Source organism: Streptomyces solitudinis (genome assembly GCF_036323765.1).
Lineage (GTDB): Bacteria > Actinomycetota > Actinomycetes > Streptomycetales > Streptomycetaceae > Streptomyces.
On record NZ_JAZDCW010000010.1, the window covers coordinates 54,666 to 168,318 of the forward strand.

The 113,653-nt window shown below is 72.8% G+C and carries 107 protein-coding genes, 4 tRNA genes and 1 pseudogene (2 of these 112 only partly in view); 28 read left to right on the plus strand and 84 right to left on the minus strand.

Annotation, left to right across the window (positions count from 1 at the left end; translation table 11 throughout):
- The 14 genes from fusA to V1J52_RS22550 form a co-directional block, all read right to left on the minus strand.
- Positions 1-693 carry the 5' end (the start) of an elongation factor G gene (gene fusA, locus V1J52_RS22485; protein WP_330141764.1) on the minus strand. 1,431 nt of this gene lie to the left of the window's left edge, so only the first 693 of its 2,124 coding nucleotides appear in the window; the start codon lies at positions 691-693; its stop codon lies off the left edge, out of view.
- A gap of 39 nt (positions 694-732) precedes the next feature.
- Positions 733-1,203, minus strand: coding sequence for a 30S ribosomal protein S7 (rpsG, locus tag V1J52_RS22490; protein WP_330141765.1), 471 nt, complete (start codon positions 1,201-1,203; stop codon positions 733-735).
- 2 nt (positions 1,204-1,205) lie between these two features.
- On the minus strand, positions 1,206-1,577 hold the full coding sequence (gene rpsL / locus V1J52_RS22495) for a 30S ribosomal protein S12 (protein WP_003948652.1): 372 nt from the start codon (positions 1,575-1,577) through the stop codon (positions 1,206-1,208).
- A 334-nt stretch (positions 1,578-1,911) separates the two neighbouring features.
- Positions 1,912-2,451 carry a DUF1707 and DUF4190 domain-containing protein gene (locus tag V1J52_RS22500; RefSeq protein ID WP_330141766.1) on the minus strand — a complete coding sequence of 180 codons (540 nt, stop codon included), beginning with the start codon at positions 2,449-2,451 and terminating at the stop codon, positions 1,912-1,914.
- 200 nt (positions 2,452-2,651) lie between these two features.
- Entirely contained in the window at positions 2,652-6,551 is a 3,900-nt protein-coding gene (locus V1J52_RS22505) for a DNA-directed RNA polymerase subunit beta' (RefSeq protein ID WP_330141893.1), read from the minus strand.
- A gap of 103 nt (positions 6,552-6,654) precedes the next feature.
- Positions 6,655-10,137 carry a DNA-directed RNA polymerase subunit beta gene (rpoB, locus tag V1J52_RS22510; RefSeq protein ID WP_330141767.1) on the minus strand — a complete coding sequence of 1,161 codons (3,483 nt, stop codon included), beginning with the start codon at positions 10,135-10,137 and terminating at the stop codon, positions 6,655-6,657.
- Positions 10,138-10,723: 586 nt separating this feature from the next.
- Positions 10,724-11,113, minus strand: a complete 390-nt coding sequence (rplL, locus tag V1J52_RS22515; RefSeq protein ID WP_330141768.1) for a 50S ribosomal protein L7/L12 — start codon at positions 11,111-11,113, stop codon at positions 10,724-10,726.
- A 103-nt stretch (positions 11,114-11,216) separates the two neighbouring features.
- Positions 11,217-11,774, minus strand: coding sequence for a 50S ribosomal protein L10 (rplJ, locus tag V1J52_RS22520; RefSeq protein ID WP_330141769.1), 558 nt, complete (start codon positions 11,772-11,774; stop codon positions 11,217-11,219).
- Between the two features lie 323 nt (positions 11,775-12,097).
- Positions 12,098-13,033 (minus strand): SCO4651 family lipoprotein, encoded by a 936-nt coding sequence (locus V1J52_RS22525; protein ID WP_330141770.1) that lies wholly within the window; start codon positions 13,031-13,033, stop codon positions 12,098-12,100.
- Positions 13,034-13,158: 125 nt separating this feature from the next.
- Positions 13,159-13,881, minus strand: coding sequence for a 50S ribosomal protein L1 (rplA, locus tag V1J52_RS22530; protein ID WP_330141771.1), 723 nt, complete (start codon positions 13,879-13,881; stop codon positions 13,159-13,161).
- 79 nt (positions 13,882-13,960) lie between these two features.
- A complete protein-coding gene (gene rplK / locus V1J52_RS22535) occupies positions 13,961-14,395 on the minus strand; it encodes a 50S ribosomal protein L11 (protein WP_219091031.1) in 435 nt (144 codons plus the stop codon).
- Positions 14,396-14,603: 208 nt separating this feature from the next.
- On the minus strand, positions 14,604-15,530 hold the full coding sequence (gene nusG / locus V1J52_RS22540) for a transcription termination/antitermination protein NusG (RefSeq protein ID WP_330141772.1): 927 nt from the start codon (positions 15,528-15,530) through the stop codon (positions 14,604-14,606).
- A gap of 85 nt (positions 15,531-15,615) precedes the next feature.
- The gene (secE, locus tag V1J52_RS22545) at positions 15,616-15,894 is read right to left on the minus strand and encodes a preprotein translocase subunit SecE (protein ID WP_330141773.1); all 279 of its coding nucleotides are present in this window, start codon (positions 15,892-15,894) and stop codon (positions 15,616-15,618) included.
- 110 nt (positions 15,895-16,004) lie between these two features.
- Positions 16,005-16,077: transfer RNA gene (locus tag V1J52_RS22550), tRNA-Trp, on the minus strand.
- Positions 16,078-16,314: 237 nt separating this feature from the next.
- Between V1J52_RS22550 and V1J52_RS22555 the strand changes: the two genes are divergently transcribed.
- Together V1J52_RS22555 and V1J52_RS22560 are read left to right on the plus strand one after the other, a co-directional pair.
- The gene (locus tag V1J52_RS22555) at positions 16,315-17,553 is read left to right on the plus strand and encodes a pyridoxal phosphate-dependent aminotransferase (RefSeq protein ID WP_330141774.1); all 1,239 of its coding nucleotides are present in this window, start codon (positions 16,315-16,317) and stop codon (positions 17,551-17,553) included.
- A 123-nt stretch (positions 17,554-17,676) separates the two neighbouring features.
- Positions 17,677-18,759, plus strand: coding sequence for an adenosine deaminase (locus V1J52_RS22560; RefSeq protein ID WP_330141775.1), 1,083 nt, complete (start codon positions 17,677-17,679; stop codon positions 18,757-18,759).
- Between the two features lie 145 nt (positions 18,760-18,904).
- Here the strand turns inward: V1J52_RS22560 and V1J52_RS22565 are convergent, their stop codons facing one another.
- The 6 genes from V1J52_RS22565 to V1J52_RS22590 all read right to left on the minus strand — a co-directional run bounded on the left by V1J52_RS22565 (position 18,905) and on the right by V1J52_RS22590 (position 21,557).
- Positions 18,905-19,972, minus strand: coding sequence for a UDP-N-acetylmuramate dehydrogenase (locus V1J52_RS22565; RefSeq protein WP_443075904.1), 1,068 nt, complete (start codon positions 19,970-19,972; stop codon positions 18,905-18,907).
- A gap of 115 nt (positions 19,973-20,087) precedes the next feature.
- The gene (locus V1J52_RS22570; protein ID WP_330141776.1) at positions 20,088-20,531 is read right to left on the minus strand and encodes a MaoC family dehydratase; all 444 of its coding nucleotides are present in this window, start codon (positions 20,529-20,531) and stop codon (positions 20,088-20,090) included.
- Between the two features lie 5 nt (positions 20,532-20,536).
- The gene (locus V1J52_RS22575; protein ID WP_330141777.1) at positions 20,537-20,989 is read right to left on the minus strand and encodes an FAS1-like dehydratase domain-containing protein; all 453 of its coding nucleotides are present in this window, start codon (positions 20,987-20,989) and stop codon (positions 20,537-20,539) included.
- A 119-nt stretch (positions 20,990-21,108) separates the two neighbouring features.
- Entirely contained in the window at positions 21,109-21,273 is a 165-nt protein-coding gene (rpmG, locus tag V1J52_RS22580; protein WP_006347275.1) for a 50S ribosomal protein L33, read from the minus strand.
- 91 nt (positions 21,274-21,364) lie between these two features.
- A tRNA-Met gene (locus V1J52_RS22585) sits at positions 21,365-21,437 on the minus strand.
- Positions 21,438-21,484: 47 nt separating this feature from the next.
- A tRNA-Thr gene (locus V1J52_RS22590) sits at positions 21,485-21,557 on the minus strand.
- 270 nt (positions 21,558-21,827) lie between these two features.
- Between V1J52_RS22590 and V1J52_RS22595 the strand changes: the two genes are divergently transcribed.
- Entirely contained in the window at positions 21,828-23,249 is a 1,422-nt protein-coding gene (locus V1J52_RS22595) for an amidohydrolase family protein (protein ID WP_330141778.1), read from the plus strand.
- A gap of 29 nt (positions 23,250-23,278) precedes the next feature.
- The gene (locus V1J52_RS22600; RefSeq protein ID WP_330141779.1) at positions 23,279-23,938 is read left to right on the plus strand and encodes an NAD(P)H-binding protein; all 660 of its coding nucleotides are present in this window, start codon (positions 23,279-23,281) and stop codon (positions 23,936-23,938) included.
- 68 nt (positions 23,939-24,006) lie between these two features.
- Here V1J52_RS22600 and V1J52_RS22605 read toward each other — a convergent pair.
- Positions 24,007-24,088 (minus strand) — tRNA-Tyr (locus V1J52_RS22605).
- A 184-nt stretch (positions 24,089-24,272) separates the two neighbouring features.
- Between V1J52_RS22605 and V1J52_RS22610 the strand changes: the two genes are divergently transcribed.
- On the plus strand, positions 24,273-24,761 hold the full coding sequence (locus V1J52_RS22610) for a YajQ family cyclic di-GMP-binding protein (RefSeq protein WP_330141780.1): 489 nt from the start codon (positions 24,273-24,275) through the stop codon (positions 24,759-24,761).
- An 84-nt stretch (positions 24,762-24,845) separates the two neighbouring features.
- On the opposite strand, the gene V1J52_RS22615 is transcribed toward V1J52_RS22610, so the two are convergent.
- The 26 genes from V1J52_RS22615 to V1J52_RS22740 all read right to left on the minus strand — a co-directional run bounded on the left by V1J52_RS22615 (position 24,846) and on the right by V1J52_RS22740 (position 50,816).
- A complete protein-coding gene (locus tag V1J52_RS22615; protein ID WP_330141781.1) occupies positions 24,846-25,235 on the minus strand; it encodes a YccF domain-containing protein in 390 nt (129 codons plus the stop codon).
- A complete protein-coding gene (htpX, locus tag V1J52_RS22620) occupies positions 25,232-26,095 on the minus strand; it encodes a zinc metalloprotease HtpX (protein ID WP_330141782.1) in 864 nt (287 codons plus the stop codon). The genes V1J52_RS22615 and htpX overlap by 4 nt, the downstream gene beginning before the upstream one ends.
- Before the next feature lie 130 nt (positions 26,096-26,225).
- On the minus strand, positions 26,226-27,836 hold the full coding sequence (locus V1J52_RS22625) for an NADH-quinone oxidoreductase subunit N (protein ID WP_330141783.1): 1,611 nt from the start codon (positions 27,834-27,836) through the stop codon (positions 26,226-26,228).
- On the minus strand, positions 27,833-29,410 hold the full coding sequence (locus V1J52_RS22630) for a complex I subunit 4 family protein (protein ID WP_330141784.1): 1,578 nt from the start codon (positions 29,408-29,410) through the stop codon (positions 27,833-27,835). Before V1J52_RS22630 ends, V1J52_RS22625 begins: the two co-directional genes overlap by 4 nt.
- A 3-nt stretch (positions 29,411-29,413) precedes the next feature.
- Complete coding sequence (locus tag V1J52_RS22635) at positions 29,414-31,345, minus strand: NADH-quinone oxidoreductase subunit 5 family protein (RefSeq protein ID WP_330141785.1); 1,932 nt, start codon at positions 31,343-31,345, stop codon at positions 29,414-29,416.
- Entirely contained in the window at positions 31,342-31,728 is a 387-nt protein-coding gene (nuoK, locus tag V1J52_RS22640) for an NADH-quinone oxidoreductase subunit NuoK (RefSeq protein WP_330141787.1), read from the minus strand. The genes V1J52_RS22635 and nuoK (V1J52_RS22640) overlap by 4 nt, the downstream gene beginning before the upstream one ends.
- The gene (locus tag V1J52_RS22645) at positions 31,728-32,375 is read right to left on the minus strand and encodes an NADH-quinone oxidoreductase subunit J family protein (protein ID WP_330141788.1); all 648 of its coding nucleotides are present in this window, start codon (positions 32,373-32,375) and stop codon (positions 31,728-31,730) included. Before V1J52_RS22645 ends, nuoK (V1J52_RS22640) begins: the two co-directional genes overlap by 1 nt.
- Positions 32,372-32,980 (minus strand): NuoI/complex I 23 kDa subunit family protein, encoded by a 609-nt coding sequence (locus V1J52_RS22650; RefSeq protein WP_330141789.1) that lies wholly within the window; start codon positions 32,978-32,980, stop codon positions 32,372-32,374. Before V1J52_RS22650 ends, V1J52_RS22645 begins: the two co-directional genes overlap by 4 nt.
- Positions 32,980-33,939 (minus strand): complex I subunit 1/NuoH family protein, encoded by a 960-nt coding sequence (locus V1J52_RS22655; protein WP_443075899.1) that lies wholly within the window; start codon positions 33,937-33,939, stop codon positions 32,980-32,982. The genes V1J52_RS22650 and V1J52_RS22655 overlap by 1 nt, the downstream gene beginning before the upstream one ends.
- Positions 33,939-34,916 (minus strand): NADH-quinone oxidoreductase subunit C, encoded by a 978-nt coding sequence (locus tag V1J52_RS22660; RefSeq protein WP_330141790.1) that lies wholly within the window; start codon positions 34,914-34,916, stop codon positions 33,939-33,941. Before V1J52_RS22660 ends, V1J52_RS22655 begins: the two co-directional genes overlap by 1 nt.
- Positions 34,913-35,548, minus strand: coding sequence for an NADH-quinone oxidoreductase subunit B (locus tag V1J52_RS22665; RefSeq protein WP_330141791.1), 636 nt, complete (start codon positions 35,546-35,548; stop codon positions 34,913-34,915). Before V1J52_RS22665 ends, V1J52_RS22660 begins: the two co-directional genes overlap by 4 nt.
- Positions 35,539-35,904 (minus strand): NADH-quinone oxidoreductase subunit A, encoded by a 366-nt coding sequence (locus V1J52_RS22670; protein WP_330141896.1) that lies wholly within the window; start codon positions 35,902-35,904, stop codon positions 35,539-35,541. The genes V1J52_RS22665 and V1J52_RS22670 overlap by 10 nt, the downstream gene beginning before the upstream one ends.
- 153 nt (positions 35,905-36,057) lie before the next feature.
- Positions 36,058-37,491 (minus strand): DUF6177 family protein, encoded by a 1,434-nt coding sequence (locus tag V1J52_RS22675; protein ID WP_330141792.1) that lies wholly within the window; start codon positions 37,489-37,491, stop codon positions 36,058-36,060.
- Positions 37,488-41,522, minus strand: a complete 4,035-nt coding sequence (eccCa, locus tag V1J52_RS22680; protein ID WP_330141897.1) for a type VII secretion protein EccCa — start codon at positions 41,520-41,522, stop codon at positions 37,488-37,490. Before eccCa ends, V1J52_RS22675 begins: the two co-directional genes overlap by 4 nt.
- Positions 41,519-42,601 carry a MinD/ParA family ATP-binding protein gene (locus V1J52_RS22685; RefSeq protein WP_330141793.1) on the minus strand — a complete coding sequence of 361 codons (1,083 nt, stop codon included), beginning with the start codon at positions 42,599-42,601 and terminating at the stop codon, positions 41,519-41,521. Before V1J52_RS22685 ends, eccCa begins: the two co-directional genes overlap by 4 nt.
- A gap of 284 nt (positions 42,602-42,885) precedes the next feature.
- Entirely contained in the window at positions 42,886-44,241 is a 1,356-nt protein-coding gene (eccD, locus tag V1J52_RS22690; protein ID WP_330141794.1) for a type VII secretion integral membrane protein EccD, read from the minus strand.
- Positions 44,235-44,504, minus strand: a complete 270-nt coding sequence (locus V1J52_RS22695) for a hypothetical protein (RefSeq protein ID WP_330141795.1) — start codon at positions 44,502-44,504, stop codon at positions 44,235-44,237. Before V1J52_RS22695 ends, eccD begins: the two co-directional genes overlap by 7 nt.
- Before the next feature lie 114 nt (positions 44,505-44,618).
- The gene (locus V1J52_RS22700) at positions 44,619-44,774 is read right to left on the minus strand and encodes a hypothetical protein (protein WP_330141796.1); all 156 of its coding nucleotides are present in this window, start codon (positions 44,772-44,774) and stop codon (positions 44,619-44,621) included.
- A gap of 241 nt (positions 44,775-45,015) precedes the next feature.
- A complete protein-coding gene (locus V1J52_RS22705) occupies positions 45,016-46,014 on the minus strand; it encodes a hypothetical protein (protein WP_330141797.1) in 999 nt (332 codons plus the stop codon).
- Positions 46,015-46,106: 92 nt separating this feature from the next.
- Complete coding sequence (locus V1J52_RS22710; protein ID WP_330141798.1) at positions 46,107-46,331, minus strand: hypothetical protein; 225 nt, start codon at positions 46,329-46,331, stop codon at positions 46,107-46,109.
- Between the two features lie 233 nt (positions 46,332-46,564).
- Positions 46,565-47,017 carry a YwqJ-related putative deaminase gene (locus V1J52_RS22715; protein ID WP_330141799.1) on the minus strand — a complete coding sequence of 151 codons (453 nt, stop codon included), beginning with the start codon at positions 47,015-47,017 and terminating at the stop codon, positions 46,565-46,567.
- Positions 46,944-47,237 carry an SUKH-3 domain-containing protein gene (locus V1J52_RS22720; RefSeq protein ID WP_330141800.1) on the minus strand — a complete coding sequence of 98 codons (294 nt, stop codon included), beginning with the start codon at positions 47,235-47,237 and terminating at the stop codon, positions 46,944-46,946. The genes V1J52_RS22715 and V1J52_RS22720 overlap by 74 nt, the downstream gene beginning before the upstream one ends.
- A 17-nt stretch (positions 47,238-47,254) precedes the next feature.
- Entirely contained in the window at positions 47,255-47,779 is a 525-nt protein-coding gene (locus tag V1J52_RS22725; protein WP_330141801.1) for a hypothetical protein, read from the minus strand.
- Entirely contained in the window at positions 47,776-50,094 is a 2,319-nt protein-coding gene (locus tag V1J52_RS22730) for a protein phosphatase (RefSeq protein ID WP_330141802.1), read from the minus strand. Before V1J52_RS22730 ends, V1J52_RS22725 begins: the two co-directional genes overlap by 4 nt.
- 52 nt (positions 50,095-50,146) lie before the next feature.
- Entirely contained in the window at positions 50,147-50,455 is a 309-nt protein-coding gene (locus tag V1J52_RS22735) for a pore-forming ESAT-6 family protein (RefSeq protein ID WP_330141803.1), read from the minus strand.
- A 22-nt stretch (positions 50,456-50,477) separates the two neighbouring features.
- Positions 50,478-50,816, minus strand: a complete 339-nt coding sequence (locus V1J52_RS22740; protein WP_330141804.1) for a hypothetical protein — start codon at positions 50,814-50,816, stop codon at positions 50,478-50,480.
- Positions 50,817-51,019: 203 nt separating this feature from the next.
- Here V1J52_RS22740 and V1J52_RS22745 point away from each other — a divergent pair, with 203 nt between their 5' ends.
- The 6 genes from V1J52_RS22745 (at position 51,020) to rarD (ending at position 58,870) form a co-directional block, all read left to right on the plus strand.
- Positions 51,020-52,393 (plus strand): sensor histidine kinase, encoded by a 1,374-nt coding sequence (locus V1J52_RS22745; RefSeq protein WP_330141805.1) that lies wholly within the window; start codon positions 51,020-51,022, stop codon positions 52,391-52,393.
- A 3-nt stretch (positions 52,394-52,396) separates the two neighbouring features.
- A complete protein-coding gene (locus V1J52_RS22750; RefSeq protein WP_330141806.1) occupies positions 52,397-53,674 on the plus strand; it encodes a sensor histidine kinase in 1,278 nt (425 codons plus the stop codon).
- Positions 53,675-53,778: 104 nt separating this feature from the next.
- The gene (locus tag V1J52_RS22755; protein WP_330141807.1) at positions 53,779-54,450 is read left to right on the plus strand and encodes a LuxR C-terminal-related transcriptional regulator; all 672 of its coding nucleotides are present in this window, start codon (positions 53,779-53,781) and stop codon (positions 54,448-54,450) included.
- Between the two features lie 172 nt (positions 54,451-54,622).
- A complete protein-coding gene (locus V1J52_RS22760) occupies positions 54,623-56,548 on the plus strand; it encodes a 2-oxoacid:acceptor oxidoreductase subunit alpha (protein WP_443075900.1) in 1,926 nt (641 codons plus the stop codon).
- On the plus strand, positions 56,541-57,641 hold the full coding sequence (locus V1J52_RS22765; protein ID WP_330141809.1) for a 2-oxoacid:ferredoxin oxidoreductase subunit beta: 1,101 nt from the start codon (positions 56,541-56,543) through the stop codon (positions 57,639-57,641). The genes V1J52_RS22760 and V1J52_RS22765 overlap by 8 nt, the downstream gene beginning before the upstream one ends.
- A gap of 254 nt (positions 57,642-57,895) precedes the next feature.
- Positions 57,896-58,870, plus strand: coding sequence for an EamA family transporter RarD (gene rarD, locus V1J52_RS22770; RefSeq protein ID WP_330141810.1), 975 nt, complete (start codon positions 57,896-57,898; stop codon positions 58,868-58,870).
- Between the two features lie 332 nt (positions 58,871-59,202).
- Here the strand turns inward: rarD and V1J52_RS22775 are convergent, their stop codons facing one another.
- From V1J52_RS22775 to V1J52_RS22785, 3 genes are all read right to left on the minus strand, one after another.
- Complete coding sequence (locus V1J52_RS22775; RefSeq protein WP_330141812.1) at positions 59,203-60,102, minus strand: ABC transporter permease; 900 nt, start codon at positions 60,100-60,102, stop codon at positions 59,203-59,205.
- Positions 60,089-61,078, minus strand: a complete 990-nt coding sequence (locus V1J52_RS22780) for an ABC transporter ATP-binding protein (protein ID WP_330141813.1) — start codon at positions 61,076-61,078, stop codon at positions 60,089-60,091. The genes V1J52_RS22775 and V1J52_RS22780 overlap by 14 nt, the downstream gene beginning before the upstream one ends.
- Positions 61,079-61,163: 85 nt before the next feature.
- Positions 61,164-62,537: a LolA family protein gene (locus V1J52_RS22785; protein ID WP_330141815.1), complete on the minus strand. Its 1,374-nt coding sequence runs from the start codon at positions 62,535-62,537 to the stop codon at positions 61,164-61,166.
- A 270-nt stretch (positions 62,538-62,807) separates the two neighbouring features.
- Here V1J52_RS22785 and V1J52_RS22790 point away from each other — a divergent pair, with 270 nt between their 5' ends.
- Positions 62,808-63,869: a questin oxidase family protein gene (locus tag V1J52_RS22790; RefSeq protein ID WP_330141816.1), complete on the plus strand. Its 1,062-nt coding sequence runs from the start codon at positions 62,808-62,810 to the stop codon at positions 63,867-63,869.
- A 22-nt stretch (positions 63,870-63,891) separates the two neighbouring features.
- Here the strand turns inward: V1J52_RS22790 and V1J52_RS22795 are convergent, their stop codons facing one another.
- Positions 63,892-64,902 carry a polyprenyl synthetase family protein gene (locus V1J52_RS22795; protein WP_330141817.1) on the minus strand — a complete coding sequence of 337 codons (1,011 nt, stop codon included), beginning with the start codon at positions 64,900-64,902 and terminating at the stop codon, positions 63,892-63,894.
- A 197-nt stretch (positions 64,903-65,099) separates the two neighbouring features.
- Between V1J52_RS22795 and fahA the strand changes: the two genes are divergently transcribed.
- The 3 genes from fahA (at position 65,100) to V1J52_RS22810 (ending at position 67,530) form a co-directional block, all read left to right on the plus strand.
- The gene (gene fahA, locus V1J52_RS22800) at positions 65,100-66,305 is read left to right on the plus strand and encodes a fumarylacetoacetase (RefSeq protein ID WP_330141818.1); all 1,206 of its coding nucleotides are present in this window, start codon (positions 65,100-65,102) and stop codon (positions 66,303-66,305) included.
- A gap of 73 nt (positions 66,306-66,378) precedes the next feature.
- Positions 66,379-66,948, plus strand: a complete 570-nt coding sequence (locus tag V1J52_RS22805; protein WP_330141819.1) for a hypothetical protein — start codon at positions 66,379-66,381, stop codon at positions 66,946-66,948.
- 63 nt (positions 66,949-67,011) lie between these two features.
- On the plus strand, positions 67,012-67,530 hold the full coding sequence (locus tag V1J52_RS22810) for a hypothetical protein (RefSeq protein ID WP_330141820.1): 519 nt from the start codon (positions 67,012-67,014) through the stop codon (positions 67,528-67,530).
- 86 nt (positions 67,531-67,616) lie between these two features.
- Here the strand turns inward: V1J52_RS22810 and nuoN are convergent, their stop codons facing one another.
- The 14 genes from nuoN to V1J52_RS22880 are packed head-to-tail and all read right to left on the minus strand — an operon-like array spanning position 67,617 to position 83,859.
- Positions 67,617-69,287, minus strand: a complete 1,671-nt coding sequence (gene nuoN, locus V1J52_RS22815; protein ID WP_330141821.1) for an NADH-quinone oxidoreductase subunit NuoN — start codon at positions 69,285-69,287, stop codon at positions 67,617-67,619.
- The gene (locus V1J52_RS22820) at positions 69,284-70,900 is read right to left on the minus strand and encodes an NADH-quinone oxidoreductase subunit M (protein ID WP_330141822.1); all 1,617 of its coding nucleotides are present in this window, start codon (positions 70,898-70,900) and stop codon (positions 69,284-69,286) included. The genes nuoN and V1J52_RS22820 overlap by 4 nt, the downstream gene beginning before the upstream one ends.
- Before the next feature lie 3 nt (positions 70,901-70,903).
- Positions 70,904-72,850 carry an NADH-quinone oxidoreductase subunit L gene (gene nuoL / locus V1J52_RS22825; protein ID WP_330141823.1) on the minus strand — a complete coding sequence of 649 codons (1,947 nt, stop codon included), beginning with the start codon at positions 72,848-72,850 and terminating at the stop codon, positions 70,904-70,906.
- 13 nt (positions 72,851-72,863) lie between these two features.
- Positions 72,864-73,163 carry an NADH-quinone oxidoreductase subunit NuoK gene (gene nuoK, locus V1J52_RS22830; RefSeq protein WP_330141824.1) on the minus strand — a complete coding sequence of 100 codons (300 nt, stop codon included), beginning with the start codon at positions 73,161-73,163 and terminating at the stop codon, positions 72,864-72,866.
- Positions 73,160-73,984 carry an NADH-quinone oxidoreductase subunit J gene (locus V1J52_RS22835; protein WP_330141825.1) on the minus strand — a complete coding sequence of 275 codons (825 nt, stop codon included), beginning with the start codon at positions 73,982-73,984 and terminating at the stop codon, positions 73,160-73,162. The genes nuoK (V1J52_RS22830) and V1J52_RS22835 overlap by 4 nt, the downstream gene beginning before the upstream one ends.
- Positions 73,981-74,640 (minus strand): NADH-quinone oxidoreductase subunit NuoI, encoded by a 660-nt coding sequence (gene nuoI, locus V1J52_RS22840; protein ID WP_330141826.1) that lies wholly within the window; start codon positions 74,638-74,640, stop codon positions 73,981-73,983. Before nuoI ends, V1J52_RS22835 begins: the two co-directional genes overlap by 4 nt.
- Entirely contained in the window at positions 74,633-76,036 is a 1,404-nt protein-coding gene (nuoH, locus tag V1J52_RS22845) for an NADH-quinone oxidoreductase subunit NuoH (RefSeq protein WP_330141827.1), read from the minus strand. The genes nuoI and nuoH overlap by 8 nt, the downstream gene beginning before the upstream one ends.
- Positions 76,033-78,561, minus strand: coding sequence for an NADH-quinone oxidoreductase subunit G (locus V1J52_RS22850; protein ID WP_330141828.1), 2,529 nt, complete (start codon positions 78,559-78,561; stop codon positions 76,033-76,035). Before V1J52_RS22850 ends, nuoH begins: the two co-directional genes overlap by 4 nt.
- Positions 78,558-79,913 carry an NADH-quinone oxidoreductase subunit NuoF gene (gene nuoF / locus V1J52_RS22855; protein ID WP_330141830.1) on the minus strand — a complete coding sequence of 452 codons (1,356 nt, stop codon included), beginning with the start codon at positions 79,911-79,913 and terminating at the stop codon, positions 78,558-78,560. Before nuoF ends, V1J52_RS22850 begins: the two co-directional genes overlap by 4 nt.
- The gene (gene nuoE, locus V1J52_RS22860) at positions 79,913-80,806 is read right to left on the minus strand and encodes an NADH-quinone oxidoreductase subunit NuoE (protein WP_330141898.1); all 894 of its coding nucleotides are present in this window, start codon (positions 80,804-80,806) and stop codon (positions 79,913-79,915) included. The genes nuoF and nuoE overlap by 1 nt, the downstream gene beginning before the upstream one ends.
- 17 nt (positions 80,807-80,823) lie before the next feature.
- The gene (locus V1J52_RS22865; RefSeq protein ID WP_330141831.1) at positions 80,824-82,170 is read right to left on the minus strand and encodes an NADH-quinone oxidoreductase subunit D; all 1,347 of its coding nucleotides are present in this window, start codon (positions 82,168-82,170) and stop codon (positions 80,824-80,826) included.
- A complete protein-coding gene (locus tag V1J52_RS22870; RefSeq protein WP_330141832.1) occupies positions 82,170-82,883 on the minus strand; it encodes an NADH-quinone oxidoreductase subunit C in 714 nt (237 codons plus the stop codon). Before V1J52_RS22870 ends, V1J52_RS22865 begins: the two co-directional genes overlap by 1 nt.
- Positions 82,880-83,452, minus strand: coding sequence for a NuoB/complex I 20 kDa subunit family protein (locus tag V1J52_RS22875; protein ID WP_330141833.1), 573 nt, complete (start codon positions 83,450-83,452; stop codon positions 82,880-82,882). The genes V1J52_RS22870 and V1J52_RS22875 overlap by 4 nt, the downstream gene beginning before the upstream one ends.
- 47 nt (positions 83,453-83,499) lie before the next feature.
- Entirely contained in the window at positions 83,500-83,859 is a 360-nt protein-coding gene (locus tag V1J52_RS22880; RefSeq protein ID WP_330141834.1) for an NADH-quinone oxidoreductase subunit A, read from the minus strand.
- A 649-nt stretch (positions 83,860-84,508) separates the two neighbouring features.
- Here V1J52_RS22880 and V1J52_RS22885 point away from each other — a divergent pair.
- Entirely contained in the window at positions 84,509-84,982 is a 474-nt protein-coding gene (locus tag V1J52_RS22885) for a VOC family protein (protein WP_330141835.1), read from the plus strand.
- 55 nt (positions 84,983-85,037) lie between these two features.
- On the plus strand, positions 85,038-85,247 hold the full coding sequence (locus V1J52_RS22890; RefSeq protein ID WP_330141836.1) for a DUF4287 domain-containing protein: 210 nt from the start codon (positions 85,038-85,040) through the stop codon (positions 85,245-85,247).
- A 167-nt stretch (positions 85,248-85,414) separates the two neighbouring features.
- Here the strand turns inward: V1J52_RS22890 and V1J52_RS22895 are convergent, their stop codons facing one another.
- The 6 genes and pseudogenes from V1J52_RS22895 to V1J52_RS22920 form a co-directional block, all read right to left on the minus strand.
- Positions 85,415-85,993: a maltokinase N-terminal cap-like domain-containing protein gene (locus V1J52_RS22895; protein WP_330141899.1), complete on the minus strand. Its 579-nt coding sequence runs from the start codon at positions 85,991-85,993 to the stop codon at positions 85,415-85,417.
- A gap of 354 nt (positions 85,994-86,347) precedes the next feature.
- Positions 86,348-86,659: pseudogene (locus tag V1J52_RS22900) on the minus strand (Uma2 family endonuclease); the annotation flags it as partial.
- Entirely contained in the window at positions 86,656-86,814 is a 159-nt protein-coding gene (locus V1J52_RS22905; RefSeq protein ID WP_330141837.1) for a hypothetical protein, read from the minus strand. The pseudogene V1J52_RS22900 and the gene V1J52_RS22905, both read right to left, overlap by 4 nt.
- A 192-nt stretch (positions 86,815-87,006) precedes the next feature.
- Positions 87,007-87,249 (minus strand): hypothetical protein, encoded by a 243-nt coding sequence (locus tag V1J52_RS22910; RefSeq protein WP_330141838.1) that lies wholly within the window; start codon positions 87,247-87,249, stop codon positions 87,007-87,009.
- A complete protein-coding gene (locus V1J52_RS22915) occupies positions 87,246-87,494 on the minus strand; it encodes a hypothetical protein (protein WP_330141839.1) in 249 nt (82 codons plus the stop codon). The genes V1J52_RS22910 and V1J52_RS22915 overlap by 4 nt, the downstream gene beginning before the upstream one ends.
- Positions 87,495-87,528: 34 nt before the next feature.
- Positions 87,529-87,960 carry an ATP-binding protein gene (locus tag V1J52_RS22920; protein WP_330141840.1) on the minus strand — a complete coding sequence of 144 codons (432 nt, stop codon included), beginning with the start codon at positions 87,958-87,960 and terminating at the stop codon, positions 87,529-87,531.
- A gap of 154 nt (positions 87,961-88,114) precedes the next feature.
- Between V1J52_RS22920 and V1J52_RS22925 the strand changes: the two genes are divergently transcribed.
- The 3 genes from V1J52_RS22925 to V1J52_RS22935 all read left to right on the plus strand — a co-directional run bounded on the left by V1J52_RS22925 (position 88,115) and on the right by V1J52_RS22935 (position 89,505).
- Positions 88,115-88,975, plus strand: a complete 861-nt coding sequence (locus V1J52_RS22925) for a helix-turn-helix domain-containing protein (RefSeq protein WP_330141841.1) — start codon at positions 88,115-88,117, stop codon at positions 88,973-88,975.
- Positions 88,972-89,181 (plus strand): DUF397 domain-containing protein, encoded by a 210-nt coding sequence (locus tag V1J52_RS22930; protein ID WP_330141842.1) that lies wholly within the window; start codon positions 88,972-88,974, stop codon positions 89,179-89,181. The genes V1J52_RS22925 and V1J52_RS22930 overlap by 4 nt, the downstream gene beginning before the upstream one ends.
- Positions 89,182-89,379: 198 nt before the next feature.
- Positions 89,380-89,505, plus strand: coding sequence for a hypothetical protein (locus tag V1J52_RS22935; protein WP_330141843.1), 126 nt, complete (start codon positions 89,380-89,382; stop codon positions 89,503-89,505).
- A gap of 425 nt (positions 89,506-89,930) precedes the next feature.
- On the opposite strand, the gene V1J52_RS22940 is transcribed toward V1J52_RS22935, so the two are convergent.
- Positions 89,931-91,487, minus strand: coding sequence for a helix-turn-helix domain-containing protein (locus V1J52_RS22940; protein WP_330141844.1), 1,557 nt, complete (start codon positions 91,485-91,487; stop codon positions 89,931-89,933).
- 259 nt (positions 91,488-91,746) lie between these two features.
- Here V1J52_RS22940 and V1J52_RS22945 point away from each other — a divergent pair, with 259 nt between their 5' ends.
- From V1J52_RS22945 to V1J52_RS22960, 4 genes are all read left to right on the plus strand, one after another.
- Positions 91,747-92,187 (plus strand): hypothetical protein, encoded by a 441-nt coding sequence (locus V1J52_RS22945; protein WP_330141845.1) that lies wholly within the window; start codon positions 91,747-91,749, stop codon positions 92,185-92,187.
- Positions 92,184-92,954, plus strand: a complete 771-nt coding sequence (locus V1J52_RS22950; protein ID WP_330141846.1) for a hypothetical protein — start codon at positions 92,184-92,186, stop codon at positions 92,952-92,954. Before V1J52_RS22945 ends, V1J52_RS22950 begins: the two co-directional genes overlap by 4 nt.
- A gap of 75 nt (positions 92,955-93,029) precedes the next feature.
- Complete coding sequence (locus V1J52_RS22955) at positions 93,030-93,878, plus strand: transporter substrate-binding domain-containing protein (protein ID WP_330141847.1); 849 nt, start codon at positions 93,030-93,032, stop codon at positions 93,876-93,878.
- A 469-nt stretch (positions 93,879-94,347) separates the two neighbouring features.
- Positions 94,348-95,214, plus strand: coding sequence for a C40 family peptidase (locus V1J52_RS22960; protein WP_330141848.1), 867 nt, complete (start codon positions 94,348-94,350; stop codon positions 95,212-95,214).
- A gap of 88 nt (positions 95,215-95,302) precedes the next feature.
- On the opposite strand, the gene V1J52_RS22965 is transcribed toward V1J52_RS22960, so the two are convergent.
- Positions 95,303-96,292, minus strand: coding sequence for an ArsR/SmtB family transcription factor (locus V1J52_RS22965; RefSeq protein WP_330141849.1), 990 nt, complete (start codon positions 96,290-96,292; stop codon positions 95,303-95,305).
- A 142-nt stretch (positions 96,293-96,434) separates the two neighbouring features.
- Between V1J52_RS22965 and V1J52_RS22970 the strand changes: the two genes are divergently transcribed.
- On the plus strand, positions 96,435-97,724 hold the full coding sequence (locus tag V1J52_RS22970; RefSeq protein ID WP_330141850.1) for an MFS transporter: 1,290 nt from the start codon (positions 96,435-96,437) through the stop codon (positions 97,722-97,724).
- A gap of 38 nt (positions 97,725-97,762) precedes the next feature.
- On the opposite strand, the gene V1J52_RS22975 is transcribed toward V1J52_RS22970, so the two are convergent.
- The 7 genes from V1J52_RS22975 to V1J52_RS23005 all read right to left on the minus strand — a co-directional run bounded on the left by V1J52_RS22975 (position 97,763) and on the right by V1J52_RS23005 (position 105,636).
- Positions 97,763-99,055, minus strand: a complete 1,293-nt coding sequence (locus V1J52_RS22975; RefSeq protein WP_330141851.1) for a geranylgeranyl reductase family protein — start codon at positions 99,053-99,055, stop codon at positions 97,763-97,765.
- A gap of 67 nt (positions 99,056-99,122) precedes the next feature.
- Positions 99,123-99,815, minus strand: a complete 693-nt coding sequence (locus V1J52_RS22980; protein WP_330141852.1) for a demethylmenaquinone methyltransferase — start codon at positions 99,813-99,815, stop codon at positions 99,123-99,125.
- 143 nt (positions 99,816-99,958) lie between these two features.
- Positions 99,959-100,906 (minus strand): GNAT family N-acetyltransferase, encoded by a 948-nt coding sequence (locus V1J52_RS22985; RefSeq protein ID WP_330141854.1) that lies wholly within the window; start codon positions 100,904-100,906, stop codon positions 99,959-99,961.
- 305 nt (positions 100,907-101,211) lie between these two features.
- Positions 101,212-101,739, minus strand: a complete 528-nt coding sequence (locus V1J52_RS22990; RefSeq protein WP_330141855.1) for a hypothetical protein — start codon at positions 101,737-101,739, stop codon at positions 101,212-101,214.
- Positions 101,740-101,751: 12 nt separating this feature from the next.
- Positions 101,752-102,948 carry a cyclic dehypoxanthinyl futalosine synthase gene (mqnC, locus tag V1J52_RS22995; RefSeq protein WP_330141856.1) on the minus strand — a complete coding sequence of 399 codons (1,197 nt, stop codon included), beginning with the start codon at positions 102,946-102,948 and terminating at the stop codon, positions 101,752-101,754.
- A gap of 76 nt (positions 102,949-103,024) precedes the next feature.
- Positions 103,025-104,701, minus strand: a complete 1,677-nt coding sequence (locus tag V1J52_RS23000; RefSeq protein ID WP_330141857.1) for a serine/threonine-protein kinase — start codon at positions 104,699-104,701, stop codon at positions 103,025-103,027.
- Positions 104,702-104,748: 47 nt separating this feature from the next.
- Positions 104,749-105,636: a menaquinone biosynthetic enzyme MqnA/MqnD family protein gene (locus V1J52_RS23005; RefSeq protein WP_330141858.1), complete on the minus strand. Its 888-nt coding sequence runs from the start codon at positions 105,634-105,636 to the stop codon at positions 104,749-104,751.
- 234 nt (positions 105,637-105,870) lie between these two features.
- Here V1J52_RS23005 and V1J52_RS23010 point away from each other — a divergent pair, with 234 nt between their 5' ends.
- Positions 105,871-106,074, plus strand: a complete 204-nt coding sequence (locus V1J52_RS23010; protein WP_330141859.1) for a cold-shock protein — start codon at positions 105,871-105,873, stop codon at positions 106,072-106,074.
- Between the two features lie 82 nt (positions 106,075-106,156).
- On the opposite strand, the gene V1J52_RS23015 is transcribed toward V1J52_RS23010, so the two are convergent.
- The 4 genes from V1J52_RS23015 to V1J52_RS23030 all read right to left on the minus strand — a co-directional run bounded on the left by V1J52_RS23015 (position 106,157) and on the right by V1J52_RS23030 (position 111,536).
- The gene (locus V1J52_RS23015) at positions 106,157-107,338 is read right to left on the minus strand and encodes a sialidase family protein (RefSeq protein WP_330141860.1); all 1,182 of its coding nucleotides are present in this window, start codon (positions 107,336-107,338) and stop codon (positions 106,157-106,159) included.
- A 155-nt stretch (positions 107,339-107,493) separates the two neighbouring features.
- The gene (locus V1J52_RS23020) at positions 107,494-109,446 is read right to left on the minus strand and encodes an AMP-dependent synthetase/ligase (RefSeq protein WP_330141861.1); all 1,953 of its coding nucleotides are present in this window, start codon (positions 109,444-109,446) and stop codon (positions 107,494-107,496) included.
- A 354-nt stretch (positions 109,447-109,800) separates the two neighbouring features.
- Positions 109,801-110,748, minus strand: a complete 948-nt coding sequence (locus V1J52_RS23025; RefSeq protein WP_330141862.1) for an SUMF1/EgtB/PvdO family nonheme iron enzyme — start codon at positions 110,746-110,748, stop codon at positions 109,801-109,803.
- Positions 110,749-110,759: 11 nt separating this feature from the next.
- Complete coding sequence (locus V1J52_RS23030) at positions 110,760-111,536, minus strand: aminotransferase class IV family protein (protein ID WP_330141863.1); 777 nt, start codon at positions 111,534-111,536, stop codon at positions 110,760-110,762.
- A 216-nt stretch (positions 111,537-111,752) separates the two neighbouring features.
- Between V1J52_RS23030 and V1J52_RS23035 the strand changes: the two genes are divergently transcribed.
- Together V1J52_RS23035 and V1J52_RS23040 are read left to right on the plus strand one after the other, a co-directional pair.
- Positions 111,753-111,950, plus strand: a complete 198-nt coding sequence (locus V1J52_RS23035; protein WP_330141864.1) for an FxLD family lanthipeptide — start codon at positions 111,753-111,755, stop codon at positions 111,948-111,950.
- Positions 111,951-112,037: 87 nt separating this feature from the next.
- A protein-coding gene (locus tag V1J52_RS23040) for a lantibiotic dehydratase (protein ID WP_330141865.1) crosses the window boundary here: on the plus strand, positions 112,038-113,653 show its 5' portion. It continues 1,402 nt past the right edge of the window; the window shows 1,616 of its 3,018 coding nt (coding positions 1-1,616); the start codon lies at positions 112,038-112,040; its stop codon lies off the right edge, out of view.

A 113,653-nucleotide genomic window follows, 5' to 3' on the forward strand; every position in this document is an offset into this window, starting at 1 on the left:
CTCCTCGTCGTTCTCCGCGACGGCCTCCAGGAGCTTGCCGCGGTACTCGGCGGCGGCCTCCGTGTGGGTGTCGGGGATCTCGACCGTGTCGTACGCCTCGCCCAGCGCCGTCTCGGCGGACCAGACGAGTGCCTTCATGCGCACCAGGTCGACGACGCCCTTGAAGTCGGCCTCGGCGCCGATCGGGAGCTGCATGACCAGCGGCACCGCACCGAGGCGGTCGACGATCATGTCGACGCAGCGGTGGAACTCGGCGCCGGTGCGGTCGAGCTTGTTGACGAAGCAGATGCGCGGCACGCCGTAGCGGTCCGCCTGACGCCACACCGTCTCGGACTGCGGCTCCACACCGGCGACACCGTCGAACACCGTCACGGCACCGTCGAGCACGCGCAGCGAGCGCTCCACCTCGACGGTGAAGTCGACGTGACCCGGGGTGTCGATGATGTTGATGGTGTGGTCGATGTTGTCCAGCGGCCAGTGGCAGGTCGTCGCGGCGGACGTGATCGTGATGCCGCGTTCCTGCTCCTGCGCCATCCAGTCCATCGTGGCGGCGCCGTCGTGGACCTCACCGATCTTGTAGCTGACGCCGGTGTAGTACAGGATCCGCTCGGTGGTGGTCGTCTTGCCCGCGTCGATGTGGGCCATGATCCCGATGTTGCGGACCTTGGCCAGGTCAAGTGAAGTGGTAGCCATAAGGCTTCAGTCTTCTCTCGGTCTCGATGGGGGTAGCGACTACCAGCGGTAGTGCGCGAAGGCCTTGTTGGACTCGGCCATCTTGTGGGTGTCCTCGCGCTTCTTCACGGCGGCACCGAGCCCGTTGGAGGCGTCGAGCAGCTCGTTCATCAGGCGCTCGGTCATCGTCTTCTCGCGGCGGGCGCGGGAGTACCCCACGATCCAGCGCAGCGCGAGCGTCGACGAGCGGCCGGGGCGCACCTCGACCGGGACCTGGTAGGTGGCGCCACCGACGCGGCGGGAGCGGACCTCGAGGGTCGGCTTCACGTTCTCCAGCGCGCGCTTGAGGGTGATGACCGGGTCGTTGCCGGACTTCTCCCGCAGGCCCTCCATCGCGCCGTAGACGATGCGCTCGGCGGTGGAGCGCTTGCCGTTGAGCAGCACCTTGTTGATGAGGGACGTCACCAGAGGAGAGCCGTAGACCGGGTCGATGTGAACCGGTCGCTTACGGGCAGGGCCCTTACGAGGCATTCTTACTTCTCCTTCTTGGCGCCGTAGCGGCTGCGGGCCTGCTTGCGGTTCTTGACGCCCTGGGTGTCGAGCGAGCCGCGGATGATCTTGTAGCGAACACCCGGCAGGTCCTTCACACGACCACCGCGCACGAGCACGATCGAGTGCTCCTGCAGGTTGTGACCCTCACCCGGAATGTAGGCCGTGACCTCGATCCCGCTGGTCAGACGCACACGCGCGACCTTACGCAGGGCCGAGTTCGGCTTCTTCGGGGTGGTGGTGAAGACACGCGTGCAGACGCCGCGGCGCTGGGGCGAACCCTCCAGCGCGGGCGTCTTGTTCTTCTCGACCTTGTCCTGCCGGCCCTTCCGGACCAGCTGCTGGATCGTAGGCACAGTTTCTCCGGTTTCTGTGTGCCGTCTCGGTGAAGCTAACCTGGGCCACCACCTCCGACCCACGCGGTCGGGTGTGTCGGAACCAGCCGACCCCCGCAGCGTGAGAACTCACCGGCGTGGGGATCGTGCGGTCCGGTGTCGCCGACCACGCGCCCCGGCCACGATGAGCAGCCGAAGCAGCGCAGGGGACACCCCAGGCACAAGGTCAGAGCGTACCTACCGCATGCGCTCCGGTCAAAAGAGAACGACGCGCACGGAGCAGCACGGAATTCCGGGCGAGCCCCGCCCGGCCCGACCACGGTAGCCAGCACCCCCTCCCGCGCGGAAGGGGGCGTCAGACGGCGGCGACGAAGAACAGCACCAGCAGCACGCCGAGGGCGAGCCCCAGGTACCCCACGACCAGGCCCGCCGTCGCGTACCCGTCGCCCTGCTTGCCGGTCCTGCGGATCTCCGCCTTGGCGATGTGGCCGGTGATGACGGCGGGCAGAGCCGTCACGCCCCAGGCCGGGGCCGTGACGGCGCACACCAGCGAGGCGATCGCCCAGCCGCTGGTGGGCGGCGGCACCGGACGCGGCTGCCCCGCCCAGTAGGCCGCCGGCGCGACGGGACGCGCGTACGGCACCGGCACCGGCGCGGACACGGGGGCCGGGGCGGGCGCCCGCGCGGGCACCGGGCCCTGCGGGAGGTCGCTGATGAGCGGCTGGATCTCCGCGTAGGTGCGGGCCCGGTGCACCTGGTGCAGCCGCTGGTCGTACTCGTCCTGGAGGAGCCGCCCCTCGGCGTACCCGGCCTTCAGGACGTCCGCCGCCCGCTCGCGGTCCGCGTCCGAGGCCCGCATGTACGCCTGTCCCCCGCCCTGCACCGGATACGTCATGCCCAGCTCCTCCCCGTGACGGCCCGACCTTGCCCCCCATTGTCCCTGACGCGTGCGCGCCCCCGCGAGTTCCGCGACCACCCGTCACGCCCCGGCGGACGGACGCTCGGGCGACCGAACGGCCGGACACGCCGAACGGCCGGACACGCCGCAGGGCGGCTCCCCCGGAAGGGAACCGCCCTGCGGACGTGCGACGCGCCTTACTGGTTGTACGGACCGTAGTCGTAGTCCTCCAGCGGCACGGCCTGGCCGGAGCCGGTGCCGAACGGCGAGTAGTCGATGTCGTCGTAGCCGACGGCCGAGTACATCGCGGCCTTCGCCTCCTCGGTGGGCTCGACCCGGATGTTGCGGTAGCGGGACAGGCCCGTACCGGCCGGGATGAGCTTGCCGATGATGACGTTCTCCTTGAGGCCGATCAGGGAGTCCGACTTGGCGTTGATCGCCGCGTCGGTGAGGACCCTGGTCGTCTCCTGGAAGGACGCCGCCGACAGCCACGACTCGGTGGCCAGCGAGGCCTTGGTGATGCCCATGAGCTGCGGACGGCCGGAGGCCGGGTGGCCGCCTTCCGCCACGACGCGGCGGTTCTCGCTCTCGAACTTCGAGCGCTCCACCAGCTCGCCGGGCAGCAGCTCCGCGTCACCCGACTCGATGATCGTCACCCGGCGCAGCATCTGCCGGATGATGATCTCGATGTGCTTGTCGTGGATCGACACACCCTGCGAGTTGTAGACCTTCTGCACCTCGCCGACCAGGTGGATCTGCACCTGGCGCTGGCCGAGGATGCGCAGCACGTCGTGCGGGTTGGCCGCGCCGACGGTCAGCGGCTGGCCGACGGTGACGTGGTCGCCCTCGCCCACCAGCAGACGGGAGCGCTTGGAGACGGGGTAGGCCATCTCGTCGGACCCGTCGTCCGGCGTGACGACGACCTTCTTCGTCTTCTCGGTCTCCTCGATGCGCACCCGGCCCGCGGACTCGGTGATCGGGGCGACACCCTTCGGGGTGCGCGCCTCGAACAGCTCGACGACACGCGGCAGACCCTGGGTGATGTCGTCACCGGCCACACCACCGGTGTGGAAGGTCCGCATCGTGAGCTGCGTGCCGGGCTCACCGATGGACTGGGCGGCGATGATGCCGACGGCCTCGCCGATGTCCACCAGCTTGCCGGTGGCCAGGGAGCGGCCGTAGCACATGGCGCAGGTGCCCACCGCGGACTCGCAGGTGAGGACCGAGCGGGTCTTGACCGTCTCGACGCCGTGCCGGACCAGCTCGTCGATGAGCACGTCGCCCAGGTCGGTGCCGGCCGGGGCCAGCACCTTGCCGTCCACGACGATGTCCTCGGCGAGGCAGCGCGCGTACACGCTCGTCTCGACGTCCTCGGTCTTGCGCAGGACGCCGTCCGCACCTGTGGTGGCGATGGCCAGCTTGAGGCCGCGCTCGGTGCCGCAGTCCTCCTCGCGGATGATCACGTCCTGGGAGACGTCCACCAGACGACGGGTGAGGTAACCCGAGTCGGCGGTCCGCAGGGCGGTGTCCGCGAGGCCCTTGCGGGCGCCGTGCGTGGAGATGAAGTACTCCAGCACGGACAGACCCTCGCGGAACGACGCCTTGATCGGCCGCGGGATGGTCTCGTTCTTCGCGTTGGACACCAGACCGCGCATACCGGCGATCTGCCGCATCTGCATCATGTTTCCGCGCGCGCCCGAGTCCACCATCATGAAGATGGGGTTGTCCTTCGGGAAGTTCGCGTTCATCGCCTCGGCGACCTCGTTGGTCGCCTTGGTCCAGATGCCGATCAGCTCCTGCGAGCGCTCGTCCTTGGTGATCAGGCCCCGCTCGTACTGCTTCTGGACCTTCTCGTCCTGGGCCTCGTAGCCCGCGATGATCTCCTTCTTCGCCTCGGGCACGACGACGTCGGAGATCGCGATGGTCACGCCGGACCGGGTGGCCCAGAAGTAACCGGCGGACTTGAGGTTGTCCAGGGTCGCGGCGACGGCCACCTTCGGGTAGCGCTCGGCCAGGTCGTTGACGATCTGGGAGAGCTGCTTCTTGCCGACCGCGTAGTTGACGAAGGGGAACTCCTCGGGCAGCAGCTCGTTGAAGAGCGCCCGGCCCAGGGTCGTCCGCAGCCGGAAGCCGTCACCGGGCTGCCACGGCGTCTCGTCCTCCTCCGGCTCCGGCGGCGTCCAGCCCAGCGGCGGGACGGAGCCGATCGGGAAGCGGATGTCGACCTCGGCCTGGAGCGACAGCCCCCCGGCGTCGAAGGCCATGATCGCCTCGGCGGTCGAGGCGAACGACCGGCCCGCGCCCTTGATCTCCCGCTCCCCGGCCTCGGAGGACAGGAAGAACAGGCCCAGCACCATGTCCTGCGTGGGCATGGTGACCGGACGGCCGTCGGCGGGCTTGAGGATGTTGTTCGAGGACAGCATCAGGATGCGGGCCTCGGCCTGCGCCTCCGCGGACAGCGGCAGGTGCACGGCCATCTGGTCACCGTCGAAGTCCGCGTTGAACGCGGTGCACACGAGCGGGTGAATCTGGATGGCCTTGCCCTCGACGAGCTGCGGCTCGAACGCCTGGATGCCCAGACGGTGCAGGGTCGGGGCGCGGTTCAGCAGCACCGGGTGCTCGGCGATGACCTCTTCGAGGACGTCGTACACCACGGTGCGCTGGCGCTCGACCATGCGCTTGGCCGACTTGATGTTCTGCGCGTGGTTCAGGTCCACCAGGCGCTTCATCACGAACGGCTTGAACAGCTCCAGGGCCATCGCCTTGGGCAGCCCGCACTGGTGCAGCTTGAGCTGCGGGCCGACGACGATCACCGAACGGGCCGAGTAGTCGACGCGCTTGCCCAGCAGGTTCTGGCGGAAGCGGCCCTGCTTGCCCTTGAGCATGTCGGACAGCGACTTCAGCGGACGGTTGCCGGGGCCCGTCACCGGGCGGCCGCGGCGGCCGTTGTCGAAGAGCGCGTCCACGGCCTCCTGGAGCATGCGCTTCTCGTTGTTCACGATGATCTCGGGCGCGCCGAGGTCGAGAAGCCGCTTCAGGCGGTTGTTCCGGTTGATGACGCGGCGGTACAGGTCGTTCAGGTCGGAGGTGGCGAAGCGGCCACCGTCCAGCTGCACCATCGGACGCAGGTCCGGCGGGATGACCGGGACGCAGTCCAGCACCATGCCCTTGGGGCTGTTGGACGTCTGCAGGAACGCGGAGACGACCTTGAGCCGCTTGAGGGCGCGGGTCTTCTTCTGGCCCTTGCCGGTGCGGATGATCTCGCGGAGGCGCTCGGCCTCCTCGTCCAGGTCGAACGTCTCCAGGCGCTTCTGGAGCGCGGCGGCGCCCATGGAACCGTCGAAGTAGGTGCCGAACCGGTCGCGCAGCTCGCGGTAGAGCAGCTCGTCACCCTCCAGGTCCTGGACCTTGAGGTTCTTGAAGCGGTTCCACACCTCGTCCAGGCGGTCGATCTCGCGCTGGGCGCGGTCGCGGAGCTGCTTCATCTCGCGCTCGGCACCCTCGCGCACCTTGCGGCGCACGTCCGCCTTGGCGCCCTCGGCCTCCAGCTCGGCGAGGTCGCCCTCCTGCTTCTTGGCGCGGGCCTCCAGGTCGGCGTCGCGGCGCTGCTCGATCTGCTGGCGCTCGACGGAGACGTGGGCCTCCAGCGACGGCAGGTCGCGCGTGCGGCGCTCCTCGTCCACGTACGTGATCATGTACGCGGCGAAGTAGATGACCTTCTCCAGGTCCTTCGGAGCGAGGTCCAGCAGGTAGCCCAGCCGGGACGGAACGCCCTTGAAGTACCAGATGTGGGTGACGGGGGCGGCCAGTTCGATGTGGCCCATCCGCTCACGGCGCACCTTGGCGCGGGTCACCTCGACGCCGCAGCGCTCACAGATGATGCCCTTGAAGCGGACGCGCTTGTACTTGCCGCAGTAGCACTCCCAGTCCCGGGTGGGGCCGAAGATCTTCTCGCAGAAGAGCCCGTCCTTTTCCGGCTTGAGGGTGCGGTAGTTGATGGTCTCCGGCTTCTTGACCTCGCCGTGGGACCACTGACGAATGTCGTCAGCGGTGGCCAGGCCGATCCGCAGCTCGTCGAAGAAGTTGACGTCGAGCACTCTCGTCAATCCCTCTCAGGGTCGTGTCAATTGTGGTCTGAACGGGGTCCCGGGGAGGCCGGGGGCCGCCGCCGCGCACGGCGTGCGGCCCCCGGCCGGCCCGTCAGACCTCTTCGACGCTGCTCGGCTCGCGCCGGGACAGGTCGATACCGAGCTCTTCCGCGGCGCGGAAGACGTCCTCGTCGGTGTCGCGCATCTCGATCGACATCCCGTCCGAGGACAGCACCTCCACGTTGAGGCAGAGCGACTGCATCTCCTTGATGAGCACCTTGAAGGACTCGGGGATGCCCGGCTCGGGGATGTTCTCGCCCTTGACGATGGCCTCGTAGACCTTCACGCGGCCGGTCACGTCGTCGGACTTGATGGTCAGCAGCTCCTGGAGGGCGTAGGCGGCGCCGTACGCCTCCAGCGCCCACACCTCCATCTCGCCGAAGCGCTGGCCGCCGAACTGGGCCTTACCACCCAGCGGCTGCTGGGTGATCATGCTGTACGGGCCGGTGGAGCGGGCGTGCAGCTTGTCGTCCACCAGGTGGTGCAGCTTGAGGATGTACATGTAGCCGATGGAGATCGGGTCCGGGAACGGCTCGCCGGAGCGGCCGTCGTAGAGCCGCGCCTTGCCGGACGGCAGCACCACGCGGTCGCCGTCGCGGTTGGGCAGAGCGTGTTCGAACAGGCCCGTCAGCTCGTCCTCGCGGGCGCCGTCGAAGACCGGGGTGGCGACGTTGGTGCGCGGGGCGACCTCGTCGGCGCCGATGGCCTTCAGCCGCTCCATCCACTCCTCGCTGCCCTCGACCTTCCAGCCCTGCGACGCGAGCCAGCCCAGGTGGATCTCCAGGACCTGGCCCGGGTTCATCCGGGACGGGACGCCGAGCGGGTTGAGGATGACGTCGACCGGGGTGCCGTCCTCGGTGAACGGCATGTCCTCGACCGGGAGGATCTTGGAGATGACGCCCTTGTTGCCGTGGCGGCCCGCGAGCTTGTCACCGTCGGTGATCTTGCGCTTCTGCGCCACGTAGACGCGGACGAGCTGGTTGACGCCCGGGGGCAGCTCGTCGCCCTCCTCGCGGTCGAAGACGCGGACGCCGATGACCTTGCCGGTCTCGCCGTGCGGCACCTTCAGCGACGTGTCGCGGACCTCGCGGGCCTTCTCGCCGAAGATCGCGCGCAGCAGCCGCTCCTCCGGGGTCAGCTCCGTCTCACCCTTCGGGGTGACCTTGCCGACCAGGATGTCCCCGGCCTCGACCTCGGCGCCGATGCGGATGATGCCGCGCTCGTCGAGGTCGGCCAGGACCTCCTCGGAGACGTTCGGGATGTCCCGGGTGATCTCCTCGGGGCCGAGCTTGGTGTCCCGGGCGTCGACCTCGTGCTCCTCGATGTGGATCGAGGACAGGACGTCGTCCTGCACGAGGCGCTGCGACAGGATGATCGCGTCCTCGTAGTTGTAGCCCTCCCACGGCATGAAGGCCACGAGCAGGTTCTTGCCGAGCGCCATCTCGCCGTTCTCGGTGGACGGGCCGTCGGCGAGGACCTGGCCCTCGATGATGCGGGCGCCCTCGTCCACGACGACCTTCTGGTTGAAGGACGTGCCCTGGTTGGAGCGGTAGAACTTGGCGATCCGGTACGTGGTGTAGGTGCCGTCGTCGTTGGCGACCGTGACGTAGTCGGCGGAGACCTCCTGGACCACGCCGTCCTTCTCGGCCTTGATGACGTCGCCGGCGTCCACCGCGGAGCGGTACTCCATGCCGGTGCCGACCAGCGGCGACTCCGCCTTCAGCAGCGGCACCGCCTGGCGCATCATGTTCGAGCCCATGAGCGCGCGGTTGGCGTCGTCGTGCTCCAGGAACGGGATCATGGCCGTGGCCACCGACACCATCTGGCGCGGCGAGACGTCCATGTAGTCGACCTCGTTGCCGGTGACGTAGTCGACCTCGCCGCCGCGGCGGCGCACCAGGACGCGGGCCTCGGCGAAGTGCATGTCGTCGGTCAGCGGCGCGTTGGCCTGCGCGATGACGAAGCGGTCCTCCTCGTCGGCCGTCAGGTAGTGCGCCTCGTCGGTGACGACGCCGTCCACGACCTTGCGGTACGGCGTCTCGACGAAGCCGAACGCGTTGACGCGGCCGTAGGAGGCGAGCGAGCCGATCAGGCCGATGTTCGGGCCTTCCGGCGTCTCGATCGGGCACATGCGGCCGTAGTGCGAGGGGTGCACGTCACGGACCTCGAAGCCGGCCCGCTCACGGGACAGACCGCCGGGGCCCAGCGCCGACAGGCGGCGCTTGTGGGTCAGGCCCGAGAGCGGGTTCGTCTGGTCCATGAACTGGGAGAGCTGGCTGGTGCCGAAGAACTCCTTGATGGAGGCGACGACCGGCCGGATGTTGATCAGCGTCTGCGGCGTGATCGCCTCGACGTCCTGCGTCGTCATCCGCTCGCGGACGACGCGCTCCATGCGCGCCAGGCCGGTGCGCACCTGGTTCTGGATCAGCTCGCCGACGTTGCGCAGGCGGCGGTTGCCGAAGTGGTCGATGTCGTCGGTCTCGACGACGATCTCGTCACCCTCGGCGCTGACCGTCTCCGTCTCGCCCGCGTGCAGCTTCACCAGGTACTTGATCGTGGCGATGATGTCGGCGGTGGTGAGCACGCCGGAGTCCAGCGGCTCGTCCCCCCCGAGCTTCTTGTTGATCTTGTACCGGCCGACCTTGGCCAGGTCGTAGCGCTTGGGGTTGAAGTACAGGTTCTCCAGGAGGGTCTGGGCGGCCTCCTTGGTCGGCGGCTCGCCCGGACGCAGCTTCCGGTAGATGTCCAGCAGCGCGTCGTCCTGGCCCTGGGTGTGGTCCTTCTCCAGGGTGGCGCGCATGGACTCGTACTGGCCGAACTCCTCCAGGATCTGGTCGTTCGTCCAGCCCAGGGCCTTCAGGAGCACGGTGACCGACTGCTTGCGCTTGCGGTCGATGCGCACACCGACCATGTCGCGCTTGTCGATCTCCATCTCCAGCCAGGCGCCGCGGGAGGGGATGACCTTGGCGGAGAAGATGTCCTTGTCGGACGTCTTGTCCAGCGAGCTGTCGAAGTAGACGCCCGGCGAGCGGACGAGCTGCGAGACCACGACACGCTCGGTGCCGTTGATCACGAAGGTGCCCTTGTTGGTCATGAGCGGGAAGTCGCCCATGAAGACCGTCTGGGACTTGATCTCACCGGTCTCGTTGTTGGTGAACTCGGCGGTGACGAAGAGCGGAGCGGCGTAGGTGAAGTCACGCTCCTTGCACTCGTCGATGGAGTTCTTCGGGGGTTCGAAGCGGTGGTCGCGGAAGGTCAGCGACATCGACCCGGAGAAGTCCTCGATCGGGGAGATCTCCTCGAAGATCTCCTCCAGACCGGACTTGGTGGGGACGTCCACCCCGCGGTCCAGCGCAGCCTCGACGCGCCCCTTCCAGGCGTCGTTGCCGAGCAGCCAGTCGAAGCTCTCGGTCTGGAGCGCGAGGAGGTTCGGAACCCCGAGGGGCTCCTTGATCTTTGCGAAGGAGATACGCAGCGGTGCGGTGCTGGCGCCGTTGTTCGAATTGACGGTCGAGGCGTTGCGCGAGGCGGCCAAGAGGGGGTCCTTCCGAGGGCTCGGACTCACTACGCGCATACCGGTGCCCCTGGTGACGGGCAGGGAGCAGCTAATAGGCAGCGCAAAGGGTCAGTGTAGCCACAAGGCCCACTGATGTCCAGAGCGGAAAACCGGAGATCGGCGCAGAGCCTCTCTCTCCCTCCGGGAGTGTTGTCTCTTCCTCGTTGTCCCTCGGTGTCTGCGGCAAGACTTCCCACATCTCCGAGGATCTATGCACCGGGATTGGCCGAACCCCGGTCCTGCGTCCCACCGCGGCGGAACGCTTGAGAGAATCGCGCGCTGCGTGCGGTTCGTCAAGGCCCCCACCCGGCCGCGGACGCCGCCGGGGCCCGCGCCGCCGGCGGTCCGGCCGCCGGGCCGAACACCGGTGATCACCCTACCCGCGGCTGCCGCGAAGGCAAGGAGACCACTGCGCGAGGCCGGAAGTGACCGCTGGGTAACCCTGGATTTCACCCGGTCGTAGGGAGCCGGAAACGCCCGAGGGCGACCACCCGGCTGGGTGATCGCCCTCGGACTTGCGGGACGGGAGGCCGCGTGCGGCCCCCGCCCCACGGGGTTCAGCAGGTCACTTGACCTCGACGGAGGCGCCGGCGCCCTCAAGGGAGTCCTTGGCCTTGTCCGCGGCCTCCTTGTTGACCTTCTCCAGGACCGGCTTCGGGGTGCCGTCGACCAGGTCCTTGGCCTCCTTCAGGCCGAGGGAGGTCAGCTCACGCACGACCTTGATGACCTGGATCTTCTTGTCGCCCGCACCGGTGAGGATGACGTCGAACTCGTCCTTCTCCTCCTCGACGGCGGCGGCGCCACCACCCTGACCGGGGGCGGCGGCGACGACGGCGGCCGGGGCGGCGGCCTCGACGTCGAACTTCTCCTCGAACTTCTTCACGAAGTCGGAGAGCTCGATGAGGGTCATCTCCTCGAACTGCGCGAGCAGCTCGTCCTGGCTGAGCTTCGCCATGATGGCGTCCTTCCACTCAATCGGCTGGTGCCGGATGTACATTTCGGCGGGCGTGCGCCTGGCGGCGTTACTTCGTAGACGGGCCCGCTGGACCGCGGGGTGGTTACTCCGCGGCCTCGGCGGGAGCCGGCGTACCGGCACCGCCCTGCTCGTCCTGCTTGGCCCGGAGCGCGTCCGCGGTGCGGACGAACTTCGTCAGCGGGGCCTGGAAGGTCGCCGCGGCCTTGGCCATGGACGCCTTCATGCCACCGGCCAGCTTGGAGAGCAGCACCTCGCGGGACTCGAGGTCCGCAAGCTTGTTGATCTCGTCGGCGGACAGCGCCCTGCCGTCGAGGACACCGCCCTTGATGACGAGAGAGGGGTTGTTCTTGGCGAAGTCACGCAGACCCTTCGCCGCCTCGACCGGGTCACCGGTCACGAAGGCAACGGCCGTCGAGCCCGTGAGGAACTCGTCGAGCGTGGTGACCCCGGCCTCCTGGGCCGCGATCTTGGTCAGCGTGTTCTTCACCACACGGTACTGCGCGTTGTCACCGAGCGAGCGGCGCAGCTCCTTGAGCTGCGCCACGGAAAGACCGGTGTACGCGGTGACCACAGCGGCGTGGGAGTCGCGGAACTTGCCCGTCATCTCCTCTACGGCTGCGACCTTGTCGGGCGTCGCCATGAGCCTCGGCCTCCTTCCGGGTGTTGGTCCTCTGCCGGTCTGCCGACCGGCACGTCGCGCCGGACCGCCCCATCGGGCACATCGGATCAGGAACTGCACACAAGCAAAAACGCCCCGGTGCGCAGGCGCACGGGGCGTGGCTCGACCGACGGGGAGAACCCCTCGGGAGTTGAGACCTCACATGCCTGCACGGGCCGTCCGCTCAAGAGCGAATCCTTAGGCCGCTGCGCACCGGAACGGCACACAGCAACGACCAGCGGTCTTTGGCTACCGCGACAGCTTACGCGGACGCCCCGTGCACGGCAAATCGGTCAGCGGGCCGGTCAGAGACCCTCCAGGCCCTCCGGACCGCCCAGCTCCTCCAGCATCTCGACGAGGTCCAACGTCTCGGCGGCCGGCGGCGCCGTCACCTCGGCCGCGACACCGTAGTCACTGAGCCGCTGCGTGACCTCCACGTCGCCCTGCGGCAGGGACATCGTCACGTCCATGCGGACCGGCAGTTCGTCCTCGTTCAGCCAGACCCCGATGTCGTACCCCTCGACACCGCTCTTCTCCAGGTTGGCCAGGAGCTGCTCACGCTCCTCGCCCTGGAGCGAGTCGAACTCGGCGTTCGAGTCCATCATCTCCTCGACTGAGAGCTTGCCGCGGTAGTGCTGTGTCCGCTCACCGTCGATCGTCTCCTCACCGGCGTGGTCCACGTTCGGGGACTCCAGCAGCAGGGCCATCTGCTGGGCCGGGGTCTGCTGCACGTTCTGCACGCCGCCCGTCAGCGACTCGGCCAGGGCCGCGTCCCCGGATTGCTCGGCCAGGGCCGCCATGTCCATCTTCAGCCAGCTCTTCCCCTCCATCGCGGCCGTCATGGAGGGATCACCGCCGATGTAGGCGACACCGTCCACCATCCGGTAGCGCACCTCCTCGGCACCGTTCGCAGCCATGGGGCCGCCGCTCATCACCATGTCGAGCGCCATCGGGTCCCAGGACATGACGCCGGACATCTCCATGTCGCCGCCCATGCCCCCGGGCATCTTCATGGTGATCGACACCCGGGCCGACTTCGCCTCGGTGGTCTTCTTCGTCGCGGCGGTCATCGCCGCCATCACGGCACGGGAACCCGTCTCCCGCTCGGAGTTCCGCGCGGCCGGTGAGGACGCGGGGGCCTTGCTCTCGTCGGCCGCCTCGCTCCCCCCGGAGCAGGCCGTCAGCGTGACGGCCAGGGCGAGCCCCGCGGCTCCCAGTGCGGCGTTGCGTATCTGACGCATCGATCCCCCCAAGAATCGGTAAAGGTGTACACAGAGTAGTCACAGGCCGTCGGCGGTACGCCGCAGGCCCCCGATCCGGGCGGATCGGGGGCCTGTGGGCGCGTCACGTGCCGTCAGGGCGAGGCTCAGGCGGCCTCGTCCTCGACGAGCAGGTTCCGGGTACGGTTCCCGTCGACCGGGATGCCGGGGCCCATCGTGGTGGTGATGGTGGCCTTCTTGATGTACCGGCCCTTGGCCGCGGACGGCTTCAGACGCATGACCTCGTCCAGCGCCGCCGCGTAGTTCTCGACGAGCTGCTGCTCGCCGAAGGACGTCTTGCCGATGATGAAGTGCAGGTTCGCGTGCTTGTCGACACGGAACTCGATCTTGCCGCCCTTGATCTCGGTGACGGCCTTGGCGACGTCCGGGGTCACGGTGCCGGTCTTCGGGTTCGGCATCAGGCCACGCGGACCGAGCACGCGGCCGAGGCGGCCGACCTTGCCCATGAGGTCCGGGGTGGCGACGACCGCGTCGAACTCGTTGAGGCGGTCGCCCTTGGCGATCTCCGCGATCAGCTCGTCGGAGCCGACGATCTCGGCCCCCGCGGCTTCCGCGGCCGCTGCACGCTCACCGGTCGCGAAGACCAGGACCCGGGCGGTCTTGCCGGTGCCGTGCGGCAGGTTCACGGTGCCGCGGACCATCTGGTCGGCCTTGCGCGGGTCGACACCCAGGCGGAAGGCAACCTCGACGGTCGCGTCGAACTTGGCGGTGGAGGTCTCCTTGGCGAGCCGCACGGCCTCCAGCGGGCCGTACAGCCGCTCGCGGTCGATCTTGGCGTCCGCGCTGCGGAGGTTCTTGCTGCGCTTCACTTCTGCTCCTGGTGTTCAGTGTGGAGCCGTGGTTCGTGGGCCAAAGCGCCGGCCCTCCCACGGGACTGCTCGGTGGGGGTCAGCCCTCGACGGTGACGCCCATGGAGCGGGCGGTGCCGGCGATGATCTTCTCGGCGGCGTCCAGGTCGTTGGCGTTGAGGTCGGGCATCTTGGTGGTGGCGATCTCCCGCACCTGGTCGCGCGTGATCTTGGCGACCTTCTTGGTGTGGGGCTCGCCGGAGCCCTTCTCCACGCCCGCGGCCTTGAGGATCATCTTGGCGGCCGGCGGCGTCTTGGTGATGAAGGTGAAGGAGCGGTCCTCGTAGACCGTGATCTCCACCGGGATGACCCAGCCGCGCTGCGACTCGGTCGCCGCGTTGTAGGCCTTGCAGAACTCCATGATGTTGACGCCGTGCTGGCCCAGGGCAGGGCCGACCGGCGGAGCCGGGTTCGCGGCACCGGCCTGGATCTGGAGCTTGATCAGCCCCGTGACCTTCTTCTTCTTGGGAGGCATGCTCTCTCCGGGTCTTGAGTGAGAGGTTTCGCCGAGCCATCCGCACTGGGATGGAGGCATACCGCACCACGATAGCCAATACCGCGGCGCAGTCGGAAACCGGGCAGGTCAGGGGCGTCTCCACACCCGCGACCGCGCCCGGAACCGGATACGCGCGAGCGGGCCGCGCGGCCGTTTCCCCGGCCGGGGCCCGCCGGTGCGCGCGAGGTCAGTTCTTCTGGATCTGGTCGAAGCTCAGCTCGACCGGCGTCTCGCGGCCGAAGATCTCCACGAGGCCCTTGACCTTCTTCGAGTCGGCGTTGATCTCGTTGATCGTCGCCTGGAGGGTGGCGAAGGGACCGTCGGTGACGGTGACCGAGTCGCCCACCTCGAAGTCGAGCACCTGCACTTCGAGCTTGCGGCTGGGCGCCGGGCGGCCCTCGGCGTCGGCGGCCTCCTTGGCGGCCTTGGCCTCCGCCTCGGGGGCGAGCATCTTGACGACCTCGTCCAGCGTCAGCGGGTACGGGTCGTAGGCGTTGCCGACGAAGCCGGTGACGCCGGGGGTGTTGCGGACGACGCCCCAGGACTCGTTCGTCAGCTCCATGCGGACGAGCACGTAGCTGGGGAGCTTGTTCTGCCGGACGGTGCGGCGCTCGCCGTTCTTGATCTGGGCGACCTCTTCCTGCGGCACCTCGGCCTGGAAGATGTAGTCCTCGACGTTGAGCGAGACGGCGCGCTGCTCCAGGTTCGTCTTCACCCGGTTCTCGTAGCCCGCGTAGGTGTGGATGACGTACCACTCACCGGGCTGGAAGCGCAGTTCCTCGCGGAGCGCGGCGACCGGGTCGACCGGCTCCTCCTCCGCCACCGCGGCGTCCTCGGTCTCGGCGTCCGCAGCACCGCCCTCGGCGTCCGCCACGTCGGCGTCCGCAGCGGCGGCCTCGTCGGACACGGCGGGCTCCCCGACGGGCGCAGCTTCCGCGTCCGGCACCTCCGACACCGCCCCGGCATCCCCGGCGTCCGCCGGTGCGGCGGCCTCCGCGGCGTCGGGAGCCTCGGCCTGGTCGACGCTGCCGTCCGCCGCCGTCTCGACGGGGTCGAGCGCGGCCTCGTCGCCCTGGGCGGGCTCGACGGCGTCGTTCAGGTTCGGGTCAGACACGGTAGCTGCTTCTTCCTGGCTTTATGGGGTCGAACTTACGGAGCGGCGCCGCACGGGGCTGCATCCTCCGCGCTGGGCTCGGCGATCAGCCGAAGACGAAGCTCACGACTTCGTTGAACCCGTAGTCAATCACGAACACGAAACCGATGACGATCAGCACGAAGAAGATCACCACGGTGGTGTACGTCGCGAGCTGGTGGCGCTTGGGCCAGACGACCTTGCGCAGCTCCGCGACGATCTGCCGGTAGAAGAGCGCGAGGCGCCCGAGGGGGCCCTTCTTCCCGCGCTTGCCGCCGCGCCGCGGCTTGCCGTCGTCCGGACGTCCGGGCTCGGGGACCTCGGCAGTATCGGTGATCTCCGCCACTTGTCCTCACCTGATCCGGTCGGGGTCCGTGCGACGTCCGGCCGAGCCGCACGGCGGTGCATTTCAGTACGTACGCCTGCACGCACCATCCTAAGGCGAAGATGCGTGAGCAGGGCCGGAGGGACTTGAACCCCCAACCGCTGGTTTTGGAGACCAGTGCTCTACCAATTGAGCTACGACCCTTTGTCGCTTCCCCAACCTACCGCATCCCGGCCACCGCGTTCAGTGGGCTGCCGGGTGCGGCCTGCCGGAGGCCAACGAGGGAAGAGTGTACGTGCTCACGGCTCCGGCGTCGAACAGGTAGCTCCGGTACCGGGTGCGGAGCGGGGAGGACGCCTGGTGGAGGCGCCGTGCGACGGGCCCGCGACACCGGGTGAAACCGTTGTGCCCGGGGTTCGGGGAGTCTGCAACGATGCCCGTATGACTGCTGCAACCCCCTCCGACCAGTCCCCCACCCGCAACCGCGTCTCGGCGCGGGTCGGCTCGATCTCCGAGTCGGCCACGCTCGCCGTCGACGCCAAGGCGAAGGCCCTCAAGGCGGCCGGGCGGCCGGTGATCGGCTTCGGTGCGGGCGAGCCCGACTTCCCGACGCCCGACTACATCGTCGAGGCGGCGGTCCGGGCGTGCCGCGACCCGAAGTCCCACCGCTACACCCCTGCCGGGGGCCTGCCCGAGCTGAAGGCCGCGATCGCCGAGAAGACGCTGCGCGACTCCGGCTACCGCGTCGAACCGGCGAACGTGCTCGTCACCAACGGCGGCAAGCAGGCCATCTACGAGGCGTTCGCCGCGATGCTGGACCCGGGCGACGAGGTGATCGTCCCGGCGCCGTACTGGACGACGTACCCGGAGTCGATCAAGCTGGCCGGCGGAGTGCCGGTGCCCGTCGTCGCGGACGAGACGACCGGCTACCGCGTCACCGTGGAGCAGCTGGAGGCGGCCCGCACCGAGCGCACGAAGGTGCTGCTGTTCGTCTCGCCGTCCAACCCGACCGGTGCCGTCTACCCGCGCGAGCAGGTCGAGGCCGTGGGGCGCTGGGCCGCCGAGCACGGCCTGTGGGTGATGACGGACGAGATCTACGAGCACCTCGTCTACGGTGACGCCGTCTTCTCCTCGCTGCCCGTGGTGGTGCCGGAGCTGGCGGACCGCTGCGTCGTCGTCAACGGCGTGGCCAAGACCTACGCCATGACGGGCTGGCGCGTGGGCTGGGTCGTCGGCCCGAAGGACGTCGTCAAGGCGGCGACGAACCTCCAGTCGCACGCCACCTCGAACGTCAGCAACGTGGCGCAGGCCGCCGCGCTGGCCGCCGTCTCCGGTGACCTGGCGGCGGTGGACGAGATGAAGACGGCCTTCGACCGGCGCCGCCGCACCATCGTGCGGATGCTCAACGAGATCGACGGTGTGGTGTGCCCCGAGCCGGAGGGCGCTTTCTACGCGTACCCGTCGGTGAAGGCGCTGCTCGGCAGGGAGATCCGGGGCAGGCGTCCGGCCGACACCGTCGAGCTGGCCGCGCTGATCCTGGAGGAGGCGGAGGTCGCGGTGGTGCCGGGCGAGGCGTTCGGCACGCCGGGGTACCTGCGGCTGTCCTACGCGCTGGGCGACGAGGACCTGGCCGAGGGCGTCTCGCGCCTCCAGAAGCTGCTCGCGGAGGCCCGGGACTGACACCCGGGACTGCGGGAGACCGAAGGGGCGCGGCCGGTGGCCGCGCCCCTTCGCCGTCCGCGCCGCGGGAGGTTTTCGCTGAAGCCGCTTCCGGCCGCCGCGCGGGTGCGGCAGGATTTCGGGATGGAACGCGCGCGTGACGTCCGTCAGCTCCCCAAAGCCCACCTGCACCTGCACTTCACCGGCTCGATGCGTCCTGCCACGCTGCTCGAACTGGCCGACAAGTACGGCATCCACCTGCCGGAGGCGCTGCGCGGCGGGCAGCCGCCGAAGCTGCGGGCGACGGACGAACGCGGCTGGTTCCGGTTCCAGCGGCTCTACGACGCCGCCCGTTCCTGCCTGCGGGCCCCCGAGGACATCCAGCGGCTGGTGCGGGAGACCGCCGAGGAGGACGTGCGGGACGGTTCGCGCTGGCTGGAGATCCAGGTCGACCCGACCTCGTACGCGCCGCGCCTGGGCGGCCTCATCCCGGCGCTGGAGGTCATCCTGGACGCCGTGGACCGGGCGAGCCGGGACACCGGGCTGCCGATCCGGGTGCTGGTCGCGGCGAACCGGATGAAGCACCCGCTGGACGCGCGCACCCTCGCGCGGCTCGCGGTGCGCTACCGGGACCGGGGCGTCGTCGGTTTCGGGCTCTCCAACGACGAGCGGCGCGGCTTCGCCCGCGACTTCGACCGGGCGTTCGCCATCGCGCGCGAGGGCGGGCTACTGGCCGCGCCGCACGGCGGCGAGCTGGCGGGCCCGGCCAGCGTGCGCGACTGCCTGGACGACCTGCGCGCCGTGCGGGTCGGGCACGGGGTGCGGGCCGCCGAGGACCCGCGGCTGCTGGCCCGGCTGGCCGCCTCGGGCGTCACCTGCGAGGTGTGCCCGGCCTCGAACGTCGCGCTCGGCGTGTACGACAAGCCGGGGGACGTGCCCGTGCGGCGGCTGTGGGAAGCCGGTGTGCCGGTGGCGCTCGGCGCCGACGACCCCCTGCTGTTCGGATCCCGGCTGGCCGCGCAGTACGAGCTGGTCCGCGAGCACCACGGCTTCACGGACCCCGAGCTGGCGGAGCTGGCCCGGCAGTCGCTGCGGGCCTCGCTGGCCCCCGAGCCGGTCCGCACGGAGCTGCTGCGGGAGGTCGACGCCTGGCTGGTGCCCTCGCGGGCGGAGGGCGGGCGGGACGGACGGCAGGAGGCGGAGCGGGAGCACGGCGCCACGCGGTGACGCCCGGCCGGACGCCCGCCGCCGGGCTGGGCGGCGCCGGGCGGTGCGGCGCCGGGCGGTGCGGCTGCGGGCCGGGCGACGCCGGGCTGGGCGGCTGCGGGCCGGGCGACGCCGGGCTGGGCGGCTGCGGGCCGGGCCGTACCCGCTACAGCGCGCAGCCGACGGTGACGGGCTCGTTGACGAGCGTCACCCCGAAGGCGTCCCGCACCCCGTCGCGCACCTCACGGGCCAGCGCCAGCAGCTCCGCCGTGGTGGCCGAGCCCCGGTTGGTGAGCGCGAGGGTGTGCTTGGTGGAGATGCGGGCCGCGCCGGTGCCGTAGCCCTTGGGGAACCCGGCGTGGTCGATGAGCCAGGCGGCCGACGTCTTCACCCGGCCCTCCCCCGCGGGCCAGGCGGGCGCGCTCGCGTCGGGGCCGAGGCGCTCGGCGACACGGGCGAGGAACGCGGCGTGCCCGGCCTCGCTGAGCACGGGGTTGGTGAAGAAGGAACCGGCCGACCAGGTGTCGTGGTCGTCCGGGTCCAGGACCATGCCCTTGCCCGCGCGCAGCTTCAGCACCGTCTCGCGGGCACGGTCCAGCGGGACCCGCTCGCCCGCCGAGACGCCCAGCGCACGGGCCGTCTCCGCGTACCGCAGCGGCGCGGACAGGCCGCCCGCGTCCTCCAGGGCGAAGCGCACCCGCAGCACGACGAAGCGCCCGGGGTCGGCCTTGAAGCGGCTGTGCCGGTAGGAGAAGCCGCACTCTGCGGCGGGCAGGGTGACCGTATTCCGCCCGGCGCGGTCGTAGGCGACGACCTCGGTGATCACCGAGGACACCTCCTGGCCGTAGGCGCCGACGTTCTGGATGGGCGTCGCGCCCGCGGAGCCGGGGATGCCCGCCAGGCACTCGACGCCCGCGAGCCCCGCTCGGACGGTGCGGGCGACGGCCTCGGACCAGTTCTCCCCCGCTGCCAGCTCCAGCCGGGTGCCCTCCAGGCGGAAACCGGTGGTGGCGACGCGCAGGGCCGTCCCGTCGAACCCCTCGTCGGCCACGACGAGGTTGCTGCCGCCGCCGACGACCAGCAGTGGGGTGCCGGAGGCGTCGGCGGCGCGCACCGCGTCGATCACCTCGGCGTCGGTCGTCGCGGTGACCAGGCGCCTGGCCGGTCCGCCGAGGCGGAAAGTGGTCAGCGGGGCGAGCGGGGCGCCGGGCTCCTCCCGCGCGGACGCTTCCAGTACGGACGCTTCCTGCACGGGCTGATCCTGGACGGGCTGATCCTGGACGGAGGGTTCCTGCACCGGTTGTTCCTGCACGGGCACCAGCGTACGGGGGCGGGGCGGCCGTCTCCGGTCAGGCCAGGGCGACGACGGCGCGGGCCATGCCCAGCACCTTCTGCCCCGCGCTGGTGGCGGTGAGGTCGACGCGGACGGTGCGCGCGGCGTCGTCCAGCTTGGCCGCGACCTTGGCGGACACCTCGATGACGGCTCCCGGCTCGTCCCCCGGCACATCGGGGACGACGACGGGCCTGGTGAACCGCACGCCGTACTCGACGACGGCGGCCGGGTCCCCGGCCCAGTCGGTGACGACGCGGACGGCCTCGGCCATGGTGAACATGCCGTGCGCGATGACGTCCGGCAGTCCGACCTCGCGGGCGAACCGCTCGTTCCAGTGAATCGGGTTGAAGTCCCCGGAGGCGCCCGCGTACCGGACCAGGGTGGCACGGGTCACGGGGAACGTCTGCGCGGGCAGCTCGGTGCCGGGCTCGACGTCGGCGTAGGCGATCGTGGCGGTCATCTTCCTCAGTCCTCCTCCGCCGCGCGGGCCACCAGCTTGGTGTAGGCGGTCACGACGTGCTCGCCCGACGCGTCGCGCACCTCACCCCGGACGTCCAGGATGTCGTTGCCGGCGAGCGACTTGACCGACTCGATGGTGGAGGTGACGGTCAGCCGGTCTCCGGCGCACACCGGGCGGGCGTAGGCGAACCGCTGGTCGCCGTGGACGACGCGGTTGTAGTCCAGGCCCAGCTGCGGGTCCTGCACCACCGCGAAGGCGGCCCGGTAGGAGAAGACGAACGCGAAGGTCGGCGGGGCGATGACGTCCGGGTGGCCGAGCGCGCGGGCCGCGTCCGGGTCGGTGTACGCGGGGTTCGGGTCACCGATCGCCTCGGCGAACTCCCGGATCTTCTCCCGGCCGACCTCGTAGGGCGCGGTGGGCGGATAGCTCCGCCCGACGAACGACTGGTCGAGGGCCATGCCCCGCTACCTCCTGCGGCTTGCTGCTTGCGGCGTGCGGCTGCGGCATCGCTGGTGGGCTCGGCAACGCCGTGAGGCCGCCCCCTTGGCGGGGACGGCCTCAGCGACGAGCCTGTGTGTCAGCGCGTCTCGCGGTGCGCGGTGTGCGCCTTGCAGCGCGGGCAGTGCTTCTTCATCTCAAGACGGTCCGGGTTGTTACGCCGGTTCTTCTTGGTGATGTAGTTCCGCTCCTTGCACTCCACGCAGGCCAGCGTGATCTTCGGGCGGACGTCGGTGGCAGCCACGTTGAGTGCTCCTAGACGCGAAAGGGTGGTCTTACACAGAAAGAGTAGCCGACCGGAGGACCGAACCCACAATCGGCTACTGGCAGTGAAGTAGCGGCGACCGGACTTGAACCGGTGACACAACGATTATGAGCCGTTTGCTCTACCGACTGAGCTACGCCGCCACGATGTGCTTGACCCTCCACCACTGGCGGACGGCCTCACACATCAGAGCCCCAAAACGGAATCGAACCGTTGACCTTCTCCTTACCATGGAGACGCTCTGCCGACTGAGCTATTGGGGCGAGCGATGAAGACATTACACGCTCCGCCGCCGAACGTGAAATCCGTATCCGGGCGGCCGTCCGCCCGCCGCGCCGTGCCCCGCGTGGCCGCCGCTCCGGTATGACTTATCCCGACTGAGGCCGCATCGCCCCCACCGGACCGTGAGCGCGTCCTACGCTCGGTTACCCCTCCCGCTGTTCTCCCCCGCGTCCCCGGATTCCACCCCTGTCCCGTCCCCGTCCCTCCCCGCTTCTCCTCCCGTCCGATCTTGTGTATCCGAGCGGAGCCCGATGCCGGACAGCCAGCCGCAGGAACCGAGGAACCCCGGCCGCGCGGGCGCGGCGGCCGAGGGCGGCACCCTGGTCCTCAGCGGCGCCCGGCTCGCCGACGGCCGCACCGTGGACGTCCGCGTCTCCGGCGGCCGGATCGAGGCCGTCGGCACCGCGGGCAGCCTCAGCGCGCCCCGCCGCCCCGGCCCGCCACCGCACGCCCCGGGCGCGGATCACGCCCGGGGGGCGGGGGACGGGCGGGGTGCGGGGGACGCTCGGGGCCTGGGGGACGGGCGGTGCGCGGAAAGCGGCCGGGCTGCGGGGGACGGACGGGATACCGCCGCCCGCGCCGGGAGCACCCGCATCGACCTCGACGGCTACCTGCTGCTCCCCGCCCCGGCCGAACCGCACGCCCACCACGACAGCGCCCTCACCGCCTGCCCGCCGCACGGTGACGCGCCCCGGCGCCCACCGTCCCAGGAACCCAGCGAGGTGCAGCGGCGCACTACAGAGGCCGCCCTCCTCCAGCTCGGCCACGGCGCGACGGCCATCCGCACCCACGTCCGGGTCGGCGACGTCACCGCCCTGCGGTCCCTGGAGGCCGTCCTCGCCGCCCGGCGCGCGCTCCAGGGCCTCACCGACCTGACGCCCGTCGCCGTCCCCCGGCTGCTCACCGGGTGCGCGGGCGCCGACACGCTCGCCATGCTGCGGGACGCCGTCGGGATGGGCGTCGGCGTCGTCGGCGGCTGCCCCGACCTGGACCCCGACCCGGCCGGCTACACCGAGACCGTCCTCGAACTGGCCGCCGAGCACGGCTGCGCGGTGGACCTCCACACCACCGCGGACGATCCGGCACGCCTCGCCCGGTTCACCGCGATGGCCGGCGGGCTGCGGACGGGGGTCACCGTCGGCCCCTGCGGCGGGCTGGCCCGCATGCCCCGCGAACTGGCCGAGCGGCTCGCCGCCCGGCTCGCCGCCGCCGGAGTGACCGTCGTCGCCCTGCCGCAGGGCGGGTGCGGGTTCACCGGCCCCAGCCCCGGCGGCGGCTGGGCCCCGGTGCGGCTCCTGCGCGCGGCGGGCGTACGGCTCGCCGCCGGAAGCGGCGCCCTGCGCGACGCCGCCAACCCCGTCGGCCGGGGTGACCCGCTGGAGGCCGCGTTCCTGCTGGCCTCGCGCGGCGAGACCAGCCCCGAGGAGGCGTACGACACGGTGAGCGCCCACGCGCGCGCCGCGCTCGGACTGCCTCCGGTGCGGGTGGAGGCCGGATTCCCCGCGGAACTGCTGGCGGTGCGGGGGCAGACGGTGCCGGGGGTGCTGTCGCTCGCGTACAGCCGGGTGGTGGTGCACCGGGGACGCGTCGTCGCGCGCACCAGCGCGGTGCGGGAGTTCTGCGACGCCGCCGGCCCGGCCGCCCTCGGCCTGCCGCGCCAGGCGCAGGGCTGACGTCCGCCCGGTGCCGTACGGTCGGAGTCATGCGCACAGTGATCGCTGGAGGAAACGGCAAGATCGCCCTGCGGCTCGCACGGCTGCTGACCGGACGTGGTGACGAGGCCGTGGGTCTCATCCGCCGCCCCGAGGCGGGCGAGGACGTACGCGCCCACGGCGCCGAGCCCGTCGTCTGCGACCTGGAGAGGGCACCGGCCGACGAGGTCGCCCGGCACCTGGCGGGCGCCGACGCCGCCGTCTTCGCCGCCGGGGCGGGACCGGGCAGCGGCGTGGCCCGCAAGGACACCGTGGACCGCGCGGCGGCCGAACTCTTCGCGGAGGCCGCCGCCCGCGCCGGGGTGCGCCGCCTGCTCGTCGTCTCCGCGATGAGCGTGGACCGGGAACCGCCGCCCGGCACGGAGGAGGTCTTCGCCGCCTACCTGCGCGCCAAGGGCGCCGCCGACACCGCCATCCGGGCCCGCACCGACCTGGACTGGACGATCCTGCGCCCCGGACGCCTCACCGACGAGCCCGGCACCGGCCGCGTGCGCCTGGGCGCCGACCTGGAGCGCGGTGACGTGCCCCGCGACGACGTCGCCGCCGTCCTGGTCGCCCTCCTCGACGAGCCCCGCACCGCCGGCCGCACCTTCGACCTGACCACGGGCACCACCCCCGTCCCCACCGCCGTCACGGAGACGCTGGCCTGACCGCACGGCCCGGCACCACACAGAAAAGGACCCGTTCCGTACGAGACGGAACGGGTCCTTCACTCCTGTGGCGGCGCCAGGATTCGAACCTGGGAAGGCTGAGCCGGCAGATTTACAGTCTGCTCCCTTTGGCCGCTCGGGCACACCGCCAGGGGGTTCGCCGTGCGGGGCGCGGCCCCGCGACGACGGTGTAAACCATACCCGATCGTCGGGGGTGCTCCGCCACCCGGTTGATCACCAGGCGGGCGCGGCGGGCAGGGCTAGGCTTGCCACGCGGACCCCGCCGGGCGGGCCGTCGTCTCTGCAGGATCAACGTACGAGGAGCCAACACACGATGGCCGACTCCAGTTTCGACATCGTCTCGAAGGTCGAGCGGCAGGAGGTCGACAACGCCCTCAACCAGGCCGCCAAGGAGATCTCCCAGCGGTACGACTTCAAGGGCGTGGGAGCGAGCATCGCCTGGTCGGGCGAGAAGATCGAGATCCGGGCCAACTCCGAGGAGCGCGCGAAGGCGGTGCTGGACATCTTCGAGACCAAGCTCGTCAAGCGCGGCATCTCGCTGAAGGCGCTGGAGGCCGGGGAGCCGCAGGCGTCCGGCAAGGAGTACCGGATCTCCAGCTCGATCCAGGAGGGCATCTCCCAGGAGAACGCCAAGAAGGTCGCCAAGGTCATCCGCGACGAGGGGCCCAAGGGCGTCAAGGCCCAGGTGCAGGGCGACGAGCTGCGCGTCAGCTCCAAGAGCCGCGACGCCCTCCAGGAGGTCATCACCCTCCTGAAGGGCAAGGACTTCGACTTCGCCCTCCAGTTCGTCAATTACCGCTGACGTGCCCTCCGGGCCGCCCCGGGTCGGGCGGCCCGGGGCGGTGGGCGGGATCAGCGGTCGGGCGGCCCGGGGCGGTGGGCGGGATCAGCGGGGGTGGGGGGAGTCGGTGCGGACGATCTCGCGGCCCAGCGGCATGAGGGAGACGGGGATCATCTTGAAGTTGGCGATGCCCAGCGGGATTCCGATGACCGTCACGCACAGGGCGATGCCGGTGGCGATGTGGCCCAGCGCGAGCCACCAGCCCGCCAGGAGCACCCACAGGACGTTGCCGATCAGGGAGCCGGCGCCCGCGTCGTGGCGTTCGGCGGCCGTCCAGCCGAAGGGCCACAGGGCGTAGCGGCCGACGCGGAAGGACGCGACGCCGAAGGGGATGCCGATGATCGTGACGCACAGGATGAGCCCCGCGAGCAGGTAGCCGAGGAACAGCCAGAAGCCGCTCAGGAACAGCCAGATGATGTTCAGGATCGTCTTCACGGCGTCCAGCCTGCCATGCGTTCGAGCCGGGCGATGCGTTCCCGCATCGGCGGGTGCGTGGAGAACAGCCTGGACATGCCCTCGCCGGGGCGGAACGGGTTGGCGATCATCATGTGGCTGGCCGTCTCCAGGCGCGGTTCGGTGGGCAGCGGGAGCTGCCGGGTGCCGGCCTCCAGCTTGCGCAGGGCGGACGCCAGGGCCAGGGGGTCTCCGGTGAGGCGGGCGCCGGAGGTGTCCGCCTCGTACTCGCGGGAACGGCTCACGGCGAGCCGGATGAGGGAGGCCGCGAGCGGGCCCAGCACCATGAGCAGCACCATCCCGAGCAGCCCGGGGCCCTCGTCGTCGTCGGAGCGTCCGAACGGTATGAGCCAGGCGAAGTTGGCCAGGAAGACCACGACGGAGGCCAGCGCCCCGGCGACGGAGGCGATGAGGATGTCGCGGTTGTAGACGTGGCTCAGCTCGTGCCCGATGACGCCGCGCAGCTCCCGCTCGTCGAGCAGGCGCAGGATGCCGTCGGTGCAGCAGACGGCGGCGTTGCGCGGGTTGCGTCCGGTGGCGAAGGCGTTGGGGGCCTGCGTCGGGGAGATGTAGAGGCGGGGCATGGGCTGCCGGGCGGCCGTGGACAGCTCCCGCACGATGCGGTAGAGCTGCGGGGCCTCGAACTCGCTGACGGGACGGGCCCGCATGGCCCGCAGCGCCAGCCTGTCGCTGTTCCAGTAGGCGTAGGCGTTGGTGCCGAGGGCGACGAGCAGCGCGACGAGCAGACCCGTGCGGCCGAAGAAACCGCCGGTCACGAGGATCAGCGAGGACATGGCGCCCAGGAGCAGGGCGGTCCTCAGCCCGTTGTTTCGGCGGTGCACGGTACGCCCTCCAGGTGGTGCAGCGGGGGAACCCTTTGCTCTGGTGGTGTCTCCACCTTCCAGTGGACCCTCCCTGCGGGGACAACGCGAGGCAGGTCCGGCGGGTTCCCGGCGGCACCGGGCGCGGGCGCTACAGCAGCGAGCCGGAGGCGAAGCGCAGGACGAGCTGCGGGGCGCCGGAGAGGACGAGGCCGAGGACGGCCGTCACCGCGATGGCGACGCCGAGCGGGGTCGCGGGCCGCAGGCGGGACGGGGCCCGGCCGGTGACCGTCCCGGCCGCCGTCCCCGCGGGGGCCGCCGCCGCTGCGGTGTCCGCGGGGGCTGCCTCGGGGCCCGTCGCCGGGGCGCGGAACAGCAGGGCCGTCCAGCGCAGGTAGTAGACGAGGCCGATGACGACGTTGACGGCCATGACGGCCGCGAGCCAGCCGAGCCCGGCGTCCACGGCCGCCGCGAAGACGGTGACCTTGGCGAACAGTCCGATGACGCCCGGCGGCAGCCCGGCCAGGCACAGCAGGAAGAAGGCGAGGGCGAGCGCGGCGAGCGGCTGGGCGGCGTACAGGCCGCGGAAGGCGGTGAGACGGCCGTCGCCGGCCGCCCGGGCGAGGTGCAGGACGACGGCGAACGCGCCGAGGTTCACGACGGCGTACATGAGCGCGTACGTGACGGTCGCGCCGACGGCCCGCCCGGCGTCCGCGGCGTAGGCGGCGGACGCGATCGGCACCAGCAGGTAGCCGGCCTGGGCGACGGAGGACCAGGCGAGCAGCCGCACCGCGCTGTGCGGCGCCTCGGGGCGCTGGCGCAGGGCTCCGGCGTTGCCGGCCGTCATCGTGAGCGCGGCGAGGACGGCGAGGGCGGGTCCCCAGGTGGTCGCGTAGGCGGGGAAGGCGTACACGGTCACGAGGACGAGGCCGGAGAACCCGGCGGCCTTGCCGGTCACCGACAGGTACGCGGCGACGGGGACGGGCGCGCCGACGTACGTCTCGGGCACCCAGAAGTGGTAGGGCACGGCGGCGGTCTTGAAGGCGAAGCCGACGAGGGTGAGGACGACGCCCGCGGGGGCGAGGACGGCGAGCTCGGCGTCGACCGTCCGCAGGCCGTCGGCGACGGCGCCGAAGTGGAGTCCGCCGGTCGCGGCGTAGACGAAGCTGACGCCGAGCAGGGTGACGGCGGTGGCGGCGACGGAGGAGAGGAAGAACTTCAGCGCCGCCTCGGAGCCGAGACGGTCGCCGCGCCGCAGGGCGATCAGCGCGAAGACGGGCAGGGAGGCGACCTCCAGCGCGATGACGAGCGTCGCCAGGTCGCGGGCGGCGGGCAGCAGGGCGGCGCCCGCGGCGGAGGTGAGCAGCAGGAACCAGTACTCGCCCGCGGGCAGCCTGCTGTCGGCGACGGTGGGCAGCGACAGCAGGGCCGTCAGCAGCGTGCCGCCGAGGACGAGGAGCTGGACGGCGAGCGCGAAGCCGTCGGCGGTGTAGCTGCACAGCTCCGGGTCCGTGGTGAGGCAGAAGGTGGAGCGGTCCGCGCCGACGAGCGGGAGGAGGGCGAGCAGGGCCAGGCCGAGTCCGGCGACGGCGGCCCAGCCGAGCAGCGGTTTGCGCCGCTCGGGCAGGAAGAGGTCGGTGACGAGCAGGACGAGTCCGAGGGCGGCCACGATCGCGGGCGGGCCGAGTGCGGCCCAGTCGACGGACTGGACCGGGCCCGCGGTGAGGGTCACGGCGGCGCCGCCCGTGGCGGATGCTGTCATCGGCTGACTCCCGGCAGGAGGTGCTGCACGGCCGGGTCGGTGACGCCGAGCAGGAGCGCGGGCCACAGTCCGGCGAGGACGGTGAGGACGACGAGCGGGGTCCAGGCGGCGAACTCGTAGCGGCGCACGTCCGGGAGCGCGGCCGTCGTGGGCTGCCGCTCGCCCATGCAGACCCGGCGCACGACGAGCAGGAGGTAGGCGGCCGTCAGCAGGGTGCCGAGGCCGCCGACGGCCATGAACACCAGGTAGGCGGGGCGGCTCAGCCCGTCGGCGGGGTGGTAGGCGCCGAGCAGGGCGAGCATCTCGCCCCAGAACCCGGCGAGTCCGGGCAGGCCGAGGGAGGCGACGGCGCCGAAGGCGAGCAGGCCGCCCAGGCGCGGGGAGCGCCCGTAGAGCCCGGCGCCGGAGGTGCGGGCGGCGAGCTGGTCGAGGTCGGTGGAGCCGGTGCGCTCCTTGACCGCGCCGACCAGGAAGAACAGGAGGCCGGTGATCAGGCCGTGGGCGACGTTGGCGAACAGGGCGCCGTTGACGCCCGTCCGGGTGAGCGTGGCGATGCCCAGGAGGACGAAGCCCATGTGGCCGACGGAGGAGTAGGCGACGAGCCGCTTGAGGTCGCCGCCGGCGCCCTTCCGGACGAGGGCGAGGCACACCAGGGAGCCGTAGACGATGCCGACGCAGGCGAACGCGGCCAGGTAGGGCGCGAAGAACTGGGCGCCCTCGGGGGCGGCCGGCAGCACGATGCGGACCAGCCCGTAGGTGCCCATCTTCAGCAGCACCCCGGCCAGCAGGACGGAGCCGACCGTGGGGGCGGCGGTGTGCGCGTCGGGCAGCCAGGTGTGCAGCGGCCACATCGGGGTCTTCACGGCGAAGCCCGCAGCGAGGGCGAGGACGGCGATGATCTGCGTGCTGCGGCTCAGTGACGCTCCGTTGTCAGCGGCGAGTGCCACCATGTCGAACGTGCCCGCCTCCAGGCCGACGAGCAGGAGGCCCAGCAGCATGACCACGGAACCGAGCAGCGTGTAGAGGATGAACTTCCAGGCCGCCCGCGCGCGGCCTTCCCCGCCCCAGCGGGCGATGAGGAAGTACATCGGGATGAGCACCATCTCGAAGGCGAGGAAGAACAGGACGAGGTCGAGCACGGCGAAGGTGGCGAGCGTGCCGGCTTCGAGGACGAGGAGGAGGGCGACGAACGCCGCGGGGGACGGGCCCTTCGGCGGGTTGCGGTAGCTGTGGAGGGCGCACAGGAACGTCAGCAGCGCGGTCAGGACGAGGAGGGGCAGCGAGATGCCGTCGACGCCGAGGTGCAGCCGGATGCCCAGGGCGGGGATCCAGGAGAGGTCGGTTCCGGCCTGGATACGTTCGGCGCGGTCGTAGTCGAAGCCCGCCGCGAGGACGAGGGTGGCGGCCAGGACGGCGCCGGTGACGGTCACGCCGTGCCGCAGGACGGCCTGCTCGGGGCTGCTGCCCCGCAGTCCGGGCGGGGCGGGCAGCAGGGCGGCGACGGCGCCGAGCAGGGGCAGCACGACGACGGCGGCCAGCAGGAGCTGGAGCACGGTCTCGTTGAGGGTGATCACGGCTCACGCTCCGGCGAGGAGGACGGCGAGGGCCAGCACGATGGAGCCGGCGAGCAGGACGCTCAGGTACGTCTGGACGTTGCCGGTCTGGGAGCGGCGCACGGCGGCCCCGAGCCAGCCGGTGGCGGTTCCGGCGCCGCGCACGTAGGCGTCGACGACCTCGCGGTCGAGGAACCGCGCGAGGCTCGCCGCGCCGCGGACCGGGGCCACGAGGAGCCGGTCGTAGGCGGTGTCCAGGCGGAACCCGGCCGCCGCCTGGCGGTGGAGCGGGCCCAGGAGGACGGGGCCCGGGTCCGCGGTGCCGCGTGCCGTGGCGTGCCGCCAGGCGGCCCACACGATCAGGGCTCCGGCCGCCGCGGCGCCGGTGGCCAGGACGGAGGTGGCCAGCGTGGGGGCCAGGCTGCCGCCGCCGAACCAGTGCGGGAGCCAGTCGTAGAACAGGCCGAGGGCCAGGGAGGGAACCGCGAGGAACCACAGGACCAGGGTCATGACGAGCGGCTGGCGCGCGGGCACGGGCTCGGCGGAGCCGGCCGGTGCGGCGGGCCGCGGGGCTGCCGCGTCCCGGGTCGCCGCGTCGCCCCGGCAGGCGAGCAGCCACAGCCGGGTGGCGTAGGCGGCGGTGAGCGCGGCCGTGAGCAGCCCGGCGACGAGCACGATCCAGCCGGAGGCGGCGGGGATGCCCGCGTCCGGGTGGAGCGCGGTGTGCTCGGCGGCGCCCAGCACGGCCTCCTTGGAGAAGAAGCCGCTGAACGGCGGGACGGCGGCGAGGGCGAGGAGGCCGATGGTGAGCGTCCAGTACGCGTCCGGGACGCGCCGCGCGGTGCCGCCCGCGCGGGCCATCGCGGTGAGCGAGCCGGTGCCGGCGGCGTGGATGAGCACGCCCGCCGCGAGGAACAGCAGCGCCTTGAAGGCGCCGTGCGTGAGGAGGTGGAAGGTGGCCGCGCCCCGGTCGCCGACGGCCAGCGCGCCGGTCAGGTAGCCGAGCTGGCCGATGGTGGAGTAGGCGAGCACCCGTTTGACGTCGTCCTGGGCGAGGGCGGCGAGCGCCGAACCGGCCATGGTGAGCGCGGCCATGGCGGCGAGCACGACGAGGGCCGCGGCCGAGGCGGTGAAGACGGGCAGCAGCCGGGCCACGACGTACACGCCCGCCGCGACCATCGTGGCGGCGTGGATGAGGGCCGAGACGGGCGTGGGGCCCGCCATGGCGTCCGGCAGCCAGGTGTGCAGCGGGAACTGCGCGGACTTGCCCGCCACACCGGCCAGCAGCAGCAGCGCGATGGCGGTGGGGTGGTCGAGCTGGAAGTCGGACAGCGAGGAGGTGAGCCGGGTGACGATCGTGGAGATGCGGAACGTCCCGGCCGCTGAGGCCAGCGCGAGGATGCCGATGAGGAAGGGGACGTCGCCCAGCTTGGTGACCAGGAACGCCTTGAGGGACGCCGCGCGGGCGGCGGGCGTGTGCCAGTAGTGGCCGACCAGGAAGTACGAGCAGATGCCCATGACCTCCCAGCCGACGAGCAGCACGATCAGGTCGTCGGCGTAGACGACGAGCAGCATCGCCGCCGTGAAGAGGGAGACGAGGGCGGCGTACGAGGCGTAGCGCGGGTCGTCGCGCAGGTAGCCGGTGGAGTAGATCTGCACGCAGGACGCGACGACGGCGACGAGCACCGCGACGAGCACGGCGAACCCGTCGAGGTGGAAGGCCAGCTCGACGGGGAGGGCGGCGTTGCCCGTCGGCGTCAGCTCGGTGGCGGCCAGCAGCGGCGCCCGGCCGCCCTGCCGCGCGGCGACGACGACGGCGAGCACGGCCGCGGCCAGTGTCGGCAGCACGGCCAGCGGGCGGACGAAGCCCGGCGCCCTGCGGCCCGCCGCGAAACCGGCGAGTGCGCCGAGGAGCGGCAGGACGGGGACGAGGACGGCGAGGGTGGTCGTGCTCACGCGGTGGCCTCCGCCTGCTCCACGTCGGTGTCCTGGGGGTGGACGGTGCGGGGGTCGGACCGCAGGGCGGCGGGCGGCGGCTCGGCCAGTTCGCGGAGCCGGTCGATGTGGGAGCCGGCCCTGTTGCGGTAGACGAGCAGGACGATGGCCAGCCCGATACCGATCTCGGCGGCGGCGACGGCGATGGTGAACAGGGTCAGGCTCTGCCCGGCGCGCAGGGTGTCCTCGAGCCACACGTCGAACGCGACGAGGTTGAGGTTGACCGCGTTGAGCATCAGCTCGACGGAGATGAGCACAAGGACGGCGTTGCGCCGCGCCAGGACGCCGTACAGGCCGACGCTGAACAGCAGCGCGGCCAGGACGGCGGGGTAGACGAGGTGCATCAGCGCTCACGCTCCTGCCGGTCCGGTGCGGTGCCGCCGCCGGGGCCGTCCGCGCTCCGGTGGCCGCCGCCGCTCCCGGTGTCACCGGCGCTTCCGGTGTCACCGCCGCTCCCGGCACCCTCTCCGTCGCCGCCGCGCCGGGAGACGACGATGGCGCCGACGAGCGCGGCGAGCAGCAGCAGGGACAGCGCCTCGAAGGGCAGCACCCAGTGCCGGAACAGCGCCTCGCCGAGGGCCTGCGTACCGCCGTGGGGCCCGTCGAGGTCGATCCACGCGGTGCGGAACGCGTCCACGACGAGGGTGATGAGCGTCGCCGCCGCGCCGAGCGCCACGGCGAGCGCGACCCAGCGGTTGCCGGAGTCGGCGTCGGGCGAGCGGCCGATCGGCGCGCGGGTGAGCATCATGCCGAACAGCAGCAGCACGACGACGGAGCCCACGTAGATGAGCACCTGCACCCACGCCACGAACTCGGCGGTGAGGAGCAGGTACTCGACCGCGACACCGCCGAGCGCGACGACCAGCCACAGCGCGGCGTGCACGAGCTGCCGGGTGGTGACGGCGACGACGGCGGCGCCGAGCGTCACGAGGCCCGTCAGCACGAAGACGATCTCCACCCCGGTGGGCGAGAGGAAGCCGGGAGCGTTCACGCCGGGGTGCCTCCCTGCGCGCCGCCGGGTCCGGGACCGCCGCCGGGCCCGGGAGCGCCGCCGGGTCCGGAGGCCGCGTCCGCCTGAGCCGCCGCGAGCTTGGCGGCGGTCTTGTGCGCGGCGGCGATCTCCTTGGGCTCCTCGGCCGCGCCGTCCAGCGGCGGCGGCTCGGGCACCGTCCACATCCAGGCGCGGAGCGTGTCGCGCTCGTGGGTCAGCTCGCGGATGTCGGTCTCGGCGTACTCGAACTCCGGCGACCAGAACAGCGCGTCGAACGGGCACACCTCGATGCAGATGCCGCAGTACATGCACAGGGAGAAGTCGATGGCGAACCGGTCCAGCACGTTGCGGCTGCGCTCGCGCCCGCCGGGCGCGGCGGCGGGCAGCGTCTCCTTGTGCGAGTCGATGTAGATGCACCAGTCGGGGCACTCGCGGGCGCACAGCATGCAGACCGTGCAGTTCTCCTCGAACAGCCCGATCACGCCCCGGCTGCGCGCGGGCAGCTCGGGCTGGACGTCGGGGTAGTGCGCGGTGACCGAGCGGCGGGTCATCGTCTTGAGCGTGACGGCCAGGCCCTTGGCCAGGCCGGAGCCGGGGAGGCCCATCAGGGGAACACCACCTTCACGACGCCGGTGACGGCGATCTGGAGGAGCGCGAGCGGCACGAGGACGGTCCAGGCGAACTTCTGGATCTGGTCGGCGCGCATCCGGGGCCAGGCGACGCGCATCCAGATGACCACGAAACTGAGCGCGCCGGTCTTGAGCAGCATCCACAGCCAGCCGAGCTGGTCGGCGAACGGGCCGTGCCAGCCGCCGAGGAACAGCACGGCGGTGAGCGCGGAGACGACGACGATCCCGGCGTACTCGGCGAGCATGAACAAGGCGAAGCGGAGTCCGCCGTACTCGGTGAGCGGGCCGAAGATGATCTCCTCGGGAGCCAGCGGAGCGTCGAACGGCGGGCGGTGCAGCTCGGCGACCCCGGCGGTGAAGAAGACGAAGGCGCCGACGAGCTGCCAGGGCAGCCACCACCACTGCCAGGCGTCCAGGATGCCGGGCAGCGAGAGGGTGCCCGCGGCCATCACGACGGAGGCGGCCGACAGCAGCAGCGGCAGCTCGTAGGCGAGGAGCTGTGCGGCGGTGCGCAGCCCGCCGAGGAGGCTGTACTTGTTGGCGCTCGCCCAGCCGCCCATGAGCTGGCCGAGCACACCGACGCCGAGGACGGCGAGGACGAAGAAGATGCCCGCGTCCACGGCCTGCCCGACACCGCCGTTCGGCGCGACGGGGATGGCGATGAGGACGAGCAGGTAGGGGACGAGGGCGACGGCGGGCGCGAGCCGGAAGACGCGCCGGTCGGCCTCGGCCGGGACGACATCCTCCTTCTGGGCGAACTTCACGCCGTCGGCGACGAGCTGGGCCCAGCCGTGGAAGCCGCCCGCGTGCATGGGGCCGACGCGGCCCTGCATGTGGGCCATGACCTTGTGCTCGGCCTGGCCGACGAGCAGGGGGAGCGTCAGGAACGCGAGGAGGACGGCGAGGAGCCGCCAGGCGACGTCGAGGAGGTCCATCAGCGCTCGCCGCCCTCGTCCGCGCCGGGCCCGTCACCGGGACCGGATTCGGGACCGGATTCGGGACCGGATTCGGCGCCGTCACCGTCACCGGACGCGGCGGCGGAGCCGGTGCTCTCCGGCGCCGCCCCCTCCGGCGCCGCGCTCTCCGGTCCCGTCCGCTCCGGCGCCGCGTCCTCTGCGGCCGCGCTCTCCGCAGCCGCGGCGGCGGCCGCCCGTTCCGCCTCGGCGGCGGGGAGCTGCGCGGACCGTTCGCGCCAGGGGGCGTCGGCGGTTCCGGCGGGGCGGCGCGGCGCGGCCGCGCGCTGGCTGGCGGAACCGGCGGCGGCGCTGCGGGCGCGGCGCGGCGGGCGGTCCCCGGCGGCGGCGCGGCCCCGCGCGGGACGGGCCGGGGCGGGCGGGAGCTGGCCCTTGAGCGGGCCCCACTCGTTGGGGTCGGGGACGCCCGGCGGCAGCATCTGGCGCCGCTTGGGCCCGCCGTGCTCGGACTCCCCCGGTTCCTTGGCGCCGGGCCACGCCTTGGCGACGCGGGCGGCGAGCACGAAGTCCTTCCGCAGCGGATGGCCCTCGAAACCGTCGGGCAGCAGCAGCGGAGCCAGTCCGGGATGCCCGGTGAAGCCGACGCCGAACATCTCGTGCGTCTCCCGCTCGTGCCACCCGGCTCCGGCGTAGACGCCGGTGGCGCTGGGCAGTTCCGGCGCGTCGTGCGGCACGGTGGTGCGCAGCAGGAGCCTGCGCAGCGGCGCGGCGCCGGGCAGGGCAGCGACGTGGGCGCAGACGCGGAACCCGCTGCCGGGTTCGTCCACGGCGCTGAGCCAGTCGAAGTAGGTGCAGCCCAGCTCGTCGCGGGCGCTCCGCAGCGCGGGGAGCCAGTCGGCGGCCGGGACGTCCACCGTGAGCAGCCCATAGGCGTCCTGCGCCCGCGCCCCGGGCCCGAACAGCTCCCCGGCGGGGCGCGGCAGCCACCCGTCGCTCATCGCGGCTCCTCCCCGGCGGGCCGCACGAGCGGGCTGGTCAGCGCGGCCGTGGAGGGACGCGCCGGTGTGGCGGCGGCGGGCGCGCCAGGGGACGCGGGCGGGCTCCCGGGGCCGTACCGCTCGGCCGTGGACTCGGCGGCGATCTTCTCCTGGAGCTTGAGGATGCCCTGGAGCAGGGCCTCCGGACGCGGCGGGCAGCCGGGCACGTACACGTCCACGGGGATGATCTGGTCGACGCCCTTGGTGACGGCGTAGGAGTCCCAGTAGGGGCCGCCGCAGTTGGAGCACGCGCCGAAGGAGACGACGTACTTCGGTTCGGGCATCTGCTCGTACAGCCGTCTGACGGCGGGGGCCATCTTGTCGGTGACCGTCCCCGAGACGACCATCAGGTCGGCCTGGCGCGGCCCCGGCGCGAACGGGATGACGCCCAGCCGGATGAAGTCGTGGCGGGACATCGACGCGGCGATGAACTCGATGGCGCAGCAGGCGAGTCCGAAGTTGAAGACCCACAGGCTGTAGCGGCGGCCCCAGTTGAGCACGACCTTCATCGGCTCGGGGGCCAGCCGGGCCAGAGCGCCGAGGCGGCGCGGCTCCGGGAGGTCGGCGGTGCCGCCGTTGCGGGTCACGTCCATGCCAGGACGCCCTTCTTCCATGCGTACAGCAGGCCCACGGCCAGCAGGCCGAGGAAGAGGAACATCTCCACCAGCGTCACCGCGCCGAACCCGGCGAACACCGTGGCCCAGGGGAACAGGAAGACCGAGTCGATGGCGAAGATGACGTACAGGAACGCGTAGACGTAGTAGCGGACCTGGGTGTGCGCCCAGCCGTCGCCGACCGGATCGACGCCGCACTCGTACGTCAGCATCTTCTCGCGCGTGGGCACGACGGGCCGCAGGAGCGCTCCGGCCGAGAAGGCCACGGCCACGAAGAGCACGCCGACGACCGCGACCAGCCCGACGACCGCGTAGCCGTGGAAGTAGTCCGGCACGTCCACCCGTCCCTCTCCGCGCGCCCGTTCCCCGCGCCCCGATCCTCACGCCCGCCCGTGCGCCCGCCGTGCGGCGCGGCGTCCGCTGCCGTGCCGCCCGTACCGCGCTGCCCGGATGCCGGCGTCCCGGCGACGTTCCGTACGGACGGGAGTCTAGGCCCTGCCCCGGCGCGGTGGCGCGGGTGCCTCACGCCGGGGTGGCGCGGATCCGGCCGCTTCCGCGCCCCGCAGGTGCGCGGTGAGCCGCTCCAGGCCCGCCCAGCCGGTGTCGCCCAGCGGGTAGTAGAACCCGGCGTCGCCCGCGGGCCCGAGCCGCACCGGGGCGTGCGGCAGCGGCGGCCTGCGGGCGGCGGCCGGTCCCGCGCCGCGCACCTCCGCGCTGCCGAGGGCGAAGGCGACGGGTTCGGGCGGCCCCTCCAGCGCGGCGGGCACCGCCAGGTCGGCGCGGGCCGCGCGCCGCTGGGCGAGCAGCGAGACGAGCCCGTGCCCGGCGACGAGTTCCCCGGCGGCCTCCGGCAGCGCGTCCAGCGGCAGCCCGCGGCCACCGGGGAACCCAGCGGTCAGCGTGACGTCCTCCTCGACGCCGCCGGTGGTGCGCGAGACCCGCAGCGTGGCGACGGCCGGGTGCGCGGGGGTTCCGACGACGACGAGCCAGGTCGGCTCCGGGGAGCGTTCGCGGACGTACGCGGTCAGTTCCTGCCGCGACCAGGGCAGCCCGGCGGGTTCCGCCGTGCCCCATCCGGCCGGCGGTGCGCCGGTGAGCCGGTGCCAGACCTCCTCCAGCGCGCCGCCCAGCAGCAGGTCGTCCGCAGCGGGCCTGCGGGTGCGCCAGGACACCGCGAGCTGCCGGCCGGCGGGCGGCCGGGCGGGTACGTATCCGGGGGCGCGTCCGCCCGTCGCGGTGAACGCGCCGTCCCGCCAGTGCAGTACGGCGCCGGAGAGCCCGTCGAAGTAGCCGCCGTCGCCGTCCCGGACGACCCAGCGGTTGGGCAGCCCGGACAGCACGGCGCGGGTGGGCGGGGTGAGCCGCGCGGTGCGCGGGGTGACGATCTGCAACGCCCGTCCGGAGCCCGCGGCGGCGCGCAGCGCGTCGGCGAGCCAGGAGGTCAGGGCGACGGCCGGGCGGTCCTGGATGACGACGGCCGCCTGCTCGGTGAGCACGTCCACGGCGGGCTGGGCGGCGGCCGGCGCGGCGGCGGTGGCCACCTCCCGCACCGGCGCGGAACCGCCGTCCCCCGCGCGGGCCTGCGGCGGCCACACCGTGCCGCCGAGCCGGGTGACGAGCCGGGTGGCGACCGTGCCCGCCAGCTCCTCGCCGCCGCGCGCGGCGGTGGCGGCGCGCACCTCCGTCCACCACACCGGTCCGTCCGCGCGCAGTCCGAGCAGCCGGTGCACCTCACCGGGGACGCGGACGAGCAGCGGCGCCTCCACGGACACCAGCGGGCGGCCCCCGGCGTCGCAGAGCTGGACGACCGCGCCCTCGCCCGCGGTGGCGAGCCGGGTGCGGGGGCCGCCGGACATGAGCCCGGCCGTCAGGGACCACACGTCGGGCATGCGCGTGGTGAGCGCGATGACGTCCTTGGTCACGCGGACCCCTCCCGCGCCGTGCGCGCCGGGGTGCCGCGCGGGGCGGGCTCCTCCTCGGCCAGCGCCGTCTGGACCAGCCGGTCCGGCGCGCCGCGGCGGACGAAGGTGCCGCGTCCCGGCGGTCGGGCGGCGGCGGGCACGCCGGGGAAGAGCTGGCCCTCGGAGCGGTCGCCGGTCATCACCAGCCCCGCCGTCCCGGACTCCCGCAGCGTCATCAGGAACGGCTCGTACAGCGCCCGGGACGCGCCCGCCACGCGCCGGGTGACGACGAAGTGCAGGCCGATGTCCGGCGCGGACGGCAGGTAGGGCAGGAACGGCTCCAGCGGGGAGTTCCCCGCGGTGGCGAGGACGTCGTAGTCGTCGACGAGGACGACGATGCGCGGGCCGCCGGGCGCGCCGCCGCCCGCAGCGAGCACCTCGGGCGGCACCGTGTCGTCCGGCATGCGCCGCTCCAGCTCGGTGACGATGGCGCCGGACAGGGCGCGGGCGAGCCCCGCGTTGTGCGCGTAGCCGCCCCGGTACTCCTCCGGGACGAGGCTGTGCAGGCCGCGCCGCGGGTCCATGACGGCGAAGACCACCTCGTCGTCCGTGTGGCGGGCCATCAGCTGCCGGGCGACGAGCCGCAGCAGGTTCGTCTTGCCGCACGCGCCGTCGCCGAAGACGAGGAGGTGCTGGTCGTGCCGGAAGAGGTCGAGGAGGACGGGCTCCAGGCCCGCCTGGTCCAGCCCGAGGGGGACGCGGTCCGGTTCGGCGGCCGGGGTGGGCAGGCGGTGCGGACCGAGCCGGGCGGGCAGCACCCGCACCGGCGGCGCGCCCTGGCCCGTCCACGCCGAGCGCACCGACCGCACGGCCTGCGCGGCCGCGGCACCGAGCCCCTCCGCGTCGGCGCGGGCGTCGACGCGGGGCAGGGCGCACTGCGCGAACAGCTTGCCGGCCGTCAGCACGCGGCCCTGTTCATCGGGCCCGATGGCCTGGGCGAGCCTGCGCTCGATGCCGGACTCGCCCGGGTCGTTCAGCCGCAGCTCCACCCGGGTGCCGAACGCGGACTGCGCGGCGATGCGCACGTCGTTCCAGCGCAGCATGGCGGCGACGACGTGGACGCCGTAGCCGCCGCCGCGCCTGAGGAGGTCGCCGACGGCGTCGTCCAGCTCCGCGAAGTCGTCGCGCAGCCCACCGAACCCGTCCACGACCAGGACGACGTCGGCGGGGCCGAGCTGCGGCAGCTTCCCGGCGGCGCGCAGGCTGCGCAGCTCCTCGACGGAGTCGATGCCCAGCTCGCGGAAGACCTCCTCGCGGGCGGCCAGCATGGCGCGGATCTCCTCGACCACGCGGGCGGCCCGCTCGCGGTCCGCGCGCCCGGCGACGCCGCCGACGTGCGGCAGGCCCGCCATCACCTGGAGGCCGCCGCCCGCCAGGTCGAGCCCGTAGACGCCGACCTCCTGCGGGGTGTGGGTGAGCGCGAGCGACAGGATCAGGGTGCGCAGCAGCGTCGTCTTGCCGGACTGCGGGCCGCCGATGACGGCGGCGTGCCCGCCCGCCACGGTGAGGTCCAGCACCCACGGGCCCTGCCACTGCCGGGCCGGGTCGTCCAGCAACCCCATGGGCACCCGCAGCGGGCCGGACGGGCGGCGGCCGAGCCGCACGCCCTGCGGCGTCGTCTGCGGCGGGCCGCCGACGGCGTCCAGCGGCAGTGCGCCGGGCAGCGGCGGCAGCCAGATCCGCGGCACGGGCGGCGCGGCGGTGGCGAGCCGTCCGACCAGGGTGGACAGCAGCGTCGGGCCGACGGTGCGCCGCGCGGGCGCGGCCTGCGGCTCACCGTCCTCGGCCGGGCCGGCGCCGAGGGTGTTGTAGGCGGGGTAGGGCAGGGCCGCGGGCCCCTCGTCCTGCCCGCCGTCCCGGCGCGCCGGGCCCTGGTAGGGGCCGGACACGTAACCGGCCTTGAACCGCTCGTAGGCGCTGGTGTCCACCTTGAGGTAGCCGAATCCGGGGAGGGGCGGCAGGTGGAAGGCGTCGGGGGTGTCCAGCACCGTGCGCGACTCCTCGGGGGAGAAGGTGCGCAGGCCCAGCCGGTAGGAGAGGTAGGTGTCCAGGCCCTTGAGCCTGCCGCCCTCGATGCGCTGGCTGGACAGCAGCAGGTGCACTCCGATGGAGCGGCCGATGCGGCCGACGGACAGGAACAGGTCGATGAAGTCCGGCCGGGCCGTCAGCAGCTCCCCGAACTCGTCGATGACGACGAACAGGTGGGGCAGCGGCGCCAGTTCCGGGCGCCGGGCGCGGGCGGCGGCGTAGGTGCCGATGTCGGCGAGGTCGCCCGCGTCCTTCAGCACCTGCTGGCGGCGCCTGACCTCCCCGGCGAGGCTGGCGTGCACCCGCTCCACCAGCCCGGCCCGGTTCTCCAGGTTGGTGATGACGCCCGCCACGTGCGGCAGGGAGGCGAACGGCGCGAAGGTGGCGCCGCCCTTGTAGTCGACGAGCACCATGGCCAGGTCCTCGGGCGGGTGCGTGGCGGCCAGGGCGAGCACGAGGCTGCGCAGCAGCTCGCTCTTGCCCGACCCCGTCGCGCCCACGCACAGCCCGTGCGGCCCCATGCCCAGCTCGGCGGGCTCCTTGAGGTCCAGCAGGACCGGTTCGCGCGCGTCGTTCAGGCCGATCGGGACGCGCAGGAACGCCCGTTCCCCGCGCGGCGCCCACATGCGCCGCACGTCCAGCGCCGCCGGGTCCGCCACGCCCAGCAGCCCGGCGAAGTCCACCGGCCCCGCCAGCGGGGCCCCGGACGCGGCGGACTCCGGGGACAGCCGCAGCGGCGCCAGCGTCCGGGCCAGGCCCAGCACTCCGGCGGCGCTCACCTCGTCCAGCGTGCCGTGCACGGTGACCGGCTCCGCGCCGCGCAGATCCTCCACGGTGACGCCCGGCCCGTCCACCGTGACGCGCACCGAGACCTGCCCGGGCTCGTGCACGCGTTCCGCGAGCAGGTGCACCACCGTCACCCCCATGTCGGGCAGGTCCACGGCCTCGTCGGGCCGGGCCAGTTCCGCGGCGGCCCGCCCGTACCCGTCGCTGACGACCAGCAGCCGCTGCGCGAGCTTCAGCGCCTCCCGGCCCGCGAGGCCGCGCCGCACCTCGGCGGCGTACGCGGCCCGGCCGCGCAGCTCACCGCCGAGCCCGGCGGCGATCCGCGCCGTGCTCGTGGCGATGCGGCGGGCGCCGACGGGGCCGTCCTGGCTCTGCGGGTCGAGGAGGTGCGGCAGCCACTTGGCCCACTCCCAGTCCGCCAGCCGCCGCTCGGGGCAGGCCAGCGCGAGGGCGACGTCGTCGGGCGCGTGCGCGACGGCCGTCTGCACGAGCAGGGCGCGCACGGCGCGCAGCACGTCCTCGCGGGGGCCGATGACGCTGACGTCGCCCGCCCGGTCCAGCGGCACGGTGAGCGGCATCTCGGGGGCGGTGGCGAACCGCTCCCTCAGGCCCGCCGCCTCGTTCAGCATGAACGGGTCCGGCGGGGTGAGGACGGAACCGGCCTGCCGCTCCAGGGCGATGTCGCGCACGGGCGTCTCGCCGGTGCCGACGCGCACGTCGAGGAAGTCGCGGTCCGGCCGGCGCCGCTCCCACAGCCGCGCCGGGTCGGCCACCAGGTCGTACAGGGCCTCCGGCGGCGGCGCCAGCAGCCGGGCGGCGGCGCGGCGCTCGCGGTCCTCGGCGCTCAGCTCCTCGCGCTGCTCCTCCAGGTACTCCAGGTAGCGCTCGCGCTGGGTGCGGCGGGTGCGCTGCGCCCGGCCGCGCTGGCTGAACAGCATGGCCACGCCGCCGAGCACCGCGACGACGAGCACGATGGCCCCGATCGCGGCGAACCGGCTGCTGCGGACGACGGTCATCAGGACGACGGACCCCATGACCCCGGCCATGGGTAACAGGGACGCGGCGGCCGAACCCGTACTGGCCTCGGGGAGGCTCGGCGGGGGCTCGATGCGGCGTTCGGCGGGGGGAGGCAGCGGCCGGGTCGTACGCGCGGGCCGGTGGACGACGCGGACGCTCACCGGCCGGGCCCCGGCGGACGTCGGTGCCACGACGGGTCGGCGGCGGGGGCGGCGGTGCCGGGCATCGGAGCGGGGCCGGGTGGCGTCGCGGGCGTGGGGCCGGGGGCGTCGGACGCGGGGGCGTCGGGCCCGGACGCGGCGTGGGGGCCGGGCAGGCGGTGGGCGCGGGCGCCCCGGGACATCGCCCGGTCCATGACCGTCGCCGCGATCCGGGCGGCCGCCTCGCGGGTGCCCTGCCCGAGCAGACCGGTGCGGACGCCGCCACCCGCGGCCAGGTGCCGGTCGTACGGCAGGCCCAGCACCTTCGCGCCGCCCGCCTCCAGGTGCCCGGCCGCGGCCCCCTCGTCCAGCGTCGTGTGCGGCGCCGGGTGCGCCAGGACGACGACGGTGGTGGGCAGCATGCTGCGGTGCAGCCCGCCGATCCAGTCCAGCACGGTGCGGGTGGCGGCCACGCCCTCGACCGTCGCCGGGGTGACCAGCACCCGGGCCTGCGTCGTCGTCAGCGCGGTGCGGGCCACCTCGGCGGGCAGCGTCTGGCAGTCCACCACCATCGTGCCGAAGTAGCGGCGCAGCGACGTCATGACGACGCGGTAGGTCTCCACGTCGAGCTGCGCGCCGACCGACCCCTGACTGCCCGGCAGCAGCCAGCCGCCGCCCGTGAACGGGAGGAGGTAGCCGGTGACGTCGGTGATCTGCATCGAGGGGTCCACGATGCGGGCCAGGTCCGCGCACGACCAGCGCACCTCCGACGCGCCCAGGCGGCGCGGCAGCGTGCCGAGGGCCGGATCGGCCTCCACGGCCAGCACCGGATCGGGCCGGTAGTGCGCGAACGTCAGTGCCAGCAGCGCCGCCACCGTGGACTTGCCCGCGCCGCCGCGGATGCTGGTCACCGCGATCTGGCGGCCGGTGGTGATGGGCTGCTGGATCGCGTGCGCCGCATTGGTGGCGGCGGCGGTCTCCTGCGCGGCGGACGCCACCAGGCGGCGCAGGGCCAGCCGGACGCGGCGGGTGGGCGTGTCCCCGTGCCGGGCGCGTCCCTCGGTGGCGGCGAGCTGGGGCGCGACCACCGGGACGGACACCGGCGTCGGCGCCCCCGTTCCCCGCGCGGCGGGGGGCTCCGGCGCGGGAGGCTCTGGTGCGGAGTGCTCCGGCGCGGGGTCCGTCCGCGCCGGAGCGCCGGTCGCCGGGCGGGCGTCGCCGGTGCCCGGCGCGGGGCCGGCCGGGCCGGACGCTCCGGCCGGGTCCTGCGTGCGGGCGGCCCGTTCACGCACCCCTGCCGGCGGCTCCGGCCGTGCCGCGCCGCTCAGCTCGCCGAGCACGTCGTGCTGCCAGTCTCCCTGCGCCTGCCCCGACATAGACCCTCTCAGAACGTGTCCAGCAGTCGGCCGTACACGCCGAACGCACCGATGGCCACCGGGACCAGCAGCACGACACCGACCGACTCCGCCAGGTTCGACAACCGCCGCAGCCGCACCCGCACGTGGTCGGGCGGCCGGACGACGAGCACGGCCAGCGGCACGAGCGCGACCACCGCCAGCCCGGCCAGCGGACCGGCCACCGCACCCGGACCCCCGGCGCCGCCACCGGCGTCGGCACCACCGGCCCACAGCACCAGCAGCCGCACGGCCAGCACCGTGCCCGCCCCGAGCAACGCGACCACCCCGACGGCCAGCGGGTAGGCGCGGGAACGGGAGAACAGCACCAGGGCCGTCAGGGCGGCCCCGGCGACCGTCCAGTAGCCGTACCGCTCGACCGCCACCCAGCCCGCCACCGCGGCGGAGGCGGCCGTCACGACCGTGGCCAGGGCGAGGCCCCGGTGCGTCGCGGCCAGCGCCGCGTCCACCCGGTGACGGCTGACCGACGCGCCACCGGAACGCTGGTCGTCCAGCCGCGTCAGGCCCGCGCCCGTCAACGCGAGGCGGGGCAGGAGGCCGAGCGCGAGCACCGACACCACCCCGAGGGCCACGCCCGCCCGGGGAACGTCCGTCCAGACGAGGGCCAGCTCCCAGGCGCCCGCGGTGACGGCCACGGCCACAGCCCCCACGAGCGCGCCCCGCCCCGCCCCCGCGCACAGCCCCAGCAGCACCAGGGCGAGCGCCACGGCCGCAGCGACGGCGGCCAGCCGCGCGGCGGCCGTGTCCGTCGCCGTCCAGGCACCGAACACGCCAAGCGCCCCACCGAGCAGCACGAGTGCCGTGCCCGGCTCCCGGCTGACGAACCCGGCGGTCCCCGCCCCCGCGGCGGCGGCCACGACCGCGGCGGCCACGATCCACGGGGCGGCGGCGTCCGCTCCAAGCCACACCGACGCCCACACCGCCGCGACCAGCCCGAGCAGCACGTGCGCGGCCCCGGCCGTCCACACCCGCGTCCCGTCGCCCCAGCGCCAGCGCCGCACGTCCAGATCCTCGGCAACCTCGTCCGTCACGTCGTGCACGACCGGCGCCGCGGGCGTCTCCTGCTGCCGGACGAGCCGCAGCACCGCTCCGTCGGCGACGCCCGCGGAGGCGAGCGTCTCGTCCTGCGCCAGGACCGCGCCGTCCGGGGTGACCAGCCGCCGCAGGCTGGGCCGCGCGGCGGGCTCGTCACCGAGCAGCCGCAGCACGTCGGGCAGCAGCTCACCGACCGGCTCCCGCGCGGGAAGCACCATGTCGACGCGCCGCCGCTCCCCCACCAGCGTCACCCGGCTCAGCCCGGTACGCCGGCCCGCCACACTCACCATGAGGCCGCTTCGACCGCCGTCCCGGCGGCCCCCGCGACGCCCGCCGCGGCGGCGCCGTCCTTCATCACGCGCTCGGAGACGAACGACCACCCCACGCACCCGGCACACAGCACGGCGGCCAGGGCGACGCCTCCGAAGGCCTTGCCCAGGTTCTCGTCCAGGCTCCGGCGCACCCGTTCCGGCCCGAACAGCAGCGCGTCCCGCAGCCGCCTGCGCCGCACCGCCACCGACTCCAGAAGCTGGCTGTCGTAGTCCCGAGCCATCGGCGCCCTCCGCCCGTTCCACCCACCCCGCCCGCGCGCGGCGTACCGCGCGGCAACACCTTACGGCCCCGCGCCGACACCGTGTCCAGGCCGCCGGTCGCCCCCGGCGGGCGGCTAGTCCGACGGCTCGGGCGGCTCCCCCTCGTCGTCGACGTCCTCCGCCGAGCGCTCCTTCCCCCGGGCCGTACGCTCCGGCGGTTTGGCGTCGGGCACTTCCACGGTGGGCGGCAGATCGGGCGTCAGTGCCTTGTCCTCGTCGTTCTCACTCATGCCACCCCAGTACCCGGCAACCCCGCCCTCACCCCCCTGCCCCGCATCAGCCGGAAGGAGGACCCGCGAGAGACGCTGCTCGGACGCTGAGCCGAACGGAGGAGTCCTCCGCGTCCGGCATCGTGACACCGCACATCCAGCGCGCAAGACCGTCACGCTCGTCGTGGCCGAGGACTTCCCCTCACCCCGCCTTCGGAAGCCGTCCAGACCCACGGTGTCACTCCGCCCCCGCCGCCCTTGCCTACCCCCGGCCTGACATCTCCTGGAGGTCGGGCAGGAGCGCGGTCGTCCAGGGGGCGGGGGCGAGTGTGCCTGCTTCCGCGGCCGCGTCGGTACCGAGTTCGGCGGCCCGCGACGGTGGGAACCCTCGCTTCTTCGCCTCCTCCAGGCGCCGCATCCACCGGGCCCCCGCCGCGAAGGCCCGGTCGCCCATCGCGCTGCGCGGTTCGAATCCGGCTGCGGCGTCGGCGTCGGACCACCAGAGGTAACCGAGGACCCCGTCGGCCGCCCGCACCTCAGCGAACCGCACCGGCGACTCGGTGAAGTCCGCGTACGCCTCCCGCACCTGCGCGAGCATGGCCCTCCTCCGGTACGGGACCTCGAAGTCGTCCCAGGCGTCGAGCAGTTCGGGGTCCTCGTCGGGGATGGCGTCGAAGCCCGTCACGGTGGGCGTCGCGTACCAGGTGCTGTCGCCCGGATCGGCTTCGCCGCCGAGAAGGGCGGACACGTCCCCGAGCGTGGCACGCAGCAGCGGAGCGTAGCGGCCGTGCAGTGCGGGCTGGGGGCGCCCGCGCAGGTCATGTGTCAGCCACAGGTCACCGTACGTACTCAGGGTCACGTTGCCGTCCCCGTTCGTCCAGCACGTCGCCATGACGGTGGACAGCTTCTCCGCCCGGATGTGCCGCTCGCCGTCGGACCACTCCCCCGGACACCCCAGCAGGACGGACACCGCCGTCGTCTCCCGCGTCAGCGCCTCCGGAGGGAACGGGCGGGGGTCGGCACCGACGGCAGCCCCACGCACGGAAGCGAGAGAGATCCGCGTGCCCGCCGACTCCTCCCGGTGCGCACCGGTTCCGGTCACCGTGCGCACGTCCGCGACATCCAGCGCCAGGCGACGGGCGTGCAGCACACCCCACACCGCCACCGCGACGTCCAGCCCGTGCCCGGCCACCGGTTGGGCCTCGCCGCCACGGCACTCCACGTCCCACGTCCAGCCGCCAACCGGTATGGATGCGATCACGCACGCCCCCGGAAAGCCTCGAACCGTCGGCGCACCGCGTGCTTCCGGCCGACGGTGACGGTCGCGTTCAACTCCGTCACTCGATGACGCCGCTACATCACCTCCGCCACCTCGAAAGTGATCTCTTTGAGCCGTTCGTCATCAACAAGAGGGACAGTATATCCGAAGCTTCTGACCCGGTTGAGGAACTCCTCGGGCAGCCGGACGTGATACCGCCGCACGTAGAAACCCAGATCCCGGCGCCACACCCACTCGCCGTCCGTGACGATGGAATCTCCTCCGATGACGTACCTGCCCGAGCCCAGTACATCACTCACCCCACCCATCATGCTCCACAGCTCGTAGCCGGATTCCAAAATTCCTCGATCCGAACCTCGTCATGAATGGCTTCATTCCCGACATGGCCCCGCACGCTCCCCAAGGGGGTCCCGGCCTCACTATTCCAAAAATCAGCATAAGATCCTGCAATCTTGAGCATACGGCCCCACCCACACAGCATCCCGGTACAGCAAGACCAGCCACGTTCTCACATGCGCGTTTAACGTATCGATCAGTCGATAAGGCGAATCTCCAACGCGTCGATGAGCGCCACGCATGCCGCGCAGGGCTTGATGGACTTCCCGTGTGCGGGGTTACCCTGCACCTCAATCCGACGTGACACCATCGCAGCACCACGGAAGTGAGGAACCCCCTCCGCAAAGGTGACAGGCCCATCGCCATTCTTTTCACCTTCCAGATACCAGAACTGGTCTGAGATCAAGGCTGTCTCTGCACAGCGACCTTCATAAGAGGTGCGACGACCCCCTGGAACCCCCTCGAAGAAAGCTTGAACGGCAGGATGGAGAGTCGAGCGCCCTCCTCCCTCCAAATTGGTATGACTCAGTACGCGCCCACGTACAAGCAGGGAAGATGCCACTCGCGGCACTGGATCAAACAAAGAAGTCCTCCGCATCCGGCATTGCGTCTCCACGAAGACAGCGCAAGAGAGCGTCGCGCTCGTCATGGCCGAGGAAGTAACCGTCCATGTGGCGCAGGTAGAAAATCAGTCCGCGCTCATCCATCAGCAGCAAACCATATTTGGAGGTCCCGTAGCCCACGGGAAAACGAGACACGTGCAAGGAGTCGGCCAACTCCTTGATGCCGACGACATACCCGCTGAAAACCGAGCGTCGCTTCGACCCGAGGGCCACGCGCGCGGAGCGCACGTTGGGCAGGTCGGCCAACCGTAGGAGCGGATGAGCTACCTCGCGTCCAGGGCATCCAGGGCATCCAGGGCCTCAGTATGCGTGCTCTCCAACAGAGGGTTCGACAGATGGTGGTGCAGATTCCGGACGGGGATCATGGCGCCCGTCAAGTCCACGAACTCGTTTACCATGGAGAACCCTCCCCCTCTCTCGAACATCAGAAGAAGAGGTTCATACGGATCTCCCAGGTCAGGTAGGTCAACGCCATGCCGACGAACCACTTCCGGCCATTTGACAGCGCCTCGGCACACCTTCTTATGGGAGTCCCAGAAGACCTTAGAGACAAAAGCTTCGAGATCTGCGGCGACATCCTCTTCCACCTGCAATGCCGGATCAATAAGTGCGCCAATGTCAAAAAACGGCCACGCCTGCTCCGCGTCACAGAACTGAGCCCAGGCTCCTGCTCGCCTCAGATACTCGAGCATCAGAGCCGCACGTGAGCGCTCGTGGTCGAAGCATGCGTCCACGTCAAGCCAGGTGATCGACTGCAGGCGCGTAAGAACATCTCTGGGAGTGGTCATGTGACGTCAATTCCCTTCCGCTTCAGCTCACGCTTGACATGCCTGACCACATCGTCAAGATTGGAAAGGTCGCTTGCGATGCCGAAAGGAGGTGGATGCATTCCGAGCCTACGCTCCCAGTGCTTCCAACCCATCGTCTTGTCGTTCGGTGCCACGTCGTGCGCCCCAGCGTAACGAAGGTCGTCGGGAAACTCCCTATAACCTCCCCTCGTGTTCCACACGGCCGGATCGGAAGAAACGTACGGCATTCCTGATTTCATCAGCTGGCTCTCAACGTACTCGTGCGCCATCAGGGAGCGGAACTGCATCAAGACTCCTTCGTCGAGATCTCCCCTCTTCGCCGCCTCCCACTGCGCGGCAATGTCGTCACGAGGCGTGAACAGGCCCTTCTTCACCTCGCCTGGGCCGATAGCGATCTCATGCCGAGAGCGAAATAGGTGAGACTTCACCTCTCGCAACACCGATTCTTTGATTCCGGTCTCTTTCGCGATCTGCGGCAGGTCCAACCGGTTGGGCGTGCTCCTGATGGCCTCATAAGCTGCTCCAGCTGATTCTGAGGGCTCATCGACCCATCCAGCGCCACCCCAGCCACCTGACTGCTCTGCTCCTGCTGGAGCAGGCCCCGCATGCGCCGGGCTTTCCTCCAGGGCTTCTGCCCGGAGGGCCCCGTCAGGATAATCGCCGTTTTCTGGCGTACCGTGACCGGTGTCGTTACGGGGCTCTGACGCCTCGACGTCAGGACTGCCCGACGCGGGGCCGATGTCCCTGCCACTCGGCGTTCCCGCTGCTTCACGCACCCCCGGGGACACCTCGTCATACTGAGCCGTCAGGCTCGTTGAGGCGTCGGGACGGGCCGCGGAGAGCGACGTGTCGCCCGCCCCGGTGACGCGGGAGGCCGTGCTCGCCCCGTCGGCTAACGGGCCGGCTGAGGTCTCCCGGCTGGGGTGGTCGTTGGCGGTGGGTTCGGCTTTGGCTTCTGCTGCCGGGGAGCGGGGCAGGGCGTGGGCGTCCACGACGCTGCCGTCAGGGGTCAGGAACGTGTCGTCGTCGAACTTGACCGTTCCCTCGGGCAGCGGCCCACCGTTCGCGGGCAGTTCGACGGCCGTCGAGCCGGGTGGGAGGTCCGGGAGGGGGGCGTCGGGGGCGAGGACCGTTCCGTCGGGGAGCCGCAGTGTTCCGTCGGGGAGCTGGGCGGCTCTGACCGTGGTGAGGTTCTTGAGCCCGGCGGTGACGTCGCCGATCTCCGGCAGTCCCCTGAACGCCGCGCCCGCGCCCCTGCCCAGGTAGGTCATCGGATCGACGAGCTGCCCGGCACGGGCGGCAGCCCCCGCCACCTTGGCCGCGTTGCCCGCCCCGCTGGCGCCCTTGACCGCGGTCCCCACCCCCAGCGTCGCCACCGTGGTCACCACGTTGAAGCTGACCAGCCCCGCGGCACGCACCGGGTCCTTCTCCCACTCGTCCCACGCCACCAGGGACTTACCGACCTCCCTGGTGGTGTTCATGCTCTGGTCGACCCAGTCCTTGACCGCGCCCTCCGGCAGGAACCTGTGCGTGACCACACCCGTCGGAACAGCCAGCACCACCAGACCCGTCGTGAGCTGGCCCAGACCCTTCCACGAGTCCCGGAACGTCTCCCAGCCCCCGAACCCGACCAGCCCGCCCAAACCCTCCAGGGTGCCCCAGATGCCGTCGACGATGAAGCCGTCCCACACGTAGCTCTTGACCCAGTGACCGACCTCGTACCAGTGATGGTCCTCCTCGACCGCCTCGCCCCACGGCGTCCGGCCCGCCTCCCGCAGATCCCCCGCGTCCAGGCCGTACACGTCACCAGCGCCGGACCCGTCATCCGCCACCCACCGCGTACCGCCCACCAGCGCGGTGATCTCGTTGGCCGCGGTGCGCTCGGCCTCCCAGAACTCGGCGACCGCCGCGGAGATCTGCTCGGTCAGCTCCCGGTTACGGCTGATCTTCCCCTCGTCGTACGTCCACTCCTCATCACCCCGGACCAACGCACGGAAACTCGCCGCCTCCCCCTTCAGCCGCTCCAGCCGCTCCACCACGGGACGGACCGTCACGGCGAACGTGTCCAGCGCCGAGCCGACCTTCTCCAGATCACCGGCGAACGCGTCCGCCCGCGCCGCGACAGGCTCCGTCGTCCCGAACAACTGCTCCGCCTCCGGAGCGCTGTAGAACGCCGATAAGCCCTGGAACGTGGAATGCACCCCCGCACCCGTCCCACGGACCGCCCCCGCGTCCCCCCTCAACGCCGCCGCGTCCCGCTCCAACTGCTCCAGATCGCCGGTGAACCAAGGCACCCCCGCCGGGTCCACCATCCCCTCCGACGCACCCACGCCCCTGCCCGCCGGTTCAGCCGATGCCGTCCACCGCGGCCTTGGCCCGTTGCAGGGTCTGGGCCGCCGTTCCGTCGTTCTTCTCCAGCACCGACCGCAGCAGCGTGATGATCCCGCGCACCTCGTCCGCCGAGCGGTTCCAGCGCTGTTCCGCCCCGTGGTACTGCTCGGACACGCCGTCCGCCTGGAAGTCCGCCATCGCGGCCTTCACCTGCCGGTCCCGCTCGCCGATCACCTTCTCCAGCTGACCGATCACCCCCGCCAGGTTCGTCTGCACCTCGCCCGACGCCGCCGTGTCGTAACTGCGACGATCCTCACCGGCCATGTCCCACGCTCTCCCTTGTCTCTCAACGTCCGCCGAATCGCGCCGCGTCGAAGTTCGCCGAGGCCATCGACTGCCGCGCGTTGTCGGCCGCCTCCTGCTCGCCGGTCCCGAACGCCTGGTCCATGCCCTGCTGGCCCCCGAGGATCGCCGACAGTGCGCTGTTCAGCGACGCCGCGATCTCGTCGCTGTTCGTCTTGAACGCGTCGAACGCCTGCCGGCCCGCGCCGTTGAACTTGCCCTCCAACGGCTGCGCCGCCGCGACCAGCTGCCGGATCAGCGCTCCGAGATCCGTGGACGAACCCTGCGTCTGCTTCGACAGCGCGGCCAACGTCTGGTTGCCCATGTCGAATTTGAGACCCATCACCACTCCCCTCCCACACGTCTGGCGTCCATGAGGCTAACGGGCCTTCCGGTGCCGGGGGAGACGACGTTCGGTCACCTGCCGGTTCCGGTGGGTGGCGGCAGCCGAACAGCGGCGGGCGGTGGGGCGGTGGGGAAAACCCCACCCCGGGCCGCCGCCCTCCCCCATGGCGGTGGCGCGGAGGGCACCGGCAGGCTAGGCCCATGACCGCTCGCCTCGACGTTCCGCCGGGGGACGTCCCGCCGGAGGACGCGCCGCCAAGGGACGCCCCGCCGCCCGGCGCACCTCCCCACGGCGCGCCGTCTGGAAGCGCGCCGCCCCGCGACGCGTTCCCGCACGACGCGCCGCCCCCCGACGCGCCTCCGCACGACCGGCCGCACCCCGGCGCGCCCCCGCACGCCGCGGTCCGGCAGGAGGAGCTGCCGCCGCCGCGTCCGGTGTTCAGCGGGCAGACGTGGCGGGAGATCGCGTACCTGCTGACCAGCCTGCCGATGGCCGTCATCGCGTTCTGCTACGTCGCCACGTGGCTCTACGTCGGCGCGGTCATGGCCGTCACCGTGATCGGGCTGCCGCTGCTGGCGCTCGGCCTGGTGGGCTGCCGGCAGCTGGGCAAGGTGGAGCGGGCGCGGGCGCGGGCGCTGCTGCGCGTCCACGTGGAGCAGCCGACACCGATACGGCACCGCACGCACGGCGGTTTCTTCCCCTGGCTGTGGGCGACGCTGAAGGACCCGGTGGGCTGGCGGCACGCCCTCTACGCGACGGTGCGGCTGCCCTGGGGCGTCACCACGTTCGTCGTGACGTTCGTGTCCCTCTTCGTGGCGTGGCCGCTGCTGCCGTGGCTGGCGCGGTGGATGACGCACGTGGACCGGGCGATGGTGCGCGGGCTGCTGGCGCCGTCGGACGAGCTGGAACGGCGGATCGCGCAGCTGGAGGCGGGGCGGGCGGTGGTGACGGACACCGCCAGCGCGGACCTGCGCCGCATCGAACGCGACCTCCACGACGGCGCACAAGCCCGCCTCGTCGCCCTCGCCATGGACCTCGGACTCGCCCGCGAAAAACTCACCGAAGACCCCGAAACCGCCGCCCGCATGGTCGACGAAGCCCACGGCGAAGTGAAACTCGCCCTCCAGGAACTCCGCGACCTCGCCCGCGGCATCCACCCCGCCATCCTCACCGACCGCGGACTCGGCCCCACCCTGGCCACCCTCACCAACCGCTGCACCATCCCCGTCACCCTCACCACCGACCTCCCCCAACGCCCCGCCCCCGCCATCGAAGCCATCGCCTACTTCACCGTCTCCGAACTCCTCCAGAACATCAGCAAACACAGCAACGCCCACCACGCCACCATCGACATCTGGCGCACCACCGACCGCCTCCTCCTCCACGTCACCGACAACGGCCAAGGCGGCGCCACCCCCCACCCCGGCACCGGACTCGCCGGACTCACCGAACGCCTCACCTCCGTCGACGGACAACTCCTCATCCACTCCCCCACCGGCGGCCCCACCACCATCACCGCCGAACTCCCCTGGCGCGACGCCGACGCCGGGCGGCCGGGTCACCGGAAAGGCTGAGCCATGCACCTGTTGCGTGCCCCCTTCACCGCGCGAGCGTGGCGCGAACTCGCCTATGTGCTCACCGGGCTGCCGGTCAGCACGGCGGTGTTCTGCGTGCTCGTCACCCTGGTGGCGACCAGCGCCGGACTGCTGGTGACGTTCCTGGGCATCCCGCTGCTCGCCGCCACCCTGCTCGTCGCGCGCGGGGTCGGGGCGGCCGAGCGGGCGCGCGCCCGCTGGCTGCTGGGCCTTCACGTGCCGGGCTCGGGCGCGCTGCCGCCCGGGGTGCGCGGCGCGTCGCTGACGGCCGGGACGGCCGCGGTGCTCAGGAACGGCACGTCGTGGCGGAACCTGCTGTACGGGCTGGTGAGCTTCCCGTGGTCGGTCTTCTCCTTCTGCACGGGCCTGACGGTGTGGTCGGCCGGCTGGGGCATGGCCACCTACCCGCTGTGGTCCTGGTCGCTGCCGGAGCCGGGTGCGCAGCTCGGCGAGAACAGCGCGGGCGAGGCGGTCTACGTGGACGCCCCGCTGGAGGTGGCCGCCTTCTCGGCCGCGGGGATGTTCGTCGTGCTGGTCGTGCCCTGGTGGCTGCGCGGCCTGACGGCGGTGGACCGGATGCTGGTCAAGGGCCTGCTGGGCCCCTCCCGGCTCACCGAGCGCGTCCAGCGACTGGAGGCGGGGCGGGCGGTGGTGACGGACACCGCCAGCGCGGACCTGCGCCGCATCGAACGCGACCTCCACGACGGCGCACAAGCCCGCCTCGTCGCCCTCGCCATGGACCTCGGACTCGCCCGCGAAAAACTCACCGAAGACCCCGAAACCGCCGCCCGCATGGTCGACGAAGCCCACGGCGAAGTGAAACTCGCCCTCCAGGAACTCCGCGACCTCGCCCGCGGCATCCACCCCGCCATCCTCACCGACCGCGGACTCGGCCCCGCCCTGGCCACCCTCACCAACCGCTGCACCATCCCCGTCACCCTCACCACCGACCTCCCCCAACGCCCCGCCCCCGCCATCGAAGCCATCGCCTACTTCACCGTCTCCGAACTCCTCCAGAACATCAGCAAACACAGCAACGCCCACCACGCCACCATCGACATCTGGCGCACCACCGACCGCCTCCTCCTCCACGTCACCGACAACGGCCAAGGCGGCGCCACCCCCCACCCCGGCACCGGACTCGCCGGACTCACCGAACGCCTCACCTCCGTCGACGGACAACTCCTCATCCACTCCCCCACCGGCGGCCCCACCACCATCACCGCCGAACTCCCCTGGCGGGCGCGGGACGTCTGCTGATCCCGTCCCCCGGCTCCCCGGGCGCCCGCCGTCTGGAATGCTGAGCGGGTCGGGCAGGAGCCGGGGGCCGGGGAACGCGAGGCCGGGGAGCAGGGGGGCCGGGAATGACGGACGGCGTGCGGGTGGTCATAGCCGAGGACTCGGTGCTGCTGCGGGAGGGGCTGACGCGGCTGCTGACGGACCGGGGGCACGAGGTGGTGGCCGGGGTCGGTGACGGGGTGGCGCTGCTGCGGACGGTGCGGGGGCTGGCGGCGGAGGGCGGGCTGCCGGACGTGGTGGTGGCCGACGTGCGGATGCCGCCGACGCACACGGACGAGGGGCTGCGGGCGGCCGTGGAGCTGCGGGGGGCGTACCCGGAGGTGGGGGTGCTGGTGTTCTCGCAGTACGTGGAGGAGCAGTACGCCACCGAGCTGCTGGCCGGTTCCACGCACGGGGTGGGCTACCTGCTGAAGGACCGGGTGGCCGAGGTGCGCGAGTTCGTGGACGCGGTGTGCCGGGTGGCGCGCGGCGGCACCGCCCTGGACCCGGAGGTGGTGGCGCAGCTCCTGGGCCGCAGCCGCCGCCAGGACGTGCTGTCCGGGCTGACCCCGCGCGAGCGGGAGGTGCTGGGGCTGATGGCGGAGGGGCGGACGAACGGGGCGATCGCCCGGCAGCTGGTGGTCAGCGACGGCGCGGTGGAGAAGCACATCAGCAACATCTTCATGAAACTCGGGCTCGCGCCGAGTGACGGAGATCACCGGCGGGTGCTCGCGGTCCTCACCTATCTGCGTTCCTAGCTTTCGGCCCACAATTAAGCAAGGCTCAATCGAGCCCCTGCACAGTGGCGGTTCCGCAAAGCAGCACGTCAGGTGGGGTGCAATTCCTTGTCATATTCGGACAGACCCGTGTCTCACGGGGCTGTCCACCATATGATCAGCGATAGGAAGGCAACCCTTACACCCACGTACGATGGTCAGCGAGCCGCCGGCCCGAGGGAGGTCCTTGCACGTGACCAGTCAGGTCAGCCATGACAGCGCCAAGGAAGTCAGGCGCCTTGACCGGGTGATCATCCGGTTCGCGGGGGACTCCGGCGACGGCATGCAGCTCACGGGGGACCGCTTCACCTCCGAGACGGCGTCGTTCGGCAACGACCTCTCCACGCTGCCGAACTTCCCGGCCGAGATCCGCGCCCCCGCAGGAACGCTCCCGGGCGTCTCCTCTTTCCAGCTCCACTTCGCCGACCACGACATCCTCACGCCGGGTGACGCCCCGGACGTGCTGGTCGCCATGAACCCCGCCGCGCTGAAGGCCAACATCGCGGACCTGCCCCGCGGCGCGGAGATCATCGTCAACACCGACGAGTTCACCAAGCGGGCCATGGCGAAGGTCGGCTACGCGACCAGCCCGCTGGAGGACGGTTCGCTGGAGGGCTACGCCGTCCACCCGGTGCCGCTGACGACGCTGACGGTCGAGGCGCTCAAGGGCTTCGACCTCGGCCGGAAGGAGGCGGGCCGGTCGAAGAACATGTTCGCCCTCGGCCTGCTCTCGTGGATGTACCACCGGCCGACCGAGGGGACCGAGCGGTTCCTGCGGACGAAGTTCGCCAAGAAGCCGGAGATCGCCGAGGCGAACGTGGCCGCGTTCCGCGCGGGCTGGAACTTCGGCGAGACGACGGAGGACTTCGCCGTCTCCTACGAGGTGGCCCCGGCCGCTCAGGCGTTCCCGGCCGGCACCTACCGGAACATCTCGGGGAACCTCGCCCTGTCCTACGGGCTCGTCGCCGCCTCCCAGCAGGCGGACCTGCCGCTGTTCCTCGGCACGTACCCGATCACCCCGGCGTCCGACATCCTGCACGAGCTGAGCAAGCACAAGAACTTCGGCGTGCGCACCTTCCAGGCGGAGGACGAGATCGCCGGGATCGGTGCCGCGCTGGGTGCCGCCTTCGGCGGGGCGCTCGCGGTGACGACGACGTCGGGCCCCGGCGTGGCGCTGAAGTCCGAGACGATCGGCCTGGCGGTGTCGCTGGAGCTGCCGCTGCTCATCGTGGACATCCAGCGCGGCGGCCCCTCCACCGGGCTGCCCACGAAGACGGAGCAGGCCGACCTGCTCCAGGCGATGTACGGGCGCAACGGCGAGGCGCCGCTGCCGGTCGTCGCGCCCGCCACCCCGGCGGACTGCTTCGACGCCGCGCTGGACGCCGCCCGCATCGCGCTGACGTACCGCACTCCGGTGTTCCTGCTCTCCGACGGCTACCTGGCCAACGGTTCGGAGCCGTGGCGCATCCCGGACGTGGCGGAGCTGCCCGACCTGCGCACCCAGTTCGCCACGTCCGAGAACCACACCCTGGCCGACGGCACCGAGGTGTTCTGGCCGTACAAGCGTGACGAGCGGACCCTCGCCCGTCCGTGGGCGGTGCCGGGCACGCCGGGTCTGGAGCACCGGATCGGCGGCATCGAGAAGCAGGACGGCACTGGGAACATCTCCTACGACCCGGCCAACCACGACTTCATGGTCCGCACCCGGCAGGCCAAGGTGGACGGCGTCGAGGTGCCGGACGTCGAGGTGGACGACCCCAGCGGCGCGGCGCGGGTGCTCGTCCTCGGGTGGGGTTCGACGTACGGGCCGATCACGGCCGCCGTGCGCCGCATCCGCCGTTCGGGGGACGTGATCGCCCAGGCGCACGTGCGGCACCTGAGCCCCTTCCCCGCGAACCTGGGCACGGTGCTGAAGTCGTACGACAAGGTGATCGTGCCCGAGATGAACCTCGGCCAGCTCACCACCCTCCTGCGCGCGAACTACCTGGTGGACGCGCAGCCCTACACGCAGGTGAACGGCATGCCGTTCAAGGCCGAGCAGCTCGCCACCGCCCTGAAGGAGGCCATCGACCATGGCTGATGTGCTCACGGAGGCGCACCAGGTCCCGGCGTCCCGCGCCCTGTCCCTGGTGCCGAAGTCCGACACCAAGCAGGCCGCGAAGGACTTCAAGTCCGACCAGGAGGTGCGCTGGTGCCCGGGGTGCGGTGACTACGCCGTCCTGGCCGCCGTGCAGGGCTTCATGCCCGAGCTGGGGCTGGCCAAGGAGAACATCGTCTTCGTCTCCGGGATCGGCTGCTCCTCCCGTTTCCCGTACTACATGAACACCTACGGGATGCACTCCATCCACGGCCGCGCCCCGGCCATCGCCACGGGTCTGGCCACCAGCCGCCGGGACCTGTCGGTGTGGGTGGTCACCGGTGACGGCGACGCGCTGTCCATCGGCGGCAACCACCTGATCCACGCGCTGCGCCGCAACGTGAACCTCAAGATCCTGCTGTTCAACAACCGGATCTACGGGCTCACCAAGGGCCAGTACAGCCCGACGTCCGAGGCGGGCAAGATCACCAAGTCGACGCCGATGGGTTCGCTGGACGCGCCCTTCAACCCGGTGTCGCTGGCGGTCGGAGCGGAGGCGTCGTTCGTCGCCCGCACGGTGGACTCCGACCGCAAGCACCTGACCGAGGTGCTGCGGCAGGCCGCCGACCACCCGGGCACGGCGCTGGTGGAGATCTACCAGAACTGCAACATCTTCAACGACGGCGCCTTCGAGGTGCTGAAGGACAAGCAGCAGGCGCTGGAGGCGGTGATCCGGCTGGAGCACGGGCAGCCGATCCGCTTCGGCGCGCCCGCCGAGGACGGCCTCGGCGCCAAGGGCGTCGTCCGCGACCAGGCCACCGGGGACCTGCGCGTGGTGGACGTCGCCGCGCACGGCACGGACGGCGTCCTGGTGCACGACGCGCACGCGGCCTCGCCCACGACGGCCTTCGCGCTGTCGCGGCTGGCCGACGCCGACACCCTGCACCACACGCCGATCGGGGTGTTCCGCGACGTCGAGCGGCCGGTGTACGACACGCTGATGGCCGACCAGCTGGAGCGGGCCGTCGAGCAGCAGGGCAAGGGCGACCTGTCGGCGCTGCTGCACGGCAAGGACACCTGGACGGTGGTGGGCTGACGGCTTCGCCGCCCCGCGCCCGCGAGCGGCCCGTACCCGGTGAGCCCGGGTACGGGCCGCTCCCCTTTCGCGCCACCCTCGCAGGGGGGCGGCCCACCACCGCCCAGCGCCACGGCCGTGACAGGAGCATGGGCGGGGAACGGAAATGACAAGTGACGGCGGCGGCGTTACCTTCGAGGGGTCCGCGCGCCTGTCCGGGCACGTGTCCGGGCACTCGTCGCGCACTCGTCGCGCACTTTCTGAAGGGGGCTGCGTTGCCGTCCACGAGCGAGAGCCGTTCCGGGCTCATCTACGGTTTCGCCGCGTACGGCATGTGGGGGCTGCTGCCCCTGTACTGGCACCTCCTGCGGTCCACCCCGGCCGCCGAGGTGCTGGCGCACCGCATGGCGTGGTCGCTGCCCACCGCGCTGCTGATCCTGCTCTGCGTGCGCCGCTGGGCGTGGATACGGCCGCTGCTGCGGCAGCCGCGCCGGCTCGGGCTCGTCGCCCTGTCGGCCACGCTGATCACCGTGAACTGGTACCTGTTCATATGGGCCGTCACCGAGGGCCGCGTCCTGGAGGCGTCGCTCGGGTACTTCATCAATCCGCTCGTCACCATCGCCATCGGCGTGCTGCTGCTGCGGGAGCGGCTGCGCCCCCTGCAGTGGACGGCCGTGGGCGTCGGCGCGCTCGCGGTGGCCGTGATGACGCTCGCCTACGGTCAGGTGCCGTGGGTCTCGCTCATCCTGGCCGTCACCTTCGCCGCGTACGGACTGGTGAAGAAGCAGACCCGGCTGGACGGGCTGGAGGGGTTCAGCGCGGACTCCGCGCTGCAGTTCCTGCCCGCGGTGGCGTTCCTGCTGCTGCTCTCCGCACGCGGCGACGCGACGTTCACGAGCGAGGGCGTCTGGCACCTGCTGCTGCTCACGGGCAGCGGACTGGCGACCGCCCTGCCGCTCATCTTCTTCGGCGCCGCCGCCATGCGGGTGCCGCTGTCCACGATCGGCCTGCTCCAGTACCTCGCCCCCTCGTTCATGTTCCTGCTGGGGCTGCTCGTCTTCCACGAGGAGATGCCGCCGGAGCGCTGGGCGGGCTTCCTGCTGGTGTGGGGCGCCCTGTGCCTGCTCACGTTCGACGCCCTGCGCACGGCGCGCCGCAACCGCGCCGCCCTGCGGGCGGCCCGGGAGCGGCAGCGCGCCGGCGTCAGCCCCGCCGGACTTCCCCAGGCGCCGGTCGGCCCCTCCGCCTGACGTGGCCGCCCGGGGCCCGGACCGCCCGCGCCGCCCGCACCCGGCGCGGCCCGGCCCCCGGGGGCCTCACCGGGTGGTGTGGTGGTCGCCCGAGCCGCCGCTGGCCCGGCAGCCGCCGGGCCCTCCGTCCGCTCCGTGCGCCGCCCGGTGCCCAGCCGTCACCTGCTCCGCCCCCTTCCGCGACACTCCGCTCCGCCTCCGCGCGTCCTGTGTCAACCCTGCGGGCATGGCCGCACTCCTTTCCGCCGGGCGTAGCCGCCCGGCTCCCCCAACACCATCGACACTAGGCCCCACCTCTGACAATGCCGCTGCGTCACCGGATGGTGACGGCGTCAGGCCGTGACGTCGCGGGTGGTGAAGCGGGCCCAGGCGGCGCTGCCGAAGACGGCGGCGTACAGCCCCTGGAGCCCGGCGTTGGCGAGCAGGTCGTCCCAGCGGACCGGGGCGCGCAGCAGGTCGGCGAAGGACAGCCAGTGGTACGGGAACAGGTAAGGGTGGACGACGTCCAGCTGCGGGACGGCCCCGACGATCTGGACCGTGATGAGCAGGCCCACCGTCGCGGACATGGCGGCGACGCCGCTGTTGGTGAGGGTGGAGACGAACAGGCCGAGCGCGGCGATGCCGACCAGCGAGACGGCGACGGCCACCGCGATGGCCAGGGCCCGCAGCAGTCCCTCGGAGAAGGACACGGTGACGCCGGACAGCAGCGTGACGTCGCCCAGCGGGAAGAGGGCGGCGCCGACGAGGAGGGCGGAGCAGGCGACGACGAGGGTGGCCAGCAGGCAGTAGGCCAGGATGGCGGCGAACTTGGCCAGCAGCAGCCGGGTGCGCCCGGCCGGGGCGACCAGCAGGTAGCGCAGTGTCCCGGCGGCGGCCTCGCCCGCGACGGCGTCCCCGGCGACGACGCCGACGGTCATGGGCAGGAAGAACGGCAGCGTCGCGGCGAGGGCGGCGAAGACGAGGAACAGCCCGTTGTTGGTCACCTGGCTGACGAACGGCGGCCCGCCACCCGAGCCGTCCGAACCGCCGTCGCCCGTCTCGACGCGGACGGCGACGCCGATGAGCACCGGCAGGGCGGCGAGGATGCCCAGCAGGGCGAGGGTGCGCCCCCGGCGCAGGGTGAGGCCCAGCTCGCTGCGGAACAGCGCCGCCGACCACCGGCGCGGCGCCTCCCGCGTCCGGTGTTCCGGCGCCTGGTGCTCCGGTGCCCGCTCCGTCTCAGCCCGCGACATCGAAACCCTCCCCGGTGAGGGCGACGAACGCGTCCTCCAGCGTGCCCCGCTCCACGCCGAAGGAGCGCACCCGCACCCCGGCGCGGACGAGGGCGGCGTTGAGGTCGGCGAGGCCGTCCGGCGCCCCTGGACCGTCCGGCGCCGCCCGCCCGTCCGGGCCGGGCGGCAGCTCGCCGGTCACCCGGTCCCCGGCCACGGCCAGGTCTGTCACGCCGTGCTCCGCCAGGACGCGCGCCGCCTCCGCGGTGTCCGGTGTGGTGACGGCGAGCGGTCCGCGCACCCCGGCGGCCAGCTCGGCGACCGGTCCCTGGGCGAGGAGCCGGCCGCGGGCCATGACGGCGGTGTGCGTGCACACCTGTTCCACCTCGTCCAGCAGGTGCGAGGAGAGGAAGACGGTGGTGCCCTCCTCGGCCAGCTCCCGGATGAGGGCGCGCGTCTCGCGCATGCCCTGCGGGTCGAGCCCGTTCGTCGGCTCGTCCAGCACCAGCAGCTCCCGGGGCTGGAGCAGGGCCGCCGCCAGGCCGAGCCGCTGCTTCATGCCCAGCGAGTACGCCCTGGCCTTCTTCTCCGCCGCCGCGCCGAGGCCGACGCGGGCGAGCGCGGCGCCGATGCGGGCGTCCCGGGTGGCCGGGTCGGCGGTGGGGTCGGCGGCGTCGAACCGGACGAGGTTGGCACGTCCGGTCAGGAACCCGTAGAGCGCCGGTCCCTCGATGAGCGCCCCCACCCTCGGCAGCACCCGCCGCGCCGCACCGGGCATGGCGGCACCGAGCAGGTGCGCGGTGCCGCCGGTGGGGGCGATGAGGCCGAGGAGCATGCGGATGGTCGTCGTCTTGCCCGAGCCGTTGGGGCCGAGGAAGCCGAAGACGCTGCCGCGCGGCACCTCCAGGCTCAGGTCGTCCACCGCGAGCTGGCCGCCCCGGTAGCGCTTGCTCAGCCCTTCGGCCGCCACGGCCGGGGCGGCGGACGGCGCTGTCATGTCTTACCCCCGTGTCGGTGCAGGTGCGTGCGTGGGCCCGGCGGGGCGCGGGACGGCGCCGGGCCCGCGCCCTGAGCGGGTGGCGTCAGCGCGCGTCGGCCGCCTTGACGAGGCCGTCCTTGGTGACGGCTCCCACGTAGACGGTGCCGTCGCCGGTCAGCATGACGTTGACCAGGCGGGTGCTGAAGACGCGTCCGGTGCCGAAGTCGCCGCTCGCCTTCTCGCCGAAGAGGTCCAGCAGGCCGTCGGCACGAGCGGAGTCCAGCCCCTCGGCGCCGCCGCCGGGCGTCACCACGCCCTCGGGTGCCGTGACGGCGAGGACGGTGTTCCAGCCCTCGCCGATGACACGGACGTCGCCGCCCAGCTCCTTGAGCCCGTCCAGCCCCTTCAGGCCGTCCAGCCCGGGGAGGCCGCCGAGGCCCGTCAGCTCCGCCAGGCCCTCCCGCTCCGCGTCGCCGTTCGGGCCGGGGCGGCCGGGCCGCTCCAGCTCGTCGGCCTCGGTGACCTCGGCGCCCTTCGGCGGCGTGAAGTCGAACAGTTCCGCCGACGGCTTGGCGAAGTCCACCTCGGTGTAGCCGGTCTCCAGCGCGGGCTCGCCGCCGTCGTGCGCCGCGACGGTGAACCGCAGCGGGGTGCCGGTCTCCGCGTCGACGGCGATCCGGACGGCCTCGACCGTGGAGTGGGGGGCGTCCTTGGGGGCGATGGCGAGCCGGTAGGCGTCCCGTCCGGCCACGGTGGTGGTGCCGTCCACGGTGACGGACGTCGTGTCGCCGACCGCCGCGATGGCCCGCTCGGCCGCCTCCTTCGGGGTGATGCCGTGCAGCTCACCGGGGACGCCCTCGTGTCCGCCCGCGCCCTCGCCCCGCTCGGGGACCTCGGCGTGGAAGACGGAACCGGCCGCGCTGTCGTAGGCCCAGACGTCGTCCTGGTTGTGGATGACGCTGTACTCGTCGGTCTCGCCGACGATGGACAGCCGCTGCCGGTCGGGTCCGTCCACGGCCACGCGCAGGGTGTGCTCGCCGCTGAGCAGTTCCATGAGCCGCTCTTCCGGGCCGGCGGCGCTCCCGGGGCTCCCGGCGGCGCCGGCTTCGCCCCCGGCCGCGTCGCCGCGGTCCGCGTCCCGCCCGGAGCCGCCGAACAGGCCGCCCGCGCCGGAGTCGCCGAACCCGGGGATGCCGAGGTCGGAGCTGAACTCGACGGTGCCGGACAGCTGCTGCACGTCCGACTCCGCGATCCTGGCGATCAGTTCCTCGGCGGTGATCGCCGGGAGGTCGGGGTCGCCGCCCTCGGCCAGCGCGGGGACGAGTCCGATGCTGGCCACCGCCACGCCCGCCACGGCGACGGGGACGGCGTACCGCATCGCCTTCCTGCCGGAGCGGCCGCTTTGGGGTGCGTCGGCCGTGGCGGGCTCGCCGGCCCGGTCGGGTCCGCTGGGCTCGCTGGGTCGCGTACGTACCATGTGTCCGCTTACCTCCGTACGTGGGCGGCGCCCACCCCTGGGACTCTCGCCGCCATTGTCACCCGGTTCGGGACGGGGTGGTAAGACAATCCCACCAAACCGTACGGCGTAGCGCGTCACCCGGCAGGGCCGACCCGCGTACGTCTCGGGGATGATCGCCCCCGAGAGCGTCCCAGGGTCGCCCCCCGGGGGGGACGTAAGGCTCGCGTCCGCCGGATCGGACCGTGGCCCGATGCCCGCGGCGGCGGCGCGCGTCTAGCGTCTTCCCCCATGGACACCACGGGAGTTCTGGACGAGGCACTGCACCGGCTGCACGGCACCGGCCCCGAGTTCGGCGGCTGGCTGAGCAACCACGGCCCCATGGCCGTCGAGGCCCTGGTCCGGCACGGGCAGGCCCGCACCGTGCACCGCTGGCTCGACCGCTACGGCACCCGCCTGGAGGACGCGCCCGTCCCCGGCGCGCGCATCGGCGACACGACGTGGCGGGAGGCGCTCGGCGACCCCCGGCGGCTGGGCGACTGGCTGCTCCACTTCGACCGGCTGCTGGCCGAACGGCCGTGGCGCGCCGTGCTCGCCCAGTGGTGGCCGCGCCTCCTGCCGGGCATCGCCGGGGGCGCCACGCACCCCGTGATCCGCGTGGGCCACGCGGTACGGACCCTGCGCGAGGCCGAGGCGGCGGGCGCGGACACGGGGCCGGGCGGCGGCGCGGGGCGGAACGCGCCGCGGCTGCGGGAACTGGCGCACGGCCTCGGGTACTGGGCGGCCCGGCACCAGCCGCTGCCCCCCGCCCTCGCCCTGCGGCCGGGGCCGGACGCGGCGGGCGACGCGCTGCGGGCCGTCGCGCGGGTGCCGGACGCGAGCGGGGGCGTGAACCACCGGCTCGGCCAGCTCACCGAACTGCCCGCGTGGCCGCGGTCAACGGCGCCGGACGACGTCCCCGGCCGGCTCGGCGAACTCGTCGACGAGGCCGTGCGGTACTACGCCGGTCACGCGCACGGCGACGCGGTGATGCTGGTGCACGCGGCGACCGCGCCCAACGCGGTGCTGCGCACCCTGCCGGACCTGCCGCACGCGCTGTGGCCCGCGAGCCTGGCGGCGGCGTGGTCGGCGTCGGCGGCCGTCACCGCCGCCTACCGGCCCGAGCGGGCCGCAGCACCGGGCGCACCGGGGGCGGCGGACCTGCCGGAGCTGTTCGAGCGGGCGGCGGCGCACGGGGACGAGCACGTGATCAAGCTGGCGGACACGGCGGCGGACGTCGCGGCGCGGCACCCGCACGACGTGGGCGCCCGCGCGGCGGTCGTCCGCGCGGTGGAGCTGATCGACCCGCTGTGACGGCCGCGTCGCGGCGGCGGCGTCAGCCGGCCCGGTGGACGACCGCGTCGCACAGGGCCGACAGCGCGTCCTTCGCCGGGCCGGGCGGCAGCGGGGTGAGTATCTCCCGCGCCTGCTCCGCGCACTGGACGGTGTCGCGGCGGGCCAGCTCCAGCGCGGGGTGGGCCCGCAGCCCGGCGAGGGCGTCGGCGAGCCGGGCGTCGTCGGTGAGGTCGCCGTCGAGGAGGCCGCACAGCGCCAGGTCCGCGGCCGAGCCGCCGCGCGAGGCCATGGAGCGCAGGTGCAGCACCGGGAGCGTGGGGATGCCCTCACGCAGGTCCGTGCCGGGCGTCTTGCCCGACTCGTGGCTGTCGCTGGCGACGTCCAGCACGTCGTCCGCGAGCTGGAACGCCGTCCCGATGCGCTCGCCGTACTGGGTGAGGACGGAGACCGCCCGTTCGTCCGCCCCGGACATGAGCGCGCCGAACCGCCCGGCCACGGCGATGAGCGAGCCCGTCTTGCCCGCGATGACGTCGCGGTAGTGGTCGATCGGGTCCTGCCCCTCGCGCGGCCCGGCCGTCTCCAGGATCTGCCCGGTGACCAGCCGCTCGAACGCCTCCGCCTGGATGCGGACGGCCTCGGGGCCGAGGTCGGCCAGGACGTGGGAGGCGCGGGCGAACAGGAAGTCCCCGGTGAGGACGGCGACGGAGTTGTCCCAGTTGGCGTTGGCGCTGGGCACGCCGCGCCGCACGTCGGCCTCGTCCATGACGTCGTCGTGGTACAGCGTCGCCAGGTGGGTCAGCTCCACGACGACGGCCGAGGGCACGACGCCGGGCGCGTGGGCGTCCCCGAACTGGGCGGCGAGCAGCACCAGCAGCGGCCGGAAGCGCTTCCCGCCGGCCCGCACCAGGTGCTGAGCGGCCTCCGTGATGAAGGGGACGTCGCTCTTGGTCGCCTCGACGAGTCCCGTCTCCACGGCCGACAGCCCGTTGTGGACCTCGGCCTCCAGAGCCTGGTCCCGCACGCTCAGCCCGAAGGGCCCGACGACGGTCACGAGGGTTCTCCTGTCTGCGGACGAACGTACCTGCGGCGTTTCACGCCTGGTCGCTGGTGGTCACATCTGGTTACCGCGCAGTTCGCTCTCTCCCGGGAAGCGTATCCGGTCACATACGGATCACGTGAGGCACGTCCCTCGATAGCCTGTGCCCGGTCCTGACCGGCGACGACCTCGAAGGCGAGGGCACCACACACATGCCTGCAGACACCCCGAACGGGCTGTACGGGCCGGAGAACCTGCCCTACGGCGTCTACTCCGCGGCCGGTGACCCGGGGCGGCGCCGGATCGGCGTCCGGCTCGGCGACGACGTCATCGACCTGGGCGCGGCCGCGACGGAGCTGGGCTCCCCGCACGCCGCGCTGCTCACCGCCCAGACCCTCAACCCGCTGCTCGCCGCCGGCCGCCCGGTGTGGACGGCGGTCCGGGCGGACCTGCGCGCCTGGCTGGACGAGCGGCCCGGCGCGCTGCCCCGCGTCCCCCTCGCGGACGTCCGCCTGCACCTGCCGTTCGACGTGGCGGACTACGTCGACTTCTACGCCAGCGAGCACCACGCCACCAACGTCGGGCGCATCTTCCGGCCGGACGGCGACGCGCTGACGCCCAACTGGAAGCACCTGCCGATCGGCTACCACGGCCGGGCCGGCACCGTCGTGGTGTCCGGCACGCCGGTCGTCCGGCCGCACGGGCAGCGCCGCACGCCGGACGGGCCCGTGTTCGGCCCGTCCCGGCGCCTGGACATCGAGGCGGAGGTCGGCTTCGTCGTCGGCGCGCCGTCCCGGCTCGGCGAGCCGGTGCCGCAGGCGGCGTTCCGCGACCACGTGTTCGGGGTGTGCCTGGTCAACGACTGGTCGGCCCGGGACGTCCAGGCGTGGGAGTACGTGCCGCTCGGGCCGTTCCTCGGCAAGTCCTTCGCCACCTCCGTCTCCGCCTGGATCACTCCGCTGGACGCGCTGGACGCGGCCCGCTGCGCGCCGCCGGAGCGCAGCCACCCGCTGCTGGACTACCTCCGGGACGACGCCGCCTCCGGGACCGAGCCCGGCGGTTTCGACCTGCGCATGACGGTGACGCTGAACGGCCACACCATCGCCGAACCGCCGTTCTCCGCGATGTACTGGACGGCTGCGCAGCAGCTCGCGCACATGACCGTGAACGGCGCCTCGCTGCGCACCGGCGACCTGTTCGCCTCGGGCACGGTCAGCGGCCCCGAGCCGCACCAGCGCGGCTGCCTGCTGGAGCTGACGTGGTCCGGCGAGGACCCCGTCGAACTGCCCGGCGGCACCCGCACGTTCCTGGAGGACGGCGACGAGGTCGTCATCACGGCCTGGGCGCCGGGCCCGCACGGCTCCCGCGTCGGCCTGGGCGAGGTGAGCGGGCGGATCTCGCCCGCCGCCGCGGGCTGAGGCGTTGGTACCGTTGGCCGGTTCCACCGGGCCGGGCAACGGCACCGGACGCGAAACGGCAAAGGGGAGAACCGTGCGCGAAGTGGCGCGGTACGGGAGCATCACGGCCGCCGCGGTGGCGGCGGCACTGCTGGCCGGCGGTTGCGGGGGCGGCGGCGGGGAGCCGGGCGGCGACGAGCCGGCAGCCTCCGCGCCGCCGTCCGCCGAGGCCTCCGCGGACGGCGAGGGCGACGCGGGCGCCGGGGACGGCCAGGAGGAGTCCCAGGAGCCCCAGGAGGGCTCCGAGGACGGGGCTCCCGCGGGCGGCGACGTGGACGTCGACGCGCTCCAGGGCGGCTGGACCACCCACCCGCTGGAGGGCAACGGCGAACTGCTGGCGCTCGGCTTCGCCGACACCATCGTCGTGCTGGACGGCTCGGTGAGCTGCGAGGGCTCCCTCAAGGCGTCCGCGCAGCCGATGACGCTCCAGCTGAACTGCGCGGAGGGCCAGGACGGCTACAGCACCGGCACCATCGAGAGCCTGGCCGACGGCAAGCTGACGGTCGCGTGGAAGTCGGGCGAGAAGGACGTCTTCCTCAGCAGCTCGGAGCTGGAGGAGATGGTGCCCACCGATCTCCCCGAGCTGCCCGACCTGGGCGGCTGACGCGCGGGGCCCGGCGGCCACGCGCCGGCGGGCTCACCGCCGCGCGTCCCCTCCCCTGCTAGCTTGACCGCCATCTGTTCGTTGACCGAGGGGAAGCACATGCGCACGTCGGCGCGGATGACGGGGACGGCCGCGGCACTCGCGGCGGCGCTGCTGCTGGCCGGATGCGGCGGCGGTGACGACGGGGGCGGCGACGAGAAGCCCGCCGCCCAGGAGTCCCGGGACTCCGGGGCCGACCCGCGCACGGAGCGCGCACCGGGCACCGTCCAGGGCTTCTGGACGGCCCGGGCGGACGGCGACGACCTGGCCCTCACCGTCGTCTCCGACGCCGTGCTGCTGGTGCGGGACGGCCGGGCGTGCAACGGCCGGGTGACGCAGGGCGAGCGGCAGACGCTCACCCTGAGCTGCTCCGGCGGCGGCGGTGAGGGGCGCACCCACGGGACGGTGGACCAGGTCGACGGCGCGGAGATGACCGTCTCCTGGAACGGCGGCGCCACCGACACCTTCGAGCGCGTCGCCGACGCCCCGAAGGACGCCCCCACCGGCCTCGGCGGCCTGGAGGACCTGCTCCCGCCGGGCTGAACCGGCTCCCGCCGGGCCGGGAAGCGCGAAGGGGGAGGGAGCCGGGCGCGGTGCGCCCGGCTCCCTCCCCCTTCGCCGCCGACGGGTCAGCGCACGAACGTCCCGGCCTGTCCGGCCAGGTCCAGGAAGTACTGCGGGGCCACGCCGAGGACCAGGGTGACGGCGACGCCGACGCCGATGGCCACCGTCGTGAAGGCGCTCGGGATGGCGACGGTGGGCCCGTCCGGGCTGGGCTCGGAGAAGAACATCAGCACGATGACGCGGACGTAGAAGAACGCCGCGATGGCCGAGGCCACGACGCCGACGACGACCAGCGCCCCGGCGCCGCCCTCCGCCGCCGCCTTGAACACCGCGAACTTGCCGGTGAAGCCGGACGTCAGCGGGATGCCCGCGAAGGCCAGCAGGAAGACGGCGAACACCGCGGCCACCAGCGGCGAGCGCCGGCCGAGCCCGGCCCACTTGGACAGGTGCGTGGCCTCGCCGCCCGCGTCGCGCACCAGCGTCACCACGGCGAAGGCGCCGAGGGTGACGAAGGAGTAGGCGAGCAGGTAGAAGAGGACCGACGAGACGCCCTCGGGCGTGGTCGCGATGACGCCCGCGAGGATGAACCCGGCGTGCGCGATCGAGGAGTACGCCAGGAGCCGCTTCACGTCCGTCTGGGTGATGGCGACGATCGCGCCGACCAGCATCGAGACGATGGCCACGCCCCACATCACCGGGCGCCAGTCCCAGCTCAGGCCCGGCAGGACGACGTAGAACAGCCGCAGCAGGGCGCCGAACGCGGCGACCTTCGTGGCCGCGGCCATGAACCCGGTGACGGGGGTGGGGGCGCCCTGGTAGACGTCGGGGGTCCACATGTGGAACGGCACCGCGCCGACCTTGAACAGCAGCCCCATCACGACCAGCGCGCCGCCGATGAGCAGCAGCGCGTCGTTGCCCATGGCCGCCGCGAGCGCCGGGTCCGGGCTGGACACGGTGCCCTCGACGACCTGCGCGATGCCCGCGTAGGACACCGTGCCCGCGTAGCCGTAGAGCAGGGCGATGCCGAAGATGAGGAACGCCGAGGAGAACGCGCCGAGCAGGAAGTACTTGACGGCCGCCTCCTGGGAGAGCAGCCGCCGCCTGCGGGCGAGGGCGCACAGCAGGTACAGCGGCAGCGAGAAGACCTCCAGCGCGATGAACAGCATCAGCAGGTCGTTGGCGGCGGGGAAGAGCAGCATGCCGCCGACCGCGAACAGCAGCATCGGGAAGATCTCTGTCGTCGTCCACCCGGCCCGCACGGCCTCCTTCTCGCCCTCGCCGCCGGGGACGGCGGCGGGCTGGGCGGCGAACGAGTCCACCCGGGCGCCGTGGGAGACCGGTTCGAGACGGCGTTCGGCGAAGGTGAAGACGGACACCAGCGCGACGAGCAGGATGACGCCCTGCAGGAACAGCGCGGGGCCGTCCACGGCGATCGAGCCGATCCCGGCGACCGTCGCCTCGGTGGTTCCGTAGCCGCCCATCGCCAGGCCCAGCACGGCGGCGAAGGCCCCGGCGAGGCCGAGGAAGGCCAGCACCACCTGCGCGCCGTAGCGCAGCCGCCGCGCGGCGAACGCCTCGACCAGGATGCCGACGACGGCGGCGCCGAGCACGATGATCGCCGGGGAGAGCTGGGCGTACTCGATGGAGGGCGCCTCGGCGGCCACCGTCCACAGGCTGTGGACGGTGTCGGCGGACGGGACGGCCGCGTCGGTGCTCAGGTGTGTCGTCGCGCTCATTCCGCGGCCTCCACTGCGGGCAGTTCCGGTGCCGGGTCGGTCTGCCGCACATCCGAGAGGGTGTGCTCGACCGCCGGGTTGACGATGTCGGTCAGCGGCTTCGGGAAGACGCCGAGGAAGATCAGCAGGGCGATCAGCGGCGCCACGACGGCCAGCTCACGCGGACGCAGGTCCGGCATCCGCGCGATCTCCGGCTTGTCCACCGGCCCGGTCATCGTGCGCTGGTAGAGCAGCAGCACGTACAGGGCGGCCAGGACGATGCCCGCCGTCGCCACGATCCCGGCCGCCGGGTAGCGGCTGAACGTGCCGACGAGGACCAGGAACTCGCTGACGAACGGGGCCAGCCCCGGCAGCGACAGGGTGGCCAGGCCACCGACCAGGAACGTGCCCGCCAGCACCGGCGCCACCTTCTGCACGCCGCCGTAGTCGGCGATGAGCCGGGAGCCGCGCCGGGAGATGAGGAACCCGGCGACGAGCATCAGCACGGCCGTCGAGACGCCGTGGAAGACCATGTACAGCGTCGCGCCGCTCTGCCCCTGGCTCGTCATGGCGAAGATGCCGAGGACGATGAAGCCGAAGTGCGAGATCGACGCGTAGGCCACCAGCCGCTTGATGTCGCGCTGGCCGACGGCCAGCAGCGCGCCGTACAGGATGCTCACCAGCGCGAGCACCACCACCACGGGCGTCGCCCAGCTGCTCGCCTCGGGGAACAGGCCCAGGCAGAAGCGGAGCATGGCGAAGGTGCCGACCTTGTCCACCACCGCGGTGATGAGCACGGCCACCGGCGCGGTGGACTCGCCCATCGCGTTCGGCAGCCAGGTGTGCAGCGGCCACAGCGGGGCCTTCACCGCGAAGGCGAGGAAGAAGCCGAGGAACAGCAGCCGTTCGGTGTTCTGCCCCATGGTCAGCTCGCCGGCCGCGCGGGCCTCGGTGATCTGCTGGAGCGAGAAGGTGCCCGCGCCGAGCTGGTCGGCGGTGACGACGTACAGGCCGATCACGGCGGCCAGCATGATGAGGCCGCCGGCCAGGTTGTACAGCAGGAACTTGACGGCCGCGTACGAGCGCTGCTTGGCGCCCTCGGCCTCCCCGGCCGCGTGCGCCCGGTCCCCGAAGCCGCCGATGAGGAAGTACATCGGGATGAGCATGGCTTCGAAGAAGATGTAGAAGAGGAAGACGTCCGTCGCCGCGAAGGACAGGACGACCATCGCCTCGACCATGAGGATCAGCGCGAAGAAGCCCTGGGTGGGCCGCCACCGCCGCGCGGGCTCCGCGCCCTTCGCCGGGTCGGCGTCGTGCCAGCCCGCGACGATGACGAAGGGGACGAGCAGCGCGGTGAGCGCGATGAGCGCCACCCCGATCCCGTCCACGCCCAGTTCGTAGCGGACGCCGAAGTCGGCGATCCAGGCGTGCGACTCGGTGAGCTGGTACCGGTCGCCGCCGGGCGTGAACAGCACCAGCACGACCGCGGCCAGCACCAGGGTGCCCAGCGACACCAGCAGCGCGAGCCACTTGGCGGCCGTGCGCCGGGCGGCGGGCACCGCCGCCGTGGCGACGGCGCCGAGCGCGGGCAGCGCGGCGGTGGCCGTCAGCAGGGGGAACGACGTGTCAGCCATGGATCAGACCGCCCTCATCAGCAGGGTGGCAGCGACCAGCACGGCCGCACCTCCGAACATCGAAACCGCGTAACTGCGCGCGAACCCGTTCTGCACCCGGCGCATGCGGCCCGACAGCCCGCCGAAGGAGGCGGCCGTGCCGTTCACGACCCCGTCCACGACCGTGTGGTCCAGGTAGACCAGGGAGCGGGTCAGGTGCTCGCCGCCGCGCACCAGCACGACGTGGTTGACGTCGTCCTGGAACAGGTCGCGGCGGGCGGCGCGGGTGAGCAGGGAACCGCGCGGGGCGGTGACGGGCACCGGCTTGCGCCCGTACTGGGCCCAGGCCGCGCCGACCCCCAGGAGCATGACGGCGACGGTGGCGCCCGTGATGACCGGGATCGGCAGCGGCGGGTGCGGGTGCTCGAACTGCGTCACCGGCTCCAGCCAGTGCACGAACGCCTCGCCCCAGTTGAACAGGCCGCCGGCGAAGACCGAGCCGAAGGCCAGCACGATCATGGGGATCGTCATGCTGCGCGGCGACTCGTGCGGGTGCGGCTCCGCGTGGGCGCCGCGCCCGGCCGCCGCCGGCTCCACGTCCGGGGCGTCGGGCGAGGGCGCCGGGCGGTTGCGCCAGCGCTCCTCGCCGAAGAACGTCAGCAGCATGATCCGCGTCATGTAGTACGCGGTGAGCGCCGCGCCCAGCAGCGTCGCGCCGCCGAGCACCCAGCCCCTGACCCCGCCCGCCGAGAAGGCGGCCTCGATGATGAGGTCCTTGGAGAAGAAGCCGGACAGGCCGGGGAAGCCGATGATGGCGAGGTAGCCGAGGCCGAACGTCACGAAGGTGACCGGCATGTGGCGGCGCAGCCCGCCGTACCGGCGCATGTCCACCTCGTCGTTCATGCCGTGCATGACCGAGCCCGCGCCGAGGAACAGCCCGGCCTTGAAGAAGCCGTGCGTGACCAGGTGCATGATGGCGAAGGCGTAGCCGATCGGGCCGAGCCCGGCGGCCAGCACCATGTAGCCGATCTGCGACATCGTGGAACCGGCCAGCGCCTTCTTGATGTCGTCCTTCGCGCAACCGACGATCGCGCCGAACAGCAGCGTGACCGCGCCGACCACGACCACCACCGTCTGCGCGTCCGGCGCCGCGTTGAAGACGGCGCCGGAGCGGGTGATGAGGTAGACGCCCGCGGTCACCATCGTCGCGGCGTGGATGAGCGCCGAGACGGGGGTGGGGCCCTCCATCGCGTCGCCCAGCCAGGACTGGAGCGGCACCTGCGCCGACTTGCCGCAGGCCGCGAGGAGCAGCATCAGGCCGATCGCGGTCAGCGTGCCCTCGCTCGCCCCCTCGGCGTTCTCCAGCACCGGGCCGAAGGCGAAGGTGCCGAACGTGGTGAACATCAGGAAGATCGCGATCGACAGGCCCGCGTCGCCGACGCGGTTGACGATGAACGCCTTCTTCGCCGCCGTGGCCGCGCTCGGCTTGTGCTGCCAGAACCCGATGAGCAGGAACGAGGCGAGGCCGACGCCCTCCCACCCGACGTACAGCACAAGGTAGTTGTCGGCCAGGACGAGCAGCAGCATCGCCGCGAGGAACAGGTTCAGGTAGCCGAAGAACCGGCGGCGCCGCTCGTCGTGCTCCATGTAGCCGACCGAGTAGAGGTGGATGAGTGTGCCCACCCCGGTGATCAGCAGGACGAACGTCATGGAGAGCTGGTCGAGCTGGAAGGCGACGTCCGCCTGGAAGCCCTCCACCGGGACCCAGCTCCACAGGTGCTGGTGCAGGGCCCGTTCCTCGCCGTCCCGGCCGAGCATGCCGAAGAAGAGCACGGCGGCGACGGCGAAGGACGCGGCGGCCAGCGCGGTGCCCAGCCAGTGCCCCGTCCGGTCCAGCCTCCTGCCGCCGCACAGCAGGACGGCCGCGCCGAGCAGGGGCGACGCGACGAGCAGTCCGATCAATGACTCCACTGGTACGTACCCCTTACAGCTTCATCAGGCTGGCGTCGTCGACCGAGGCCGAGTGACGGGAGCGGTAGAGCATCACGATGATCGCCAGCCCGACCACGACCTCGGCGGCGGCGACGACCATGACGAAGAACGCCATGATCTGCCCGTCGAGATTGCCGTGCATGCGGGAGAAGGCCACCAGCGTGAGGTTCGCCGCGTTGAGCATCAGCTCGATGCACATGAACACGACGATGGCGTTGCGCCGGATCAGCACCCCGAAGGCGCCGATGGTGAACAGCAGCGCGGCCAGGTAGAGGTAGTTCACGGGGTTCACTGGTCGGCCTCCTCGCCGCGGCCGTGGTAATCGGCGGTGCGCTTCTCGATGGCCGCCACCTCGGCGAGCTGCTCCCGGCTGACCTCGCGGACCTGCCCGCGGCGGTGCAGCGTGTCGCTGACCGTCAGCGGCGAGGGCGTGCCGTCGGGCAGGAGGCCCGGACGGTCGACGGCGTTGTGCCGGGCGTAGACGCCGGGCGCGGGCAGCGGCGGGACGTGGACGCCCTTGCGCACCCGCTCCTCGGCCTGCTCGCGCTGCGACTTCACCTTCTCGGTGCGCTCGCGGTGGGTGAGCAGCGTCGCGCCGACGGCGGCGATGGTCAGCAGCGCGCCGGTCACCTCGAAGGCGATGACGTACTCGGTGTACAGCCGCTCCGCGATGCCGGGCACGTTGCCGCCGAACTCGGCGTTGGCCGCCCCGATGCCGGTGAAGGTGCCGAGCGCGGCCTGCCCGATGCCGCCGAACAGCAGCAGGCCCAGGCCGACGGCGCAGGCCGCCGCCATCCAGCGCTGGCCCTTGAGCGTCTCCTTGAGCGAGTCGGCGGTGTTGACGCCGACGAGCATCAGGACGAACAGGAACAGCATCATGACGGCGCCCGTGTAGACGACGATCTGCACGATGCCGAGGAAGTAGGCGCCGTTGGCCAGGTAGAAGACGGCCAGGAGCGCCATCGTCGCGGCCAGGCACAGCGCCGAGTGGACGGCCCGGCGCAGCAGGACCGTGCCGAGCGCGCCCGCCACGGCCAGCACGCCGAGGACGTAGAACTGCACGGCCTCGCCGCTGGAGGTGGTCGCCGCGAGGAGCTGGGGTGCGGTGCTCACCGGTGCTTCACCTCCTCGGTGGCCTCGCCGGGCGCGGCGCTCGTCTCGGGGGACGCCCCGGCGGCGGCGGGCTCGTCCGGGCCGAAGGTGTCGGCGGCGGCCTGCGGCGCCCCGCTGTCGACCGGCTCCTGCTGGACGGTGCCCTCGGCGGCCTCGGTGACCAGGCCCCGGTAGTAGTCCTTCTCGGTCATGCCGGGGAAGATCGCGTGCGGCGAGTCGACCATGCCCTCGCTCAGCCCGACGAGCAGCTCCTCCTTGGTGAAGATGAGCGACTCGCGGGTGCGGTCGGCGAGTTCGTACTCGTTCGTCATGGTGAGCGCCCGGGTCGGGCACGCCTCGACGCACAGCCCGCACAGGATGCAGCGCAGGTAGTTGATCTGGTAGACGCGGCCGTAGCGCTCACCTGGCGAGTAGCGCTCCTCGTCGGTGTTGTCCGCGCCCTCGACGTAGATGGCGTCGGCCGGGCAGGCCCAGGCGCACAGTTCGCAGCCGACGCACTTCTCCAGCCCGTCCGGGTGCCGGTTGAGCTGGTGGCGGCCGTGGAAGCGCGGCGCGGTGGGCTTCTTGTACTCGGGGTACTGCTCGGTGAGCCGCTTCTTGAACATGGCCTTGAAGGTCACGCCGAAGCCGGCCACGGGCCCCAGGGGATCAGGCATCGTCGGACTCCTTGCTCTCAGCGCTGTCGGCCGCGCGCTCACCGGCACCACCGGCCGCGACGGACGCGGGCTCCCGCTCCCGGCGCGGCGTGCGCCGCGGCACCGGGGGCAGGGTCTGGCCCGGGAGGGGCGGCACGGGGTAGCCGCCGGCCATGGGATCGAAGACGGGCGGGTCCTTGCGGGCGGCGGCCGCGGCGTCCCGCTCGGCCTGCTGCTCCCTGCGGTCGCGGAAGACGTCCGCGACGAAGGAGGCGAGCAGCAGCACGACGATGCCGCCGACGACCCACAGGACGATCTGCCCGAAGTCGTAGCCCTCGTTGCGCATCGCCCGGACGGTGGCGACGAGCATCAGCCACACCAGGGAGACGGGGATGAGGACCTTCCAGCCCAGCTTCATGAACTGGTCGTAGCGGACCCGGGGCAGCGTGCCGCGCAGCCACACGAAGACGAACAGCAGCACGAGCACCTTGAGCACGAACCACAGCAGCGGCCACCAGCCGTGGTTGGCGCCCTCCCACCAGGTCGAGATGGGCGCCGGAGCACGCCAGCCGCCCAGGAAGAGGGTGACGGCGAGGGCCGACACGGTGACCATGTGGATGTACTCGGCGAGCATGAACATCGCGAACTTGATCGACGAGTACTCGGTGTTGAAGCCGCCGACGAGGTCGCCCTCGGACTCGGGCATGTCGAACGGGGCGCGGTGCGCCTCGCCGACCATGGCGACCATGTAGATGAGGAACGAGACCGGCAGCAGCACCGCGAACCACGTGTCGCCCTGCGCCCCGACGATGGTCGAGGTGGACATGGACCCGGAGTAGAGGAAGACCGCGGCGAAGCTCAGCCCCATCGCGACCTCGTAGGAGATGATCTGCGCCGTGGCCCGCACCCCGCCGAGCAGCGGGTACGTCGATCCGGAGGACCAGCCCGCGAGCACCGTGCCGTAGGCGGCGATGGAGGCGGTGGCCAGGATGTAGAGGATCGCCACCGGCAGGTCGGTGAGCTGCATGGCGGTGCGGGTGCCGAAGATAGACACCTCGTTCCCCGGCGGCCCGAACGGGATGACGGCGATGGCCATGAACGCCGGGATGGCGCCGAGGACGGGGGCGAGGATGTAGACGAACTTGTCCGCGCCCTTGACGACGACGTCCTCCTTGAGCATCAGCTTGATGCCGTCCGCGAGGGACTGGAGCATGCCCCAGGGGCCGTGCCGGTTGGGGCCGACGCGCCGCTGCATCCAGGCGACGACCTTGCGCTCCATGACGATGGAGATCAGCACGGTCACCATGAGGAAGGCGAAGCAGAACACCGCTTTGACCGCGATCAGCCAGAACGGGTCCTGGCCGAACACGGAGAGGTCCTCGGCGGCGAGCGTCAGCCCCGGCTGGATGGCGGTCACGAGCGCACCTCCGGTACGTCGTTGTCGGGAGCGGCGGCCCCGGCACCGGCCGCGCCCGGGGCGATGCGGACGAGTTCGCCGGGACGGGCCCCGGTGTCGCGGGTGACGCCGCCGCCGACGGAGTTCAGCGGCAGCCACACCACCCGGTCGGGCATGGGCGTGACGGCCAGCGGCAGCGTGACCGTCCCGGCGGGGCCGGTGACGGCGAGCGGGTCGCCGTCGGCGAGCCCCGTCTCCGCCGCGGTGGCCGGGGACAGCCGGGCCACGGCCGGGTGACGGGTGCCGGCCAGCGCCTCGTCGCCGTCCTGGAGCCGCCCCTGGTCGAGCAGCAGGCGGTGCCCGGCGAGCACGGCCTCGCCCGCCGCGGCGGCGGGGAGGGGGCGTCCGGACTCGGCCGGCGCGGTGGCGCGCGGGCCGTCCCAGGCGCCGAGCCGGGCCAGTTCGGCGCGGGCCGTGCGCACGTCGGGCAGGCCGAGGTGGACGTCCAGCGCGTCGGCCAGCATGGTGAGCGCCCGGCCGTCGGGGAAGACGAACCGGCGGGTCATCTGGGCGGGCTTGATCGCGGCCTCGAACGGACGGCGGCGGCCTTCCCAGGTGAGGAACGCGCCCGCCTTCTCGGCCACCGCCGACACCGGCAGCACCACGTCCGCCCGCCGCGTGACCTCGCTGGGCCGCTGCTCCAGGCTGACGAGGAACCCGACCGCGTCCAGCGCCTCGATCGCGCGGTCCGGGTCCGGCAGATCGGCGACCTCCACGCCGCCGACGACGAGGGCGGCCAGTTCGCCGCGCGCGGCGGCCTCCACGATCTGCCCGGTGTCGCGGCCGGCGCCGCGCGGGAGTTCGGCGACGCCCCACAGGGCGGCCGTCTCCTCCCGGGCGCGCGGGTCGGTGGCGGGACGGCCGCCGGGCAGCAGCCCCGGCAGGGCGCCCGCCTCGATCGCGCCGCGCTCCCCGGCCCGGCGCGGGATCCACACCAGCCGGGCCCCGGTGGCCGTCGCCAGCCGCAGCGCGGCGGTCAGCGCGCCGGGGACGGCCGCCAGCCGCTCCCCGGCGAGGATGACGGCGCCCTCGGCGCGCAGCGCCTCGGCGGCGGCCCGCCCGGTCTCCTCCAGCCCGACGCCCCCGGCGAGCGCGTCCAGCCACTCGGTCTCGGTGCCGGGCGCGGCGGGCAGCAGCGTGCCGCCCGCCTTGGCCAGGCCCCGGGTGGCGTAGGGGGCGACGGAGAACGTGCGCTGCTGGTGCTTGCGGTGGGCCTTGCGCAGCCGCAGGAAGACGCCGGGCGCCTCCTCCTCCGCCTCGAACCCGGCCAGCAGCACCGCCGGTGCCGCCTCCAGCGCGGTGTAGGTGACCCCGGTGCCGTCCAGGTCCACGCCGCGCCCGGCGACGTGGGCGGCCAGGAAGTCGGCCTCCTCAGCGCTGTGGACCCGGGCCCGGAAGTCGACGTCGTTGGTGGCCAGCGCCACGCGGGCGAACTTGGCGTACGCGTAGGCGTCCTCGACGGTGAGCCGTCCGCCCGCGAGCACCGCGGCGCGTCCCCGGGCCCCGGCCAGCCCCTCGGCCGCCGCCCGGAGCGCCTCCGGCCAGCTCACCGGCTCCAGCTTCCCGGTGTCCGCGTCGCGCACGAGCGGGGTGGTGAGCCGTTCGGGCCGCTGGGCGTAGCGGAACCCGAAGCGGCCCTTGTCGCACATCCACTCCTCGTTGACCTGCGGGTCGTCGGCCGCCAGGCGGCGCATGACCTTGCCGCGCCGGTGGTCGGTGCGCGTCGCGCAGCCGCCCGAGCAGTGCTCGCACACGCTCGGGCTGGAGACGAGGTCGAACGGGCGGGAGCGGAACCGGTAGGCGGCCGAGGTGAGCGCGCCGACCGGGCAGATCTGGATGGTGTTGCCGGAGAAGTAGGACTGGAACGGGGTGTCCTCGCCGGTGCCGACCTGCTGGAGCGCGCCGCGCTCCAGCAGCTCGATCATCGGGTCTCCGGCGATCTGGTTGGAGAAGCGGGTGCAGCGCGCGCACAGCACGCAGCGCTCGCGGTCCAGGAGCACCTGCGTGGAGATCGGCACCGGCTTGTCGAAGGTGCGCTTGCGGCCCTCGAAGCGGCTCTCGGAGCTGCCGGTGGACATGGCCTGGTTCTGGAGCGGGCACTCGCCGCCCTTGTCGCAGACCGGGCAGTCCAGGGGGTGGTTGATGAGCAGCAGCTCCATCACGCCGCGCTGCGCCTTCTCGGCGACCGGCGACGTGAGCTGGGTGCGCACCTCCATGCCGTCGGTGCAGGTGATGGTGCAGGACGCCATCGGCTTGCGCTGGCCCTCCACCTCCACGATGCACTGGCGGCAGGCGCCGGCCGGGTCGAGCAGCGGGTGGTCGCAGAAGCGCGGGATCTCGATGCCCAGCAGCTCGGCGGCGCGGATGACCAGCGTGCCCTTGGGCACGCTGATCTCGGCGCCGTCGATCGTCAGGCTCACCAGGTCCTCGGGTGGCTTCTCCGCTTCCCCGCCCCCGGAGGTCTTGGCGTCGGTGGTCACGGTCACGCGTTCACCTCCAGGTGAGCGTTGTTGTCGGCGCTGCCCGCGTCGTCGGCCCAGGCCGTGGACCTGGCCGGGTCGAAGGGGCAGCCGCGCCCGGTGACGTGCTGCTCGTACTCGGCGCGGAAGAACTTGAGGGAGGAGAAGATCGGGCTCGCCGCGCCGTCGCCCAGCGCGCAGAAGGACTTGCCGTTGATGTTGTCGGCGATGTCCGCGATCTTGTCGAGGTCGGCCATGGTGGCCTTGCCCGCCTCGATGTCCCGCATGAGCTGGACGAGCCAGTACGTGCCCTCGCGGCAGGGCGTGCACTTGCCGCAGGACTCGTGGGCGTAGAACTCGGTCCAGCGGGTGACGGCCCGCACCACGCAGGTCGTCTCGTCGAAGCACTGGAGGGCCTTGGTGCCGAGCATCGACCCGGCGGCGGTGACGCCCTCGTAGTCCAGCGGGACGTCCAGGTGCTCCTCGGTCAGCAGCGGGGTGGAGGAGCCGCCGGGCGTCCAGAACTTGAGCCGGTGCCCGGGGCGCATGCCGCCGCTGAGTTCGAGGAGCTGGCGCAGCGTGATGCCGAGCGGTGCCTCGAACTGGCCGGGGTTCGCCACGTGCCCGGAGAGCGAGTAGAGCGTGAAGCCCGGGGACTTCTCGCTGCCCATCGAGCGGAACCACTCCTTGCCCCGGGCCAGGATCGCGGGGACCGACGCGATGGACTCGACGTTGTTGACCACCGTCGGGCACGCGTACAGGCCGGCGACGGCCGGGAACGGCGGGCGCAGCCGGGGCTGCCCGCGGCGACCTTCGAGGGAGTCCAGCAGCGCCGTCTCCTCGCCGCAGATGTAGGCGCCCGCGCCCGCGTGCACGGTGAGCTGGAGGTCCTTGCCCGCCCCGAGCGCGTCCTTGCCGAGGTACCCGGCCGCGTACGCCTCGGCGACGGCCGCGTGCAGCCGCCGCAGGACGGGCACGACCTCGCCGCGCAGGTAGATGAACGCGTGCTGGGAGCGGATCGCGTGGCAGGCGATGACGATGCCCTCGATGAGGGAGTGCGGGTTGGCGTAGAGCAGCGGGATGTCCTTGCAGGTGCCCGGCTCGGACTCGTCGGCGTTGACGACGAGGTAGTGCGGTTTGCCGTCGCCCTGCGGGATGAACTGCCACTTCATGCCGGTGGGGAAGCCCGCGCCGCCCCGGCCCCTCAGCCCGGCCTCCTTGACGTAGGCGATCAGGTCGTCCGGGTCCATGGCGAGGGCCTTGCGCAGCCCCTCGTAGCCGTCGTGCCGCCGGTAGGTGGCGAGCGTCCACGACTCCGGTTCGTCCCAGAACGCCGACAGGACGGGGGCGAGCAGCTTCTCGGCGGATTCCGTCGCCATCACCGGGCCTCCTCGCCGCTGGTGCCGCTGGTGCCGCTGTCGTCGGGCCCGGCGCCGCGCCGGTCGTCCCGGTCGCCCCGGTCGCGGCCGGGAACCGGCCCCGTCGGGTGGGCCGGGTCGGACGCGGCGGTCTGCTCGGGCGCGTCGTGGGAGCTGGGGTGGCCCTCGGGGGCGCCGGACGCCGACCGGGGCGGCGGCGTCTCGGCGCGCGGGCCGACGACGCGTCCGCCCGCGGCCTCGCCCTTGGCGAGCCGGAGCCCGGTGAGCGAGGCCGGGCCCGCGCTGCCGCCGGCCTCGGTGGCGCCGGGGCGCTCGTCGGGGAACCCGGCGAGGATGCGGGCCGTCTCCTTGAAGGTGCACAGCGGGGCGCCGCGGGTGGGCCGCACCTCGCGCCCGGCCCGCAGGTCGTCCACGAGCTGCTTGGCGGAGGCGACCGTCTGGTTGTCGAAGAACTCCCAGTTGACCATCACCACGGGGGCGAAGTCGCAGGCCGCGTTGCACTCGATGTGCTCCAGCGTGACGGCGCCGTCCTCCGTCGTCTCGCCGTTCCCGACGCCCAGGTGGTCCTGGAGTTCGGTGAAGATCGCGTCGCCGCCCATGACGGCGCACAGGGTGTTGGTGCACACCCCGACCTGGTAGTCCCCGCTCGGCTTGCGCCGGTACATGGAGTAGAAGGTGGCGACCGCGGTGACCTCGGCGGTGGTCAGGCCGAGCATCTCGGCACAGAACCGCATGCCGGTCGGGGTCACGTGCCCCTCCTCGGACTGCACCAGGTGCAGCAGCGGCAGCAGGGCGCTGCGGCTGTCCGGGTAGCGGGCGATGACCTGCTCGGCGTCTCCGGCGAGCCGGGCGCGCACCTCGGCGGGGTAATCCGGGGCGGGTAGCTGCGGCATGCCCAGGCTGACGTCCGTCACCGGTCCACACCTCCCATCACGGGGTCGATGGATGCGACGGCGACGATGACGTCGGCCACCTGGCCGCCCTCGCACATCGCCGCCATGGATTCGAGGTTGGTGAAGGACGGGTCGCGGAAGTGCACCCGGAAGGGCCGGGTGCCGCCGTCGCTGACGACGTGCACGCCCAGTTCGCCCTTGGGCGACTCGACGGCCGCGTACACCTGCCCGGGTGGCACCCGGAAGCCCTCGGTCACCAGCTTGAAGTGGTGGATCAGGGCCTCCATGGAGGTGCCCATGATCTTCCTGATGTGGTCCAGGGAGTTGCCGAGGCCGTCGGGGCCGATGGCCAGCTGCGCGGGCCAGGCGATCTTCTTGTCCCCCACCATGACCGGGCCCGGCTCGGCGAGCCGCTCCATGCACTGCTCGACGATGCGCAGCGACTGGCGCATCTCCTCCAGCCGGATGAGGAACCGGCCGTAGGAGTCGCAGGTCTCGGTGGTGGGCACGTCGAAGTCGTAGGTCTCGTAGCCGCAGTACGGCTGCGCCTTGCGCAGGTCGTGCGGCAGCCCGGCGGAGCGCAGGATCGGCCCCGTCGCGCCCAGCGACATGCAGCCGGCGAGGTCGAGGTGGCCGACGTCCTGGAGGCGGGCCTTGAAGACGGGGTTGCCGGTGCAGAGCTTGTCGTACTCCGGCAGGTTCTTCCGCATCTGCTTGACGAACTCGCGCAGCGCGTCCATCGTCCCGGGCGGCAGGTCCTGGGAGAGGCCGCCGGGCCGGACGAAGGCGTGGTTCATGCGCAGGCCGGTGATCAGCTCGAACAGGTCCAGGCACAGTTCGCGGTCCCGGAAGCCGTAGATCATCACCGTGGTGGCGCCCAGCTCCATGCCGCCGGTGGCGATGGCCACCAGGTGCGAGGAGAGCCGGTTCAGCTCCATGAGCAGGACGCGGATGACGGTGGCCCGGTCGGGGATCTCGTCCTCGATGCCGAGCAGCCGCTCCACGCCCAGGCAGTACGCCGTCTCGTTGAAGAACGGCGTCAGGTAGTCCATGCGCGTCACGAACGTCGTGCCCTGCGTCCACGTGCGGTACTCGAGGTTCTTCTCGATGCCCGTGTGCAGGTAGCCGATGCCGCAGCGGGCCTCGGTGACCGTCTCGCCGTCGATCTCCAGGATGAGGCGGAGCACGCCGTGCGTGGACGGGTGCTGGGGACCCATGTTGACGATGATCTTCTCGTCGTCGTTCGCCGCCGCGGCGGCCGCGACCTCGTCCCAGTCACCGCCGCTGACGGTGTAGACGGTGCCCTCGGTCGTCTCCCGGGCGGTGGCCTCGGAGGCGGGGGCGTGCGGGATGTGCGTGCTCATCAGCTGTACGACCTCCGCTGGTCGGGAGCCGGGATCTGGGCGCCCTTGTACTCGACGGGGATGCCGCCGAGCGGGTAGTCCTTGCGCTGCGGGAAGCCCTGCCAGTCGTCGGGCATCATGATCCGCGTGAGGGCGGGGTGGCCGTCGAAGACGATGCCGAAGAAGTCGTACGCCTCGCGCTCGTGCCAGTCGTTGGTCGGGTAGACCTCCACGACGGACGGGACGTGCGGGTCGGCGTCCGGGGCGCTGACCTCCAGGCGGATCACCCGGTTGTGGGTGAGCGAGCGCAGGTGGTAGACGGCGTGCAGCTCGCGCCCCTCGTCCCCGGGGTAGTGCACGCCGCTGACGCCGGTGCACAGCTCGAAACGCAGCGCGGGGTCGTCGCGCAGGGTGCGGCAGACGGCGAGCAGGTGCTCGCGGGCGATGTGGAAGGTGACCTCGCCCCGGTCGACGACGGTGTGCTCGATCACCTCCTCCGGCACGAGGCCCTGTTCGTCGAGCGCGCCTTCGAGTTCGTCGGCGACCTCGTCGAAGTAGGAGCCGTAGGGGCGGGTCGCGGGGCCGGGCAGCCGCACGGTGCGCACGAGGCCGCCGTAGCCGGAGGTGTCGCTTCCGGCGCTCGGCCCGAACATGCCCCGGCGGACGCCGATGACGTCGCCGGCGTCCGTCCGCGCGGGCGGCACCGAGCCGGTGTTCTGCTGGTCGTCGGTCACCGCGCGATCCCCTTCCTGGCGGGCACGAGGGGCATCTCGATGGTGGGGCGCGCCCTGAGCGCGGCCTCCTCCGCCTCGCGGGCCGCCTCCTCGCGGTTGACGCCGAGCTTCTCGTCGCTGATCTTCTGGTGCAGCTTGAGGATGGCGTCCAGCAGCATCTCGGGGCGCGGCGGGCAGCCGGGCAGGTAGATGTCGACCGGCACGATGTGGTCGACGCCCTGCACGATCGCGTAGTTGTTGAACATGCCGCCCGAGGAGGCGCACACGCCCATGGAGATCACCCACTTGGGGTTGGGCATCTGGTCGTAGACCTGCCGCAGCACCGGGGCCATCTTCTGGCTCACCCGCCCGGCGACGATCATCAGGTCCGCCTGGCGCGGGGACCCGCGGAAGACCTCCATGCCGAAGCGGGCCAGGTCGTAGCGGCCCGCGCCGGTGGTCATCATCTCGATCGCGCAGCAGGCGAGGCCGAAGGTGGCCGGGAACACGGATGACTTGCGCACCCAGCCGGCGGCCTTCTCCACCGTTGTGAGCAGGAAGCCGCTCGGCAGCTTCTCCTCGATTCCCATCTGGTTTCGCCCCTATCCGATATCCGCAGGCCGGAGGTGTCCGCTGGTCAGTCCCACTCCAGACCACCCCGGCGCCAGTCGTAGGCGTAGGCGACGCCGATGAGGCCGACGAAGACCAGCATCTGCACGAGGCCGAACATCCCGAGGGCGTCGAAGTGGACGGCCCAGGGGTAGAGGAAGACGATCTCGACGTCGAAGACGATGAAGAGCATCGCGGTGATGTAGTACTTCACCGGGAAGCGCCCGCCACTGGCCGGCATGGGAGTGGGCTCGATGCCGCACTCGTACGCCTCTAGCTTGGCGCGGTTGTAGCGCTTGGGCCCGATGACCGAGGCCATCACCACGGAGAACACCGCGAAGGCCGCTCCAAGGGCTCCGAGCACGAGGATGGGCACGTAGGCGTTCACCGCACCTCGCTCCTTCCAGTCGCCGATGACTAGCTGGTTTCCGCTGCGGGCCGGCCCCCCGCCTCACTGCTGGACGCGCTTCGGTTGCGAAGATCGCGCATATGTGAGGCAGTTCACAAGCCCGAGTGGAACGCATCCTATGCCCCGGCCTCTGTGACATGCGACACGGGGTACGACAACGATTTTGTGATCTTCAACACCCGCTGATCGATCAACATCTCCGTGCGCGCAGCATCTTCATACGCGAAGCCAGCAAACCGACACGCAAAGTGATGCCCCACCGCTCCCACCAGCTACGGAGCATCGGCTGCTAGCAAACGACGGCAGCGCCATGCAAATGTGCAATGGACGCGAACACGTGCTAGCCGCCGCGCGCCCCGGCCCTCCCCGGGCCCACCCGGCGCCCTCCCCCGCACCCACCGGGGGACCACCTTGTGCCCACCCGCACAAGCCCCGGCGCCGTCGCCGGGACGCCCGCCGCGCCACGGCCGGTCCGGCGCCCCCGCCCGCCGCGGTGCCGGGGGCGGCGATGAGTTCCGGACGCGGGCTCCGTCAGTACGGGTGCAGGACGAAGAACACGAGCACGCGAGCACGCAGCACGCAGCACGCAGCACGCAGCACGCAGCACGCAGCACGCAAGGAGAGCGCCATGCCCCGCATCACGCCCAACCTCTGGTTCGACACCCAGGGCCTGGAGGCCGCCGAGTTCTACGTCTCGGTGTTCCCCGGCTCGGAGATCACCGACGTCACCCACTACGGCGAGGCCGGGCCCCGCCCGGCCGGGTCGGTCATGACCGTCGAGTTCACCCTCGACGGCCAGGCGTACACCGCCCTCAACGGCGGCCCGGAGTTCACCTTCGACGAGGCGGTCTCGTTCCTGATCCGGTGCGCCGACCAGGAGGAGGTCGACTACTACTGGACGAAGCTGTCCGACGGCGGCCAGGAGGGACCGTGCGGCTGGCTCAAGGACCGCTACGGCCTGTCCTGGCAGGTCGTACCCACCGCGCTGGACGAGCTGCTGGCCGACCCCGACCCGGCCCGCGTCCAGCGCGCCACGGCGGCCATGTTCGGGATGCGCAAGCTCGACATCGCCGCCCTCCGGGCCGCCGCCGACGCCGCGTGACGCGGCCCGCCCGCCCCGGCCCGTCCGCCCGCCGCACACGACAGGAGACGCCCGCATGACCGCACAGGCGAAGGGTCCCGCCGCCTACTTCCCCTCCATCGAGAAGACGTACGGCCGCCCGGTGGCGGAGTGGAAGGAACTCATCCGCTCCTCACCGCTGACCCGGCACATGGAACTGGTCACCTGGCTCAAGACGGAACACGGCCTCGGCCACGGCCACGCCAACGCCCTGGTGGCCCACACCCTCGCCGACCCCACCCCCTGACCACCGAGATCCCTGCTCCCTGGCCGACGTGCTGGAGACGGGGACGTCCGACATCCCGTACGCGTCCGAGTGCTCACCGTCCGTGCAGAACGGCGGGCTCCACTGGTAGCCGCGCGGCGGCAAGGCCGCAGGGAGCGTCCCCGGGGGGCCTTGGACCGGTCGGGCCGCTACCGCGGCGTGACGGAGGCGACCACGCCTCGTGCGGCCGTTCCGTCCGGCCAGGTCCACCCGGCGACGACGTGCCCGGAGGGCTCCGGCGCGGCCTCCACCGGCCGCAGCACGCGGTGGAACCGGACGTCGGTCCCGTCGTCGGGCGCGGTTCCGTGCACGGTGACGGCCGGGTCGGGGGTGTCGCTGTCGTTCTGGTGCTGCGGCGTCGCCTCACCGCGCAGGAGGGCACGCGACTGCGCCATCAGCACCGGGTCGTGGACGCCGTCGTAGACCCACCGGGTGCCGAGCACCCCGTGCTCGGAGGTGCCGATGAGCGCCTCGCCGGGAACGCCGTCCAGCGCCGCGCCGCGGTACGCCATCGGCACCAGATACGCCACCGGTTCCTGCCCGGAGGTGTCCACCACGACCATGATCTCGATCCCGACCGCGCCCGCCGGATCGTCCAGCCGGAACCCGCCGGCGTTCATCAGTTCCGGCGTGTCCGCCTCACCCGCGTACCAGCTCTGCTTCGGCAGCCAGCCGCCGATCAGCTCCAGCTTGGTGGGCTTCATGGTGGTGCGGTAGATCGTGGCCATGCCGGCTCCCTCACGGTTCAGCTCCGGTCCCGTCCTCCACGGAGGCGTGACCGAACCTATACCCCAAGCGGCAGCGGGCGGCTTCGCGGTGCGGAAGGGCGCCGGGCACGAGGTGCGGTGGGAGCGGAACGAGGACGGTCCGCTCGCCGTCGCGGTGCTGGCACGACAGTCACGGGCGCGGGCCCGCGAGGGCGGGGAAGTCCGCTGGTATCCGCCTCTGGCCCGCTCGGTCGCCGCTGGCGTCGTCCTCAGGCGGTGCCTACTCACGGGAGAGTCGAGCGGGTCGATGGCGACCGGGAACGGGGCCTCCAGGTGCGTGGCCGCGCCCGCGAGAGCGGTCGTCCGCTCCACGTACCGACCGCTCTCCAGCCCGTAGACGACGAGCATCGGGGCGGGATCGAACTCAAGTCGCCAGAAGTGCGGGACGGCGGCCTCGGCATAGAGCATCGGCTTGAGCTTGCGGTCCACGGTGCGGTTTCCGGGAGAGACAAGCTCGACCACGAGCTGTACGCCGTCGGCGTCGACGCTGACGGCATCCCCGGCGGTCACTCCCGCGTCGGTCACCACGAGGTCGGGGACCACGAGACCGGAGGGCAGGACGACATTGATGGCTTCCAGCACCTCGACCGGAGCCTCGGCAGCCGTGGCCGCCGCATGGAGGATCATGGCAAGGCGGAGCGAGGCCGCTGGTGGCGGATGCCGGGCGCGGGGGACATCAGGAGGGATGCCCCCAGCAGCTCGTAGCGGATCGTGCGGTCTTCGGGCAGGGCAAGGACGTCGGCGACGGTCCAGGGCCCGGTGTGGTCGATGGCAACGCCCATCCCTTTCACCTCCTGTCCGACCGACAAGTCTCCGTGTGGCCTCGACGGGCGGCACGTGCCCAGCATACGAGCCTCTCGCCTGGTGACATCAGGCCCAGCCGCCTTGAGTGACCCCCTCGCTGTCACCCGCACCTGTGCCCGCGTTGACCCGGCGAAGCTGTCGACCGCCCGTCGACGCCGGGCCGGGTGGGGTCAGAGGCTGATCAGGCGGACGACGGTGACGGTGCGGATGGAACCGGAGACGACGTAGCGGACGACGGCTCCGGCGACGGTCGCCTCCCGCCGGTCGCGGTCGCCGCCGACGTGGACGGAGCCGTGGCCGTACGGATCGCGCCCGACCGTCCCGCCTATCGCGGCCTCGAACGCGGCGCGCCGGTTCATCTTCCGCAGGGCGTCGTCCGCCGGGGGCGCGTAACTGATGCGGTACGGCGTCATGCGGTACCGCGCCTCTCGGCCTCTTCCCGGACCAGGCGCTCCACGACGGCGTCCGCCTCCGGGTCGGGCACGGCTTCGAGCATCCAGTGCCGCATCACCCCGTGGATCTCCATGACTCCCGCCTCGTTGATGGCCCGGTCGAACTCCGCCCGGCGTTCGTCGGGCAGCGCGGCCCGGATCGCGGGGATGCTGTTGGGGACGTCCACCTCCCGGCCGCCCACCCACGTCTTCATCGGCTCAGCCACAGCGCGCCTCCTCTTCTTCCGGTCACGGTAGCGATCACCGGGGCAGGTCCAGCTCCGCCCACACCGTCTTCCGCGGAACCGGCCCCTCGGCCACACCCCAGCGGTCCGCCATGACCGCGACGAGCAGCAGCCCGCGCCCCGACTCGGCCCCGTCGCACACCGGTCGGCGCGCGACGGTCTCGAAGAGGCGGTCACCGCGCGTGTCCGTCACCTCGATGCGGAGCACGTCGCACCTGACGGCGAGGTCGAGCCGGAAGTTCCGTCCGGGCACACGCCCGTGCTGGACGGCGTTCGCCGCCAGTTCCGCGACGACGTGCGCCGCGCGGTCGCTCGGCAGTCCCCACGCCCACAGGTGGGCGACGGTCAGCAGCCGCGCGAGCCGGGCACCCCGCCGCGTCGGCGACAGCAGCACGCCGAACCGGTGTTCCGGGGCGGGGGATTCGGTCTGGGTGATTTCTCCGTTCACATCACTCAGCGTGGCCGCGCCTATCTACTGTGTGAAGCGGTGGAGCCCGCACGGAGCGTGATCTGTACAACCGCTGTCCTGGCCTGTCCGACCTGTACAGCGTGACCTTCACGCGGTGATCGGGTTGGGGAAGTGGACGTAGAGGCGGGGCGGCATGGGTGCGAACTACACAACGGACGGCGCGGACGACGACGGTTGGGGCGTCGGCTACGAAGGCGACTCCAGCGGCGTGATGAGAACCGTCGGCCGCCAGTTCAAGCTGTGGCGTGAGGACAAGGGCCTCACGCAGGCGGAGCTGGGCAGGGAGCTGGGCTACAGCCTGGAGATGGTTTCCGCCATCGAGCGCGGACGCCGCCTGCCGAAGCCGGAGGTGCTGGAGCACGCGGACGGTGTGCTGAGCGCGGGCGGCAAGATCCTGGCGATGAAGGAGGACATCGCCGAGGCCCGCTACCCCAAGAAGGTCCGCGACCTGGCGAAGCTCGAAGCGGAAGCTGTCGAGCTGGGCGCCTACGGTAACCACAACATCCACGGACTGCTACAGACGGAGGAGTACGCTCGCGCGTTGTTCCACATGCGGCGGCCGACCTACTCCGACGACGACCTCGAACGGTACGTGTCAGCTCGTCTGGCGCGACAGGACATCTTCTACCGCTCACCGGCTCCGACGTTGACCTTCGTCCAGGAGGAAGTGACTCTGCGGCGCCCTATCGGGGGCAAGGCCGTCCTGCGCAACCAACTGCGGCACATGCTTGAAGTGGGCCGGAGACGGAACGTGGAGATCCAGGTCATGCCCACAGCCAGCGAGGAGCACGCAGGCATGAGCGGTCCGCTGCAACTCATCAAGAACCGCCGCGGCTCCACCGTCGGATACTCCTCGACTCAGCTGACCACTCGCTTGGTATCTGACCCGAAAGAGGTCCAGGTGATGGAGTTGCGATATGGGATCATCCGTTCCCAGGCGCTCACTCCACGGGAGACGCTGATCTTCATCGAGGAACTGCTGGGAGCGACATGAGCCTCAAGCCCTTCACCGGGAACGCATCCGCGCTGAGGTGGATCAAGAGCAGTTACAGCGGCAGCGACGACAACGACTGCGTCGAGGTGGCGGCCATGTCCAGCACCGTGCGTGTGCGGGACTCCAAGCGTGCCGACGGGCCGCAGCTCGCGGTGGCGCCCACCGCGTGGACGGCGTTCGTCTCCTACGCCGCCACCAGCCGCTGACGCAACCGCGCTCCGGTGTGCCGCTGGCTGCCCTGGTGTCCGGGGCCGTCGCGCCACCGGTCCGGCGCGGTGGTGCGCTCGCAGGCAACTCCCGCTAGCCTGTGCTGAGTTCAGCCCGTTCCTCCCTTCAGCTTCGTCGGCGGTCCGCCGACGGAGGCCCTGTTCTCCGGGGCCTGGCCGGAGGAGCGAGGAGGAGCGATGGACGGTCACAGCGAGGAGGAGACGAAGGGACACTGGACCGCGCCCGACAGGTGGCAGGCGGTGATCGGGGTCCTGGGTCTGCTCGTGGCGATCGTCGCCTGCGTGGGGCAGTTCGTGCGCTGACCACGCAGCGGCCCGGACACGGCCGGGGCTCGCGGAAGACGCGGGCGCGGTCAACGGGAGAGTGTCCGGACCCGCTCCTTCCCTCGCACGGTGCGAGGGCTCGTACGTTCCCGAGGCGCGCACGCCACTGACACCCACGTCCGCGCCGGGCGGACGCGTTGCTTCCGGCCGTCCTCCCCGGGGCGCGATCCCGGGGAGGACGGCTGTCGGCGGTGAGCCCCCCGACTCAGCGCCCGGACACCGGAGGCGTACCGGCACCGTCGCGGTCTTCCGACGACCCCCGTTCGCCGGACGACGTGCGCGGAACGCGTCTCCGTGGCCCGCCGTGCGAGCCGTGGCCCACGCTAGGGGGAGCCTCCCAGGGGCCACCACCGTGCACGGTGCCCAATCTCCGGTGCGCTCTGCGCACACCGCCCGTTGCGGTGTCAGACGGTGAGCAGGTGCGTCTCGGCGGTGATGCGCAGGGCGTGTACGAGGTCGTGGACGCCGGAGCCGGTGGTGAGCAGGTCGCGGCTGAGCAGGTTCTCCGCCGTGCGCAGGTGCGCGCGGACGGTGTTGCGGCTGACGCCGAGGACGCGGGCGGTGCGCTGGGCGTCGGTGTTGGCCTCGACCCAGGTCCGCAGGAGGTGTTCCAGGCCAGGGTGGGAGGCGTCCTGGACGGGGACGAGGAACGCGCCCGCCCAGGCCACCGCCCGTTCGGTGTGCAGCAGTTCGTCCAGGGTGGGGGCGGCGGGTCCGCTGTCGAGGCCGGGGTCGGGTTCGAGCCCGGTCTGGCTGCCGGTGAGGGCGAGTGCCAGGTCGACGGCCGCGCAGGTGCGGACGTCGTCGAGGTCGGCGCCGAGGAGCTGTTCCGCCCGGCGCACGTGGGAGGTGACCGTGTTGCGGCTGACGCCGAGGATGCGGGCCGCGCCGGAGCGGGAGAGGGAGACGGCGTAGCCGGTGATGTCGCGGGTGAGCTGGGGGGCGGTGCCGAGGGGGCGGAGGTAGCGCCGGGCCCAGGCGAGCGCCTCGCGGTGCGGGAGCAGGTGCACGAGCGGGGCCTGCCCCTGGTAGGCGGCGACGCGCTGGGGGGTGTTGCGGGCGACGGCCAGGGCGTGGCACGCCTGGGCGTACGCCTCGGCCGTCGCCCGCAGCGGGTAGGGGTCGCTGATGCCGAGCGCGTAGTGCGGGCGGGTCTCCACGAGGCGGCGCAGCGCCCCCGCGTGCTCCCCCGGCCCGTCGGGGTGTTCGGCGAGGACGCAGATGAGGTGTTCGTCGTAGACGGGGCAGCGGGCCAGCAGGTCGGGGCCGTGGTAGCCGGTGGGGTCCTGGAGGGCGCGGGCGATGCGGTCGCGGTCGCCGGGCGGGCAGTGCAGCAGGTGGACGCGCACCCGGTCGGCGTCCAGCAGCGCCGGGACGGCGCCGGCCGTCATGCGGCGGGCCATGCCGACGTCCCCGGCCATCAGGGCGGTGAGGACCGCGAAGCGCACCTGGGCCGCCTTGGGGTGGTAGCCGTCCGCGTCCTGGCGGGCCTGGTGCGTGCGACGCAGCAGGGCGAGGGCGTCGGCCGTGTGCGCGGCCAGCCAGGCGGCCTCGCGGGGCACGGCGGTGGGTGCGGCGGCCACCAGCACCGGGCGCGGGGCCGGTCCGTCGAGGGCGGTGAGGTGCGCGTCGAAGCCGTCGGCGTGTGTGGTGGCGGCGGACGTGCCGCCGCCGGACAGCCGGGTGAGGACCGGGCCGAGCGCGGGGCCGAGCCGCTCGGGGAAGGCGTCGGTGCGGACGTCGGGCCCGTGCGGGTCCGCCAGCAGGGCGACGGCGGCGCCGGTGCGCCGGGCGAGCCAGTCGAGCAGCGCCCGGGTGTCGGGGCCACCGGGCCCGCGTGCCGTCTGGCGCCTGACCTCGCGGGTCAGCTCCTCCAGACGCGCCACCTGCCACCGCGCCGCGTCCGTGTCCGCACTCGCGTCCGCACTCCCGTCTGCCCCCGCGCCCGCGTTTGCCACCATCTCGCCACTCCCTTCCCGCTGTCGGGTGCCCCGCCCCAGCGCGTTGCGGTGTGCCGGGCCGTGCCCGTGCCACCGTGTGCCCCCGTCCCCCAATCATCGCGCCACGCGGCGGCACGGTCCGGTCACGGGTGGGAGCGAAAGGCGTCCGCGCGGGGCGCCCGGCATGTATCGTCGGCTGTTCCGGGTGACCGAGCCGTCACGCTCCGGCTTGTGGGGCGCCCGGGCGCATGGCACACGGTGCCCGAGGATCGGGGGGTCCATGTCCGAACTGCTGGCGGCTTCGGCCGCCCTCGTCCCCGTCATCAGCGCCGCCGCGGCCGGTTTCGCCGGTGCGGTCGTGGAGTCGGCGCAGACGCAGTTCGCGGACAGCGCGGTGCTGCGCGGGCGCGCGCTCATCGGACGGCTCCTGTCCCGCCGCCCGGAGGACCCGCCGCAGACGCCGGAGGACGCCGACGCCGCCGCGCGGATCAGGGCGCTGCCGCCGGAGGACCGGCTGCTGCTGGAGACGGCCGTCGGCGAGTGGCTGGCGGCGGGTTCCCCGCGCGACGGCGCGGCGCTGCACGAGCGCATCCGGGACGCCTGCTCCGGCGACACGTACCACGTCGCGTCGCACGGCCCGAACTCCCCGGCCATCGGCCGCATCGGCGAGATCGGGACGATGTCCTTCGGCGCGCCGCCCGAGGGGGAGGCCGGGCGTTGAGCGACCACAGAGCGCGGGACGGCGTCCGCGTCTCCTCCTCCGGGTCCGGGTCGCCCGCCATCGGCCGGATCGAGCGGATCGGCCAGCTGATCGTCAGTCCGTTCGTGGGGGACGTCAGCGAGTTCACCGGGCGGGTCAAGAGCTGGAGCGGGTGGAACTGGCCGCCGTTCTTCCTGGTGCTGGCGCTGGGCGCCACCGCGCTGATCACCGGTCCGGACGGTCCGGCGCACCAGTTCCTGTGGGTGTACGCCGTGATCGGTGCCGCCGTCGTGCTGTCGCTGTGCCGGGTGATGGGCCTGGCCGGTGCGGTGAGCGCGCAGGGCGGCGGGCGGGCGGGGCCCTGGCAGGCGCTCGTGACGGGCTCCTCGCTGCTCCTCGCGGTGCTCGGCCTCGTCGGCATGGACCACTACGCGGACCACGGGGACGTGGACGTGACGGGGCCCGCGCTCATCATTCCCGAGGGCCCGGCCACGAACGGGTCCACGCTGACCGTCGCAGTGGACAACCAGCCGCACCGGACGCACCTGCGCCTGGCCCTGGCCATCGAGGACGCGGAGCGCGGCAGGCAGTCGTGCTCCCCGGAGACGACGTACTCGGCGCGGCTGGCCGGCAGCGGCGTCGAGCATGCGGCGGAGCTGCGGTCGGGCGAGTTGTTCAGCCTGCCGCTGGGCGGTGCGCGGGACGCCGTCCGGGTCCTGGTCACCCTGGCGACCGACGAGGGCTGCTGGATGAGCGTGTCCGTGGCCGAAGCCGTCCTGCACGACTGAGGGGGGAAGAACGTGACGCACGCGCCGCAAGGGCCTCGTGGAGCCGTCCGGGGCCAAAGGCGGTTCCGGTCCTGGGTGACGGCGGCCGCCGCGCTCGCCCTGACCGCAACGGCCTGCTCCGGGCAGGACGCGGGAACGGAGTTCCTCGGCGTCGAGCGGGTCACCGTCGCCATGCACAACGACCTGCCGGGCCTGGGCTACTCGTCCAACTACGACCGTTCGGGCCTGGACTACCTGCTGTACCGGCACCTGACGGACCACCTGGACGTCGCGTTCAGCGAGCCCGCGGACGTGTCCTCGCAGGACCGTGTCGTGCAGTTGGAGGGGCGCGCGGCGGATCTGATCATCGCCTCGTTCTCCATCACGCCGGACCGTATGGAGAAGATCGACTTCGTCGGCCCGTACCTCACCACCCGCCAGGGCTTCCTGGTCGACGCGGACGGTTCGGACATCCGCGAGAAGACGGATCTGCGGGGGCAGCACATCTGCACCTGGGAGGGCACGACGTCGCAGGACGCGCTGGACGACCTCAAGGAGACCACGGGCGTCGAGCCGCACGTCCTGGACGACGCCTCGGACTGCATCGAGGCACTGCGCGAGGACCGGGTGGACGCCATGTCCACCGACCAGGCCATCCTCTACGGCTTCGCCCGCCACCACGCGAAGGACGGCCTGCGCGTGGTGCCCGGCCTGACCATAGGGGCACCCCAGCACTACGGGATCGGGCTGCGCAAGGGCCACCGCGAGGACTGCCGGAGGCTGACCGAGTGGCTCAAGGGCTACGTGGGCAGCAGCACGTGGATCAAGGACGTCGAGGTGTCGCTGCCGAAGCTGGTGGACGAGGACCCGGGCTGGATCAGTACCCACAAGCCGAACGGCGCCGCGATCGACGCCCGCTCCTGCCGTGACGAGGCCAGCCCCTGACACCGGTGGCGCGGGGGCGGCGCGCGGGGTGGCCGGGCCGCGCGCGACGAGCCGTCAGAGATGCCCCTTTCCTCCCCGCTCGTCCCCGGCCGGGCGACGGCCTGGCCGTGACGGCGTGTCAGGAGTTGGGACCCCGCGGGCGACTTGGGCGGGTTGGGGTGTTGACGCGAGTTGTCCGCTTGGGGCGGGAGTGACGGATGTGAAGCCCGAGAACGAGTGTGACGTGCATCACTAAACATACCTGGCAGCAACCGTCACATTGGCGTTACCGGGCCGAGACATGCTAGGCCGGAACACCTGGCCGACAAACCGGACAACAGCGTGGTCACAGCCGCGTAGTCGGACATTGATCATCGTCCGCGGCGGCACTGAGGGAGGATCAAAAGCCCCGAATCGGGCACCCAAAGGCGCCTTGTGGCGCGAAACACCGTGCTTGAGCGGAACCTCGGACACCTGCTTCTCTGGGGCCATGTCCAACGCTCACATACCCAGCCACCGGAAACCCCGGCGTTCCTCCCGGAACACGCTCATCCGCTCGGGCGTTGCCGGTGGCGTCTTCACGACTCTCGCGGTGACCGGCGCGGCGGCGCCGTCGTCCGCCTCGTCCGAGGCTCCGGCCGACACGGTCGAGATGCCCGCGCTGGACGACGTGCTGACCTACGGCTCCGCCGAGGCGGCCCACGCGACGCAGACCATCGCCATCCAGTACAACCTGGAGGCCGCGCAGACCGAGGCCGCGGAGCAGGCCAGGAAGACCGCCGCGAAGACGAAGAAGAAGGCCGACGCCGAGGCCGAGCGGAAGGCCCGTGAGGCCGCCGAGGCCCGCGCCAAGGCCGCCGAGGAGCGCGAGGTCCGCGAAGCCGCCGAGGCCCGTGCGGCCACGGAGGCCCGCGCCTCCCGCAGCGCCGAGCGTTCCGCCCCGGCCGCCGCGCCCGCCGCCGCCACCAGCGAGGCGGCCGCCCCCGCGCCGTCCACCGCGACCGGCAGCGCGGCGGCGGTCGTGAACTTCGCCCGCGCGCAGGTCGGCAAGGCGTACGTCATGGGCGCCATGGGCCCCGGCGCCTACGACTGCTCGGGCCTCACCAGCGTCGCGTTCCGCCAGGCGGGGATCAGCCTGCCGCGCACCTCGCAGTCGCAGTCGACCACGGGCACGCAGGTCCCGCTGAGCGCGGTCCAGCCCGGCGACATCCTGTACTGGGGCGGCGCGGGCAGCGCCTACCACGTCGCCATCTACGTGGGCGACGGCAAGTTCGTCGGCGCGCAGAACTCCTCGACCGGGGTCGTCGAGCGCGACATGAGCTGGGACATGCCGACGGGCGCCGTGCGCGTCCTGTGACGGTCCGCCGCACCGGTGAGCCCGAGGGCCGCCGACTCCCCGGGGAGTCGGCGGCCCTCCGCGCCGTCCGGGCCCCGTCAGACGCGCCTCAGGCCCCGGCCAGCGCGTCGCCCAGTTCCGTCCGCGCGTAGCGCACGAACCGGCCCGCCCGGTGGCCGGTCACCAGGCCGGCGTCCCGCAGCGCCGTGAGGTGCGCGGACACCGAGGCCGCGCCCAGGCCGTGCCGCCGGGCGAGGACACCCGTGGAGGACGGCTCGTCCAGCCCCGTGAGGATGCGGGCGCGGGTACGGCCGATGAGACGCCCGAGGGCTTCGGCCTCGCGCGCCGGCGCGGGCGGACCCCACAGGTCGCCGACGCCCCGGACCGGGTAGACCACCGTCGGCTGCCACGGGCGGTCGGCGACGACGGTCAGGGCGGGCCACACGAACACGCTCGGCAGGAGCAGCAGCCCCCGACCGCCGAGCCGGCGGCTGATCCGGTACGGGGACGCCACGTGCAGCGCGTCGTCCTCGTGCCAGCGGACGGCGGGGTGCAGGCCGTCCACCATGCGCTGGAGTCCGCCCTCGGCCAGCCGCCGGGAGCGCAGGGCGATGTCGGCCTCCAGGACGTCGCGCATCCGCGGCCACTGCGGCGCGACGAGCAGTTCCCAGCACTCGCCGAGGAGCCGGACCAGCTCCGCCAGGGTGCGGGCCGGGTCGGCGAGCAGTCCGGCGGCGACCTCGGGGGGCGGGGCGAGGCGCCGTTCGGGGCCGTGGAGGGAGCGGTGGACCTCCGCCGCCACCCGGTCCGGTCTGGTCGCCGCCACCCGGTCCAGCTCGTCCCCGATGTCCGGCAGGGGGCAGGGCGGTGGCGGGGTGAGGAAGTCCGGGGTGAACCCGGTGCGCGGCAGGAGCGCCAGCAGCGGGGCGAGCGCGGCGGGCCGGGCGTGCGGCCGCACGCGGCGCAGCCAGCGCGAGTGGTACGCCTGGCGGCGCGGATCGGTCAGCGTGCGGACGGCGGCCACCGTCTCCCACAGGGGGGAGAGCGCGAAGCGGCACCGCAGCAGGTCCGCGGGCTCCGCCAGCAGGCGCACCGCCATGTCCCCCACCTCCGCTCGCCGCCGCCCCCGCCCGGCGCGGCTGCTGCTCCGGGCCGGGCCGCCGCGGCCGCCGGTGCGGCGCGGATTCGGCCCTCGCCGAATCGATGGCCCACCGGGCCCGCGCGCCGCGATGCTGCGGCCCATGTCCCAGGAAGATACCGCCCACGGGCGGCAGCACGCCGACGCGGCGCCCGACGGCTCCCCGCCCCCCACGTACCTCGGCATCCTCGCCGTCGCGGAGTTCCGCGCGGTGTTCGTCGCGCAGGTCATCGCCACGCTGGGCAACGTCGTCGCGCAGGTGACGCTCTCGGTCCTCGTGTACGAGCGCACCCGGTCACCGCTGCTGGCGTCGCTGACCTTCGCGCTGGGCTTCGTGCCCCACCTGTTCGGGGCCACACTGCTGTCGGCCGTGGCCGACCGCCGTCCCGCCCGGGACGTGCTCGTGGCCTGCCAGGCGGTCAGCTTCCTCGTGGTCGCCGTCATGGCCGTGCCCGGCATGCCCGTGTGGGCGCTGCTCGGCCTGCTGCTGGTGCTCGGCACCGTCGCGCCCCTGTTCCAGGGCGCGCGCGCCGCGAGCCTGCCGGACGTGCTGCCCGGAGCGGCCTACCCGCTGGGGCGCTCCCTGCTGCGCCTGGTGTCGCAGAGCACCCAGATCGTCGGCTTCGCCGCCGGCGGCGTCCTGCTCCTCGCGCTGACGCCCGGCCGGTCGCTGCTGGCGGCGGCGGGCGGCTTCGGCGCCGCGGCCCTGCTGCTGCGGTTCGGCACCCGCCGCCGTCCGGCCCGCTGGGACGCGGCGGAGGGCGCGCGGACATCGGTGGCCCGCGCCTCCCTGGCGGGCGTGCGGGAGGTCTTCGCCGTGCGCGGGATGCGGCCCCTGCTCGCGCTGACCTGGCTGCCCCCGGCCCTCGCCGTGGCGCCCGAGGCGCTGGCCGTCCCGTACGCGGACGAGCTGGGGGGCGGGCCCACGGCCGTCGGCCTGCTGCTGTGCGCCGCGCCCGCCGGTTCGGTCGCCGGTGAGCTGCTGGCGGGCACGGTGCTGCGGCCCCGGACGCGGGTGCGGATCGTGCTGCCGACGGCCGCCGTGCTGTTCGTCCCGCTGCTGGTCTTCGTGCTGCGGCCCGGCGTGCTCCTGGCGACGGCCCTGCTCGCGGTGTGCGGGCTGGGGTTCTCCTACGCGATGGGGCTGGACCAGCGGGTGCTGGAGGCCACCCCGGAGGCCCTGCGGGGCAGGGCGTTCACCCTGGCCACGGCGGGCCTGATGGTCGGACAGGGCTTCGGGTTCGCCGGGGCGGGGGCGGCGGCCGAGTTCCTGCCCCCGCACCACGTCGTCGCGGGGGCGGGCGTGCTCGGGCTGCTGACCGTGGTGCTGTGCCGCAGGTCCCTGGCCGGCCGGGACGGCGGCCCGGCGGACGACCGGCCCGGCGGACGGTGATCCGCCGGGCGGCGGTCCGGGGGGTGTCGCGGGAGGTGTCAGGCGCGGGGGGCGACGCGGGTCAGCCCGTTGATGACGCGGTCCATCGCGTCGCCGCCGGTCGGGTCCGTGAGGTTGGCCAGCAGCTTGAGCGTGAAGCGCATCAGCACCGGGTGCGACAGGCCGCGTTCGGTGGCGAGCTTCATGACCTTCGGGTTGCCGATGAGCTTCACGAAGGCACGGCCGAGGTTGTAGTAGCCGCCGTAGGTGTCCTTGAGGACCTTCGGGTAGCGCTGGAGGGCCAGTTCGCGGTGCGCGGCGGTACGGCGGGCCTGCGCCTGCACGACGACGTCCGCCGCGATCTGGCCGGACTCCATCGCGTAGGCGATGCCCTCGCCGTTGAACGGGTTGACGAGGCCGCCCGCGTCACCGACGAGGAGCAGGCCGCGCGTGTAGTGCGGCTGGCGGTTGAAGGCCATCGGCAGCGCGGCGCCGCGGATCGGCGTCGTCATGTTCTCCGGCGTGTAGCCCCACTCCTCGGGCATGGAGGCGCACCACGCCTTGAGCACCTCGCGCCAGTCCAGCTCGCGGAACGCGCTGGAGCTGTTGAGGATGCCGAGGCCGACGTTGGACGTGCCGTCGCCCATGCCGAAGATCCAGCCGTAGCCGGGCAGCAGGCGGTCCTCCGCGCCGCGCCGGTCCCACAGCTCCAGCCAGGACTCCAGGTAGTCGTCGTCGTGGCGCGGGGAGGTGAAGTAGGTGCGCACCGCGACGCCCATGGGCCGGTCGTCGCGGCGGTGCAGGCCCATCTTCAGGGACAGCCGTGTGGAGTTGCCGTCGGCCGCGACGACGAGGGGCGCGTGGAAGGTGACCGGCGTCCTGTCCTCACCGAGCTTCGCCTCGACGCCGGTGATCCGCCCGGCGGCGTCGAGCACCGGCTCGGTCACGTTGCACCGCTGGTGGAGACGCGCCCCGGCCTGCTCGGCCTGGCGGGCGAGCTGCTCGTCGAAGTCGTCGCGCTTGCGGACGAGTCCGTAGTCGGGGTAGCTGGCGAGGTCCGGCCAGTCGAGCTGGAGCCGGTGGCCACCGCCGACGATGCGCAGGCCCTTGTTGCGGAGCCAGCCCGCCTCCTCGGAGATGTCGACGCCCATGGCGACGAGCTGCTTGACGGCGCGCGGGGTGAGCCCGTCGCCGCACACCTTCTCGCGCGGGAACGCCGTCTTCTCCAGCAGCAGGACGTCGAGTCCGGAGCGGGCGAGGTGGTACGCCGTGGTGGACCCGGCGGGCCCGGCCCCGACGACGATGACGTCGGCCTGACGTTCGGAGGCCGGCTTCGGCTGCGGTTCCGCCACGAGGACTCCCGGAGGGATGGGGCAGTGGACGGGGGAAGTCTATGCCGCGTCCTTCACCCGTCCGGTCTCAGGGCTTGACCCCGCGGTGGAGGGCGACGACGCCGTAGGTGAGGTTGCGCCACGCGACGCGCGTCCAGCCCGCCCGCTGGAGCGCGCGGGCCAGCTCCGGCTGTTCGGGCCAGGCGCGGATGGACTCGGCGAGGTAGACGTACGCGTCCGGGCTCGACGACACCGCGCGGGCCACCGCCGGCAGCGCGCGCATCAGGTACTCGGTGTAGGCGGTGCGCAGCGGCGCGGCGACGGGGTGGCTGAACTCGCAGATCACGACCCGGCCGCCCGGCCGCGTCACCCGCAGCAGCTCGCGGAGGGCCGCCGCGGTGTCCTGCACGTTGCGCAGGCCGAAGGAGATGGTGACGGCGTCGAAGACGTCGTCGCGGAAGGGCAGCCGGGTCGCGTCCCCGGCGGTGAACGGCATCCACGGCTCGCGCCGCTTGCCCTCGCGGAGCATGCCGAGGCTGAAGTCGCAGGGGACGGTGAAGGAACCCGCGTCGGCGAAGGGGACGGAGGAGGTGCCCGTCCCGGCGGCGAGGTCGAGGACGCGCTCGCCGGGCCGGGCGGCCACGGCCTGCGCGACGGCGCGGCGCCACAGGCGGGTCTGGCCGAGGGAGAGCACGTCGTTGGTGAGGTCGTACTTGGCCGCGACCGCGTCGAACATCGCGGCGACTTCGTGGGGCTGCTTGTCCAGGGATGCGCGAGTCACGTGCCCATCTTGCCGGTACCGGCGGTGCGGGGCGGGCGCGGGGTCCCGGGCGGGTCCGGGAGCGACCGAGGGGCCGGAGGGGGCTGAGGGGCCGGAGGGGGCCGGGAGGGGCCGGGCGCCGTGGCCCGGCCCCTCCCGCCCGGTCAGCCCCAGGTCATGTCGATCTCGTGCTCGAAGGCGACGTAGCCGTTGCGCCGGAAGGCGTTCGCCATGGGGGTGTTGCCGAGGTCGGTCGACGCCCGGACGCGCTCGGCGCCCTGCCCGGCGAGGACGCGGGTGCCCTCGGCGAGCAGGTCGTCGATGTAACCGTTCCCGCGGTGGCCGGGCAGCACGCCGATGTAGGCGATGATCGGGTTGTAGGCGTTGCGGGCCGGGAGCACGAAGCCGACGGGCTCCCCGCCCGGCAGGGTGGCCACGCGCCACCACTCCCGGGGCGTGGTGTAGTTCCTGAACTCCTCCTCCCACTGGCCGACGGCCGCCTCCCGCGCCGTCATCCGCGTCAGGTCGTCGCGCCCGTGGGCGTCGAGCGTGCCCTCCAGGACGGAGGTCAGCAGCGGCAGCAGTTCCTCCGCGCCCCGCACCGGCCGGAACGCGAGGCGCCCGCTCGGTGCGGGGAGCGGCGCCCCCGGCCGCCACTCCAGGCGCAGCCGCTCCACGAACAGCCGGGCGCCGAGGCGCTCCAGGACGGCCGTGCGGCTCTCGACGCCCTCCCGGACGGCGGTGTCGTCGCGCCAGCCGGGCGGGACGAAGCGGCAGAACTCGGGCGGACGCTCCCCCTCCGGCAGGGCCGCGGCCATGGCGGCGCGCAGCAGCCGCGTGCCCACGTCGACGCGCTCGGCGACGGGCAGGCCGTCGTCGAGGTCGAGGACGTCCATGAGGAACGGGGTGTCGTCGGCCCCCGGCCGGCTCCACCAGGCGGCTCTGGCCAGCACCCGGCCGCGCCGCAGCGCGACCCACATCCACCCGGGCCGCCGGCGGCCCCGGTCGAGGTCGTCCGCGAGCTGTCCGTTGAGGACGTAGGGCAGTTGGTTGAAGAGGTCGAGTTCATCGCGCCCGGTGAGCGGGCGCACGGTCAGGTCGTTCGGTTCCACGGTCGGGACACTCCTGGGAACGCGCCCGTCCGCTCCGGGGTCAGGCGCGGTGCGCACCCCGGGAAGGGACGAGCGGGGACGTCATGGGGCTCATCTGCTCGGCTCCTCCTCTCGGCTGTCGTGGCCCGGCCCGGTGGCGGGGCTGCCGGCCGCCACCCTCCCCGGGCCGCCCGGCGCCCGGCAAGTGCTTTTCCCTCCCGCGCCTCCCTGTGCCTCCCCGCGCCTCCCGCGCGCCGGTGGGCCCCGGGCCGCCCGCCCGGCCCGGGCACCCGCCCCGGAGCGGCACCCGCGCCGGGCGGGTGTCGTCAGGAGGCGCGGTGCAGGATGCGGGCGGCGATGACGGTGGCCAGGCAGGTGCCGTCCGGGGCGGTGACGGTGAAGTCCGCGCGGGCGCCCGGGGCGAGGGTGAGCGGGCGGGGGCCGTCCAGGACGGTCAGGCCCGAGCGCCGCACGGCCGTGCGCACGGCCGGGTGCGTGAACGGGCCGACGAGCGCCGTCACCCCGTCGGCCAGCAGCCGTTGCAGACCCCGGCGGGCGCTGTGGCCGCGCCGGGCGTCCGTGAGCGCGCCGGTGCGCTCCAGCGCGTCCAGCGCCGCACCGGTCAGCGGCCCGGTGCCGAGCGCGTCGGCCTCCCGGGGGTCGGGGTGGTAGGCCCGCTCCAGGAACGCGGCGGCGTCCGGGGCGCAGCGGCCCGGACCGATGGTGCCCGCCCAGTGCCGCTCCCGCGCCCCGGGGCGGGCCGCGGCCAGCTCTCGGTGCGGGCCGGTGGCGGCGATCCGGCCGCCGTCCGCCAGCAGGGCGTCACCGTGGGCCGGGACGTGCAGGACGAGCACGGCGGCGGCGCCTCAGCCCGCGTCGATGAGCTTCAGCTCGGGGTGGGCGGTGCCGCCCGCGAGCGCGGTGGAGGACAGGTGCGAGACGACGCGGCCGTCCTCCGGGTCGTTCGCCGGGTCGTCGTTGACGACGAGGTGCTCGTAGGTGGTCGCGCGCTGCGCGGGCACCCGCCCGGCCGCCCGGATGAGGTGCAGCAGCTCGGTGAGGTTCGAGCGGTGCCTGGCCCCGGCCGAGGAGACGACGTTCTCCTCCAGCATGACCGAGCCGAGGTCGTCGGCGCCGTAGTGCAGCGTGAGCTGGCCGACGTCCTTGCCCGTCGTCAGCCAGGAGCCCTGGATGTGGGCGACGTTGTCGAGGAACAGCCGGGCGACGGCGATGACGCGCAGGTACTCGAAGAGCGTGGCCTGCGTGCGGCCCTTCAGCGTGTTGTTCTCGGGCTGGTAGGTGTACGGGATGAAGGCGCGGAAGCCGCCGGTGCGGTCCTGCACGTCGCGGATCATGCGCAGGTGCTCGATGCGCTCGGCGTTCGTCTCGCCCGTGCCCATGAGCATCGTGGAGGTGGACTCGACGCCGAGCCGGTGCGCCGTCTCCATGATCTCCAGCCAGCGTTCGCCCGACTCCTTGAGCGGGGCGATGGCCGTCCGTGCCCGCTCGGGCAGCAGCTCGGCCCCGGCGCCGGCGAAGGAGTCCAGCCCCGCGGCGTGGATGCGGGTGATGGCCTCCTCGACGGAGACGCCCGAGATGCGGGCCATGTGCTCCACCTCGGACGCGCCGAGGGAGTGGATGACGAGCTGCGGGAACGCCTTCTTGATGGCGGCGAAGTGCTCCTCGTAGTACTCCACGCCGTAGTCGGGGTGGTGGCCGCCCTGGAACATGATCTGGGTGCCGCCCAGCTCGACCGTCTCGGCGCAGCGGCGCAGGATGTCGTCGAGGTCCCGCGTCCAGACCCTGTCGCTCTTGGGCGGGGCGTAGAACGCGCAGAACTTGCACGCCGTGACGCAGGCGTTGGTGTAGTTGATGTTCCGCTCGATGATGTACGTCGCGATGTGCTCGGTACCGGCGTAGCGGCGGCGGCGGACGGCGTCGGCGGCCTGCCCGAGGGCGTGCAGCGGCGCCCGGCGGTAGAGGTCGAGCGCCTCCTCGGGAGAGATGCGCCCGCCCTGAGCGGCGCGGTCGAGCACGGACGTCAGGTCGGCGTTCTCGGTCACCGGGGCGGTCCCTTCCGGCAGGTGGTACGACCGCTCCAGCGTACGCCAGCGGCCCCGGGCCCCCCGGGCGGGGCGCTCACTCCTCCACGCGCACCAGATCGGCGGTGGGGTTCCCGGCGAGGGCGTCCTCGGAGGAGCCGAAGAGGGAGCCGTCGGGCTTCAGGGTGAAGGTGATCGGGGCGCTGCGCTCGCTGCACAGCGGCACGCCCAGCAGCTCCGGGGTCTCGCCGACGAGCCGGTCGGTGACGGTGAGCACCTCCGGTGTGATGCTGTCGACCTTGGCGACGGCCTCGCAGTCGACCCCGGCCTGCCTGGTCGTCATGCGTACCGCGTCGCTGCCCGGGCCGCCCTCCTCGATGACGACGGTCAGCACCCCGCCGTGCTGGCCCGTGTCGGAGCGCACGTCACCGCGCCAGGTGCCGAGGAACCCCTCGGGGACGGTGTCCGGGTCCCCGAGGTCCACGGTCTCGACGCCGGTGTCCGACGGTGTGGGGCGGGGCGTGCCGCCCTGCGGCAGCAGCCAGAGGCCGAGGCCCACCAGGGCGGCGGCCAGGACCCCGCCCCCGGCCAGGAGCGGGCCCGTGCGGCTCCACACCGGGGCGTGCCCGGACGGGCCGGTGCGGACGCGCGCGCCCTGCGGCCCGGCCGTGACGGGGCCGCCGTAGGGGGCGGGCGTGCCGTACGGGCCGTAGGGCCCGTGGGAGCCGGACGCCTCGTAGGGGCGCTGGGCGTAGGCACCGGCCGGGATGTGGGAGGACACGCCCGCGCCGCCCCCGGGCGGCGGGGTGGACGGCGCGGGGGACGGCGCGGGGGCGGCGCGTCCGGGACCTGTCGGCGGGTCGGCCGGGGTGTCCTCGGTCTCCAGTTCCAGCAGCGCCACCGCGCGGCGGCTGACGCCCTCCACGACCGGGCCCGGCAGCCAGCCGCCCACCATCAGCGCCGCCGCGCCGCCCGCCCCGGCGAGCCGGGCGGCCACCTCCGTGACGGCGGGCCGCGCGGCCGGTTCCTTGGCCAGGCAGGCGGCGGCCACCTCGCGCAGGTCCCCGTCCAGCCCGGACAGCCCGGGTTCCTCGTGCGCCACCTTGTACAGCAGCGCGGCCGGGCTGTCGCCGGGGAAGGGCGGGCGTCCGGTCGCGGCGAAGGCCAGCACCGCGCCGAGCGAGAAGACGTCGGCCGCCGCGTGCACCTCGCGGCCGAGCACCTGCTCGGGCGCCATGTAGCCGGGCGAGCCGACGGACACGCCGGTCGCCGTCAGGGAGGCGGTCGCGTCGGTGGCCCGGGCGATGCCGAAGTCGATGAGCCGGGGGCCGTCGAGCGTGAGCAGCACGTTGGACGGCTTGACGTCGCGGTGGACCAGGCCGCGCGCGTGGACGGTGGCCAGCGCCTCGGCGAGCCCGGCGCCCAGCGCCCGCGCCGCGTCCCCGGGCAGCGCCCCGTGCCGGGCGACCGCGTCGTGCAGGTCGGGGCCCGCGACGTACCCGGTGGCCACCCACGGCGTCGCCGCGTCCGGGTCGGCGTCCAGGACGGGGGCCGTCCAGTCGCCGCCGACCCGGCGGGCGGCCTCGACCTCCCGGCGGAACCGGGCGCGGAACTGTTCGTCCGCGGCGAAGTGCGCGTGCACGACCTTCACCGCGACGGTGCGCCCGCCGCGGCTGCGTCCCAGGTAGACCCGTCCCATGCCGCCGGCGCCGATCCTGCGCAGCAGCCGGTAGCCGCCGATGGTCCGCGGGTCCTCCGCGCCGAGCGGTTCCATGCCGTGCCCTCCCCCTGCCCGTCCCGTGTCCGTGGGACGCGCGCGGTTCAGAGTAGGGCAGGACCGGCCGGTCCGGACGGCGGCGGCAGGAGTTCCACGCGGACGTCGGCCGGGTAGCCGCCGCCGGCCCCCGTGCGCCGGGCGAACTCGGTGATGCCCGCCAGCTGCGCGGCGCCGAGGCTGAAGTCGAGCGTGGTGAAGTAGCGGGCCAGCAGCTCCGCGTCGAACACCTCCCAGCGCGCCGCCTGTTCGGCGACCTTCCCGACCTCCTCCAGCGACAGGTCCCTGGAGGCGAGGAACGCGCGGTGCACCTCGCGCACCGTCTCCGGTTCGCGGGCGAGGAAGTCCCTGCGCGCGGCCCACACGGCGAAGACGAACGGCAGGCCCGTCCAGTCCTTCCACATCCGCCCGAGGTCGTGGACGTGCAGTCCCAGGCGCGGGGCGTCGTGCAGCGAGGCGCGCAGGGCGGCGTCGCCGATGAGGACGGCCGCCTGCGCCTCCTGCATCATCAGGCCCAGGTCGGGCGGGCAGGTGTAGTAGGCGGGGGTGATGCCGTACCGCTCGGCGAGCAGGAGCTGCGCGAGCCGCACGGAGGTGCGGGACGTCGAGCCCAGCGCGACGCGCTCGCCGTCCAGCGCGGCCAGCTCGCCCTTGGAGACGATGACGCAGGACATGACGTCGCCGTCGCAGCCGACGGCGATATCGGGGAGGGCGACGAGCCGGTCGCTGTGGCGCAGGAATTCCACGAGGGTGACCGGGCCGATATCCAGGTCCCCCGCCACGAGCTGTTCGCTGAGTCTTTCCGGCGTGTCCTTCGTCAGCTCCAGGTCCAGCAGGCTGCCGGTGCGGGCGAGCCCCCAGTAGAGGGGCAGGCAGTTGAGAAACTGGATGTGGCCCACCCGTGGGCGGGATCGCGGACTCGGCTGTGCACTCACACTGGGGAGGGTACGCCCGGCCCGCGCCAAGCCGACGACCAGGGACGACGTGAGGTTGAAGAGGCCACTACCGCGCCCGCACGGAGCATGCTACGCTCACAGCGAGTTGCAGTTTGGTTTCCTTGCAGTACAAAGCCTGCGGAGCATGTAACCGCAGGCTTTTGTCATTTTCAGACTTCAAGATGTCTTGCAGGTTCTGGAACAGGGCGACCCTTATAGGCCCAAGGAGGGCTTATGGCTACCGGAACCGTGAAGTGGTTCAACGCCGAGAAGGGCTTCGGCTTCATCGCCCAGGACGGCGGGGGTCCCGACGTCTTCGTCCACTACACCGCCATCAACGCGTCCGGGTTCCGGTCGCTTGAGGAAAACCAGCCCGTGAACTTCGACGTCACGCAGGGCCCGAAGGGCCCGCAGGCGGAGAACGTCACCCCGGCCTGATCACCGCACCACCAAGGAGCCTCCCGCATCCGGCGGGGGGCTCCTGCCGTTTCCGGCCGCCTCGCTCCCTGACAGCCCCGCCCTACGGGGCGAGGGAGGCCAGGGGGACCCGGGTGAAGGTCAGGGTCTCGTACGGGGACGCCTGGCCCCGCTCGTGGAGGACGCCGACCGCGCCGCCGTCGAGCCGGACGAGGTCGGAGTAGGCGGAGGGGCCGGACGTCAGCCGGGGACCGGAGCGCCAGGTGCGGCCGCCGTCGTCACTCACCCGCAGGGTGAGGGCCTCGCGGGCTTCCTGGTCGGCGGGCCCGGAGTAGAGCAGGTAGGGGTCGGCCCACAGGGTGCTGCCCTGGACGACGGGACCGGCCAGCGCGGGCTGCGGCCGGTAGGGGGCCAGCAACCGGGCGCCGCCGGGGGCGAGATGGGTGTCGGCCCGGTGGCCGGGCGCGGTGCCCTCCTGATCGCGGACGTTGGTGTAGACGCGGCCGTCCGGCAGTTCGGCGAACGTGTTCTCGCTCAGCCGCAGGGCGTCCCCGTCCGGCTGGGCGGTGTAGCCGATCCGCCAGGTGGCGCCGCCGTCGTCGCTGTACAGGGAGTGCGCGCCCGAGCGGTACGTCCCCGACGGGGTGCGGTAGCTGTGGTGGCCGGGGACGAGCAGCCGCCCCGGCACCGGGCCGTGGCGCAGGGCGATCGCGTGGCCCGGCCCGGTGCCGTACCAGTTCCAGTGCTCCGGCTTGACCTGCGCGGTGATCTCGCGCGGCGCGGAGAAGGTGCGCCCGGCGTCGTCGCTGTGCTGCACGAACACCCGGCGGTGGCCCATCACGCCGTGCTCGTTGCGGCACGTCAGCAGGGTGAGGCGCCCGGTGGCCGGGTCCACGACGGGCGCCGGGTTGCCGATGGTGTCCCGGCCCGCGTCGGCGACCCGCAGCAGCGGCCCCCAGGTGCAGCCCCCGTCCTCGGAGCGGCGGGCGACGACGTCGATGTTCCCGTCGTCGGCGAGCGACTCCTTGCGGCCCTCGGCGAAGGCGACGAGCACGCCGCCCGCGTCCACCACGGCCGGGATGCGGAAACCCCGGTAGCCCTCCGTCCGGGCCGTGAACGGCACGGACTCGGTGCACGCGGCGCCGGTGGGGTGTGCGGCGCCGGTGGGGTGTGCGGGGCCGGTGGCTGAGGCGGTGGGCTGGCCGGGGAACCAGGCGGCGGTGCCGAGCACGCCGGCCGCCAGCAGGAGGGCGGCCTTGACCGCCCGGCGGGAGAAGTCGCTCACCCGCGCCAGTGTGCCGGGGCGCGGCCCTCCGGCCGGGGCGGCACGCGGCGACCCGGGTCTGTTCGGATGCGGTTCGAAACCCGCCCACCACACCGGCCCCACCGGGCACACCCGCCGCACCACCGCAGGGCCGCGCCCGCACCCGGCGGCGCCGCCTACTCGCGGTACAGGGCGTCGATCTCGTGGGAGAAGTCCCGCACGACGCGGGCGCGGCGCAGCTTCAGCGACGGGGTGAGGTGGCCGCTGTGCTCGGTGAAGCCCACCGGCAGGAGGGCGAAGCGGCGGATGGACTCGGCGCGCGACACCAGCCGGTTGGCCTCGTTGACCGCCCGCTGGATGTTGTGCCGCAGGTCCTCGTCGTGCACGAGCTGGTGCAGCGGCACCTCCTCCTTGCGGTGCATGCGCCGCCAGTGCTGGAGGCCGTGCGGTTCGAGGGTGATGAGCGCCGTCAGGTACGGGCGGTTGTCCCCGACGACGAGGCACTGCTCGACCAGCGGGTGGGCGCGCAGCCAGTCCTCCAGCGGGCCGGGGGCGATGTTCTTGGCGCCGGAGGTGATGATGAGGTCCTTCTTGCGCCCGGTGATCGTCAGGTAGCCCTCCTGGTCGAGGGCGCCGATGTCCCCGGTGGGCAGCCAGCCGTCGGCGTCGGTGGCCGGGACGACGGTCTGCTGCTCGGACTCCCAGTAGCCGCTGAAGACGTTGCCGCCCTTCAGCAGGATCTCGCCGTCGTCGGCGATGCGCACGGCGGTGCCCGGCATCGGCCAGCCGACCGTGCCCAGCTTCGGCCGCAGCGGCGGCGTGCAGGTGGCCGCCGCCGTCGTCTCGGTCAGTCCGTACCCCTCGTAGACGTCGATCCCGGCCCCGGCGAAGAACGCGCCGAGCCGCTGCCCGAGCGGGGAGCCGCCGGAGACGACGTGCCGGACGTGGCCGCCCAGCGCCGTCCTGATCCGCCGGTAGACGAGCGGGTCGTACAGCCCGCGGGCCGCCCGCAGCGCGAAGCCCGGACCGCGCCCCTCCCCGTTGCGGGCGTCGGACGTGGCCTCGCCCCAGCGGACGGCGACGCGTGCGGCGCGGTCGAAGGAGGACGTGCGGCGCATCTCCTCGGCGGTAGCGCGGGCGGTGTTGTAGACCTTCTCCAGCACGGAGGGGATGCCGAGCAGGAAGGTCGGGCGGAAGGCGGCGAAGTCCTCGATCAGGTCCTTCGGGTCCGTGCTCGGCGAGTGGCCGAGCCGGGCGCGGGCGCGCAGGCAGCCGATGGCGGTCATCCGCCCGAGGACGTGGGCGAGCGGCAGGAACAGCAGCGTGGCGGCGGGCTCGTCGACGAACGAGCGGAAGACCGGGTGCAGCAGTGCGGCGGCGTTGTCCACCTCGGTGAGGAAGTTGCCGTGGGTCAGCACGCAGCCCTTGGGGCGTCCGGTGGTGCCGGAGGTGTAGATGAGTGTGGCGACGGTGTCCCGGGTCAGGCAGGCGCGGCGCTCCTCGACGAGCGCGTCGGGGATGTCGCGGCCGGCGGCGGCGAGCTGGTCGACGGCGCCGTTGTCGAGCTGCCACAGGTGGCGCAGCCACGGCAGGGCGCCGCGGATGCCGCTGACGAGGCGGACGCCTTCCACGTCCTGCACGGCGACGGCCGAGGCGCCCGCGTCCTGGAGTATCCAGCGGGCCTGGGCGGCCGAGGAGGTCGGGTAGAGCGGGACGGTGATGAGTCCGGCCGTCCAGGCGGCGAAGTCGAGCAGCGTCCACGCGTAGGTGGTCGGCGCCATGATGGCCAGCCGGTCCCCCGGTTGCAGCCCGGAGGCGAGCAGGCCGCGCGCGGTGGCCCGCACCTGCTCGGCGAACTGGACGCTGGTGACGTCCTCCCAGACGCCGTCGGGCCGCTTGCGGGAGAGCACGGCGTCCCCGGGTGCGACGGCGGCGTTGTCGAACGGGATGTCGGCGAGGGAGCCCCCGTCGGCGGAGGCCGCCAGGGCCGGTACCTCGGCCTCGCGTACGGTGCCGTGCTCGGTGCGCAGGCGGGGCTCGACCAGGGGCGGCGGGGCGGGACGGGCGCCCGCGGCGCGGGCCGGGGCGGGCCGGGACGCGCGGGGTGCGGTGCTGTGCTGTGCGGACATCCGTCCTCCACGGTCCGTGTTCGGCAGCGGCGGGAGCGGTGCTGACAGTGAGCCGGTGAAAACCTACGGGGCGGTAGGTTGCCGCACTCCGATCCGTTGTGCCAGATCACGTACACAGTCGGCACGAAGTGTGACCGGACCCTTCACCGTTCACCCCTGCGGGCGCGACCCGTGCGGAGGAACACGAGCACCCCGCCCGTACGGCGACGGGCGGGGCACTCACCTGCGGATGAAGCCCGGCGGCGGCGCGGCGGGGCCTGTGCCGTGATGCCGGTGTCCGCACCGGGCCGGCGCGATGAGCACCACCTCGACGGCTACAGTCATCGCACGTGACAGCCACGTCACGTCCCGTCGTCAGCGCCGCCCCGCTCCCGAGGAGAGACCCGCCGGATCGACGCAGCGGAAGCCGGTGTCGTTGTCGCTCATCGTCTCTGCCGCGTCGTTGAAGGCGGACGGAGTGGCGTGGGCAAAGGGACTGGAGAACGCGCTGCCCTTGAGGACGCGGCGGCCAGGTACTGCCGTGGTGCCGCACCACTCCCAGACGTTGCCGCACAGGTCGTAGACGCCGAAAGGGCTGGCGCCTGAGTGGTAGCGGGCGACCGGGGTAGTGTGCCCTATCCCGGACTCCTGGACGTTGCACTTCGCGGCGGTCGCCGCGTCGCCCCAGGGGTAGGTCCGTCCCTTGGCGCCACGGGCCGCCTTCTCCCATTGCTCGCTGGTGGGCAGCGTCTTGTCCGCCCAGGTCGCGTACGCGAAGGCGTCGTGCCAGGTCACCCACACCACCGGATGGTCGACGACGCTGCCGGGGCAGTTGCCGCCCGGGCCCCAGTGCGGGGGCGCCGGGTGGCCGGTCGCGGCGGTGAACGCCGCGTAGTCGGCATTGGTCACGGGGAAGACGTCGATGAGGTACGTGGGCAGCCACTGCGGGGTGTTGTCGGGCCCGGACAGATACAGGCCCTCCTCGACCACGACCATCAGCTTGCCGTCCACCGGGTGCTGCCGCCGCCGGTGGGCTGGCGTCAGGAGCGCCTCGGTGCGCTCGTCAGCCTGGGCGGCGGCCCTGGCGGTGAGCAGTTGAGCGAACCGCTCCTGCACCGCCTTGCCCGAGCGGGCGAGCAGGGTGTCCAGCGCTGCCTGGTTGCCCGGGCGTGGGGTGATCCGCTCTCCTCCGCTCTCCCACTTGGACACCATGCGATCGCTGACACCGATGTCGGCTGCGAACGCGCGCACGGTCCGGCGCATCGCCACGCGCAGGGCGGCAGTCTCCCGGCCGGTCCAGCGCGCCACCCCCTGACCGTCCACCCGAGTCTCCTTTACAGTCGCTCGCCGCGCAGGGCGAGGAATGACTCCCGCATCTGGACGAGGACCGGGTGCTCGGTGGCGAGCTGAAGTCCGTCGATGGTGCTGATCGCCCGCACGCCGATGGTGGTGTTGGCAGCGAACGCCGCCCGCATGCCGGTGAGGGAGTCCACAGGGACGGGCTCGGTGGTGTGCGGGGACAGCTCCTGGAGCAGGGCCATGGTGATGCCGGGCAGTACGTCGGCCTTGGGCCAGATCACGCCCTGGGGACTGATGAAGCCGACGTTCCAGGTTCCCCCTTCTGAGATCAGGCCGTCCGCGTCCACGAAGAGGGCGTCGTCGAAGCCGGCGAGCTGGGCGGCGCGCCGGTGGTGCAGTGCGCCGAACAGACCGGTGTGCTTCACCTGAGCGATGTCCCGCTGGTAGCGGGCGGTCCTCACGCGCAACGGGGGCAGCGGCAGGGCAGCCGCAGACCGGTGCGTCACCAGGACGTGCGGGTCGTCGGCGGACACCGGGTGGCCGAGGTCCAGGCCCGGGTCGAAGACGGTGACCCGTACGACGGACGCCCCGGCCTCGTCGCCGACCGCGTCACGCACGTACTGCCGCACGCGGCTGATGTCGAGCTCCGTGCCGAAGACCGTCCGGCAGTCGCGCACCAGCCGGTCCAGGTGCTGGCTGAGGCCACGGACCCGCTGGTCGTCCACCCGCATCGAGGTGAAGTGGCCGTAGTTGGTGAGGGCGAGGACGCGCAGCGCCTCGGGGTCAGCCGGACGTCCGTTCAGTAGCGCCATGCGGACCAGTCTGTCAGCGGTCACCGGGCCGGGGACACGGGTTGCCGCTGCCAGCAGCGGTAAGTTCAGCAAAGGTTCCTTCCTCACTCCCTGTCATCTGCCGTTAACTGCACACCGAGTCGGCAAACGACCCCCTGCCCGGCCCAGTGCGCCGGGCGGGTCAGTACCACCCTCCGCCCGTCCGGACGGAGAACACGAGCACACCGAGGAAGCCTGATGACCACCACCACTTCTATGAGGCCGGACGCTGCCGAACACGCCGAGGCTACGGACCGCGTGACCGAGAACATTGAGGACGCCTTCGCCCTGGAGGTACACGTCGTTTCCGAGGTGCGCCGCGACCTGATGCCCACGGCCTGCGACACCAACGACGGTTGCAAGCCAACGTGCGCTTCGGCCTGCACCAGCACCTGACGCAATACAACCAGGGTCGCCTGTCAGAGCCGGAGCACCGGCGATCCTCCGGCCCCATCGACCCAGACGACCGGGAGGAGCGAACCCGTGCGAACGCCGCTGTACCGGCACACCCACGCCGCCCTGCTGCGGGCCACCGCCGCGCCGCTGAGCCAAGCCCCGGCTACCTGGCCCGACCTCGGTGACCCGGTCGGAGTGCGGGCATGGCTGAGGCGAGCGTGGGCCGGTCCCGAGACGGCTGACGCCATCCGGCTAGCCAGCCAGGGCGTTGCCGACCGCATCGAAGCGGCGATCACGGACGACAGGCTGTCACCGGAGGAAGTGCGCCGCATCGCGCTGTCGGCTGCGCGCTATCTGTTACGGGCGACGGGACGTCCGACGCCGTTCGGATTGTTCGCCGGGGTAGCCCCGGTGACGGTGGGCGTCCCAGCGCAAGCCCCCTTCACCGGGAGCCACCTCACCATGGCGCGGGTTGACGCGCAGTGGCTGGCCGACATCACCTCCCGGCTGGAATCGGTGGACGGGCTGCTGGATGTCCTGCCCGTCGTCTTCACCGACATGGCCGTCCGCCGGGGAAAACACCTTCATGTGCCACATGGCCCCGATCGCGTCGCCGTCCGGTACACCAGCGCGGTCGCCGCAGTGCGGGAGACGGCCGCCTCCCCCATTGTCTTCCACGTTCTGGCCAGGGAACTGGCCCCCCTATTCCCCACAGCCAGAACCAGCACGGTACGCAGCATGCTCACCGAACTGGTCCGCCAGGGCTTTTTGATCACCGGGCTGCGCGCCCCGCTCACCGAGCCGGACCCCCTGAGCCATCTGATCAACCGGCTGCGCGAAGCCCGCACCGAGGCGCTTCCCGAAGTCCGCCGTCATCTTGAGGAACTTGAGGCCGTGCGCGCGGAGCTGCGCCGCCACAACGAGGCACCGGCGGAGGAGCAACGCCGCTCCCGCACGGCGCTCACCGGGCGGCTGCGCAGCGTATCGCCAGCCGGACGCGCCCCACTGGAGGTCAGGCTCCGCCTCGGGTGTGACGTGGGGATCCCCCGAAGCGTCGCCCAGGAGGCGGCGCGGGCCGCTTCCGTACTGGTCAGGCTGACCCGCGAGCCGACCGGGCCGGCCGCCTGGCGGGACTGGTACACCGCGTTCTGCGAACGGTACGGCATCGGCTCGCTCGTCCCGGTTTCCGAGGCCGTGCATCCGGACTCCGGTCTCGGCTTCCCGGCCGGGTACCCCGGCAGCGTCTTCCCCGCGCCTCGCACCCGGGTGACCCGGCGGGACGAGCAACTGGCCGGGTTGGCCTGGCAGTCGCTGTCGGAGGGCAGCCGGGAAGTCAGACTCACCGATGCTACGGTCGAGGCACTGGCCGGCGCTCTCCTGGACGAGCGATACATCCCGGCGCATGTGGAGGTCTCCGTCCGCGTCCACGCCGCCAGCGCCGAGGCCGTCAATCGAGGTGCATTCACGCTGTCGGTGGCGCCCGGCCGGTCGGCCGGCACGTTCACCGCGCGTTTCGCCGACATGGTCCCCGGCCTTGCGGGGGTTTACGCGACGCTGCCGACCGTCACCGAGGGCGCGCTCGCGGCGCAGCTCTCCGTTCCCCCCGTGTACCCGCACGCGGAGAACATCTCCCGCGCCCCGGCGTTCCTGCCGCACGTCATTTCCCTCGGAGAACACCGAGGACGGCCCGACGGGGCGCAGGT

Coding starts and splice junctions, on each gene's coding strand:
- V1J52_RS22940 (WP_330141844.1), bottom strand. CDS start 91,487: ATGGTGGCAAACGCGGGCGCGGGGGCAGACGGGAGTGCGGACGCGAGT.
- V1J52_RS22930 (WP_330141842.1), top strand. CDS start 88,972: ATGAGCCTCAAGCCCTTCACCGGGAACGCATCCGCGCTGAGGTGGATC.
- V1J52_RS22575 (WP_330141777.1), bottom strand. CDS start 20,989: ATGGCCCTCGACCAGTCGTTCGTCGGGCGGAGCTATCCGCCCACCGCG.
- V1J52_RS22935 (WP_330141843.1), top strand. CDS start 89,380: ATGGACGGTCACAGCGAGGAGGAGACGAAGGGACACTGGACCGCGCCC.
- V1J52_RS22595 (WP_330141778.1), top strand. CDS start 21,828: ATGCCGGACAGCCAGCCGCAGGAACCGAGGAACCCCGGCCGCGCGGGC.
- V1J52_RS22725 (WP_330141801.1), bottom strand. CDS start 47,779: ATGACCACTCCCAGAGATGTTCTTACGCGCCTGCAGTCGATCACCTGG.
- V1J52_RS22945 (WP_330141845.1), top strand. CDS start 91,747: ATGTCCGAACTGCTGGCGGCTTCGGCCGCCCTCGTCCCCGTCATCAGC.
- V1J52_RS23030 (WP_330141863.1), bottom strand. CDS start 111,536: ATGGCGCTACTGAACGGACGTCCGGCTGACCCCGAGGCGCTGCGCGTC.
- V1J52_RS22695 (WP_330141795.1), bottom strand. CDS start 44,504: ATGGCTCGGGACTACGACAGCCAGCTTCTGGAGTCGGTGGCGGTGCGG.
- V1J52_RS22765 (WP_330141809.1), top strand. CDS start 56,541: ATGGCTGATGTGCTCACGGAGGCGCACCAGGTCCCGGCGTCCCGCGCC.
- rplJ (WP_330141769.1), bottom strand. CDS start 11,774: ATGGCGACGCCCGACAAGGTCGCAGCCGTAGAGGAGATGACGGGCAAG.
- V1J52_RS23000 (WP_330141857.1), bottom strand. CDS start 104,701: ATGGAACCGCTCGGCGCGGAGGACCCGCGGACCATCGGCGGCTACCGG.
- fahA (WP_330141818.1), top strand. CDS start 65,100: ATGCCTGCAGACACCCCGAACGGGCTGTACGGGCCGGAGAACCTGCCC.
- V1J52_RS22865 (WP_330141831.1), bottom strand. CDS start 82,170: ATGAGCACGCACATCCCGCACGCCCCCGCCTCCGAGGCCACCGCCCGG.
- V1J52_RS22910 (WP_330141838.1), bottom strand. CDS start 87,249: ATGACGCCGTACCGCATCAGTTACGCGCCCCCGGCGGACGACGCCCTG.
- V1J52_RS22745 (WP_330141805.1), top strand. CDS start 51,020: ATGACCGCTCGCCTCGACGTTCCGCCGGGGGACGTCCCGCCGGAGGAC.
- V1J52_RS22760 (WP_443075900.1), top strand. CDS start 54,623: ATGGTCAGCGAGCCGCCGGCCCGAGGGAGGTCCTTGCACGTGACCAGT.
- V1J52_RS22600 (WP_330141779.1), top strand. CDS start 23,279: ATGCGCACAGTGATCGCTGGAGGAAACGGCAAGATCGCCCTGCGGCTC.
- nuoK (WP_330141787.1), bottom strand. CDS start 31,728: ATGCACCTCGTCTACCCCGCCGTCCTGGCCGCGCTGCTGTTCAGCGTC.
- V1J52_RS22570 (WP_330141776.1), bottom strand. CDS start 20,531: ATGACCGCCACGATCGCCTACGCCGACGTCGAGCCCGGCACCGAGCTG.
- V1J52_RS22555 (WP_330141774.1), top strand. CDS start 16,315: ATGACTGCTGCAACCCCCTCCGACCAGTCCCCCACCCGCAACCGCGTC.
- V1J52_RS22750 (WP_330141806.1), top strand. CDS start 52,397: ATGCACCTGTTGCGTGCCCCCTTCACCGCGCGAGCGTGGCGCGAACTC.
- V1J52_RS22820 (WP_330141822.1), bottom strand. CDS start 70,900: ATGGCTGACACGTCGTTCCCCCTGCTGACGGCCACCGCCGCGCTGCCC.
- nuoF (WP_330141830.1), bottom strand. CDS start 79,913: ATGGCGACGGAATCCGCCGAGAAGCTGCTCGCCCCCGTCCTGTCGGCG.
- V1J52_RS22660 (WP_330141790.1), bottom strand. CDS start 34,916: ATGAGCGACGGGTGGCTGCCGCGCCCCGCCGGGGAGCTGTTCGGGCCC.
- V1J52_RS22560 (WP_330141775.1), top strand. CDS start 17,677: ATGGAACGCGCGCGTGACGTCCGTCAGCTCCCCAAAGCCCACCTGCAC.
- V1J52_RS22755 (WP_330141807.1), top strand. CDS start 53,779: ATGACGGACGGCGTGCGGGTGGTCATAGCCGAGGACTCGGTGCTGCTG.
- V1J52_RS22525 (WP_330141770.1), bottom strand. CDS start 13,033: ATGCGTCAGATACGCAACGCCGCACTGGGAGCCGCGGGGCTCGCCCTG.
- V1J52_RS22700 (WP_330141796.1), bottom strand. CDS start 44,774: ATGAGTGAGAACGACGAGGACAAGGCACTGACGCCCGATCTGCCGCCC.
- V1J52_RS22790 (WP_330141816.1), top strand. CDS start 62,808: ATGGACACCACGGGAGTTCTGGACGAGGCACTGCACCGGCTGCACGGC.
- V1J52_RS22905 (WP_330141837.1), bottom strand. CDS start 86,814: ATGGGCGTTGCCATCGACCACACCGGGCCCTGGACCGTCGCCGACGTC.
- V1J52_RS22650 (WP_330141789.1), bottom strand. CDS start 32,980: ATGGGCCTCCCCGGCTCCGGCCTGGCCAAGGGCCTGGCCGTCACGCTC.
- nuoN (WP_330141821.1), bottom strand. CDS start 69,287: ATGAGCGCGACGACACACCTGAGCACCGACGCGGCCGTCCCGTCCGCC.
- V1J52_RS22785 (WP_330141815.1), bottom strand. CDS start 62,537: ATGGTACGTACGCGACCCAGCGAGCCCAGCGGACCCGACCGGGCCGGC.
- V1J52_RS22925 (WP_330141841.1), top strand. CDS start 88,115: ATGGGTGCGAACTACACAACGGACGGCGCGGACGACGACGGTTGGGGC.
- V1J52_RS22500 (WP_330141766.1), bottom strand. CDS start 2,451: ATGACGTATCCGGTGCAGGGCGGGGGACAGGCGTACATGCGGGCCTCG.
- V1J52_RS22960 (WP_330141848.1), top strand. CDS start 94,348: ATGTCCAACGCTCACATACCCAGCCACCGGAAACCCCGGCGTTCCTCC.
- V1J52_RS22735 (WP_330141803.1), bottom strand. CDS start 50,455: ATGGCCGGTGAGGATCGTCGCAGTTACGACACGGCGGCGTCGGGCGAG.
- V1J52_RS22895 (WP_330141899.1), bottom strand. CDS start 85,993: ATGGCCACGATCTACCGCACCACCATGAAGCCCACCAAGCTGGAGCTG.
- rplK (WP_219091031.1), bottom strand. CDS start 14,395: ATGCCTCCCAAGAAGAAGAAGGTCACGGGGCTGATCAAGCTCCAGATC.
- nuoE (WP_330141898.1), bottom strand. CDS start 80,806: ATGCCGCAGCTACCCGCCCCGGATTACCCCGCCGAGGTGCGCGCCCGG.
- V1J52_RS23035 (WP_330141864.1), top strand. CDS start 111,753: ATGACCACCACCACTTCTATGAGGCCGGACGCTGCCGAACACGCCGAG.
- eccD (WP_330141794.1), bottom strand. CDS start 44,241: ATGGTGAGTGTGGCGGGCCGGCGTACCGGGCTGAGCCGGGTGACGCTG.
- V1J52_RS23010 (WP_330141859.1), top strand. CDS start 105,871: ATGGCTACCGGAACCGTGAAGTGGTTCAACGCCGAGAAGGGCTTCGGC.
- V1J52_RS22965 (WP_330141849.1), bottom strand. CDS start 96,292: ATGGCGGTGCGCCTGCTGGCGGAGCCCGCGGACCTGCTGCGGTGCCGC.
- V1J52_RS22715 (WP_330141799.1), bottom strand. CDS start 47,017: ATGACGAGCGCGACGCTCTCTTGCGCTGTCTTCGTGGAGACGCAATGC.
- V1J52_RS22610 (WP_330141780.1), top strand. CDS start 24,273: ATGGCCGACTCCAGTTTCGACATCGTCTCGAAGGTCGAGCGGCAGGAG.
- V1J52_RS22885 (WP_330141835.1), top strand. CDS start 84,509: ATGCCCCGCATCACGCCCAACCTCTGGTTCGACACCCAGGGCCTGGAG.
- V1J52_RS23020 (WP_330141861.1), bottom strand. CDS start 109,446: ATGTCCGCACAGCACAGCACCGCACCCCGCGCGTCCCGGCCCGCCCCG.
- V1J52_RS22655 (WP_443075899.1), bottom strand. CDS start 33,939: ATGGACCTCCTCGACGTCGCCTGGCGGCTCCTCGCCGTCCTCCTCGCG.
- V1J52_RS22890 (WP_330141836.1), top strand. CDS start 85,038: ATGACCGCACAGGCGAAGGGTCCCGCCGCCTACTTCCCCTCCATCGAG.
- V1J52_RS22970 (WP_330141850.1), top strand. CDS start 96,435: ATGTCCCAGGAAGATACCGCCCACGGGCGGCAGCACGCCGACGCGGCG.
- V1J52_RS22775 (WP_330141812.1), bottom strand. CDS start 60,102: ATGTCGCGGGCTGAGACGGAGCGGGCACCGGAGCACCAGGCGCCGGAA.
- V1J52_RS22875 (WP_330141833.1), bottom strand. CDS start 83,452: ATGGGAATCGAGGAGAAGCTGCCGAGCGGCTTCCTGCTCACAACGGTG.
- rplL (WP_330141768.1), bottom strand. CDS start 11,113: ATGGCGAAGCTCAGCCAGGACGAGCTGCTCGCGCAGTTCGAGGAGATG.
- V1J52_RS22740 (WP_330141804.1), bottom strand. CDS start 50,816: ATGGGTCTCAAATTCGACATGGGCAACCAGACGTTGGCCGCGCTGTCG.
- V1J52_RS22625 (WP_330141783.1), bottom strand. CDS start 27,836: ATGACAGCATCCGCCACGGGCGGCGCCGCCGTGACCCTCACCGCGGGC.
- V1J52_RS22665 (WP_330141791.1), bottom strand. CDS start 35,548: ATGGACGTGACCCGCAACGGCGGCACCGCCGACCTCCCGGAGCCGCGC.
- rpsG (WP_330141765.1), bottom strand. CDS start 1,203: ATGCCTCGTAAGGGCCCTGCCCGTAAGCGACCGGTTCACATCGACCCG.
- V1J52_RS22780 (WP_330141813.1), bottom strand. CDS start 61,078: ATGACAGCGCCGTCCGCCGCCCCGGCCGTGGCGGCCGAAGGGCTGAGC.
- nuoI (WP_330141826.1), bottom strand. CDS start 74,640: ATGCCTGATCCCCTGGGGCCCGTGGCCGGCTTCGGCGTGACCTTCAAG.